The 115343-nt window shown below is 52.4% G+C and carries 99 protein-coding genes, 5 tRNA genes and 1 riboswitch (2 of these 105 running past the window's edge); of the genes, 35 read left to right on the plus strand and 69 right to left on the minus strand.

The window, feature by feature from the left end; genetic code table 11:
- Positions 1–537, minus strand: the 5' portion of a protein-coding gene (locus SIL79_RS02935) for a hypothetical protein (protein WP_071476550.1). The gene continues 3 nt to the left of window position 1, outside the view; the window shows 537 of its 540 coding nt (coding positions 1–537); the start codon lies at positions 535–537; the stop codon falls past the left edge of the window.
- 136 nt (positions 538–673) lie between these two features.
- Between SIL79_RS02935 and SIL79_RS02940 the strand changes: the two genes are divergently transcribed.
- The gene (locus SIL79_RS02940; protein ID WP_071476549.1) at positions 674–1603 is read left to right on the plus strand and encodes a GGDEF domain-containing protein; all 930 of its coding nucleotides are present in this window, start codon (positions 674–676) and stop codon (positions 1601–1603) included.
- Between the two features lie 73 nt (positions 1604–1676).
- Here the strand turns inward: SIL79_RS02940 and lysS are convergent, their stop codons facing one another.
- Together lysS and prfB are read right to left on the minus strand one after the other, a co-directional pair.
- Positions 1677–3179, minus strand: a complete 1503-nt coding sequence (gene lysS / locus SIL79_RS02945; RefSeq protein WP_028779438.1) for a lysine--tRNA ligase — start codon at positions 3177–3179, stop codon at positions 1677–1679.
- A 17-nt stretch (positions 3180–3196) separates the two neighbouring features.
- Positions 3197–4295, minus strand: a protein-coding gene (gene prfB / locus SIL79_RS02950) for a peptide chain release factor 2 (protein WP_162206727.1) whose coding sequence is annotated in 2 segments (ribosomal slippage) — positions 3197–4219 and positions 4221–4295 — 1098 coding nt in all. Because the reading frame shifts where the segments join, the coding sequence is not laid out codon by codon here.
- Positions 4296–4996: 701 nt separating this feature from the next.
- Here prfB and fdhF point away from each other — a divergent pair.
- Complete coding sequence (fdhF, locus tag SIL79_RS02955) at positions 4997–9244, plus strand: formate dehydrogenase subunit alpha (protein ID WP_233962642.1); 4248 nt, start codon at positions 4997–4999, stop codon at positions 9242–9244.
- Between the two features lie 86 nt (positions 9245–9330).
- On the opposite strand, the gene SIL79_RS02960 is transcribed toward fdhF, so the two are convergent.
- Together SIL79_RS02960 and chrA are read right to left on the minus strand one after the other, a co-directional pair.
- On the minus strand, positions 9331–10989 hold the full coding sequence (locus SIL79_RS02960) for a methyl-accepting chemotaxis protein (protein ID WP_233962641.1): 1659 nt from the start codon (positions 10987–10989) through the stop codon (positions 9331–9333).
- A gap of 102 nt (positions 10990–11091) precedes the next feature.
- The gene (gene chrA, locus SIL79_RS02965; protein ID WP_319618959.1) at positions 11092–12240 is read right to left on the minus strand and encodes a chromate efflux transporter; all 1149 of its coding nucleotides are present in this window, start codon (positions 12238–12240) and stop codon (positions 11092–11094) included.
- A 617-nt stretch (positions 12241–12857) separates the two neighbouring features.
- Here chrA and SIL79_RS02970 point away from each other — a divergent pair.
- From SIL79_RS02970 to SIL79_RS02985, 4 genes are read left to right on the plus strand one after another with little or no spacing between them, the layout of a single operon-like run.
- Entirely contained in the window at positions 12858–13709 is an 852-nt protein-coding gene (locus SIL79_RS02970) for a MipA/OmpV family protein (RefSeq protein WP_233962640.1), read from the plus strand.
- A gap of 7 nt (positions 13710–13716) precedes the next feature.
- A complete protein-coding gene (locus tag SIL79_RS02975) occupies positions 13717–14091 on the plus strand; it encodes a DUF3019 domain-containing protein (RefSeq protein WP_082014322.1) in 375 nt (124 codons plus the stop codon).
- On the plus strand, positions 14088–14798 hold the full coding sequence (locus tag SIL79_RS02980; protein ID WP_039035037.1) for a response regulator transcription factor: 711 nt from the start codon (positions 14088–14090) through the stop codon (positions 14796–14798). Before SIL79_RS02975 ends, SIL79_RS02980 begins: the two co-directional genes overlap by 4 nt.
- Positions 14795–15988: an ATP-binding protein gene (locus SIL79_RS02985; protein ID WP_162206730.1), complete on the plus strand. Its 1194-nt coding sequence runs from the start codon at positions 14795–14797 to the stop codon at positions 15986–15988. Before SIL79_RS02980 ends, SIL79_RS02985 begins: the two co-directional genes overlap by 4 nt.
- Positions 15989–15999: 11 nt before the next feature.
- On the opposite strand, the gene rlmC is transcribed toward SIL79_RS02985, so the two are convergent.
- The 3 genes from rlmC to SIL79_RS03000 all read right to left on the minus strand — a co-directional run bounded on the left by rlmC (position 16000) and on the right by SIL79_RS03000 (position 18839).
- Positions 16000–17133, minus strand: a complete 1134-nt coding sequence (gene rlmC / locus SIL79_RS02990) for a 23S rRNA (uracil(747)-C(5))-methyltransferase RlmC (protein ID WP_319618960.1) — start codon at positions 17131–17133, stop codon at positions 16000–16002.
- Positions 17134–17206: 73 nt separating this feature from the next.
- Positions 17207–18394, minus strand: coding sequence for an FAD-dependent oxidoreductase (locus tag SIL79_RS02995; RefSeq protein ID WP_039035039.1), 1188 nt, complete (start codon positions 18392–18394; stop codon positions 17207–17209).
- Positions 18395–18407: 13 nt separating this feature from the next.
- Positions 18408–18839 (minus strand): MarR family winged helix-turn-helix transcriptional regulator, encoded by a 432-nt coding sequence (locus SIL79_RS03000; protein WP_039035040.1) that lies wholly within the window; start codon positions 18837–18839, stop codon positions 18408–18410.
- Positions 18840–18952: 113 nt separating this feature from the next.
- On the opposite strand from SIL79_RS03000, the gene SIL79_RS03005 reads away from it, so the two are divergent.
- Positions 18953–19369: an organic hydroperoxide resistance protein gene (locus SIL79_RS03005; RefSeq protein ID WP_144361016.1), complete on the plus strand. Its 417-nt coding sequence runs from the start codon at positions 18953–18955 to the stop codon at positions 19367–19369.
- Positions 19370–19596: 227 nt separating this feature from the next.
- Entirely contained in the window at positions 19597–20016 is a 420-nt protein-coding gene (locus tag SIL79_RS03010) for an OmpA family protein (protein ID WP_039035042.1), read from the plus strand.
- Between the two features lie 141 nt (positions 20017–20157).
- On the opposite strand, the gene SIL79_RS03015 is transcribed toward SIL79_RS03010, so the two are convergent.
- Complete coding sequence (locus tag SIL79_RS03015) at positions 20158–22050, minus strand: methyl-accepting chemotaxis protein (protein ID WP_144361017.1); 1893 nt, start codon at positions 22048–22050, stop codon at positions 20158–20160.
- A gap of 288 nt (positions 22051–22338) precedes the next feature.
- Here SIL79_RS03015 and SIL79_RS03020 point away from each other — a divergent pair, with 288 nt between their 5' ends.
- Together SIL79_RS03020 and SIL79_RS03025 are read left to right on the plus strand one after the other, a co-directional pair.
- A complete protein-coding gene (locus tag SIL79_RS03020; protein WP_039035044.1) occupies positions 22339–23739 on the plus strand; it encodes a hypothetical protein in 1401 nt (466 codons plus the stop codon).
- 165 nt (positions 23740–23904) lie between these two features.
- Positions 23905–24105 (plus strand): hypothetical protein, encoded by a 201-nt coding sequence (locus tag SIL79_RS03025; RefSeq protein ID WP_039035045.1) that lies wholly within the window; start codon positions 23905–23907, stop codon positions 24103–24105.
- An 80-nt stretch (positions 24106–24185) separates the two neighbouring features.
- Here SIL79_RS03025 and SIL79_RS03030 read toward each other — a convergent pair whose 3' ends face one another.
- The 6 genes from SIL79_RS03030 to SIL79_RS03055 form a co-directional block, all read right to left on the minus strand.
- Complete coding sequence (locus SIL79_RS03030; RefSeq protein WP_039035046.1) at positions 24186–24434, minus strand: hypothetical protein; 249 nt, start codon at positions 24432–24434, stop codon at positions 24186–24188.
- A 306-nt stretch (positions 24435–24740) separates the two neighbouring features.
- The gene (tnpA, locus tag SIL79_RS03035) at positions 24741–25175 is read right to left on the minus strand and encodes an IS200/IS605 family transposase (RefSeq protein ID WP_234500899.1); all 435 of its coding nucleotides are present in this window, start codon (positions 25173–25175) and stop codon (positions 24741–24743) included.
- 181 nt (positions 25176–25356) lie between these two features.
- Positions 25357–26916: an alkyl hydroperoxide reductase subunit F gene (gene ahpF / locus SIL79_RS03040; protein ID WP_071476541.1), complete on the minus strand. Its 1560-nt coding sequence runs from the start codon at positions 26914–26916 to the stop codon at positions 25357–25359.
- A 104-nt stretch (positions 26917–27020) separates the two neighbouring features.
- Entirely contained in the window at positions 27021–27590 is a 570-nt protein-coding gene (gene ahpC / locus SIL79_RS03045) for an alkyl hydroperoxide reductase subunit C (RefSeq protein ID WP_028779456.1), read from the minus strand.
- Positions 27591–27780: 190 nt separating this feature from the next.
- Entirely contained in the window at positions 27781–29319 is a 1539-nt protein-coding gene (locus tag SIL79_RS03050) for a leucyl aminopeptidase (protein WP_405130410.1), read from the minus strand.
- Between the two features lie 88 nt (positions 29320–29407).
- Complete coding sequence (locus SIL79_RS03055) at positions 29408–30151, minus strand: spermidine synthase (RefSeq protein WP_039035049.1); 744 nt, start codon at positions 30149–30151, stop codon at positions 29408–29410.
- 93 nt (positions 30152–30244) lie between these two features.
- On the opposite strand from SIL79_RS03055, the gene SIL79_RS03060 reads away from it, so the two are divergent.
- A complete protein-coding gene (locus SIL79_RS03060) occupies positions 30245–30790 on the plus strand; it encodes a mechanosensitive ion channel family protein (protein ID WP_039035050.1) in 546 nt (181 codons plus the stop codon).
- Here the strand turns inward: SIL79_RS03060 and SIL79_RS03065 are convergent.
- The 3 genes from SIL79_RS03065 to fccA form a co-directional block, all read right to left on the minus strand.
- The gene (locus SIL79_RS03065) at positions 30787–31524 is read right to left on the minus strand and encodes a dienelactone hydrolase family protein (protein WP_221050484.1); all 738 of its coding nucleotides are present in this window, start codon (positions 31522–31524) and stop codon (positions 30787–30789) included. The two genes, SIL79_RS03060 and SIL79_RS03065, sit on opposite strands and share 4 nt — an antisense overlap.
- A gap of 179 nt (positions 31525–31703) precedes the next feature.
- Entirely contained in the window at positions 31704–32693 is a 990-nt protein-coding gene (locus SIL79_RS03070; RefSeq protein ID WP_233962637.1) for a 2-hydroxyacid dehydrogenase, read from the minus strand.
- A 197-nt stretch (positions 32694–32890) separates the two neighbouring features.
- A complete protein-coding gene (fccA, locus tag SIL79_RS03075; protein WP_039035053.1) occupies positions 32891–34675 on the minus strand; it encodes a fumarate reductase flavoprotein subunit FccA in 1785 nt (594 codons plus the stop codon).
- A 397-nt stretch (positions 34676–35072) separates the two neighbouring features.
- Here fccA and SIL79_RS03080 point away from each other — a divergent pair, with 397 nt between their 5' ends.
- From SIL79_RS03080 to SIL79_RS03090, 3 genes are read left to right on the plus strand one after another with little or no spacing between them, the layout of a single operon-like run.
- Entirely contained in the window at positions 35073–35483 is a 411-nt protein-coding gene (locus SIL79_RS03080; protein ID WP_039035054.1) for a hypothetical protein, read from the plus strand.
- On the plus strand, positions 35480–35998 hold the full coding sequence (locus SIL79_RS03085) for a class I SAM-dependent methyltransferase (protein WP_039035055.1): 519 nt from the start codon (positions 35480–35482) through the stop codon (positions 35996–35998). The genes SIL79_RS03080 and SIL79_RS03085 overlap by 4 nt, the downstream gene beginning before the upstream one ends.
- A 33-nt stretch (positions 35999–36031) precedes the next feature.
- Positions 36032–36322: a hypothetical protein gene (locus tag SIL79_RS03090; RefSeq protein WP_028779462.1), complete on the plus strand. Its 291-nt coding sequence runs from the start codon at positions 36032–36034 to the stop codon at positions 36320–36322.
- Between the two features lie 204 nt (positions 36323–36526).
- On the opposite strand, the gene SIL79_RS03095 is transcribed toward SIL79_RS03090, so the two are convergent.
- Positions 36527–36718: a hypothetical protein gene (locus SIL79_RS03095; RefSeq protein ID WP_039035056.1), complete on the minus strand. Its 192-nt coding sequence runs from the start codon at positions 36716–36718 to the stop codon at positions 36527–36529.
- A gap of 184 nt (positions 36719–36902) precedes the next feature.
- Complete coding sequence (locus SIL79_RS03100; RefSeq protein ID WP_319618962.1) at positions 36903–39011, minus strand: winged helix-turn-helix domain-containing protein; 2109 nt, start codon at positions 39009–39011, stop codon at positions 36903–36905.
- A gap of 208 nt (positions 39012–39219) precedes the next feature.
- Between SIL79_RS03100 and rluA the strand changes: the two genes are divergently transcribed.
- Positions 39220–39897 carry a bifunctional tRNA pseudouridine(32) synthase/23S rRNA pseudouridine(746) synthase RluA gene (gene rluA, locus SIL79_RS03105; protein WP_039035058.1) on the plus strand — a complete coding sequence of 226 codons (678 nt, stop codon included), beginning with the start codon at positions 39220–39222 and terminating at the stop codon, positions 39895–39897.
- A gap of 108 nt (positions 39898–40005) precedes the next feature.
- Positions 40006–40467: a transcriptional regulator AsnC gene (gene asnC, locus SIL79_RS03110; RefSeq protein ID WP_039035065.1), complete on the plus strand. Its 462-nt coding sequence runs from the start codon at positions 40006–40008 to the stop codon at positions 40465–40467.
- 161 nt (positions 40468–40628) lie between these two features.
- Here the strand turns inward: asnC and SIL79_RS03115 are convergent, their stop codons facing one another.
- The 4 genes from SIL79_RS03115 to SIL79_RS03130 all read right to left on the minus strand — a co-directional run bounded on the left by SIL79_RS03115 (position 40629) and on the right by SIL79_RS03130 (position 47982).
- Entirely contained in the window at positions 40629–44498 is a 3870-nt protein-coding gene (locus SIL79_RS03115; protein ID WP_039035543.1) for a S8 family serine peptidase, read from the minus strand.
- A 189-nt stretch (positions 44499–44687) separates the two neighbouring features.
- Entirely contained in the window at positions 44688–45794 is a 1107-nt protein-coding gene (locus SIL79_RS03120; protein ID WP_071476534.1) for a succinylglutamate desuccinylase/aspartoacylase family protein, read from the minus strand.
- A complete protein-coding gene (gene lysC, locus SIL79_RS03125; protein WP_039035541.1) occupies positions 45784–47151 on the minus strand; it encodes a lysine-sensitive aspartokinase 3 in 1368 nt (455 codons plus the stop codon). The genes SIL79_RS03120 and lysC overlap by 11 nt, the downstream gene beginning before the upstream one ends.
- A 136-nt stretch (positions 47152–47287) precedes the next feature.
- Positions 47288–47465: riboswitch (Lysine riboswitch) on the minus strand.
- Positions 47466–47547: 82 nt separating this feature from the next.
- Entirely contained in the window at positions 47548–47982 is a 435-nt protein-coding gene (locus SIL79_RS03130; RefSeq protein ID WP_071476533.1) for a DUF3293 domain-containing protein, read from the minus strand.
- A 560-nt stretch (positions 47983–48542) separates the two neighbouring features.
- On the opposite strand from SIL79_RS03130, the gene arcA reads away from it, so the two are divergent.
- Positions 48543–49259, plus strand: a complete 717-nt coding sequence (gene arcA, locus SIL79_RS03135) for a two-component system response regulator ArcA (RefSeq protein WP_039035539.1) — start codon at positions 48543–48545, stop codon at positions 49257–49259.
- A gap of 337 nt (positions 49260–49596) precedes the next feature.
- Here arcA and fusA read toward each other — a convergent pair whose 3' ends face one another.
- The 3 genes from fusA to SIL79_RS03150 form a co-directional block, all read right to left on the minus strand.
- Positions 49597–51687 carry an elongation factor G gene (fusA, locus tag SIL79_RS03140; protein WP_039035538.1) on the minus strand — a complete coding sequence of 697 codons (2091 nt, stop codon included), beginning with the start codon at positions 51685–51687 and terminating at the stop codon, positions 49597–49599.
- A 261-nt stretch (positions 51688–51948) separates the two neighbouring features.
- Entirely contained in the window at positions 51949–53382 is a 1434-nt protein-coding gene (locus SIL79_RS03145) for a diguanylate cyclase (RefSeq protein ID WP_319618963.1), read from the minus strand.
- A 51-nt stretch (positions 53383–53433) separates the two neighbouring features.
- Positions 53434–53619, minus strand: a complete 186-nt coding sequence (locus SIL79_RS03150; RefSeq protein ID WP_039035537.1) for a hypothetical protein — start codon at positions 53617–53619, stop codon at positions 53434–53436.
- A gap of 326 nt (positions 53620–53945) precedes the next feature.
- Between SIL79_RS03150 and SIL79_RS03155 the strand changes: the two genes are divergently transcribed.
- Positions 53946–55853, plus strand: a complete 1908-nt coding sequence (locus tag SIL79_RS03155; protein ID WP_215773457.1) for an ABC transporter ATP-binding protein — start codon at positions 53946–53948, stop codon at positions 55851–55853.
- A gap of 44 nt (positions 55854–55897) precedes the next feature.
- A complete protein-coding gene (locus SIL79_RS03160) occupies positions 55898–56350 on the plus strand; it encodes a DUF2390 domain-containing protein (RefSeq protein WP_319618964.1) in 453 nt (150 codons plus the stop codon).
- Here the strand turns inward: SIL79_RS03160 and SIL79_RS03165 are convergent.
- Both SIL79_RS03165 and SIL79_RS03170 read right to left on the minus strand, forming a co-directional pair.
- Entirely contained in the window at positions 56310–57923 is a 1614-nt protein-coding gene (locus SIL79_RS03165) for a GMC family oxidoreductase (protein ID WP_319618965.1), read from the minus strand. The genes SIL79_RS03160 and SIL79_RS03165 overlap by 41 nt on opposite strands.
- 19 nt (positions 57924–57942) lie before the next feature.
- Positions 57943–58449 (minus strand): TAT leader-containing periplasmic protein, encoded by a 507-nt coding sequence (locus tag SIL79_RS03170; RefSeq protein ID WP_319618966.1) that lies wholly within the window; start codon positions 58447–58449, stop codon positions 57943–57945.
- Between the two features lie 122 nt (positions 58450–58571).
- Between SIL79_RS03170 and SIL79_RS03175 the strand changes: the two genes are divergently transcribed.
- From SIL79_RS03175 to SIL79_RS03185, 3 genes are all read left to right on the plus strand, one after another.
- A complete protein-coding gene (locus SIL79_RS03175) occupies positions 58572–59549 on the plus strand; it encodes a hydrolase (protein ID WP_319618967.1) in 978 nt (325 codons plus the stop codon).
- The gene (locus SIL79_RS03180) at positions 59533–59790 is read left to right on the plus strand and encodes a YheU family protein (RefSeq protein WP_039035532.1); all 258 of its coding nucleotides are present in this window, start codon (positions 59533–59535) and stop codon (positions 59788–59790) included. Before SIL79_RS03175 ends, SIL79_RS03180 begins: the two co-directional genes overlap by 17 nt.
- A 103-nt stretch (positions 59791–59893) precedes the next feature.
- On the plus strand, positions 59894–60781 hold the full coding sequence (locus tag SIL79_RS03185) for a phosphoribulokinase (RefSeq protein ID WP_039035531.1): 888 nt from the start codon (positions 59894–59896) through the stop codon (positions 60779–60781).
- Positions 60782–61114: 333 nt separating this feature from the next.
- Here the strand turns inward: SIL79_RS03185 and SIL79_RS03190 are convergent, their stop codons facing one another.
- The gene (locus SIL79_RS03190) at positions 61115–61897 is read right to left on the minus strand and encodes a tetratricopeptide repeat protein (protein WP_039035549.1); all 783 of its coding nucleotides are present in this window, start codon (positions 61895–61897) and stop codon (positions 61115–61117) included.
- Between the two features lie 356 nt (positions 61898–62253).
- On the opposite strand from SIL79_RS03190, the gene crp reads away from it, so the two are divergent.
- The 4 genes from crp (at position 62254) to SIL79_RS03210 (ending at position 65307) form a co-directional block, all read left to right on the plus strand.
- Positions 62254–62889 carry a cAMP-activated global transcriptional regulator CRP gene (crp, locus tag SIL79_RS03195; RefSeq protein WP_025011303.1) on the plus strand — a complete coding sequence of 212 codons (636 nt, stop codon included), beginning with the start codon at positions 62254–62256 and terminating at the stop codon, positions 62887–62889.
- 84 nt (positions 62890–62973) lie between these two features.
- Positions 62974–63321 (plus strand): PepSY domain-containing protein, encoded by a 348-nt coding sequence (locus SIL79_RS03200; protein ID WP_039035548.1) that lies wholly within the window; start codon positions 62974–62976, stop codon positions 63319–63321.
- Positions 63302–63976 carry a response regulator transcription factor gene (locus SIL79_RS03205; RefSeq protein ID WP_039035530.1) on the plus strand — a complete coding sequence of 225 codons (675 nt, stop codon included), beginning with the start codon at positions 63302–63304 and terminating at the stop codon, positions 63974–63976. The genes SIL79_RS03200 and SIL79_RS03205 overlap by 20 nt, the downstream gene beginning before the upstream one ends.
- On the plus strand, positions 63976–65307 hold the full coding sequence (locus tag SIL79_RS03210) for an ATP-binding protein (RefSeq protein ID WP_039035529.1): 1332 nt from the start codon (positions 63976–63978) through the stop codon (positions 65305–65307). The genes SIL79_RS03205 and SIL79_RS03210 overlap by 1 nt, the downstream gene beginning before the upstream one ends.
- Before the next feature lie 92 nt (positions 65308–65399).
- Here the strand turns inward: SIL79_RS03210 and SIL79_RS03215 are convergent, their stop codons facing one another.
- The 11 genes from SIL79_RS03215 to SIL79_RS03265 all read right to left on the minus strand — a co-directional run bounded on the left by SIL79_RS03215 (position 65400) and on the right by SIL79_RS03265 (position 80971).
- The gene (locus SIL79_RS03215) at positions 65400–68858 is read right to left on the minus strand and encodes a zinc-dependent metalloprotease (RefSeq protein ID WP_144361025.1); all 3459 of its coding nucleotides are present in this window, start codon (positions 68856–68858) and stop codon (positions 65400–65402) included.
- Between the two features lie 23 nt (positions 68859–68881).
- The gene (locus tag SIL79_RS03220) at positions 68882–69745 is read right to left on the minus strand and encodes a hypothetical protein (RefSeq protein WP_052248240.1); all 864 of its coding nucleotides are present in this window, start codon (positions 69743–69745) and stop codon (positions 68882–68884) included.
- Between the two features lie 52 nt (positions 69746–69797).
- A complete protein-coding gene (locus tag SIL79_RS03225; protein WP_101095568.1) occupies positions 69798–70190 on the minus strand; it encodes a hypothetical protein in 393 nt (130 codons plus the stop codon).
- Between the two features lie 328 nt (positions 70191–70518).
- A complete protein-coding gene (locus SIL79_RS03230) occupies positions 70519–71319 on the minus strand; it encodes a DUF1338 domain-containing protein (RefSeq protein ID WP_071476526.1) in 801 nt (266 codons plus the stop codon).
- An 83-nt stretch (positions 71320–71402) separates the two neighbouring features.
- Positions 71403–72863, minus strand: a complete 1461-nt coding sequence (astD, locus tag SIL79_RS03235; RefSeq protein WP_039035525.1) for a succinylglutamate-semialdehyde dehydrogenase — start codon at positions 72861–72863, stop codon at positions 71403–71405.
- A gap of 10 nt (positions 72864–72873) precedes the next feature.
- Positions 72874–73893 (minus strand): arginine N-succinyltransferase, encoded by a 1020-nt coding sequence (gene astA, locus SIL79_RS03240; RefSeq protein WP_039035546.1) that lies wholly within the window; start codon positions 73891–73893, stop codon positions 72874–72876.
- 101 nt (positions 73894–73994) lie between these two features.
- Positions 73995–75212, minus strand: coding sequence for an aspartate aminotransferase family protein (locus SIL79_RS03245; protein WP_319618968.1), 1218 nt, complete (start codon positions 75210–75212; stop codon positions 73995–73997).
- Between the two features lie 305 nt (positions 75213–75517).
- The gene (locus tag SIL79_RS03250) at positions 75518–76423 is read right to left on the minus strand and encodes an alpha/beta hydrolase (RefSeq protein ID WP_039035523.1); all 906 of its coding nucleotides are present in this window, start codon (positions 76421–76423) and stop codon (positions 75518–75520) included.
- Between the two features lie 37 nt (positions 76424–76460).
- Positions 76461–77603, minus strand: coding sequence for an HDOD domain-containing protein (locus tag SIL79_RS03255; protein WP_319619956.1), 1143 nt, complete (start codon positions 77601–77603; stop codon positions 76461–76463).
- A 137-nt stretch (positions 77604–77740) separates the two neighbouring features.
- On the minus strand, positions 77741–80221 hold the full coding sequence (locus tag SIL79_RS03260) for a S9 family peptidase (RefSeq protein WP_319619957.1): 2481 nt from the start codon (positions 80219–80221) through the stop codon (positions 77741–77743).
- A 177-nt stretch (positions 80222–80398) separates the two neighbouring features.
- Entirely contained in the window at positions 80399–80971 is a 573-nt protein-coding gene (locus SIL79_RS03265; RefSeq protein WP_144361029.1) for an aminodeoxychorismate/anthranilate synthase component II, read from the minus strand.
- Positions 80972–81139: 168 nt separating this feature from the next.
- Here SIL79_RS03265 and SIL79_RS03270 point away from each other — a divergent pair, with 168 nt between their 5' ends.
- On the plus strand, positions 81140–82273 hold the full coding sequence (locus SIL79_RS03270) for a GGDEF domain-containing protein (protein ID WP_052248239.1): 1134 nt from the start codon (positions 81140–81142) through the stop codon (positions 82271–82273).
- 41 nt (positions 82274–82314) lie between these two features.
- Here the strand turns inward: SIL79_RS03270 and SIL79_RS03275 are convergent, their stop codons facing one another.
- The 14 genes from SIL79_RS03275 to SIL79_RS03340 form a co-directional block, all read right to left on the minus strand.
- Positions 82315–82767 carry a ClpXP protease specificity-enhancing factor gene (locus SIL79_RS03275; RefSeq protein WP_071476522.1) on the minus strand — a complete coding sequence of 151 codons (453 nt, stop codon included), beginning with the start codon at positions 82765–82767 and terminating at the stop codon, positions 82315–82317.
- Positions 82767–83396 (minus strand): stringent starvation protein SspA, encoded by a 630-nt coding sequence (sspA, locus tag SIL79_RS03280; RefSeq protein ID WP_039035519.1) that lies wholly within the window; start codon positions 83394–83396, stop codon positions 82767–82769. Before sspA ends, SIL79_RS03275 begins: the two co-directional genes overlap by 1 nt.
- Positions 83397–83491: 95 nt before the next feature.
- A complete protein-coding gene (locus SIL79_RS03285; RefSeq protein ID WP_039035518.1) occupies positions 83492–84187 on the minus strand; it encodes a cytochrome c1 in 696 nt (231 codons plus the stop codon).
- Complete coding sequence (locus SIL79_RS03290; RefSeq protein ID WP_025011323.1) at positions 84184–85401, minus strand: cytochrome b; 1218 nt, start codon at positions 85399–85401, stop codon at positions 84184–84186. Before SIL79_RS03290 ends, SIL79_RS03285 begins: the two co-directional genes overlap by 4 nt.
- The gene (gene petA, locus SIL79_RS03295; protein WP_039035517.1) at positions 85401–85991 is read right to left on the minus strand and encodes a ubiquinol-cytochrome c reductase iron-sulfur subunit; all 591 of its coding nucleotides are present in this window, start codon (positions 85989–85991) and stop codon (positions 85401–85403) included. The genes SIL79_RS03290 and petA overlap by 1 nt, the downstream gene beginning before the upstream one ends.
- A gap of 378 nt (positions 85992–86369) precedes the next feature.
- On the minus strand, positions 86370–87293 hold the full coding sequence (gene hflC, locus SIL79_RS03300; RefSeq protein WP_039035516.1) for a protease modulator HflC: 924 nt from the start codon (positions 87291–87293) through the stop codon (positions 86370–86372).
- 3 nt (positions 87294–87296) lie between these two features.
- Positions 87297–88436 carry an FtsH protease activity modulator HflK gene (hflK, locus tag SIL79_RS03305; protein ID WP_039035515.1) on the minus strand — a complete coding sequence of 380 codons (1140 nt, stop codon included), beginning with the start codon at positions 88434–88436 and terminating at the stop codon, positions 87297–87299.
- Between the two features lie 35 nt (positions 88437–88471).
- Positions 88472–89779 carry a ribosome rescue GTPase HflX gene (gene hflX, locus SIL79_RS03310; protein WP_039035514.1) on the minus strand — a complete coding sequence of 436 codons (1308 nt, stop codon included), beginning with the start codon at positions 89777–89779 and terminating at the stop codon, positions 88472–88474.
- Between the two features lie 20 nt (positions 89780–89799).
- A complete protein-coding gene (gene hfq, locus SIL79_RS03315; RefSeq protein ID WP_039035513.1) occupies positions 89800–90075 on the minus strand; it encodes an RNA chaperone Hfq in 276 nt (91 codons plus the stop codon).
- 86 nt (positions 90076–90161) lie between these two features.
- On the minus strand, positions 90162–91088 hold the full coding sequence (gene miaA, locus SIL79_RS03320) for a tRNA (adenosine(37)-N6)-dimethylallyltransferase MiaA (RefSeq protein ID WP_083399818.1): 927 nt from the start codon (positions 91086–91088) through the stop codon (positions 90162–90164).
- Complete coding sequence (gene mutL, locus SIL79_RS03325) at positions 91081–92943, minus strand: DNA mismatch repair endonuclease MutL (protein ID WP_162206745.1); 1863 nt, start codon at positions 92941–92943, stop codon at positions 91081–91083. Before mutL ends, miaA begins: the two co-directional genes overlap by 8 nt.
- Positions 92944–92950: 7 nt before the next feature.
- On the minus strand, positions 92951–94276 hold the full coding sequence (locus tag SIL79_RS03330) for an N-acetylmuramoyl-L-alanine amidase (protein ID WP_319618970.1): 1326 nt from the start codon (positions 94274–94276) through the stop codon (positions 92951–92953).
- Entirely contained in the window at positions 94263–94745 is a 483-nt protein-coding gene (tsaE, locus tag SIL79_RS03335) for a tRNA (adenosine(37)-N6)-threonylcarbamoyltransferase complex ATPase subunit type 1 TsaE (RefSeq protein ID WP_039035509.1), read from the minus strand. Before tsaE ends, SIL79_RS03330 begins: the two co-directional genes overlap by 14 nt.
- 38 nt (positions 94746–94783) lie before the next feature.
- Positions 94784–96268 (minus strand): bifunctional ADP-dependent NAD(P)H-hydrate dehydratase/NAD(P)H-hydrate epimerase, encoded by a 1485-nt coding sequence (locus SIL79_RS03340; protein ID WP_039035508.1) that lies wholly within the window; start codon positions 96266–96268, stop codon positions 94784–94786.
- 112 nt (positions 96269–96380) lie between these two features.
- Between SIL79_RS03340 and SIL79_RS03345 the strand changes: the two genes are divergently transcribed.
- Positions 96381–96557: a hypothetical protein gene (locus SIL79_RS03345; RefSeq protein WP_162206746.1), complete on the plus strand. Its 177-nt coding sequence runs from the start codon at positions 96381–96383 to the stop codon at positions 96555–96557.
- Between the two features lie 133 nt (positions 96558–96690).
- Here the strand turns inward: SIL79_RS03345 and SIL79_RS03350 are convergent, their stop codons facing one another.
- From SIL79_RS03350 to orn, 7 genes are all read right to left on the minus strand, one after another.
- Complete coding sequence (locus tag SIL79_RS03350; protein WP_039035507.1) at positions 96691–97146, minus strand: ferritin family protein; 456 nt, start codon at positions 97144–97146, stop codon at positions 96691–96693.
- Positions 97147–97344: 198 nt separating this feature from the next.
- Positions 97345–97420, minus strand: a tRNA-Gly gene (locus SIL79_RS03355).
- Between the two features lie 286 nt (positions 97421–97706).
- Positions 97707–97782, minus strand: a tRNA-Gly gene (locus SIL79_RS03360).
- Between the two features lie 362 nt (positions 97783–98144).
- Positions 98145–98220 (minus strand) — tRNA-Gly (locus SIL79_RS03365).
- 202 nt (positions 98221–98422) lie between these two features.
- Positions 98423–98498 (minus strand) — tRNA-Gly (locus SIL79_RS03370).
- 122 nt (positions 98499–98620) lie between these two features.
- Positions 98621–98696: transfer RNA gene (locus SIL79_RS03375), tRNA-Gly, on the minus strand.
- 115 nt (positions 98697–98811) lie between these two features.
- On the minus strand, positions 98812–99357 hold the full coding sequence (orn, locus tag SIL79_RS03380; protein WP_100143110.1) for an oligoribonuclease: 546 nt from the start codon (positions 99355–99357) through the stop codon (positions 98812–98814).
- Positions 99358–99469: 112 nt separating this feature from the next.
- Between orn and rsgA the strand changes: the two genes are divergently transcribed.
- The 5 genes from rsgA (at position 99470) to SIL79_RS03405 (ending at position 106330) form a co-directional block, all read left to right on the plus strand.
- Entirely contained in the window at positions 99470–100534 is a 1065-nt protein-coding gene (gene rsgA, locus SIL79_RS03385) for a small ribosomal subunit biogenesis GTPase RsgA (protein ID WP_162206916.1), read from the plus strand.
- A gap of 31 nt (positions 100535–100565) precedes the next feature.
- Positions 100566–101429 carry an archaetidylserine decarboxylase gene (asd, locus tag SIL79_RS03390; protein ID WP_039034498.1) on the plus strand — a complete coding sequence of 288 codons (864 nt, stop codon included), beginning with the start codon at positions 100566–100568 and terminating at the stop codon, positions 101427–101429.
- A gap of 2 nt (positions 101430–101431) precedes the next feature.
- Positions 101432–102322, plus strand: coding sequence for a DMT family transporter (locus tag SIL79_RS03395; RefSeq protein ID WP_405130411.1), 891 nt, complete (start codon positions 101432–101434; stop codon positions 102320–102322).
- Positions 102323–102397: 75 nt separating this feature from the next.
- The gene (locus SIL79_RS03400) at positions 102398–105604 is read left to right on the plus strand and encodes a mechanosensitive ion channel domain-containing protein (RefSeq protein WP_233962632.1); all 3207 of its coding nucleotides are present in this window, start codon (positions 102398–102400) and stop codon (positions 105602–105604) included.
- Positions 105605–105610: 6 nt separating this feature from the next.
- Positions 105611–106330, plus strand: a complete 720-nt coding sequence (locus SIL79_RS03405) for a glycerophosphodiester phosphodiesterase (protein ID WP_319618971.1) — start codon at positions 105611–105613, stop codon at positions 106328–106330.
- Positions 106331–106362: 32 nt separating this feature from the next.
- On the opposite strand, the gene SIL79_RS03410 is transcribed toward SIL79_RS03405, so the two are convergent.
- Entirely contained in the window at positions 106363–106695 is a 333-nt protein-coding gene (locus tag SIL79_RS03410) for a DUF3392 domain-containing protein (RefSeq protein WP_039034494.1), read from the minus strand.
- A gap of 47 nt (positions 106696–106742) precedes the next feature.
- Here SIL79_RS03410 and SIL79_RS03415 point away from each other — a divergent pair, with 47 nt between their 5' ends.
- A complete protein-coding gene (locus tag SIL79_RS03415) occupies positions 106743–107669 on the plus strand; it encodes a D-2-hydroxyacid dehydrogenase (protein ID WP_039034493.1) in 927 nt (308 codons plus the stop codon).
- Between the two features lie 292 nt (positions 107670–107961).
- Positions 107962–108153, plus strand: coding sequence for a bacterioferritin-associated ferredoxin (locus SIL79_RS03420; RefSeq protein WP_025009364.1), 192 nt, complete (start codon positions 107962–107964; stop codon positions 108151–108153).
- A 76-nt stretch (positions 108154–108229) separates the two neighbouring features.
- Here SIL79_RS03420 and parC read toward each other — a convergent pair whose 3' ends face one another.
- The 6 genes in view from parC to SIL79_RS03450 are tightly spaced (at most 53 nt apart) and all read right to left on the minus strand, a layout consistent with a single transcriptional unit that may run on beyond the window.
- Complete coding sequence (parC, locus tag SIL79_RS03425) at positions 108230–110497, minus strand: DNA topoisomerase IV subunit A (protein ID WP_039034492.1); 2268 nt, start codon at positions 110495–110497, stop codon at positions 108230–108232.
- On the minus strand, positions 110497–111675 hold the full coding sequence (locus tag SIL79_RS03430; RefSeq protein WP_083399850.1) for a PQQ-dependent sugar dehydrogenase: 1179 nt from the start codon (positions 111673–111675) through the stop codon (positions 110497–110499). The genes parC and SIL79_RS03430 overlap by 1 nt, the downstream gene beginning before the upstream one ends.
- A gap of 44 nt (positions 111676–111719) precedes the next feature.
- A complete protein-coding gene (gene parE, locus SIL79_RS03435) occupies positions 111720–113606 on the minus strand; it encodes a DNA topoisomerase IV subunit B (protein ID WP_071476826.1) in 1887 nt (628 codons plus the stop codon).
- A 53-nt stretch (positions 113607–113659) separates the two neighbouring features.
- Complete coding sequence (locus tag SIL79_RS03440) at positions 113660–114235, minus strand: YqiA/YcfP family alpha/beta fold hydrolase (RefSeq protein ID WP_319618972.1); 576 nt, start codon at positions 114233–114235, stop codon at positions 113660–113662.
- A gap of 35 nt (positions 114236–114270) precedes the next feature.
- Positions 114271–115110 carry a 3',5'-cyclic-AMP phosphodiesterase gene (gene cpdA / locus SIL79_RS03445; RefSeq protein WP_039034489.1) on the minus strand — a complete coding sequence of 280 codons (840 nt, stop codon included), beginning with the start codon at positions 115108–115110 and terminating at the stop codon, positions 114271–114273.
- A gap of 15 nt (positions 115111–115125) precedes the next feature.
- Positions 115126–115343: the 3' portion of a DUF1249 domain-containing protein gene (locus SIL79_RS03450; protein ID WP_039034488.1), read on the minus strand. It continues 217 nt past the right edge of the window; only the last 218 of its 435 coding nucleotides appear in the window; its start codon lies off the right edge, out of view; its stop codon occupies positions 115126–115128.

Raw genomic sequence — 115343 nt, forward strand, 5'->3', positions numbered from 1 at the left:
TTTTCTGGCTCCGACCGGGATCATTATGTGGGCATAAGGGGTGCCCTTCCACATCACATAGGGACCACCTTGCGCCGGGTCTGTCGGCAAACTGTCAAGCATGGCGGGATCCGGCACCAGAATCATCAGGTGTGGTCCTTCGACAATCCATTGATTATCCGCGGTTTCCATTTCCGCATACGGGTCAATATTGCTGGCCCCTCCATCACCGGCCAACATGTAGGAAATACCTATTGCATTGGCCTGAAAAGGTTTTTTCTCCATCCAGGCATTAGCCCATTCCATCCAAGGGCCGTCCATACACATAGGAGCCGTTCCCTTGAGCTGCGGCGGAGTAGGAAAGCAGGTGTAGCTGCCATCTCCCTGTTGCAACACGTTTTTATCCCAATCGACAACAGTAACACTGGCGCGTATGGTGGGCGGCGCAGCGCTCAGGGCGTCATCCAACATCATCTGTTGCGCTTCCGTAAGTGCAGCATGGGCAACACCGGCGAAGGAAGAAAGAGTCAAGGTTAACATTAAAGCTGAAGTTTTCATCAAACCAGCCTCCAGGTTGAACTCGGATACAACAACACCGAGATCTTCAGTATAGTTTCTGCAGAAAAAATCGATTTTGCCCCGTAAATTCAATATATTGGACTAAGATAAAATAAAAAAACCAGGAGGAGACAAGATGTTTTCTCTGTCCCAGACCTTATCTATCTTCGCCGCTTTACCGGATCCGGTATTTATTCTGACCCGCAGTGGCCGCTATGCCGCAGTACTGGGAGGTGCCGACAGTCGCTACTATCACGACGGCACGGCCTTGATAGGACAATACATCTCCCAAGTCATCCAACCCCCCAAGTGCGAGTGGTTTCTGAGCCAAATAGCGCAAGCCTTGCTGAGCCGCCGCCTCAGGGTGGTGGAATACAGCCTGAGCGGCAACGATGTTATGGGGCTCACAGAGCAAGGCCCCACTGAATCCATCTGGTTTGAAGGTCGGATCCAAGCATTGGACTTTCAAGTCGATGGTGAAGATGCCGTAATTTGGGTCGCCAGCAACATTACCCGCCGTCATTATTTGGAGCTGGAGCTCAGGGAAAGGTGCGAGCGCGATCCGCTCACTCAACTATACAACCGCCGAAAGTTGCTCAAACTGTTAACAGAAAACCTAACCCTATTTCAACGTTACCGAACCCCAACCAGCATATTGATCTTCGATCTCGATAACCTCAAGAAACTCAACGACAGCTCGGGCCATCTGATGGGCGATAAGGCGATAGTTACCCTGGGAGAGGTCTGCCTGGCCGGTCTCAGGGCTCAGGATAGCGCTTCCCGTTACGGCGGCGATGAGTTTGTCATCCTTATGCCCCACACTGCTGCCAAGCAGGCGCAACCGATTGCAGAACGTTTGCGAAGCGAGTGTGCCCGGCGCCTCAGAGCCTTGGGTATTGCCGAAGAATGCGCCAGCATCAGCGGTGGCCTGAGCGAGTTTCAGTGCAGTGATACCGATATAGATGCCGTGGTTTCCAGGGCCGATGCAGCCCTCTACCAAGCCAAAGCACAGGGCCGCAACCGGATTGTGCTGGCCCAGGGGCCAGAGTGCACTGAATCGCCCTAAAAACAGGAAACAAAAAGCCGGCACTTGGCCGGCTTCTTCATGGAATTGACTCGTCTAATTCGAGCGACTGAACTTAAGCCTGTGGGCGCATGGCCGGGAACAGGATCACGTCACGAATGGTGTGAGTGTTGGTAAACAACATCACCAGACGGTCGATACCTATGCCCTGACCGGCTGTTGGTGGCAGGCCGTGCTCAAGCGCCGTAATATAGTCGGCATCATAGAACATGGCTTCATCGTCACCGGCATCCTTGGCTTCAACCTGAGCCTTGAAGCGGTTGTCCTGATCTTCGGCGTCGTTGAGCTCGCTGAAGCCGTTGGCCACTTCACGACCACCGATAAAGAACTCGAAGCGGTCGGTGATGAAGTCGTTGTCATCGTTGCGACGGGCCAGTGGCGAGATGTCCGCTGGGTAGCCGGTGATGAAGGTAGGCTGCATCAGTTTAGGCTCGGCGGTTTCACCGAAGATCTCTTCCAGCAGTTGACCACAGGTCCAGAAAGATTCGATTTCCAGCCCTACGTCTTTAGCCAACTTCCGCATAAACTCAAGATCCTTGACCTCTTCATAGGTCATGGCCTGAATTGTGGCGTTGTCTGGGTTGTAGTGCTGAATCGCTTCCAGCATGCTCATGCGGGCATAAGGGCCGCCGAAGTCTATGCTGTGCTCGCCGTAAGGCAGCTTGGTGTCACCCAGCAGATCCTGAGCGATGGAAGACAGCATCTCTTCGGTGAGATCCATCAGATCGCGGTAATCTGCGTAGGCCATATAGAATTCCATCATGGTGAATTCTGGGTTATGGCGTGGCGACAGACCTTCGTTACGGAAGTTACGGTTGATTTCGAACACTCGCTCAAAACCACCGACAACCAGACGCTTGAGGTACAGCTCAGGCGCAATACGCAGATACATGTCGATATCCAGCGCATTGTGGTGAGTGATAAATGGACGCGCGGAAGCACCACCCGGGATGACATGCATCATAGGGGTTTCCACTTCCATAAACTCTTTTTTCACCATGAAGTTACGTATGGCTGAAACCACTTTGGAGCGCATGACGAAGGCATCACGGGAATCCTGGTTGACGATCAGGTCAACATAACGCTGACGGTAACGGGTTTCCTGATCGGTCAAACCGTGGAACTTCTCAGGCAGCGGGCGCAGCGCCTTGGTCAGCAGCTGATACTCTTCCATATTAACGTACAGGTCGCCCTTACCGGACAGGTGCAGAGTGCCTTTAACGCCAACTATGTCGCCGATATCCAGGCCCTGATAGCGTTCTTTCAGATCAGCCTGTACTTCTTTGCCGGCATAGGCCTGAATGCGGCCGGATACGTCCTGCAGAACCAGGAAGGGGCCGCGCTTGGCCATGATCCGACCGGCAATGGCGGTCTTGAAGCCCAGAGACTCGAGCTCTTCTTTGCTCTTATCGGCGAACTGCGCCTGCAGCTCGGCAGCCTTGTGGCTGCGACGGAAAGTGTTAGGGTGACCATTGGCCGGGCAGCCCTGGCGTACATGTTCCAGCTTGGCGCGACGTTCCGCGATCAGCTTGTTCTCATCCAATACTTGTTCAGTCATTTTCCGCTTCTTCTCTGTTACAGCCCGGACTTCAGGCTGGCTTCAATAAATCTGTCCAGATCACCGTCCAACACGGCCTGGGTATTACGGGTTTCCACCCCGGTGCGCAGATCCTTGATGCGGGAATCATCCAGCACGTAGGAGCGGATCTGACTGCCCCAGCCGATGTCCGACTTGGCATCTTCCGCCGCCTGCTTCTCGGCGTTTTGCTTTTGCATTTCCAACTCAAACAGCTTGGCTTTCAACTGTTTCATTGCTGTGTCTTTGTTCTTGTGCTGTGAACGGTCGTTCTGGCACTGCACCACGGTATTGGTCGGAAGGTGGGTAATACGCACCGCAGATTCGGTTCTGTTAACGTGCTGACCACCGGCACCCGAGGCGCGGTACACGTCGATACGCAGATCGGCCGGATTGATATCGATGTCGATGGAGTCGTCAATCTCAGGGTAAACAAACACAGAACAGAATGAGGTATGGCGGCGACCACCCGAGTCGAAGGGCGACTTACGTACCAGGCGATGCACGCCGGTTTCGGTTCTCAGCCAGCCATAGGCGTATTCACCACTGAACTTGATGGTGGCACTCTTGATACCGGCCACATCGCCGTCTGAGACTTCGATAAGTTCAGGGTTAAAGTCATGTTCTTCACCCCAGCGCAGATACATGCGCAGCACCATATTGGCCCAGTCCTGCGCTTCGGTGCCGCCGGAGCCGGACTGAATATCCAGATAGCAGTCGGAAGCGTCCTGTGGACCCGAGAACATACGGCGGAATTCCAGCTCTTCCAGGCGCTTTTCCAGATCGCCCAGTTCACTGTTGGCATCATTGAAGGTTTCTTCATCTTCCTCTTCAATGGCCAGCTCCAGCAGTCCTTCGACATCTTCGAGGCCCGCATCCATATCGTCTATGGTCTTAACCACAACTTCCAGCGCCGAGCGCTCTTTACCCAGGGCCTGAGCGCGCTCTGGCTCATTCCATACTTCGGAGCTTTCCAGCTCGCGGCTTACTTCTTCCAGACGCTCTTTCTTGGCGTCATAGTCAAAGATACCCCCTAAGGAGCATTGTGCGGTCGGCAAGCTCCTTGATTTTGTTTTTTACCGGATTGACTTCAAACATGCGATTTCAACTTTCTTTGGTGTTAAGGACGTAGCAAACGAGGGATTTTAACCCAAGCAGCCGCTGAAACCTATGCCACTGCAGGCAGAAGCTTGATTTTTTTTCGCAGGTACTGCATTCAGAGCCGGTTCCGGTAAAACATCTGACACACTCTAGCGAATTCCGCGGTGAAAAAACTGTGACAAAAAATCAAATATGCCAACTTAATCAACAAATGAATCAGGTGGTCATGCCGAGCAGCAGCCTTCAATGACAAACGATACCTGCAGCCATCTATTTGAAATTTACATTGTCAGGGAGTCAATGATTTTTCAGCAAAAACTAGGCCTTCGAGCCAATTATGCGTACCCTTTTCAAGAGCAAATCATCTCGAATCTGCTACCGGTATTCTTCATACCTCAACCAAATAGCAACATACTCCAGCGTGCTTTTCCCGACTGACGCATTGAAATCCCAAGCGACAACTTCACCTCAGTTTAGTGCGCAGATATCTGTCAGCAAGATCTCCTGCCGAGCCAGATCACACTGAGTAAAATCCATTTTTCAGACAAGTGCACAGACTCGCCAAGCTTTGTGAATTCCCCGGCAAAAGCCTGTTCCAGCTCAATGAAGCAACTCACTCGATCGATATACTGCATGGTTATCAGCTTAATTAGTCCCTACTTCACCGCCATCGAGGTGAGCAAATAACAAGGCTGCCCATGTTTGAGATCTATATCGACGGCCAGGCCGTCAGCGCCTTTGAGGGCGAGACCCTGTTGCAGGCGGCCCAGCGGGCCGGCATCGACATTCCTTGTCTGTGTCACCATACAGACGCACACGCGGCTACCACAGAAGGCGCCGATCAACACCTGTGCCAACTGACCCGAGTTGACCAGGTAATGGTCGACGGTGACAGACCGCTGCTGGCCTGCTCGACTCCGGCAATCGCCGGAATGCAGCTCAAGAATCATACCCAGACAGTGCACAGTCATCGGCAGCAAGTGCTGAAACGGATCTTGAAAGATCACTTCGCCGATTGCGAAGCCCCCTGCCAGCAAGCCTGCCCGGCAGGCGTTGATGTGCAGTCTTACCTGTATCATATAGGTCAGGGCAACCACACAGAAGCGGTGCGGATCCTCAAGCAGACGCTGCCTCTGCCGCTGTCTATCGGCCGGGTCTGCCCGGCATTTTGTGAAAGCGCCTGTCGCCGCGCCCTAATCGATGAGCCACTGGCAATACGTCAGCTAAAACGCCACGCCGCCGATCTGGATTTGGCCGATGCCGAACCCTATCAGCCGCCCAAGGCCGACCCCAGCGGCAAGAAGGTCGCCATAATCGGCGCCGGTCCCGCCGGGCTCAGCGCCGGGTTTTTCCTCGCCAATCAGGGCCATGAAGTAGACATCTTTGAGGCCGCCCCCAAGGCCGGTGGCTGGCTAAGATACGGCATTCCAGAGTATCGCCTGCCCAAGGCGATACTCGATAAAGAGATAGCTCTGCTGGAGCGCAGCGGCATTCGCATTCACACCAACACAGTCATAGGCGAGCATATCCTGCTGCCGAAACTGGCCGAGGAGTATCATGCCCTCTGTCTGGCGATGGGCGCGCAAAAGGCTGTGCCACTCGACTATCCTGGCAGTGACCTGCCCGGCTGCTATCTCGGGGTCGACTACCTTAAAGATCTGGCAATGGACCACCAGCTGGTCACAGGTAAAAAGGTAGCCGTTGTCGGCGGCGGCAATACCGCCATAGATTGTGCCCGCAGCGCCAGACGCCTCGGCGCCGAAGTGACCCTGATCTACCGGCGTACCAAAGAGGAGATGCCGGCCGAAGCCTTTGAAATTCATGAAGCTGAGCAGGAAGGGATCCACTTCCTACTACTGACCAATCCTGTGGCCAACCATGCCGGCAGTGACGGCCGTCTTGCACGAGTCACGCTTGAAAAAATGTCTTTAGGCGAACCGGATGCCTCCGGCCGCCGCCGACCTCAGCCCAGCGGCGAAACCTTCGACTGCGAGTTTGATACCCTGATCGCCGCCGTGTCCCAATCACCGGATCTGGCCTTTCTGCAACAGGCCGAAAACCGTCTGCTGCAAGGCGCTCCGGCGCTCAGCCGCTGGAATACGATCAACGGCTGCGACATCACACTGAGTACAGGGCTGGAAAAACTGTTTGTTATCGGTGATGTACGCCGCGGACCCGCCACTGCGGTGGAAGCGGTCGCCGATGGTCGCCGCGCCGCCGAGGCCATAGATGCCCTGTTCAATCAGGGGCTCAGTTGCCCACTGACGCCGGTGGCGTTCAATGCCAGCAAGGCTATAGGGCTCAAGTCCCAACAGGATTTACCCAAAGGTCTTTTCCCCTCACAGGTGAAAAGTGCCAGAGTCAAGATGCCGGAACTGCCGGTAGCCGAGCGCCTGAGTAACTTTGCCGAAGTGGAGCTGGGACTGACGCCGCAAATGGCCGAAGCCGAGGCCAAACGCTGCCTCGAATGCGGCTGTCAGGCCAATATGGACTGTCGCCTGCGAGACTACGCCAGTGAATACAAGGTCAGCAGCCAGGGCTTGCTAGAGCAAGATAGCAGTGGCGACTCGGCGCTGCTGGCCAGACACTTTGCCCAGGACTTGAGTGCGCCTTTTATCCGTTTCGACGCCAATCGCTGCATCAGCTGCGGCGCCTGTGTTGACATCTGCCACAGTCGCAGCGGCCACAAGGCGATCAGCTTTGAGGCCGACCAATTCTCGGCGCTACCGGGAGGCAATAGCGAACGCCGGGCCCCCAGAGCCGGTTTCAGCGTCTCCATGGCCGACAGCGATTGTGTTCAGTGCGGCAACTGCCTGCAGGTATGCCCGACCGGTGCTCTGGTCGATGCCCGCCACAAGACCCAAGGACAAGCACCCGATACCAAGGTGACCAGCACCATCTGCACCTATTGCGGCGTGGGTTGTCGCATCCGCTTCAAGGTAGACACTAGCCAGAATCGTATCCTGGCGGCCGAAGGTGATGTGCGCTCACCTGTGAACCAGGGCATGCTCTGCGTCAAGGGCCGCTTCGGCTTCGACTTTATCAACAGTGAAGAGCGCCTGACCCAGCCACTGATACGCCGTAACGGCAAGTTGGAACCCTGTAGCTGGCAAACGGCCATCAGCTATATTGCCGCCCACTGGCAAGATCAATTGGCACAGTTTGGCCCGAGTTCGTTCGGTGCACTGGCATCCGCCAAAGCCACCAATGAAGAAAACTTCCTGCTGCAAAAGCTGTTCAGAGCCGTTATCGGCAGCAACAACATAGATCACTGCGCCCGCCTGTGCCACGCCTCCACTGTCACAGGGCTCTACGATGCCCTCGGCAGCGGCGCCATGACCAATGATATTCCCGGCATAGAGGATTCAGATCTCATCTTTATCCTGGGCTCGGATACCGACTGCGCTCACCCCATCATAGCCTCGAGGATCAAGTCGGTTGTCAATCGCGGCAAGGCCAGACTCCTGGTCGCCGATCCCAAGCGAGTCAGCATAGCCGACAGTGCCGAGCTGTTTGTGCGTCATCGCCCCGGCACAGATGTGATGCTGCTCAACGCCATCATGCAACAGATACTGCTCAACGACTGGCATGACAAGGCCTATATCCGCAGCCGCACCACAGGCTTTGAGGCCTTGCGCGAAGAGTTGTTGCGCCCGGATTACAGCTTGGAGCAAGCCGCCAGGGTGACAGGTGTCAGCAGCAGCGAAATAGCGGCCATGGCCAAAATGCTGGGCACAGCCCAAAAGACCGCTCTCTACTACGCCATGGGGATCACCCAGCACACCACAGGCCATGACAATGTCACCGCCATTGCCAACTTGCAGCTATTGCTGGGCAACCTCGGACTCGACGGCGCCGGGATCAACCCCTTGCGCGGCCAGAGCAATGTCCAGGGTGCCTGTGATATGGGGGCCCTGCCCAACTATTTCAGCGGCTATCAACGTCTGGATAACGATGCTGCGCGGCTGAAACTGGCGCGGGCCTGGGGCACAGATAAGCTGAGTCCTGAGACAGGTATTCCAGCCTCTCATATGATGCAGGCGATTTTGGATGGCAGGCTGCAGAGCCTGTTTGTCATGGGCGAAAACCCGGTACTGAGCGACCCTGACCAAGCCCATGTGCTCAAGGCGCTGAAAAAACTGCCATTTTTGGTAGTACAGGATATCTTTCTCACCGAAACTGCCGAAATGGCCGATGTGGTATTGCCGGCAGCGGCCTTTGCCGAAAAGCGCGGCCACTTCACCAATACCGAGCGCCGGGTTCAACGACTGGAAGTCGCCTTGCAATCGCCAGGTAGTGCCCGTCCGGACTGGCAGATACTACAGCTGCTGGCCAATGCCATGGGCGCCGACTGGCACTATGGCGATGAACAGGCAATTTGGCAGGAAGTCACCGCCCTGACCCCCAGCTACGCCGGGATCAGTTGGCGCAGAACCACGGATAACCCGGCCGGGCTGCAGTGGCCCTGCCCAGATGAGCAACATCCGGGTACCCGGGTATTGCACCGCAACAGCTTTACTCACGGCAAAGGGCGACTGCAGCCGGTCAATTATCGTTTACCGGCTGAGCTGCCGGACGGTGATTACCCCTTGATGCTGTCGACCGGACGCCTGCTGGAGCAGTTCCACACCGGCACCATGACCCGTAAAACCGCCGGACTGGACGAACTCGGCTCCCCCAGAGTGATGATCTCTGTTGAGGATGCCGAGCGTTTGGGCGTCGGCAAGGGCGACTGGCTCAAACTGGAAAGCCGCCGTGGTGAGATATTCATTCAGGCCTTTGTCAGCCGCCGGGCTCAGCCTGGGGTGCTGTTCCTGCCATTCCATTTCGTGGAAGCCGCGGCCAACAAGCTAACCATTAATGCGCTGGATCCCGTGGCTCACATTCCCGAGTTCAAGGTGTGTGCCGTCAAGGCTGAGCGCGCCGAGGCACCTCCGGCAGCTTGAAACTGAGCAGTAAAAACGGCGCCTATATAGAGCGCCGTTTTTGTTTTCTTCTTTTCCCAATTATTGAGATTAGAGGGCTACAGGTATTAAACCCTGAATTGATTCACCAGTTGTCCCAGATTATCGCCACTGTGGGACACTGTCTGGCTGACTCTGGCCGCTTCTTCGCTGGAATGCAACAGCTCGGCGACTATCTCCTGAATCGCATAAACATTACGGTTAATCTCCTCAGTCACCGAACTCTGCTCTGTGGCAGCTGTGGCAATTTGGGTACTCATATCATTGATGGAAGTAACTGAGCTGGTCACCGCCCCCAGACTTTCGGAAATCAGTCTGGAAGACTCGACACTGCGATGGCAGCTTTGCTGGCTCTCTTCCATGGCACTCACCGCCTGGCTTACCAGACGATGCAACTCACTGAGCATCTCGTTGATCTCCAATGTGCTGGCCTGAGTGCGGCTCGCAAGACTGCGTACCTCATCGGCGACCACGGCAAAGCCGCGCCCTTGCTCACCGGCACGAGCTGCTTCAATGGCAGCATTGAGTGCCAATAGATTGGTCTGCTCGGCTATGCCACCTATGACAGACAGCACGCTGTTAATTTTCTGCGACTGTTCGTTGAGCGACTGAATATGATCGGCGGCGCTGTTAATCTCTGCCATCAGGGTAGAGATTTCGGTCAGCGAAGTATCAACACACTCCTGGGCCTTAGCCACTTCATCGCTCGCCACATGGGTCGCCTCCGCCACCTGGGTGGTGTTCATCGCCACTTCCTGGGCAGTGGAAGACATCTCGGTAATAGCGGTCACCACCTGATCTGTTTCATTGTTATGGTTGGCCAACTGCGCCGCTATCGCCTGAGTCTGGGCATGAATGGAACCAGAGGCATCCTGCACCTCGTGGGTAGCGGTAGTCACGTCACGGATGATGTGTTGCAACTTGTCGACAAAGCGGTTGAATGCCTGCCCTAACTGGGCAATCTCATCATCACCGCGCACCTGCAAACGCTTGGTTAAATCCCCTTCCCCCTGAGCGATATCGTTGAGGTTATCCAGCATGTAGCGAATAGGAGTCACTGTTCGCTGCGCAGCAAACAGAATAAGCATAGCGGTGATCAGGGTGATGATTATGACTATCATCAGCGTCAACCATAACTTTTCTTCCATATCTGCCAATGCCGTTTGCCGATACTCGGCTACAGAAGCCTCAATATCATCGACATAAGCGCCGGTACCTATGATCCAGTCGGTGCCTGGAACCATGGCGGCATAACCTATTTTTTCCACCAGCTCGTTGGTGCCGGGTTTTTGATAGTAATAAGTAAGGATACCGTCACCACTGCGGGCTGCATTCAGCAAGCCCACTATGATCTTGGTTCCCTTGGGATCTGTCATCCCTATCTGATCTGTCCCTTCCAGATTAGGCAGTAAGGCATGAAACAGGTTTTTACCTTTACCATCATAGACAAAGAAATAACCTGCGCTGCCAAAGCGAACATCCCGTAAGGCCGCCTTATAGTCTCCACCCTGACTGCGCTGAAAACTGACAATCTCTTTGGCGACTTCGGTCACATGCATCAACTCCTGACGACGCTCGTTAAGCAGCTTTTCTCTGAAGTTGGTAATTTCGCTTTCAAGCGCATCCGATTCTACTGTCCAGGACGCCAGCATCAAAACAATGGAAACCGTCAACAATGGTAACAGAGCAAGTAAGAGTAACTTATTTCGTAAACTTAGACTGGACACTTAGGTTTTCCCCCAGGAAATGAAATCTCTACAAATTATAGTAACTTTGTTTACCTTAAGTTCGGATAAATAAATGCCCTAGATCAAAGTTAAACCATTTGCTTACATAAAGAGAGTCAAAACAGCGCCCATAGCCGCAAAGCCGAATACCAAAAATACCAAAGATAACCGCCACAGTTTAAGCAGCATAAAGCCGGTCAACACCATGGCGATATCAACCGGACGGGTCACGGCACTGGTAAATACCGGCTGATAGAGAGCGCTCACCAGCAAACCTACGACTGTGGCATTAATCCCCATCACCATAGCCGCCATTTTCGGGCGTTCGGCAATTCCCTGCCAGCCGCGGATCACCGCCAGCAACAACAGGAAACCGGGCAGAAAAATGCCCAGCGTTGCCACCAAGGCGCCAATAAGGGCATTTTGCGGCCACAGTTCGGCCCCAAGATAAGCAGCCAAACTGAACATGGGACCGGGAAGGGCTTGCGCCAGGGCATAGCCTGTAAGGAACCTGTCATGATCTATGCTGTTTGCCAACTGACTCTCAAGCAAAGGCAGTACCACATGGCCGCCGCCGAATACCATAGCGCCGGTCTGATAAAACTGCTTAAAGAGTTCAGCCAAAGGGTGAGCAAGTAAGGGACCTGTAAGCAGCAATAAAAACAGAAATATCAATAAAGCACTCCAGTTTAGCTGCATGCTTCCCGGCTTGGCCGGCATTGGTGCATCACGATTGAGCCAGAACAATCCACTAATGGCACCGACAAACAGCAACAGCAACTGAGTCAAATTCCCCGGCCATAAAAGCAGGATCACTGTGCTCAACAAGGCCAATACCTGAGTGGTGCGGTTGCGACAAAATTGCTTGAACATCCCCCAGGCAGCATCGGCGACCACCACCACAGCCAATAACTTGAGCCCGGCAATAACCCCCTGAAATAAATCGCTGAAGAGATATTGATAGCTGCTGACAGCCAACAGAAACATCAATAGAAACGAGGGCAAAGTAAAGCCGATAAAGGCCAGTACCGCCCCGGGAAGGGCTCCGCGGCGGTAACCTATGGCAAAGCCGACCTGGCTGGACCCAGGGCCGGGCAGAAACTGACTCAAAGCCACCAAGGACGCATAATCTTTATCATCAAGCCAGCCCAACTCTTCGACAAAAGTCTTGCGAAAGTAACCTATATGCGCCGCTGGGCCACCAAAACTCACCAGTCCCAAAGAAAAGAAACGAACAAAAATCTGCCACATCTGTGTTAGCTCTATACTTGTTTGATCTGGCTCCATTGTATGACATAAGTGTGACACTTATCTTATATTCATAGGCTTAGTCTTTAGGCGTACGGCAAGACAAACAAATGAACAGGCAACTGAGAGTCAGCCATAGCCTCTCAACTAGCTGTATTTATGACAAAATAGCGGTAAATCCCCCCCTGAATCTCGACCTTCCCACACGTAGGCAAGTATATCCGTTCGGAATCAACCACAGTCTCTTGGCTGTCTTAACGCCATCGCCAGGCGCGGCCCAGCAACATAAGCAAAACATTTAATATTTATTCAATGACGGCTAACACCGAGTATGGCCATAAACCCAAAGCTACTTGGCTAAAAATAAACCGCAACAAAAACAACGACCAATAATAGTCCTACCCACAGTAAACCAACCAGCATTGAGCTGACTACCAACACTTTTGACACCTGTCAATTTTAATTGCATAGATATTCACAAAAACATCAAATACAATCACCACAAAAGAACCCAAAACATAATACTTTTGTAGCATTTTGTAACTTGGTTAAATTTTTACATACTTTTAACAATTGTTTATTTAGATTCAATGAAAGTTAGCAGGAAGTAGAAGTAAGCTATGAAGCTTTGGTGGTACGCGATATTGATGCTTGGCCTTCAGTTGCCCCTGACTGCAGCAGCTGAAGAAAATGCGACGGAAACTGTCCCTGTGGATGAGTTCAGACTCGCCCTCGCCCTGGGATATGGTCGGCTGGACAATCCCAGAGTGCATGCCAAGCCGATAGAAACCTTCCTGCTGCCATCCTGGAGCTACTACTCAAAACGCTTCTATCTGGAAAACTTCACACTGGGCTACAGCCTTCATGAGTCGGACAACTTGCTATTCGACCTGCAAACCAAGCTCAATGAAGATGGATTCTTTTTCGAGTTTGATGGGCTTAACAAGTTGTTTTTAAGCGACATCATAGGCTTCTCTCCCCACAAGGGACAGGTCGTACGCCCCAACAGTAACAGCGAACCTACCCTTAACGAAATCAAGCGCCACATCTCCTACCTGGGTGGAGTTTCCGTCACTTGGATCACCCCCTACACAGATATCAATCTGGGCTTGTTTCAGGACATTTCCGGGGTACATGACGGCAATGAGCTGCAATTCAGATTGAAAAAGAGCCTGCTCTATTCCTGGGGAGCTTTAGGATTTGAGCTAGGCGCGATTCGCAAGAGTGAATCCCTGGTGCGTTACTACTATCAGCTTACGCCGGAAGAAAGCGGCCCGCTGAGACTGAGTTACACTCCCTCGGCCAGTATCAATTATCACGCCCGTCTGCTGGTTAATCTGCCACTATGGCAGGATATCAACCTGGTGGCGATAACCGAATACACCTGGCTTGACTCGGGGATCACCAACAGTCCCATGATAGACAAGGATGGCTATCTCTCAGGTTTCATCGGTTTGAGTTATCGGTTTTGAGGCTTCTATGAGTCGATGGCTACTGTGGTTACTCATGTTGACAAGCCCCTGGGCAAGCGCCTTGGGAGAAGAGCTTTGGCTGGCACCGGATACCTGCGCCATGACCAATCAGGAATCGGAATGCAGGCTGCAACTGCAACTCGAATTTCACAGCCAACAGCCTCGCTCTCTGTGCCTTTGGCTGGCCCACAGCACGGCACCTTTGACCTGTTTTCATCAACGCCGAGACTTCAGTTACAAGCTGCAATTGAGCCTGGTCAGGGATACGCTTATCGAGCTCAGGGATCAGCAAAACCGCACAGTTGCCAGCCGCTTGCTCAGAGTGGCTATCTATGAGCCCGTCAGCCGCAGACGGCGGGGCCTGAGTTGGGATCTGCTATGAAAGAAAAAATACTCCTGATCGAGGATGATCTGCCACTGGCTGAGCTTATTTGCACCTATCTGGCCAACGAAGGTTTCGAGCTGGTTCATCTGGACAATGCCGAAGCCGCACTCGCCCGTCAGGACAGTGACAGTTTCAGCCTGATCCTTTGCGATGTAATGCTGCCCGGTGAAGATGGCTTTTGTATCTACCCTCGTTTGGCGGCCTGTTATCTCTGCCCGCTGATATTCCTCACCGCCCGCGATAGTGAAGGCGATCAGATCCTGGGGTTGGAGCTCGGCGCCTGTGACTACCTACTCAAGCCTGTGGTGCCTCCCTTGCTGCTGGCACGAATACGTACTCAACTTCGTAACCGGCAACAGCTACCCGGACGTAAAGCTTTGTGTCTGCATGATCTACAGCTTGACCCTAACCAGCAGCAGGTGTTTATGGCAGGCTCGGCGCTGAGCTTTACCACCAAGGAGTTTGAACTTCTGTGGGTGTTTGTTATCAATGCCGGACGAATATTGTCACGGGAGTACCTGTTTGAGCAGTTTATTGGCCGTACCTATGATGGCCTGGACAGGGCCATAGATTTGAAGGTAAGCAGGCTGCGTAAACGCCTGGATGAACTACAGATAAGCGGTCTGCAGATCACCACAGTGCATGGCAAGGGCTACCTGTTCAACTACCAGCCCAATCAAGCCATGACCAGGGCTCGGGCATGAAATTTCAGTTCTATCGACTGTTCGGATTTCTGCTGCTGTCCTGCTCTCTGCTGCTGTGGAGTTTTGGCCAGTTAACAGAACAATACCGCAGCGAAGAAGCCAGTTATTTGATCTCGGTGGACGACTTATTGCAGACCCGGGGTCAGGGCGCGCATCTGTCGACTCTTGCCGCCGGCAGTCTGGCACTGCCCACTAGCCTGAGACAGCTACTCAACGAGGGGCAGACCTTAGCGCTGCGTCACTCCAGCGGCGAGCTCTACTACTACAAGCAAGGCTCAGGCACTGAGCTGCTCAGGTTTGGCCCGGTAACAGAGAAGCAAGATAAAGAGGACATCACCAGTTTGATCTTGCTCGGTTTCTACTCCAGTCTGACCCTGGTTGCCATCTTGCTTATCTGGCCTGTGTTTCGCGATCTCCATACCCTGCAGCAAAGCGCCATTCGCTTTGGCCGTCAACCTTCGCTACAACCGCTGACCATACGTAAAAGTTCGGCTATCTTTCCGTTGGCTCAGGCGCTTTATAGCATGAGCCACCAGATAGTGAGTTTTGTCCAGATGCATAAAGAGTTATCCCATACCATCTCCCATGAAGTACGCACTCCGCTCGCGCGGATGCGCTTTGCCCTTGAGCTGAGCAAGCAACAGATGGAGCCTCAATACGCAGCGCGCCTGGCCCAGGACATAGATGAGATAGAACAGCTGGCGGCCAACTACCTCTCTTTTGCCCGCCTGGAACATAAACAGGGAGAGCTATGTCATGCATCACAATCCATCGCTGACTTTATTCAGGCGCTTGAGCAGAAATACAGCCTCTATAGCCGTGACTTCCAGATAGGATTTCACTCGGTGCCGGGCCAGGCACAATTCGATAAGACGGCAATGAATGTGGCCTGCCAAAACCTGATCCAGAACGCCATGCGTTTCGCCGAAAAAGAGATACAGGTGAGTTTCGAGCAAAGCCAAAGCCATAACTGCCTCAGAGTCGAGGATGATGGCCCTGGCTTTGAAGATAAGGGGAAAAAACTACTGGCGGCCTTTGCCAGAGATGCCAAACAAAGTGATGGCAGCGGCTTTGGCCTGGGGCTCTATATAGTGCGCAAAATTGCCATCTGGCACGGCGGCCGACTGGAGCTGAGCCGTTCGCAATCCCTGGGCGGCGCCGCCATCAGCCTTTATTGGCCAAGAGCATAGACGCCACAGTCCTAGTCACGACTCAGCAGCACCAGCACCTCATAGTGATCCGTGTGCGGGAACATATCGAATAGCTGCACCTTGCGCACACTATAGCCGCTGATAGCCGCCAGATCTTTGGCCAAAGATTCAGGGTTACAGCTGGAATAGAGCAGATGCGGCGGCGCAAAGGTCGAAATAGCCTGGCAAAGCTCTGCCCCTATACCGCGTCTCGGCGGATTGACTATCATAAGATCCGGTACTTCTCCTGCCGACTGCGCCGCAGCAAAACTGCCCGAATCCAGCGCTTTGAAGTCCACCCGCTCAAGCCCCAGCTTTTCAGCCGATAATCGGGCGCAGGCGATAGCTTCGGCCTCAATTTCAATCCCCGTAAGCTCTGTGTCTTTGCTGGCGCAGTGCAGCCCAAAACCGCCGACACCACAGAAGAGATCCCAAATAGACTCAGGCTTCAGCTCACTGACCCAGTCTTTGGCGCTCTGATAAAGGGCCGCCGCCACTTGTGGGTTGGTTTGAAAGAAACTCTTGGGGCGGATATAAAGAGGCACGCCATTGAAAGACTCCTCCAGACGCTGCGCCTCGGTAAGAAAAATCTCCTGCTCTCCTTCGAGCCTGGCCATATGAACCGGCTGCAGATTCACAGATACCAGCTTGATGGCAGGAAACTCGGCCAGTAGCTTTGGCAGCTCACGTTCAATCCTCTCGATGGATTGCCTGGAGCGCAACACAAACCTGAGCATAAAGTCGCCGCTGATTTCGGCGCGGGTCAACAACACAAACTTGAGTTCGCCCTTGGCCTTATCTACCCGATAGGGTGGGATCCCGGCCTGACGCACAAACAGCTCAAGCCGATGCAGCAAGGCCTGCATATCGGCAGGATAGAGAGGACAATCGCATAGGCTCACGGCCTCACCACTCGGGGAGACTATCCCCAGAATGGGTTGATGGGCGGCGCCGAGTGCCACCATCTTGGCCTTGTTACGAAAACCCAGGGACGGCCCGCTGACAGGAGCCAAGAGTTCAAAGGGCGTGAAGGGGCTGAGCAGCTGCGCCAACTGCTCGCTCTTGGCGGCCAGTTGTTGCGCCATTGGCGTTTCTATGTGAGTACAGGAGCGGCACTTGCCCTGCGCAAAAAAATCACATTTCACTCTGATATATCCCAAGTTTCCAATTTTGCCCGGCGGCAAAAGCGGCACACTTTAGCCTGTTTCCCCCTAAAAATCATCCCAGCATCAGCTTGTCGACATCCGCTTTGGGGCTGCGTTTGCCAAGTACCTTGCTTATCTCTGCCGTCACCGCCTTGGCAGTGGCACGAAAGGTGGTTAACTTACCGCCGTATAGTGTCAGCAACCTGGGATGAGAATAACGCTGGTACAATTGTACCTCCCGCGGCCGCCCAAAGGCATCGCCATCGCCCTTGGGCAGCACCCGCATGCCACTGAAATGCGCCAATACCTTGGCTTCAAGCGCCTCTGTAGTGACAGAACCCATAAAACTGCCAGAATTTCCAAAATAGTGCCGATAGATCCCCAGCAGATAAGCTATCTCCTCTCGGGTGATCTGCGGAACCGGTCCCTGGCAGAGGGTTTCCGTGGTGCCTATCAGCGTCTTGCCGTACCAAGGCATCACGAATACCACCCGTTCATCGAAACAAGACTCCAGATAGAGCACCCCGGGCGGCGCAGGAATATCCAGAAGCAAATGACTCCCCTGCACCCAGTCTATTGCCGTCTGGGCTATGGGCGGTGTCACCCGCGCCAGCAGTTCGTTGACAAAGGCGCCGGCGGCGTTGACCAGAAAGCGGCAGTGCAGCATTTTGTCGCCATCCGCATCCCGATAACTCAGCTTACATCCCTGAGGCTCATGCTCTATCGTCAAACACTCGGCGCCCTCACGGATATCGGCACCGAGCAGCCTGGCGCTGTCGGCCACCGCCTTGGTCAGCAAGGCATCATCCGTCTGGGCATCCCAGTATTGGAACATATGGGTCATTCCTGCCAGCTTGAGTCCGGGAAAGCTCCCCCAGGCCCTGGCCGGCAGACTACGAAAACGGCCCAAGCGGTCAAACTCGCTCAGCAAGCCGTAGAGGCTGAGACCAGCCCTGAGGGTCAAGGCGCCGCGGCGACTGTCGCGATAAACCGGGATAAAGAAAGGAACAGCCTTGACCAGTGTCGGCGCCAGACGTAATAACTCACGCCGGGCCCGCAGCGATTCACGCACCAGATCCAGTTGCCCGGACTCAAGGTAACGTAAGCCGCCATGGATCAGTTTGCTGGACTGGGAGGAGGTGCCTGCCGCCAGAGTGGACTTTTCCAATAGCACCACGGAATAACCGGCTGCCGCGGCGCACTGCGCCACCGCCACGCCGGAGATGCCGCCACCTATAATTGCCAGATCAACCTGTTCCATCAGCCTCTTTCCGTTAACGTTCCAATTGCTGCCATAGGGTGTCACACAAGCTTTTCAGTTGCTGCAACTCCTCCCGCGGCATGGCGCTGCGACACAGCATCTGCTCGGGCACATCGACGGCGCGCGCTTGCAAAGCCAGTCCGGCATCGGTGAGCGTCAATACCCGCACCCGCTCGTCCTGTTCACTGCGGCCTCTTAACAGCAAGCCTTTTGTTTCCAGGCGTTTGAGCAAGGGCGTCAAGGTGCCTGAGTCCAGATGCAAACGCTCACCCAGCGCCTTGACACTGATGCCCTTGTGTTGCCAAAGCACCAGCATGGCCAGATATTGCGGGTAGGTAAGATCCAGGGCATCCAGCACAGGCCGGTAGGCCCGCACCATAGCATTGGCGGCACTGTATAGCGAAAAGCAAACCTGGTTTTCCAGGCACAGGGGCTCGTTTGACATATGCAAACCCTAAACACAATTTAATTGTGCACAATATACTTGCTTCAAAAACAAATATCGACATATCATTGCCAGCAACTATATTGCGCACAACTTAAATTAAGGAAACTATTATGCTCTATCACACTCAAGCCACAGCCAAAGCCGGCCGCAACGGCGAAGTAGCCACCCATGACGGTGCCCTGTCCTTGACCTTAAGCTATCCCAAGGAGATGGGCGGGACAGGAGCCGGGGCCAATCCGGAACAGCTGTTTGCCGCCGGTTACGCCGCCTGTTTCTCCAACGCCATTTTACATGTGGCGCGCCTGGGCAAAATCAAGCTTACCAGCGCTCCTGTCATGGCCGATGTCGGCCTGGTCAGTCAAGATGGCGGGTTTGGGCTAAAGGTATCTCTGACTGTCACTCTACCGCTTGCACAAGCCGAGGCCGAAGCCTTGGTGATCAAGGCCCACAGTGTTTGCCCCTACTCCAATGCCACCCGCAACAACCTTGATGTGGGGCTCACTGTGAATGACATTAAGATCAACTGAAGCTCTGATATTATTCAGTCAATTTCTTGGCAAGATATAAATAAATGTCGCAGCAATTGAAATTATATTTATTGCGACATTTTTCCGTCATTCGTTCTGTATTATGACGCTGTCATTCAGCAAAGGTTGATATTCATATAAAATTGATTTCCCCTGAACAATCGATTAAATTTGCGCCTCAAAAGTGGACAAGAACAATAATAAAGTCATAGTCAAAGGAGAATGATATGCGCGCCCTGATTCTGGGATTACTGCTGTTTACCGGCGCGACCCAAGCCACCTGTGAGAAAAGCGTTCTGCTTGGCAATGTTGATTATGCCAAGAACAGCTCTTATTTCAGTAGCCGGGATTCTTTGCAACTGGATAAAATTGTTGCCGATAATAGTGATAATTCAAGCGGCTATCTGTTATTGGAATTCAATATGGATAATTCTATCGGTGATGAAGAATTACAAAAATATAATATGTGGCTTGCCAATAGACGAATTGAACGGGTTAAAGAGTATTTAACCGCAGCACACTTCTCTCACCCCATAGTCACCCGTATTCGCACGGCAACCCATAAAGACAATCGCGAAGTGAGTCTGCATTGGTGTAATAACCAACAAATGATGGCGACCATAGAAAAACCGCGCAGCGCCGAGTAACGCCGTTTTTTCTGGTGATATTGATAAGCGGCGACGAGCTTACCGGCCCTATAGTCCCAACCGTTCCCCTTACTATCAGCGCTTATCCGCCATCACTCTCGGTTATGAATAACCCAGAGTGATGGCAGCCAGTGACTGCCACTAAAGTTTAAAACGCCCCACTTCACGGCGCAGCGAGTCTGACAACTCCGCCAACTCTTGCGCTTTGACAGTGGCACTGTTGGCCTCCTGTGACAAGGTATGAGAAACCTCACGAATCGACTCGGTATTACGGTTGATTTCGCTGGTAACAGAGGTCTGCTCTTCGGCCGCTGTAGCTATCTGGCTGGCCATATCGGATATCTGGGTAATCGCTTGGCTTATCTGCGCCAAACTGGCACTGGCCGATTCGGCATCCATCACACTGGTTTCAGCCATCTGATGACTTTGAGCCATGGAGTTCACTGCCTTGGCAGCGGTTTTTTGCAAGGTCTCAATCATGGTCTGGATCTCTTGTGTCGACGCGTGAGTACGCTGCGACAACACCCTGACTTCATCGGCCACCACGGCAAAGCCACGCCCCTGCTCACCGGCTCTGGCGGCTTCGATAGCGGCGTTCAAAGCCAATAGATTAGTCTGCTCGGCTATACCGCTGATGGTCAGCAAAATGCTGTTGATCTTCTGTGAGTGCTCATTGAGCTCGGCGATGATCTGACTGGCGGTATCCACTTCCTGCGCCAAACCGCGAATCGACTCCTGGCTCTGCAGCACCTGCTGTTGCCCACTGCCTGCAAGGCCGACCGCCGACTGCGCCGTCTGTGCCGTCAGTTCGGCATTGCTGGCGATCTCCTCGGTAGCACTGGCCATTTCGGTCACAGCAGTTGCCACCATAGTGACTTCGTCCTGCTGTACTTCGATACTCTGGCTATTACTCTCGGCTGAATAGCGGGTCTCCTGTGCCTGGCCAGCCAACTGCTGGGCTATATCACTCATACGAGAAATCATGCCGTGCAGGCGTTCAACAAAACGATTAAAACCGGCGGCGAGCATGCCTATCTCATCGTGCTGATTACGGGTCTCGATGCGGACCGAGAGGTCCCCTTCCCCTTCAGCAATATCGTTGAGCGCCTTGGCCAGACGTTCCAGATCGCGGAACTGGCTCTTGAACACCAATACCAGCAACAGACCAAAGCCCACCAAAAACAACACGCCCACCGCCGACATCCACCATGCCAGCTCGGTGGCCTCGGCCATGATGCTGGCCTTATCCATCACAAACATCAGTGCCCAATCTGTGTGAGGCACAGCCGCCAGGTAAAACAGCTTGCTGCTGCCGTCGAATGCCATCTCATCCAGGGTATTGGCGCTGATCCTGGCGCTGAGCCACTGAGGATTGAAGGCACTGCCAAGGCGGCTGAACTGCTGGCCGTTCAGCTCCTTGTCCGGATGGCTGATAATCAAGCCTGAGCGCTCAAGCATCACGGCATAGCCGTCACCCGGCACCTTGAGGGTTCGCACCGCATCTGTCAGTTGATCTATGGTGAGGTTAGCCGCTACCACGCCCTGCAGGCGACCGCTGTTCATTACCGGCTCGGCTATGGTGACCACCAGTTTTTGCAATGTGGCACTGACATAAGGCGCCGTCATTATCATGGCTCCTTCCCGCTTGGCATCCTGATACCAAGGGCGAACCCGGGGATCATAACCGGCCGTATTCAGGCTGGGATCCTGACGGTACATGTTGCCCTGCTCATCGCCGTAGTAGGTCAGCGCAAAACCGCTGGCCTCATGGGCCTGCATCAGAAAAGGGGTGATATTGACCTCAGAGTTCCGCTGTAGCGTGCCCTTGAGACTGCTGACCGCCTGTTGTCTGTCATACATCCACTGCCCTATGCCGCCGGCAAAAGTGGTCGCCAATTGATCGACCTCGCGCTGGGTTCGCTGCATGGCATTATCACGAATGGAAGAGGAGGAAAGGCCAACCAGGGCGGCAACCGTAAGCAAAACGGCGCCCAAACTGACCAGCAGTAAGCGGGTTTTAAGCGTGAACTGCATAAGAGGTCCTATAAATTTTTAGGGTGAAGTAAAAGTTTAGCGGCAAAAAAGTAAATTACTGAAGTCGCTTACCACAATGGCACTATTCGAATGCGGTTTTATTACTCAAAGCTTAACAAATGTCCATGTGTCTCACTTTAAGGACTTTTTCGAGTCTGCTAACAGTTTTGATGCTGCTTTATCATGAATACCAAGGCCTTGGAGTAAAGTATTCGTAGGGCACTTGTAGCCTGAACCGGGCTATGGGTCATTCAGATACAATTTAATCCCTCTTACACAGGTAAGCTTATGTTAAGAACCTTCTTTCTCTGCCTGTTACTGAGTTTCAGCGCAGGCCTTGCCGCAACCGAAAATTCGGCATCGCAGATCCAGTGGCAACAGGTGGATCAGCAAGGGCAGATCAAAATTCCTTTATATTTTGTCTGGTCCAAGACCTGCCCCCACTGCGCCGAAGCGCATCCATTCATCGACTCTCTACCGAAGCGCTATCCCTGGATAGAGCTGCACTCTGTGATGGTGGGCGCCGAAGGCACTCAGGAGCTGTGGCAACAGTTGGCCACAGAGACAGGAACAGAAGCCCGCTCAGTGCCCTATATGGCTACCTGTGGCAAGGCGATAGTTGGTTATTCCAGTGAAGAGGTGACGGGCCAGTTCCTACTCAACCGCCTCAAAAACTGCTATCTGCAGGCGGGCGGCCAGTTGAGCCCGGAAGATATGCCGGGGCAAACAAGCACTCAGGCAAGCACAGGTTCACCCCAGGCGCCGCTATTCGGCACCTGCGCCAATGACGGTGGCGACGGCACCTGTGATGCCACGGCTCTGGCGGCAGAGCCCGAAGTTCAGCCGGTAGAGTTGCCTCTGGTTGGGGTGGTGACACCTGAAACCATGTCGCTGCCAATCCTGACGCTGGTTCTGGCCGGTGTTGATGCCTTTAACCCCTGCGCCTTCTTTGTGCTCTTATTCCTGCTGTCCATCATGGTCAATGCCAAGAGCCGCGGCCGTATGCTGCTGGTTGGTGGCATCTTCGTGTTCTTCTCGGGCTTTATTTACTTCCTGTTTATGACCGCCTGGCTCAACATCTTCCAGCTGTTGGGCGCCGGCAGTGATGGCGGGATGATTATTCTGGCGGCGGGGATCCTGGCGCTGATAGCAGGCACTATCAACATCAAAGACTACTTCTTTACCAAGGGGGAAGTGACCCTCTCCATGTCGGCGGAAAACCGCAGCGGGCTTATCAAGCGCATGGGTAAGCTATCCAGCGCCTCCAGTTTGGCGACCATGATAGCCGGCACCACAGTACTGGCGATTCTGGCCAACGCCTATGAACTCTTGTGTACTGCGGGCTTCCCTATGATCTACACCAGTGTGCTCTCCATGCATAATCTGCCAAGCTTTGAGCGCTATATGTACCTGGTGCTGTACAACATCGTCTACGTTATCCCACTGGCCATCATAGTGATCGCCTTCAGCATGACTCTCGGCAAGCGCAAGCTGACCGAGAAAGAAGGCCAGACCCTGAAGCTGATGTCCGGCATCATGATGTTGGGATTGGGCGGCACCCTGGCGGTCAACCCGGCGGCGCTGCAGAGCGTCAGCCTGGCATTGGGGCTGATTATCGGTGCCATAGTCGTCACCATACTGATTGTCAGCATTAGAAAACTGTTGGAGCGCCGCCGTAAGGCCGCTTGATAGGTCACTCCTTGAGGTATAGACCCGCAGCACAAAGCCGAGTCGCCCATTGGTGGCTTGGCTTTTTGCCCAACAAGCGGGAATTAGACTAAAGTTAAGGCTATTGACGCCGATAACAGTATCATGCCCGAGTCCCAACGTGACTCATTAACCCAGAGGAAAGCCATGACAGTTTCTCTCAACTCCCAGCCACTGCCGGTCAATATGGATACCGGCGCTGTCGGTGTTAAAGTCGCGCAACTGGCCAAACAGCAACAGGAAGCCGAAGGCGAAATCGCGCTGCAACTTATTCAGGCCGCCACACCGGCACAGGAACCAGCCGCTCCGGTTGGTAACATAGGCCACAATATCAATACCACAGCCTGATATTCCCAAGGTTCTGGCGATAAAAGCAAAAAACCGGCAAAGCCGGTTTTTTATTGTGGATACATGGGTGAACCTAAGACTCACTTATGCTGCGCCAATGCCTCTTTCAGCGCCTGGCGCGTCGCGGTATCCTGCTGCCTTTGCTGTTCCTGCTGATGACGACGTAAGTTGTCTTCCGCCTGACGCACACACTGATTGTGCTCCTGCCAACCATCGGCAACCGCTTCGTCAGAACGGGCAGAGCAGAGAATATCGGCGCAGCCGCCGAGACTCTCCAAACCCAACAGCAAAGGCAACAAGGCGCTCTTTACCAAATAAGATGCAGACATTGTTATTTACTCCAAACCCGGAATGCCAAGGCAATCGAGTGGCAAGGTCATTTTCCACCAACCGGCATTGACCCTAAACGGTTTAAATTAACCCACAGAGACTGACGCTCAGCTGAACCAAAGGTTTACCTTAGGGAAGTGCTTCTTGCAAAGGAGTAGGGCCATTTGCTGCTAACCACGCCTTGCATCCAGGCCTGTAAGCCGACACAGAGCACACATGGGACTTGTTCGCCCCCTTCCTTAGAGTAAAGAATCCACCTTCTGAAGAAGGTGGCTTTGTATATGCCCCCTCAAAGGGGGCGTTGTTTACTCCAGCGTTAACTGAGTTTGCTCCTGCTTTTCTTCTTTCTCTTGATGCCGGACATAACGCCTTATTATCTCTTCATTTATTCCAACCGTATCGACAAAGTATCCTCGCTGCCAAAAATGGTTACCCCACATTTTGTTCTTCCTCAAGTATGGATATTTACTAAATAGTTTTAGTGCTATTTTGCCTTTGAGCGCTCCCATCAGTCTTGATATCGATAACTTTGGCGGAACTTTTATAACTAAATGAACATGGTCTACCTGAACATTTAACTCTACTACTTTGCACCCAAGTTGCTCACTGTAAACGTGAATACAGCGGTAAACGTCCTTACCTACTTTGTTTTTGAGAATCCTAAAACGGTACTTTGGAGTCCAAACTATATGATATTGACATCGCCAATACACATGCGATGCTTGCTCGTATCTACTCATGCTTTTTGTCCTTTGACTTCGCTAAAAATCAAAAGAGCAATTAGCATGGGTAGCCTTTACAGGCCAAGCCTAAATTGATGATAACCACCTACTGAAGTAGGTGGTTTAGGGGCTGAAAACAAAAAGAAGCCGGCACTTGGCCGGCTTCTGTGTTGCTAAAGGCTGTTGAGTGGTTAACCCATCAAGCCGCTGCCGATTCATCCTCTGAATGGCGGATCAGGTAGTCAAAGGCTCCCAGAGAGGCGGTCGCACCGCTACCCATAGCGATGATGATCTGCTTGTAGGCCGAGTTAGTCACGTCACCGGCGGCAAACACCCCTGGCAATGAAGTCTGACCGCGTTCATCGACAATGATTTCACCGCGCGGGGTCAACTCCACAGTACCACGCAACCATTCAGTATTGGGCACCAGACCTATCTGCACAAAGATACCTGCCAGCGCAATATTATGCTGCTCGCCACTGGCTCTGTCTGTGTAGTTAAGGCCGATAACCCGACTGCCATCACCAAGGACTTCAGTCGTTTGCGCCTGGGTGATAATAGTGATGTTACCCATAGATTTGGCCTTGCGCTGCAGCACATCATCGGCGCGCAATTTACTGTCAAACTCGAGTACAGTCACATGCTCAACTATGTTGGCCAGATCGATAGCCGCCTCGATACCCGAGTTACCGCCGCCAATCACCGCAACCCGTTTACCCTTGAACAGCGGGCCATCACAGTGAGGACAATAAGCCACACCGCGGCCACGATATTCCTGCTCACCGGGGACATTCATTTCCCGCCAGCGAGCTCCTGTGGCCAACAAGACAGTGCGGCTCTTGAGTAGGGCACCATTTTCCAGTTCCACTTCATAGAGGCCATTGCTGCCGAGACGAACCGCCTTCTGGTTATCCATCACATCCACTTCATAGTCGCGAACATGCTCTTCCAGATTTGCCACCAACTTGGGGCCTTCAGTCGCCTTGACCGAAATAAAGTTTTCAATGCCGACGGTTTCGCTGACCTGGCCACCGAACTTGTCGGCCAACAGCCCAGTGCGCAGTCCCTTACGGGCGGCGTAGATGGCGGCTGATGCCCCGGCAGGCCCGGCGCCAACCACCAGCACTTCGTAGGGCTTACGCTGGTTAAGGCTCTCGGCCTGGCGGGCAGAGGCATTGGTATCCAGTTTATTGAGTATCTCTTTCAGGCTGATGCGGCCGGCAGAGAAAGGCTCGCCGTTCAGATAAACCGAAGGCACGGCCATGATATTGCGCTGCTCAACCTCATCCTGGAACAAGGCACCATCTATCATGGTATTGCTGATCCGCGGGTTGATCGCCGCCATCATATTGAGCGCCTGCACCACATCCGGGCAGTTCTGGCAGCTCAGAGAGACAAAAGTTTCAAAATGATATTCCCCTGGCAGGCTGCGGATCTGCTCGATCAGCTCGGCCTCCAGCTTGATGGGATGCCCACCTGTGTGCAACAGAGCCAGCACAAGTGAGGTAAATTCGTGCCCCATGGGCAAACCGGCAAAACGTATGTCAGAGCCCTTGATTGAGGTAACTTGCATCGCCGGGGTACGGGACAATGACTGCTCGGTCACACTGACCAGGGAAGACAGCGAGGCAATATCCTGTGCCAGAGCCAACAGCTCTTTGGACTTTGGGCTTTCATCTGCAGATACGACAAGTTCAACTGGTTGCTTGAGGTTCTGCAGATAGGTTTGCAGTTGATTTTTCAGATTCGCATCCAACATGATGACTCCAGAATCAGACTAAAGGAAAACAGAAATAGTGCGGGGAAAGAGGCTCCGAACCCTTGCAGGGGGAGGTTCGGAGCCTTCTGGGTCAGACTGGCAGTTTAGATTTTGCCAACCAGGTCCAGAGAAGGAGCCAGAGTTTCGTCGCCTGGCTGCCACTTGGCTGGGCAAACTTCGCCGTCGTGAGTAGCAACATATTGAGCAGCTTGGATCTTACGAACCAGTTCGCTGGCACTACGTCCGATACCCAGGTCATGGATTTCAGCGACTTTGATTTCACCTTCAGGGTTGCTGACGAAAGTACCGCGCAGGGCGACACCGTCTTCCTCAACCAGCACACCGAAGTTACGGCTGATTTCACCGGTTGGGTCACCTATCATTGGGAATTGGATCTTGTTGATGGTGTCGGAAGTATCGTGCCATGCCTTGTGAGTAAAGTGCTTGTCGGTAGACACAGAGTAAACTTCAACGCCCATGGCTTGCAGTTTTTCGTAGTGGTCAGCCATATCACCCAGTTCAGTTGGGCAAACGAAGGTAAAGTCGGCTGGATAGAAGAAAACTACAGACCACTTGCCCAGCAGATCCTGTTCGGTCAGCTCAACGAATTCACCTTTGTGGAAGGCGGTAGCTTTAAAGGGTTTGATTACAGAGTTGATGATTGACTGAGTCATTGTATGCTCCCATTTTCAGTTTGAATTGTCCGGGTCAACTTCATTGCTGCCCGTCGATGGAAGTCATATTAACCAAAGGGTTTAAAATAAGATAACGGATAAAATCTGTTGCCTTAATCGGTTTTTCAGAGGAACTTGTATCGGGAGCGAAAAAAGCGAATTACCCTTCGCTCCCGAGCAAGTTATTGATCTATTGGTTATCACTGAACTTATTCTGTTCCAACCAATGGCTCAGCAGGCGTACACCATAACCGGTAGCTCCGGCCGGAGCCAACTGAGTGTCGCTCCTGACCAGGGCATTACCGGCAATGTCCAGATGAGCCCAGGGTTGCTCACCGGCAAAACGCTTGAGAAACATCGCCGCCGAAGAAGCCCCGGCGCTACCTTCACGGCCTGTGTTGGTTAAGTCCGCTATGCTGGAATGCAACTCTTCGCCGTAGGCCGGGTCCAGCGGCAGGCGCCACAGTTTTTCCCCTACCTGCTGCCCCGCATAGGTCAGTTGCTGCACCAAAGGTTCCGAGTCACTGAACAGGCCGGCATATTCCACCCCTAGGGCACGCACCTTGGAGCCTGTGAGGGTCGCCACGTCCACTATCACTTGTGGTTGGTATTGCTCGCGGGCATACCAAAGACCATCGGCCAGCACCAGACGTCCTTCGGCGTCGGTATTGAGGACTTCAACCGTCAGCCCCTGGGCAGTCTTGATCACATCCCCGGGGATCATCGCACGGCCCGAGACCATGTTTTCCGCCAGCGGCATGATACCCACCAGGTTAACCGGCGCCTTGGCGGCGGCCATGGCCTTGACCGTTCCCAACACTGTGGCGGCGCCGGCCATATCTGACTTCATCCGTGCAATCGAGGTGCCGGTCGCCTTGATGTTATAACCGCCCGAGTCAAAGGTAATCCCCTTCCCCACCAGCGCCACCGGAGCATCATCACTGCCTTGCCAGTGTGCGACTACCAACCTTGGGCCACGCTCACTGCCTTTGCCCACGGCCAGCAGCGCCCCCATATTGAGCTTGGCCAGGTCTTTGGGCTCCAACACCTTAACCTTGACGCCAAAACGCTTGAGTTCCTTGGCCGCATCGGCAAAGGACTCGGGATAGAGTTCGGCGGCAGGTTTGTTGGTCAGATCCCGCGCCAGCACCACGCCATCGGCAATCGCTGCTGACTTGAGGTGATTAGTCTCGGCTACCTTGGGCTCGGCGACCGCAAAATAGTACTGTTTTTCGGTGCGCGGCTTGGCCGTAAAGTCACGATAGCGGTAGCTTGCCAGGGAGATCCCCTGGGTCAATTCGGCGATAAACCCTTGGCTATTGGGGATATCAGCGGCCCAGACAGCCACCTTGGGTTGTTTGACGGCTTCCAGATGATTTGACAGCTTGCCCCCCAGCAAAGCTGTCTTCCCCGGCGTCAGTTCAGCATCCCCAAGCCCGAGCAGCAACAGGCGCTCAGCTTGGGTACCAATGGGGGCCAGCAATTCGAGCAGATCGCCCTCCTGGCCTGTGAAGTTAGCGGCAGTAATGGCGCGCTGCAGTTGTTTGCGGGTATCTGCCTGCAAGCCTGCGGCCGAGTAGAGGGTGCCATCCTGATGCTGGAACATCACCAAGGTGTTGGCCGGGGCGACTTGAGTGGCAAACTCATACTGTTCGGCCTGTATCGTCCCAGCGCCCATAAGGCAAGATAGGGTCAGAAGTTTTACAGCTAATCTTTTGTTTTTATTCATTTGTACTGCTTATCGTTAATGAGGGCAGACAAATATAACATCAGGGCTTTTACGGACCAGCGTCCTTAACAATCCCTTACAAATTAGCCTACTGCCAGAGTTCGAAGCGACTGAGGGAGCGGCCGAGATCGCAGTCCAGAACAGCAGACAAGCCGGCGGCGCCCTGCTTTAGCCCGGCACTGGTAAAGTTTTTCGGTGTCCTTGAGGCAAACACTACCCAGTTGCCTCCCCCCGTGAGACAGGCACGCACATCGGGGAAATGCTGCTGCAGGCGCGCCAGCAGGCCTCTGTCCTGACTGTGCTCTTTCCAGCAGTTGAGCACCAGCAAACCCTCACTCTTGAGCAGCGCCAGGCTCTGCTCGATAAAGGTTTGGCTCAGCTGACCGGCGTCAACGCCTTCAGAGCCGTAAAGATCGGCGAAGATAATATCTACCTTCTTGTGCTCGGCACTGGCCAGAAACTGATTGGCATCCTGATTGATAAGGTTCAACTTTTTCGACAGTGGCAATTGAAAATGGCTCTTGGCCAACTCCAGCACCAGGGGGCGCAACTCGACCGCTGTCAGCTTGATAGCGGCATCAAAATGCCTCAGCGCATGCACCAAGGCGCCGCCGCCCAGCCCCAAAATAATGGCGCTCTTGGGTTTGAGGTACAAAAGCGCCAGCAGCATGGCCTGCACATAGGTGTGCTGCGGTACATGGGGAGCCTTTTTCAACAGTTTGCTCTGCTCGTCGTGTTCGCCGAAGGCCAAGATCCGACAGTCGCCATCATCAAGGACAGCGACGCTGCCCCATTCATCCTGTTGCTGCACTAAGGTGCGATAATCTGACATGCTTGAATAATTCTCGGTTGGGGAGTTTATCCCCTGTGACAAAGTCGCTAGTATGCCAGCAAACGCCTTATTTCTCACAGAAGCAAACGCCATATGACTCACAATATTCTGATTGCCTGCCTCTATCTCGGGGTGTTTTTCTTTCTGCAGCGGGCGCTGAAAAATGCGGTGCAAACCCTGGCGGACAAGAAACAGGTCAGCGCCGCCCGCACCAGCCTGGTGACCCGCTTTATCAGCTATCTGTTGTTCTTTGTCACTCTATCGTTGATGGCCGTTTCTCTGGGACTCGGCTATCAGGAAGTTTCACTGTTCGTGTCTTCGGCATTTGCCGTGCTGGGGGTGGCTTTGGTGGCCCAGTGGTCGATACTGAGTAACCTCACCGCCGGGGTGCTGATCTTTTTCGTGTTTCCCTACAAGGTCGGTGAGCGGATCAAAGTTGTCGACAAGGATGAGGATATTACCGGGGTATTGTTGGAAGTGGGGCTGTTTCACGTGCTTATCCGCCGCGACAACGGCGATACTGTTACCTACCCCAACAACCTGATACTGCAAAAAGCCGTACTGAAGCTGGCACCCGGCAATGCCTCGGCGCCGCAGGCACAAGAGACAACACCGGAGCAGTTACCCAAGCAGGATTAACTGAGCCTGCGCTGAAACAACGCTAACGCCTGCTGATACATCTGCAACGCCAACGCCGGGTCATAACGGGGATCGCCATCCCTCATAAAGGCGTGCTGGGCATTGAGTTCCTGCCAGCTGTATAAGGTCTGGCATTGTTCCAACCTTTGCTGGATGAGCCTGCGCCCTTCACTCGGCACATGGGGGTCCTGCTTGCCCCAGATAAGCACCAATTCGGCACGAATATCCCGGCAGCGGCTCAGAGAGTCATTCCCCGGCGCACTCGGGATAGCGCCGCTGTGAATATCTGTGGCGTAGAGACAAAATGCCGCTGCGATATCGGGATTAAGGGCGGCGCGAAATGCCAGGTGGCCGCCAACACAGACGCCCATGGCACCAATCCGTCCGCGGCTCCAGGGCTGAGCCCGAATAAAATCCACCAGCGCCTGAGTATCATCATCGTGGGCTTCCAATGGCTTGCTCAGCTTGTCGCTGTTGCCTTTGTCCTTGCCACTGTCATCATAACCAAGCACAGTGCCCGGCGGATTGAGTTCGTGAAAAATCTCCGGCACCAATACCACAAAACCGTGACCGGCCAGCATGCAAGCCATGCGGCTTATTGGCGCGGTTTCCTGAAAAATTTCCGAGTAAAAAATGATGGCGGGAAAACAACCCTCACTATCGGGACGATAGACCCGGGTTTGCATGCTGCCGCTTGCCGTCGGCAGTTGATGAAGACTCTGTGTAACCAGCATGACACCTCCCTATGAGCATCTCCCCGATGCGGTTATTTCAATCTAGCAATCGGGGAGTCGGGTGTCAGTATTTATCTTTAGAGAATTCTTGCAAAGGACTAGGGCCATTTGCTGCGAACCACGTGCATCCAGGCCTGTAAGCCGACGCAGAGCACACATGGGACTTATTCGTACCTTCCTTAGAAAAGCTCGTTACCCGAACGCTCACCGCTGAGGAGTTTCTGTACATTGGACAGTGTGGTGTGGGCGATGGCGCCCAAGGCCTCTTCGGTCAAAAACGCCTGGTGACCGGTAAAGATCACGTTGTGGCAAGCCGACAAACGCCGGAACACATCGTCCTGGATCACTTCATTGGACTTATCTTCAAAAAACAGCTCTTTCTCGTTCTCATACACGTCCAACCCCAGCGAACCTATCTGTCCGAGCTTGAGCGCTTCCATGGCATCTATGGCGTTGAGCAAGCCACCACGACTGGTGTTAATCACCATCATGCCCGGCTTCATCTTGGCAAAGCTGTCTGCGTTGAGCAGATGGCGGTTTTCCGCCGTCAGCGGGCAATGAAGACTGATGATATCGCTCTGTTGGTACATCTCATCCAGGGTGACATAACGAGCCCCCAGCGTCTCTACTTGCGGGTTGGGATAAGGGTCAAACGCCAGTACTTTACAGCCAAAGCCCAGCAAGACCTTGATGGTAGCAATACCGATTTTCCCTGTGCCGACCACGCCCACTGTCTTACCGAACATGTTGAAGCCCACTAACCCTTCGAGAGAGAAGTTGGCATCCCGGGTGCGTTGATACGCCTTATGGATCTTGCGGTTCAGGGTCAATATCAGGGCGACCGTATGTTCGGCTACAGATTCTGGAGAGTAAGCCGGGACATTGACAACATTCATACCCAGACGTTTGGCCGCATCCAGGTCGACATTATTAAAGCCGGCACAGCGCATGGCGATGATCCTGGTGCCGTTGACAGCCAGTTCTGTCAACACCTCTTCATTGAGTTCATCGTTGACGAAGGCGCAGATCACTTCGAATCCGTAAGCCAGTTTCACTGTTTGCATACATAGGCGCACATCAAAGTACTCAATTTGCGCCCCGAAGGCTTCATTGGTACGGTTGAAATGCTGCATGTCGTAACGCTTGGCGCTAAAAAAACCTATCTTCATGCTATTTATGACCCGGTAATTGGAATGGTAGCTAAAAGTGTAAGTGAATTACTTAAACTTGTCTTTGCCTGGCAATAGCTATCTCACCGGAAACATGATGCAGCGCAATAAAAAGAAAAAAGCGGACTCCTGACAGTCCGCTTTTTTAATAGGGGCTCAAACGCCCCGACTCCGTGCTATCGGAGAATTAGCTTGGCCTAGTGCTCTTTAGCGTACTTGGCAGCTTCAGCACCGGCGATACGACCGAAGGTCACGATATCAGAGATGGCGTTACCACCCAGACGGTTGGCACCGTGAACACCACCGGTAGCTTCACCGGCAGCATACATACCCTGGATCAGATGACCGTCTTTGGCTTTAACCTCAGTCTTGGTATCGATCTTCACGCCACCCATGCTGTGGTGTACAGCTGGCTTAACTTCGATGGCGTAGTAAGGAGCAGTACCCAGTTCACGAGGCAGGTTAGGACGCTCGAATTGAGTGTCTTTGCCAGACTTCACGAAACCGTTGTAGCTGGCGATAGTCTTGGCCAGTTCCGCACCTGGAACACCAATCTTCTTGGCCAGTTCTTCAGGGGTCTTACCTTCATCAACAATGCCCAGATGGACATAGTTTTCAATCTTCTTCAAGCTCTTGCGAACTGAGTCATCGAACACCAGGAAGGCACTGGCACCTTTCTGTTGCAGGATGGCTGCAGAAGCCTTGTCACGAGTAGTGATTTCGTTGACGAAACGGTCACCTTCGCGGTTAACCAGGATAGCACCGTTACCACGTACGGCCTCAGTTACCATCACACCACCACGTGGAGACAGAGTTGGGTGAGCCTGTACCCATTCCAGATCGCGGGTATCGGCACCGGCTTGCATGGCAACGTCCAGACCGTCACCGGTTGCACCAGGATGGTTGGTAGCAGCAAAACCTTTCAGTTTAGGGTCGTACTTGGCAACGCGGTCGTTGTTTCTGGCAAAACCACCGGTAGCCATAACCACGGCATCAGCCTTGATCACGTAGTAACCAGTGTACTTACCTTCAACCAGAACGCCGGTCACTTTACCTGAATCATCTTTCAGTACGCGAACAACGCGGCTGTTCAGACGGATATCGGTACCGCGCTTAACAGCGTTGTCCCAAAGAACCTGAGCTACGTGAGCACCCACACCGGCACCACCAGTTGGACGGTGACTACGGTTTACACTTGCACCACCCATACGACCTACGTCATTCATGTCGGCGCCCATAGCGGTCAACCAGTCGATAGAGTCGGAAGAGTTGTTGGCCAGTACTTTAACCAGCTCAGGATCGTTGATGTTACGGCCACCTTTCATGGTGTCCTCAATCATGATCTCTTTCTTGTCTTTAATACCCAGAGCCGCTTGAGGCTTGGTTTCAGCAGCGTTCATACCGCCGGCAGCCAGCTTGGTGTTACCACCAGCAACAGGTTCTTTTTCCAGCAGAATAACTTTGGCACCGTTGTCGCGGGCAGATACTGCGGCGGCCAGACCGGCACCACCAGAACCTATGATAACCACGTCAGTAGTTTCACGAGGACCAGCTGCGATGGCTTTGTCTTGAGCATCTTTCTGCACGTCGATAGGAACGAACTTACGCTCCCACTTACCGCCGAATGGCATATCGAAGCCGAAGCTATGGCAAGCGTCACAGTATGCCACTGATTTTTCATGGCCGATGTGGCAAGAAGTACAAGCGATTTCACCGATAAGGTGAGACTTGTGTGGAGAAATTTTCAGATCTTTTTCACCGGCAGCGATCTCATTCAGATCACCGTGGCAGCTAACGCACTGAGCGTTCTCATGGGTCAGGTTGTCATCGGTTGGGCCTTTCTCGGAAACGTGGCAAGTATCGCAACCGCCCATCTCACCATGAAAATCCGCCAATACATCTGCGCCGGCATAAGCTGTACCGGCCATCATGCCGGAAATCAGAGCAGCCAGTGCTGTTTTTTTAAGTGCTCCCGTGAACATAAAGTGTTCCTCCACCATATTATTTCACATACTCATATATAGCTATTTCGTACTACAGTACTTTTTAGTTTTTTATACCAATTACCAAGGCTGTAGCACGTCATATCTCCCACGGCAGAAGATATCACTACCCCTTTAGTCATATATTTAACTGAGTCACAAAAAATTTCCTGCTGCAGACAGCTATCCGCATTTCTGTGCACTTTTGCAGATTAGCTGGTCACATATTGATACAAATCACGGTCAGCGTACCGTATAACTGACGAAGTTAACGTTTTGATGTTCTGTATTTCCATGTGAGAAGACTCGACAAATACAAGATCAAGCATAGTCGCCAATCAGTGAATACTGCTAAGCTAACGAAAAATTTGTACTCTGGATCACAAATATCATCGCCATGGCAAAAACACAGATGTCAGAAAAGCAGTTTTGGCTACAACGCCTTTGTAAGACCAGCCTCAGAGCCCTGCACATTTTGGGAATAGTCGGTGCCGGTGGCGGTATTTTGCTGTCGGTCCCCAGAGAAAGCTGGCAGCTCTATTGGATCATGACCATGGCCAGCGGCAGTTGCCTGATGCTGTGGGAGATAGTCCGGGATTGGCGCTGGCTTATTCAACTAAAAGGGGTGTTGACCCTGATGAAGCTGCTGCTAATCCTGTTGTTTATTCCCCTGGCAGCCTACAAGAGTGAATTACTTGTGACTGTGGTTTTACTTTCGGTCATAGTGTCACACGGGCCTGCGGGCTTGCGGCATTACTCTATAGTTCATAGACGCAGAATCGACAGTCGCAAGGAGATCAAAGGATGAATACCGCAGAACTGATTACCGCCTTTGACCGGCACACTGAGATAACACCTGAGCTCAGAGTGCTGGACCTGGCATGCGGCTCAGGGCGCAACGGTCATTGGTTTGCCAAACAGGGCGCCGAGGTCACCTTCATCGACCGCAACCCCGAGAGCTTCGATGAGCTCTGGCGCCAGTTTCCTCACTGCCAATACCTGGAATGGAACCTCGAGCAGGGTGACAAGCCCGATCTGCGCCCTTTCGACGTGGTATTGGTGTTCAACTATTTACATCGTCCTTCGCTGCCCTGGATTGCCAAACAACTCAAGCCTGGAGGCCTGCTGTTTTACGAAACCTTTACTCGAGAACAGGCCAAGTTCGGCCGTCCCAGCAACCCGGACTTTTTACTGAATGAGGGTGAGCTACAACACAGATTTGCCAAATTCGAGACTTTACATTACTTTGAAGGCCATATGCCCGGCGGAGAAACGGGAATGCTGCAAGCCAAGGCGCAATTGATTGCCAGAGCCGTCCGCTGATCCGCCTTTATTCAGCTGTATCAAGGACCTGTAATGTTTCCCTATCCCGAGCAGTATCGGCTTGCCCTGCCCCCGCTGATCACCGCCTTTATGGTGCTCTGGTCACTGTTGACCCGGCCTCTGCTGGGAGATGCCAGCCCATTCGCCCTTTATCCCTTGTTGCTACTGTTTCCCCTGGTGCTGGGGCTGCACCTGCACCTTATCTGGCAAGCCGCCGGCTTACGTCGCCTGGATCAGGCTTTTTACGCTTTGGTACACGGCATTCTGGCTTTCGTGGTCTGGACCTTTTGCATTATGCATGTGGGCGGTCACAGCTTCTCCTAAGCTTGCAGATGAATAAAAAGGGGCGCGGTTAATACCGTGCCCCTTTAGCTTGGAAAGGGGGGGTTATTTGTCCTTCGGGTCGAGCAACCTTGATTCTTCGGACGCAAGAACCAAGTTTAAAAACAGGTAGTACACCAATACAAAAGCGCTCAGTGAACCGACCAAATAGAGAGTTACCTGCAACATGATGGCCTCCATTGATGGTTATAGATTGATGGACTCATCGGGGATCTTGTAAATCACACACTCTGGATACGGCTCACACAGAGATGGCGTATTGACTTCATCCTTGCCCTTGGTGGGTGTCGACGCCAGCAGTAGCGGTAAAGCAAACAGAGTAGAAAGCAAGGCAAACCCAATCGCATTTTTCACAAACTGATTCAAACTTTTCATCATCTTTTCTCCTGCTGGGAAGGGGTGGGCGCAAGCTGCGCCCGAGATTGCTTTAACCGTTTAGCTCGGTACTCAGGGTAAAAACCAAGCGCTTTGGTGGTCAGGCAATCAAACTTGTCCCTAAAGCTATCTCAGGCAGAGAAAAGCACCATAATGAAAAGGTGACGGAAAGGTGATGTCTTATAAATCAGTTAATTACTTCAACTATATCGGTATTGGCAGGCCCCAGTAACGCCAGCGATATCTGGCCGTCATCTGTCACTGACAGCAATCTTGGGGAAACTTTCTCCATCGGAATGTCGCGCTCCTCTCTCTTACCTGTATGGAGATCTATCTTGAGGATGCCCATAGCATTGTCGTTGGGCCGCAGCAACCAGAGTGCCTCGGAAGCCAGTTGCCAACTGCTGCCGAAGTGAGGAGTATAATGGTCATAAAAGAGTTCTTCGACGCCCTGCTTCAGGCGCCAAATCCCTTTCTTGTACAGGCGGGTAAAATAAAGAGTACCGTCGGCGGCGTATTTGGCAGAAAAGCCATCTGTCAGTAAGGATTGCTGCTCACCACTGTCCAACAGCAGGCTGTTTATCTGCCAGCGACCATCAACACTAACCGCTGCCAGCAATTCATTACTGCTGCGCCCCCAGCTGACATTCCGGACATTGCCCAGTTGAGGGAAAAACTTGAGTTCACCGTTTTCAGGGTTAAGGACAAACACCTGTTGGTTGAGACTACCGGCAACCAGCTTGTCGTCGGCTGAATAACTGAGTTCATCTATATGGGAAAAAGTGCTCAGGCGACTCAGCTGTTTCTCGGTGCCCTGTTCATCCCGACGCCATAGTTGTGGCAAGCCGCTGCGATTGGAAACAAAGATCAACTCCTTGCCATCGTGGCGCAAGGTACCGGCGGTATCACGGCGACTGGACGCCACAAAGCGCTGCGGTTTGGAAGCCTCATCGAAGGGCGAGGACCAGAACCAGATCTCCTCTTCAAACAGTTCGCCGACAACCGCCGCCATGCGTCCACCACTATTGGCCGAGGGAGAATTGATTTCCTGCAATACACTCGTCAGCCGGGTTAACTTGCGGGGTTTGAGTTGCAAACGGTGAAGTTGCCCCTCCTCACCTCTGTATACCAAGGCGTTGCCGCCTTTATCCCAGGCGATACTACGCAGTGGATACCCCACCCGCTGCAGGTTTTGCCAATCACCGGATTCAATATCAAAGAGTAAGATCTGAGTATCAAACCAGTTGATACTGCGCAGCACCGCCAGACTGTGACCGTCGGGAGACAAAGCCAGCGCATAGTCGCCGCGCCCCACCACATGAGGTTGACTCAACTGCTGACGCCGGCCATCGCTGAGGCTGAGCAGAAAAATGCGTTTGAAGCCTTCGACCCCATCGGCATCGACATAAAACAGCGAGCGGTTCGATGGGCTCCAGGCGATGCTGGTAGACTGTGTCGTCTGATGACACTGGCTGACTATGCGGCTGCGCATCCCTTCGTCAGTCAGCTCTGTCAACATGATACGGCAGCCCTGAGTTTCACTGAACGCCAAATAAGCCAAGGCCTTGCCATCGTGGCGCCAGGCCGGGTAGCGCAGACTGTAATCACCCACAACAGGAATGGTTTTGATGACCCTGTCGCCGAGTGACATCAGCTCAATATGCCATTTATCGGCGTTCAGTTCCCGATAGGAAAACGCCAGCATACTGCCATCGGGGGACAGACTGGGGTCCACCTCCTGACCATTGAGTGAAGTCAGTGGAGTCAGACGCCGGATGGCCACATCGGTCAACTCAAGCTGGGGGTTTTCCTGGGCCGGTGCCAGATAGAGCCAACTGGCGATACCCGCTGCCAGCACTCCGAAGGCGCCGCCCCAATAGCCCCACTTGCTGCCGCCTGCTGCTATCTTTTGCTCAGTCTCGGCTCCTATCGGTTTTATTGGCAAAAGTTCGTCCGGCGAATCGTCATCGAGTGTCGTTTCACGCACTTTCGCTATTAGTACATAGCCCTGTTTGGGCACAGTCTTGATAAAACGTGGCGCTCTGGGATTATCCTGCAGATGCTGGCGCAGCAAACCGATAATGCGGTTGATGGCGTTATCCGTGATAATACCGCCGTGCCAAACCTCCTGGATCAACATCTCTCGGGTCACCAAGGTGTTGGCATGATGGATAAGACACAGCAATACCTGCATCACCCTGAGTTCGAGCCGTACTTGAGCCTCTTCGCGGCTCAACGTACTCATCTGAGGGTCAACCAACCAATCTTCCAACAGGTAACCTGAACGCCTTCCCATACCAATCCATTTCCAATTCAAACACTAAGATACTAATTGCCGCGGTTGTAAAAGAGAAGTAAAGCACTCAAATTAACCCAGGTAAGATATGGACAAGCCCCATGATGCTCTGCGTTGGCTTACTCGCCTGGATGCAACAACGCCCAAGAGCTTGCATCTGCCGACAGCCGCGGTTATCTTTGCCGTCCATTTTCATTGAGGCCATGACATGTCAGATTTTGTCTACAATCCACCAACCGAGCCTTGGCTGGATATTCTCTACCAGGACAAGGACATCATAGTCATCAATAAACCTTCGGGACTGCTCTCGGTTCCCGGACGGGATCCGGCCCATCACGACAGCGCCTATGCCAGAGTGTTGGCCGAACATCCGCAAGCACAAGTGGTTCACCGCCTGGACATGGCCACCTCGGGCGTACTCTTATTGGCACTGAGGCGCAGTGCCGAGCGTGAGCTGAAACGCCAGTTTCGAGACAGGGAAACCCAAAAGAGTTACTACGCCAGAGTCGCCGGTCATATCAAGGCCAACCAAGGCAGTATAGAACTGCCACTCATTTGCGATTGGCCCAACAGGCCCAGACAGAAAGTCGACCATCAAGTGGGTAAGCCGTCACTGACTCACTATGAGGTGATCAGCAAGGGACGCTATTCAACTCTGGTCAAGCTGATCCCCATCACAGGGCGTTCACATCAACTCAGGGTGCATATGATGGCGCTGGGCCATCCCATTCTGGGCGATGGTTTCTACGCCGACTCCTGGGCAAAAAGATTGGCTCCCAGATTGCTGCTGCACGCCGCCAGCCTCAGCATCCAGCATCCCTACTCGGGTGACCCCATGAGCTTCAGTGCACCTGTGCCTTTTCTCACGCCCGAAGGCGAACAATAACCGCTAACATCACCCTAGATGTTGAGCCAAAAGTCGCCTTAAGACTGGCAATTTTACAATAAAACACGTAAATTCATGCCTGATTATAAGCAATTTAGGCGTGATGCTGTGGATACATCATTTCAAAGAGATCAACTGGACAATCAGATCCTGGAAGCCCTGATGCAGGATGCACGAACTCCTTTTGCCGAGCTGGCCAAACGCTTCAGCGTCAGCGCAGGCACAATTCATGTCAGGGTAGAAAAGATGAAACAGGCAGGTATTATCACCGGAGCCCAAATATCGGTAAACCCCAAAGCTCTGGGCTATGACGTCTGCTGTTTTATCGGCATCAATCTCAAGAGTGCCGGTGACTACCCCGCCGCCATCTCAAAGCTCAATGAGCTGGAAGAAGTGGTCGAAGCCTACTACACCACAGGCAATTACAGTGTGTTTGTCAAAGTAATGTGCCAGTCCATCGATGCCCTGCAACACGTGCTGATTAATCGTATCCAGTCGATAGATGAAATTCAGTCCACCGAAACCCTGATAAGCCTGCAAAACCCAATTGTCAGGGCAGTAAAACCTTAACAACAGATAAAGAAAAGGCTGCCAAATTGGCAGCCTTTTTCAGTTTAAGACTCGGGGAAGTGCTTATTGCAAAGGACTAAAGCCATTTGCTGCGAGCCACACCTTGCATCCAGGCCTGTAAGCCGACGCAGAGCACACATAGGACTTTGTTCGCACCTCCCTTAGCTCGATTTCCTGCGCAGCCAGCCTAAAGGCAGCAACAACAGTGACAACCATCCCAGTGAACCACCACTGTCACGCTCCCAGTCAAACACCACTATGCTGACCGTTTCCGTGGTGCTATTACCCTTGGAGTCACTCACCTTCAGATTGAAAGTCAGCAAATCGCCAGGACCACCCACTTCAGGCGCTGTCAGCTCCAACTTGGCCGCCGAGCTGTCAAACTTCAGCGGCGCGCCGGCGATCTGAGTCCAGTGATAGCTGACCGAATCACCATTGGGATCGGCCGAGGCTGATGCATCGATAACAAAGCTATTACGCTCTGCCACTCGGTCGGGTGCATTGACTTTGATAACAGGAGCACCTTCTTTGACATCAAACAGATACTCCTGAGTCAATACCTCGGCGGTATCATTGACAACGGTATTGCTCAGTATCAGCTTATTACCCAGCCCCTGTTTACGCGGGATAAACTTGAAACTCAGTGTTTTGGCCGGATCGCCAGTTTGCATCACATGAGTCCAACTCAATACTCCTTGAGCCAGCTCCCCTTGGTCGCTGATAGCCGTGACTTCATGCCCTTCCGGCACCATGGCCTTGATCTGATACTCCCGAGCCTCAAGGGAAGTATTGGCAGCGATAGTTACTGTCATGGTTACTGGCTGCCCAGGGGTCATCTCACCACTGAGTACACTGGCCGCAGGCATCTGCACATCATCAACGACCCGGTTGAAAGCAACCGGCAAGTTCTTGGCGGCGACATTGGCATCACTGGACGTCAGAGTTACCACAGCATAACCCAGGTCGCTAGCGACAAAATTATCCTTCCAGGCGAACTTCAGTGAGAAGTCCTCGTTGTCACCTGTCTTGGTCAGAGTAAAATTGTCCTGAGCCGGACCTGCCTCTACCACAGAAGTTTTCAGGGTGAAGGGATCTTCGGCATTGGCGGCTGAAGCCTCATAGTTTTGCACAAAGATATAATAGTCACCGGTTTCTGGATTACTGATACTGACAGATTCATCAGAACCAGCTCTGGCCGATTGGCCGACAAGGGCATCCAACGACCCGTCACTGTCTCTGTCTATCGCCACATAGAGATCCAAATCCGGGGAATTGGTGGCAGTAATAGTCGTATTAAACAGCTTTGCCCCCTCTTCAACCCTGTAGGCAACGAAGGCGACACCATCAGTAATGTCGTCCAGGAAGCTACCAACATTTGAATCTTGCTTCAATACCGCCTCAAAACTGTCGGCCAGTGCCAAGGCAGAGACTTCTGCATCCAGTCCAGTCATATCAAGCGATTTAAGCTCGTTGAAAGTCAGCTCGTCAGCATCTCGTCCCGCCCTGATGGTAAAGCTGTCCGGCAAGTTATCACGGGCAGCTTTAACCGCCACAGGCATAGCCGCATCAGGGTGGTTGCTCGAGGTCAACAGCAGGTTACCAAACGCCCAATCACTTGAGCTCACCCCAGTGATATCGGCGGTGACAGTCACCACCTGCGACTGCCCTTTGGTCAGAGTGAAGTTTTCTGGTGAAACCGTTATTTTCAACCCTTCAGTCGTCGCTACTCCGGCAGCGCTCCATACGCCATCTTTGGTAGCCGTGACTTTTCGCTTCCAGCTGCAACTATTAACACATTGGCTACTGGACATACTGGGAAGATTCAAACGTCTTGGATCACCACCGAGCTCTGGGTTGGCAAACTCATAATTGTCCGCCAACTCATCCATGACAAGCCCAGTCTTGGCGGCCAAATCCACCCGTATCCGACCGGCTCCCACATCAAACGGATCCGCGGTAGTTTTACCATCTGCCTTGGTCATGGCACTGGCTGTTGTTGCTGTCAGCATCAAGGCTGAACGGATATTATCCGGCGTCCACTCTGGATGAGCCGACTTCAGCAGCGCCCCAGCGCCCGCCACATGAGGACTCGACATAGAAGTACCGGACATCAGGGTATAATCAGCAGGATCAGTACCTGTCACTTCATGGCCATACTGTTCATCGGCGTAAGCGGCATAGATGTCCACACCCGGAGCTGAAATCGACGGCGCAATCACGTCGAAGTAACGGTTTGGTCCAAGTAGAGAGAAACTTCCCAACACATCGGCCTGACGCTCAACGGCCGATGGAGTGGCATTGATTTTGGCCACCAAGCCTGGCGTGGCCGCCAGCGCATCCACGACGGCCAAACCGTCAATATTGCCGATGAAAACAGAAGGGATACTGGTGTTACCAAGTCCGGACATCTTGTTTCTGACGTTGCCTTCACCGTCTTTGTTAAAGACAATAACCCCTACTGCACCCGCCTCTTTGGCATTATTGACCTTGTCGGCGAAGTTACAGCCGCCGCGCTTAATCAGCGCCAACTGCTCCTTGAACGCATCGGCGGCAAAGGCGTTGCAACCTTCGAAATTATCAGCAGCCAAGTCACCGGCGTACACCAAAGGTGCGCTGATGTCTGTAGTAATCACCGGCCCGGTTCCCTGAGTGTAATCCAGCAGGTCACCGTTGAATTCGAGAGTGGAGCGCACTTCGCGGTTATGGGTTGATGCCGCGACTGAGGTATACCAAGGCGCATTCTTGGGTGAAGAAAAGGGAACTTGATTAACCGATGCAGAGGTATTTCCGGCCGACACGGCAGAGAAAATGCCGGCATTACGGGCTGCCAGGAAGCTCATTTCAGTGGAACTGGCCCAAGGGAAACCACCGCCGCTGATGGAATAGTTGATCACATCCACTCCATCGGCAATGGCATCATCCAACGCCTTGAGAATCGCCGATGTGGGGCAACCTGAGTATCTATCGCCATTGTTGCCCGGACGGCAGATCTGATAGGCAACAATATTGGCATGGGGAGCGACCCCGGAGATTTGTGTAAACTCGAGTCCGGTCTCAATGCCATCCCCTTGAGCCTCACCGACCTCACCGACAACATAAGGGACATTCTTAAGGATATTTCCCGCTGCCGTACCGGCAGTGTGAGAACCATGACCACCATAATCCTCACCATTCTTGGCAGGAGGTGTTGGACCAAAGACCTCCCCATCATCATAACTATCGGTAATCTCAGGATAACTTCTGACTCCGATCAGCTTATCGTTACACATGTCAGAGAACTCTACCGCACAGTCTCCGACGTAGACACCTTGTCCCCAGGGATTGGTATGGTCATAACCATCACCCCCAATATCCGCAAAGGATGGATGATCACTGTTGATCCCCGAATCGATCACCCCGACTATGACCCCTTCCCCCATAGCCTGAGTCCCTGTAGCACTGCCGTCCCACACTTTGGGAGAACCTATCATGTTCTGGCTGCTGTCGGTATCCATTGAATAAAGGCTTTCCCGCTCAATGAAAGCTACTTCGGGTAACTTGGACAGGGCTTCTGCCTGCTGCTGATCCATGGTGACCGCCAGCCCATTAAAGGCATAGTGATACCTGACCTTAGCCTGTAACTGAACCCCTTGGGCCGCAGCACTCATTAAAAAGTTCTGTTGCTTGGCATTCAAATACTTCACGTAGGACTTCACCGCCACACTGGCGGTATTCAGCTTGGGGGCCTTTTGGGACGCCAACCCTTGACTTCGCTGTGGACTGGTGGCTTCAAGCCCGGCAATACCACCGGCATAATTCGCCACAGAGGGATCTTTAAGGCGCACTATATAAGTGTATTTCCCCTCAGCAAGTCCTGGTTCCCTGACAAACTTATGTTGCCCCATCTCTTGCTGTTGTCCTTTGCGACCGCTGGATGCACTAAGCAGATCTGAAGAAATAAATGGATCTGAAACGCTCAACGGCGCGGCCTGGGTATGGCATGACATGGATAACAGCGCTGCTGAAACAGCTATTGCAACTTGACTCTTCAATTGTCTACTCCCATTAAGACTGTTTATTGTTGTTTTATGTTTCCGTTTTAAAAACACCCTAAATACAAGGGCGCCAAACATTTGTAACACCTATGGATACAATTGAAAAACAAATACACAAAAAATTACAATTTATCAGCCATTTACAGAATGATAGACGTTAAACTCCGGCTCACACCGGGACCTAACTTAATCAGAAAGAGTAAAGTAGTTGGTCATCACCTTGTAGAGCTCAGTCCCTTGGTGCACAGACGCCGAGGCAAAATGCAGCACGGGGATCACATCTTCCTCAAGTGAGAGCTTGGTAACCTCTGTGCCAACATCGACTCGATCGAGCCTGAGAATATTGACCAGAGGCGCGCCGGCGGGCAAAGGCACTCCCGGCTCGGCCAGATACTCCACCATACCCGCCATAGGTGCGTGAAACTTTCGATAGTCTTTCAGCAAACAAGCAAAACGCGGCATCACCTGCGGCAGTACGCTTTGGGCTATCACCTCTCTATAGCTCAGATAACTTAATATCCCTTCCGCATCCCGACTGGCATCGGCAAGATCGATACGCTCCTGACTGCCAAGCTCCAAAGTAAAGGCCGATACTGCGACTTTTAGATCTCGCCCCCTACTCTTGGCATAATCGCTGAGTTGCCACCAGGGATTAAAGGCCGCTTCATCCATGGCACCGCCAAAGCCTTTAGGCATCACCAAGGTGTAGGGAATATGAAAGTAGTCGGCAGCTGACAGCTCATACTCGGGACAATAAAGGTGTTTACAGGACTTGGGGCCGGTGTGCAGATCCAGCACTATGTCAGCGCCATGTGCCAGTTTCTGCAGATTGAGCGCCAATCTCTGGCCGGTCGTCACTCCCCAGGGATTGGCCAATGCCTGTTCACAGTTGGCAATGAGAAGCTGACGAAAAGCATCAAACAGTGCTTGCTCCGGCAGCTCACTATACTGCGGATACCAGTCATCCAGATGGACGACCTGCTCAAGATAGGCTCGGTTCCAGTTGATACCTGTGATGGGATCGAAGCGGCCTAAGGTAAACTCACCGCTTTTCTGGTTGATCCCCAAGGGGTTGGCCAAAGGCACCAGAGTGACATCTCCCAGAGGCGGATGCGCCTTGAAGTACTGCAACAATTGCAAAATCACCGCATTGCCCTGTACCTCGGCGCCATGCACATTGGCCTGAATATAGACGCTGGGCGCCGAGTGACCGGTGCCTTTGAAGCGATATATGGGGATGGTGATAGGCTGACCTGCGGCCAGCTCCCCAACCTGCAGGTGTTCAAGCTGCATCCTGAGCACCTTCAAATAAGTTACGATGCAAAGCGGCCACCACATCACCGGCTTCGGCTTCAGACACCAAGACACAGAGATTGTGTGGACTGGCGCCCTGACAGATCATTCGGACGTTATGGGGTTCGAGCACTTCAAATACCCGGCGACAGATCCCGGCGGTAGTGGCTATCTTGTTGCCAATGATCGCCACCAGAGCCAGCTTGTCTTCCACCCGCACCCGGCAGTTTTGCGATAACTCTTGCAGCAGAGCTTCGGTCAGAAGCCCCTTACCGGCTGAATCTGAGCCTGTTTTGTCCAGGGTCAGCGACACATTCACCTCTGAGGTGGTAATGAGATCGACACTGATCTTGTGCCGCGCCAACACAGCAAAGGTCTCAGCCAAAAAGCCCTGGGCATGCAACATCTGCAAACTATGCAAGTTAAGCAGGGTCTGATCTCGTCTCACGGCAACGGCCCTGAATACCGGCTCATCTTCCACTTGATGGCGGATCCAGGTGCCGCCTTTTTCCGGCGCCCGACTGGAACCGACAAACACTTGGATCTGTTGGCGCACCGCCGGCAAGATGGTGGCAGGGTGTAACACCTTGGCGCCAAAAGTAGCCATCTCCGCCGCCTCATTAAAACTGATTTCTGCGATAGGCCTGGCGTTGGGAGCCAGTCTGGGATCTGTGGTGTAAATCCCTTCTACATCGGTCCAGATCTCAACCGCATCGGCTTGCAAAGCTTCTGCCAACAGAGCCGCGGAATAATCACTGCCGCCACGCCCAAGGGTAGTGGTTCGCCCCTCGGCATCGGCACCGATAAACCCCTGGGTCACCAACAGTTGCTGCTCAAGCAAGGGTTGTAATTTCTCTGTCGCCAGTCGCTTCAGTTCGGCGATTTGTGGTTCGGCCTTGCCGAAATGGCTATCGGTACGCATCACCTGACGCACATCAAAGGCGCTGGCCTTGGCACCGCGTTCTCTCAATACCGCGGCAAACAGCGCTGAAGAGCATTGCTCACCAAGGGACAGGATCTCATCAACCATAGCATTACTCGGCCCCTGCAACAGCTTGGCACTGAGCGTTGCCATACGGCTGAGCAAGGCATCCAGCGCCGCGGCAACAGCAGCAGGTCTACCAAGTTTGTCCAGAATCGCATATTGAATGCTGGCAATATCTTTCAATAATTTGAGACGGCGCTCATCCCCCATGTCTGCCTGAGACAACTCCACCAACAGATTGGTTACGCCACTGGATGCACTCACCACAACCAGACGAGTAGCCGAATTTCCAAGCACTATATCGGCACAGCGATTCATCGCCTGATAATCGGCAACTGAGGTACCGCCAAACTTGGCAACAACAAGAGACATCAGCGCATTCCCCCACAGGCAGGTGACAGGGAAAGGTCGACAACGAGAATAGACTTCATGAGTTAAGCTCCGAACAGATAACGTTCGAAGAGCCTGGTGCTGAGATAACGCACCCCAAAGTAGGGACAAAGCGATCGTCACCAGAAGCTCTCCACCAAAAACCAGGTGACAGCCGCCAGGATTCAGCCTGACCAACCGACCGGAGAGCGTTACCAATACGCATCCCGACCTCGGCGTTAATCTCCCTCATGAGCCGTCATAGGAAATTGGTTTCCTCTGACTCACTACCTAGTTAACGCTCCTCTTCTGTTCCTTTCTTGCGAAAGGGATGAAAAAATTAGCAATAAAGCCCTTATGAAGTCAATGCTAATTTGCATCCGATGAAATATCCTCAACTTATTTATCACTAAGTTCAGGTAATTCATTGACCAAACGAGCTCGGCTTGCAAATAATCCAAGCTCTATTTCATGCTTGCCTTTATGGCAGGGCACTAATGTCAGTAAGCCTTTATCCACATAATAAAGTGCATTCTGACGGTACTTGAATGCCAGTTCGATTGCCGCAGCCTTATCCAAAAACAGGGCCCAACTTTTTTCCATATGACTGAGATCCTCAGCCGCACCTATAATGGCCCGATAGGGTATGCCGAGCTTATCAATATCACCTTGTAATTGCCGATCGAGAAGACGGTTCTGGCAGGAAGTCAATTTTTGCCCCAGAGGGTTATGGGCGGTGACAATGGCAAAAGGAACAGCGGAAGAAAACGACTGAGTCAAAAAAAAGCATGCGCTCTGGTAGTACTGCCAGAGACTTTCAAATGCAGCATCCATTGTAGTATCTGTCTCTAATGAACCGGAGTTATTCTAGCAAAGGCTTACGAAATCCCCTAGCCCCGTGAGCAAGCTCACAGTAAGACAAAACACAAAACGCTTAAGTTTCAATATCTAACATAAAAACTTGTGACTTAGATCATAGTTAAACATTAATTTGTTAACATTTCATTTGTTAACAAATGCCTAATCCTAGTACAATGGATTGTATCGACAGAGACCTAGAGTTAAGCGTGTGACCAGGCTAGCGCCATTACGCGACAGCATAAGTCTCTAATGATAACGACTCTGTACCAAATGTAATCTGGTTTTAAGATCGCATTTTCTGGATTTTCCATGTCTTTCAGGAACTAAATCCCGCCACTGGGAATCCTAGAGAGTACAGTTCGCGCCTCTCCAGGTGGAGAGCATACTTTTTGCTAATCATGAAGTGTGTTGCCGTTTCATTTCAGTTTTGAACAGCACTTACGTGAACCCTGTGAATGTTGGCGTTTTAGAGAGTATAGCGGAGCGTCACCCGCGCTCATGGTTAGATAAACTGATTTAATTAGGTAAATAACATGCAAAACCCGCACATTCTGATCGTTGAAGATGAAGCCGTTACCCGTAACACGCTGAGAAGTATTTTCGAGGCAGAAGGTTATGTGGTAACCGAAGCCAATGATGGCGCAGAGATGCACAAAGCCTTGCAGGAAAACAAGGTGAACCTGGTGGTTATGGATATCAATCTGCCAGGTAAGAATGGTTTGCTGTTGGCGCGGGAGTTGCGCGAAATCAACAATATCGGCCTCATCTTCCTTACCGGTCGTGATAACGAAGTAGACAAGATCTTGGGCCTGGAAATCGGTGCCGATGATTACATCACCAAACCGTTCAACCCTCGTGAGTTGACTATTCGTGCCCGCAACCTGCTGACTCGTGTCAACAGCTCAGGAGCTGAAATTGAAGAAAAGGCCGCCGTGGAACATTATCGTTTCAATGGTTGGAGCCTGGAGATCAACAGCCGTTCACTGGTCAGCCCTCAGGGTGAGTCTTACAAGCTGCCGCGTAGCGAATTCCGCGCCATGCTGCACTTTGTGGAAAACCCAGGCAAGATCCTCAGCCGCGCCGAGTTGCTGATGAAGATGACCGGCCGTGAGCTTAAGCCACATGACCGTACTGTTGATGTGACTATCCGCCGTATCCGTAAGCACTTCGAAAGTGTGCCTGATACACCGGAAATCATCGCCACCATCCACGGCGAAGGCTACCGTTTCTGCGGTAATCTGGAAGACTGATAAACACGCGTTATCGGCCCTGAACAAAGCCAGCTTATCGAGCTGGCTTTTGTTTATCTGCTATCACCACTCCCCCTTCTACTGATATTTGCTGTGATTTCCTCACGGTAATGCTCTGCCAATCCCAGCGCCTTTATCTTAGATAGCTCCTTTATCTTAGGTAGCTCCTTTGCCACATATGCCAGTTTCGGAAACAGTTGCCATACGATTGCCCATTGATATTCAGCGGCATCCGCCGAACTGAGTACAAACTTGATTCTGCTGGCTTAGTGGCACTGGATATTCGCCCACAAAAAAACCCGCCATCAAGGCGGGTTTTTATCAGGATAATTAATCCTTATTTCTTGGCTGCGTTACGAGCCTTGGTTTCTGCGATAACAGTCTCAGCCACGTTGGCAGGACATGGAGCATAGTGAGAGAACTCCATGGAGAACTGACCACGACCAGAAGTCATGGTACGCAGGTGACCGATGTAACCGAACATTTCTGCCAGTGGTACATCAGCCTTAACACGTACGCCAGTCAAACCAGCTTCCTGATCCTTGATCATGCCACGACGACGGTTCAGGTCACCGATAACGTCACCAACGTGATCGTCTGGAGTAAACACGTCAACCTTCATCACAGGTTCCAGCAACTGAGGCTTGGCCTTAGGCATAGACTGACGGAATGCACCCTTGGCAGCGATTTCAAACGCGATCGCTGAGGAGTCAACTGCGTGGTAACCACCGTCGAACAGTTCAACTTCAACGTCCAATACTGGGAAGCCAGCCAGAGGACCTTCGTTCATCATGTCTTCGAAGCCGCTTTCAACTGCTGGCCAGAATTCACGAGGTACGTTACCACCAACAACGCTGGAGGTGAACTTGAAGCCACTACCAGCTTCGCCTGGACGGATGCGGTAGTCGATCTTACCGAACTGACCAGAACCACCAGACTGCTTCTTGTGAGTGTAGCTGTCTTCAACGGCTTGAGTGATGGTTTCACGGTAAGCTACCTGTGGAGCACCAACAGTCAGTTCAACACCGTGAGTACGCTTCAGGATGTCTACTTTGATGTCCAGGTGCAATTCACCCATACCCTTAAGGATGGTTTCACCGGTTTCCTGGTCGGTTTCAACCTGGAATGATGGATCTTCTGCAACCATCTTACCCAGAGCAACACCCAGCTTCTCAGAAGCGCCTTTGTCCTTAGGAGTTACAGCGATAGAGATTACTGGATCAGGGAAGATCATAGGCTCAAGAGTACATTCGTGCTTAGGATCACACAGAGTGTGACCAGTCTGAACGTTCTTCATACCTACAACGGCGATGATGTCACCGGCTTGAGCTGAGTCGATCTCTTTACGATCGTTAGCGTGCATCTCAACCATACGGCCGATACGCTCGGTCTTACCGGTAGCAGAGTTCAGGATAGTGTCACCTTTCTTCAGCTTACCAGAGTAGACACGGATAAAGGTCAGGGCGCCGAAACGGTCATCCATGATCTTGAACGCCAGAGCGCGCAGTGGCTCATCGGCAGATACAGTAGCGACTTCACCGGTTTCTTCACCAGTTTCTGGGTCAGTCAGAGGCTGAGGCTCAACTTCTGTTGGAGATGGCAGGTAGTCAACAACCGCATCCAGAACCAGCTGCATACCCTTATTACGGTAAGCAGAACCACAGTAAGTGGGGAAGAATGACAGATTGATGGTACCCTTACGGATACAACGCTTCAGATCTTCGATAGAAGGCTCTTCACCTTCCATGTAAGCTTCCATCAGGTCGTCGTCCTGCTCAACGGCAGTCTCAACCAGGTGCTCACGGTATTCTTCAACCAGATCAACCATGTCTTCTGGAACTTCTTCTACAGAGTAGTTTTCTGGCAGACCAGAATCATCCCATACATAAGCTTTACGGTTCAGAACGTCAACAACGCCCTTAAACTCATCTTCAACGCCGATAGGCAGAGTCATAACCAATGGAGTCGCAGCCAGAACGCGCTTGATCTGACCTACAACACGCAGGAAGTCGGCACCCATACGGTCCAACTTGTTTACGAAGATGATACGAGCAACTTCAGATTCGTTAGCATAACGCCAGTTGGTTTCGGACTGAGGCTCAACACCACCGGAACCACAGAATACACCGATACCGCCGTCCAGAACTTTCAGAGAACGATATACTTCAACTGTGAAGTCAACGTGTCCGGGTGTGTCGATGACGTTGAAACGGTGATCTTTCCAGAAGCAACTTACCGCAGCAGACTGAATGGTAATACCGCGCTCGGCTTCCTGCTCCATGAAGTCAGTAGTAGTGGTACCGTCGTGGCTGTCACCCATCTTGTGGATTTTGCCGGTCAGTTTCAGGATACGTTCTGTGGTAGTGGTTTTACCCGCGTCAACGTGAGCAAAAATACCAATGTTTCTGTATTTTGATAAGTCAGTCATGATTCAACTTCAAATGATTAGTTAATAGGAGACGGAGTATGCCACTTCAAAGCTGCGACAGACGGAACCCCATAAATAAGGCGCGTATTATAACACCGAAACCCCCATAGGCTGCAATCAGCAGTTTCAATTTTCACCAGTTTGTCACCGCTAACGAATAAAAAAAATAAAACACCATAAATTCAACATCTTGAGCACACATACTTTCACTATTCGGGTCATAAACACGGAAATTGACTTCATAAAAGTGCGGCTCTAACCTCAAACCGATGAATTTGGCCCGATTTTATTGGCTCGATCATATTCAGGATCGCAGCAAATTCTGTTACGGCCTTCTGACTTGGCCCGATACAAAGCCAGGTCAGCCCGATCAAATGCGCTCCAAATAGACTCTCCGGGTTTCAGCTCTGTCAGGCCAAAACTACAGCTAAGGCTAACACCGGCAGAAAAGGGATAAACAGTCATCGCCGATGCCAAGCGCTCACACAGATGCCTTGCCTGAATACAATCAGTATCCGGGCAAATAATCATAAACTCCTCACCGCCCCAACGGGCCACCAGGTCGATTTCGCGGGCTCCCTCCATGAGCAGAGAAGCCAGATCACTGAGTATGGAATCACCCACGCTGTGACCATGGCGATCATTGATATCTTTAAAGAAATCTATGTCTATCACTATCAGTGATGTATGCCCTTGCGCTGCGTCACTGCGATGTTCTGGCGCAAAATGTCGATGAAAGTAGTGACGGTTATACAACTTGGTTAAAGGATCGTGGGTCGAAATAAACTCAAGTTCCTTATTGGTTTCCAATAGCTGATTACGCAGTTTCTCCAACTGTTGATTCTTGGCTGTCAGCTCCCGGTTATACTTACTAATCCAGCGGTAGCGCGCCAACAAAGCGCCGAAGACCAGTGTTATCACAACCATAAGCTGCCAAGTCAGCCCTCTATCCGTCTGCTCCAACACCGCCATATTGCTCCACTGACGATACAGCCTGGCCCTGTGGTCGTCAGAAATCTGCGCCAACAAACGATTTAGATCGGGCAGCATCCACTTGCTATTCTCAGTCACCGCCATCCGGAACTGATCCTCAGGCCCGGCCCAACCGGCGATTTTGAGGTTAAACAAGCCGCTCTGCTGAATGCGGGCATTGATGGAATACATAGAACCAATAAACAGATCAGCCTCACCGCTGGATACCATCTCCAGCCCCTGCTGCTCCGTCTCGGCCAGCATAATGTGGATCTTGGGATAGTTCTGACGCACATAATCCAGCAAGCGGTAACCTCTGGGGATCACCAGACTTCTATTCCCGACCTGTTCCATACTTTGTAGAAAGGGTTGCTCGCGACGGGAAACCAACACATTGGGAGAGCGACTATAGATATTAGTGAAGGATAAATATTCGGCGCGCCTGGAGGTATAGTTGAGCATGGGAGTAAATACGCACTGTTGTTGCTTCAAATATGTCAATGTCTGCTGCCAGCTGGCGGTGGGTACTAACTGAAACTGCCAATCAGTCTGCTCTTCAATGAATTCAAGAAAGCCGGATGAAATGCCCACATGTTTGCCTTGGTCTATGCCTTCATAGGGCATCCAGTCGGGGTCGACACAATAGGGAATCGTGACTGCATTGACTGCGGCCGTTGCCAGTAAAAGGTTGCCAAACAATATGGGCCGCAAAAATGTCAGCAAAGTGTTTACTCTCAGGCGAGTCAGAATACATAGAATTTTAGTCCATAAACTTTACTCTCTCATTCTGAGGAGCACTCTACTGCTATCGGCCAGTTCCCGCTTGAGCTGCTCAAGCGAGCACCCGGACGGCGCCAAAGATACCAGCTGTTCATTGCTCAAGCTTTGCCAGTTGGCCTCAATCTGCCCGGCATCGCTGAGATGCAACTCAGCCATGCTGACTACGCGGATCACGCCCATCTACGACTCTCCCTGTCTGCCCCAAGGTAATTAGGCTCCCTTGGTAAAACTCCTTGTTGCCTGTGGCGCTTTTTTTGCGCGCTTGGATGGTACTGCACGTTTTTACAAACAGCAGTTCAGAAATATCTGAAACTTTGGCTTTTTCCGATGTTTTTCGCGTCGTTAGCCGTAAAGCCATACTTTTGAGGGGGGCTTTCATTCGAAATGATGACCGTCATTTACCCCCAGGTGCCAGCTCACAGCAAAGTGTTGCTGCTATAGCCTGAGACCGGGGTTCTGGGCTATCATCTGGCCCCATAATTTCAGCGTATTCCAAAGCAGTATTCATGATCACCATTTCCGATGCCCAGTTGATCCGTGGCACCAAGACCTTGCTTGACGAGGCCTCATTGACTATTTATCCCGGCCACAAGGTGGGATTAGTCGGCGCCAACGGTACGGGCAAGTCCTCATTGCTGGCCCTGATTTTAGGGCAACTACACCTGGACAAAGGCGAGATCAGCGTGCCATCCCAGTGGCGCATTGCAACCGTTGCCCAGGAGACCCCGGCGCTGGAGGTATCGGCACTGGAATATGTGCTCGATGGCGATAGTGAGTTTCGCGAGCTCGAAACCCAGCTGGCCAAGGCTGAAGCCGAGGATAATGGCCACAGGATAGCCGAACTGCACGGCAAGCTTGATGCCGTAGGCGGCTACAGCATACGTGCCCGTGCCGGTACCCTGCTGGCAGGTCTTGGCTTTACCGAGGCCCAGCAGAGCCATCCGGTGAAGAGTTTCTCCGGTGGCTGGCGGATGCGCCTCAATCTGGCGCAGGCACTGCTGTGTCGCTCAGAATTATTGCTGCTCGATGAGCCCACCAACCACCTGGATCTGGATACCATGTACTGGCTGGAAGGTTGGATTAAATCCTATCAAGGCACGCTGGTGCTGATCAGCCACGACCGTGACTTTATCGATGCCATAGTGGACGAAATCGTCCATGTGGAACACCAAAAACTTAACTTCTACAAGGGTAACTACAGCGCCTTTGAACACACTCGTGCCGAACGTATGGCCCAGCAACAGGTGGCCTATGAACGCCAGCAGCGAGAGAGAGCGCATATGCAGTCTTTTGTAGACCGCTTCCGTTACAAGGCCAGTAAGGCCAAACAGGCCCAAAGTCGCCTGAAGGCACTGGAAAAGATGACTGAGCTGATGCCTTCCAAGGCCGACAGCCCTTTCTATATGGAGTTTCGCGAGCCGGATGCGCTGCCCAACCCCTTGGTGAAGATGGAAGATGTGTCGGTCGGCTACGGCGACAAGGCTATTCTCAACAAGGTGCACCTCAATCTGGTGCCCGGCGCCCGCATCGGTTTATTGGGTCGTAATGGTGCCGGTAAGTCCACCCTGATTAAGTTGCTGTCTGAGCAACTCTCGCCCATGCGCGGCCTGTACGAGCCCAATCCCGGGCTCAATATCGGCTACTTTGCCCAGCATCAGATAGAGTTTCTGCAGCTGGATGATACCCCGCTGCAGCATCTGCAGCGCCTGGCCCCCAATGCCCGCGAACAGGAGTTGAGAGACTTCCTCGGTGGCTTTGGATTCCAGGGAGATATGGCGCTGGCCCAAGTGCGTCCCTTCTCCGGTGGTGAAAAGGCCCGTCTGGTACTGGCGCTGCTGGTTTGGCAACGCCCCAATCTATTGCTGCTCGATGAGCCCACCAACCACCTGGATCTGGAGATGCGCCACGCCCTGACCGTTGCGCTGCAGGGCTTTGAAGGCGCCATGGTGATAGTGTCACACGACCGTCACCTGCTGAGACTCACCTGCAACGACTATTACCTGGTCGATGGCGGCGAAGTGCGGATGTTCGATGGCGATCTGGATGACTATCACCAGTGGTTGCTGGATGCCGCCAAAGCCGCAACGGCAAGTGTGTCTCAGGTTGACGAAGCCTCACCGGCCCAGGACAAGAAGCTGCAAAAACGCCTGGAAGCTGAATTGAGGCAAAAACTATCACCACTGAAGAAACGCCAGGCCAAACTGGAAGCCGAGCAGAGCCAGGCTACCGACAGATTGGCGGAGCTGGAAAATCTGCTGGCGGATACTTCTCTCTACGAAGCCGAACAAAAGCCCAGACTGACGGAGATCCTCGCCGAGCGCACCCAACTTTCGCAGGCGCTGGAAGAGAGTGAAATGAACTGGTTGGAACTTCAGGAAGAGATAGACACCATCGAAGCCGAGTCAGGCCTTTGAGCCGGGGAAACCCGGGTGTTGAGATTGCAAGCAAGGAGAAAAGCGTGCCACATACGAGTCTGTTTACCTCTAGTCTTTGGCAGGAATGTGAAACACTTTACCCGGCGCTGGAAAGCCTGCTGATAAAGCTGCAGGACGAACACGGCCTGATAGTCAACCTCTTGCTGCTGGCGCTGACCCTGGACAACAAAGGCGTTAGCTTCAACCAGGGCTCGTGGGCCCAGCTCCACAGCGAAGTTGAGCAGTGGGAAAGCGGCATTCTGCGCCCCTATCGGCGGCTGAGACGCCTGGCCAAACCCAACCTGGGACAAACCGAGTACCAACAGATGTTGGATGTCGAGCTGATGATGGAACGCAGAGGGCAGCAGCTGATATTGCACAAACTCAACGGCCTGCCTCGCAGCGTCACTGAAGACAGGCAACACAATCTCAGTACCTATCTGGCGCAGTTCAACCTCAGTCCTCAGCAATATCCTGCACTGCTGGCTCAGGCTTGAGCCTCCGGGCCAGCAAGCTGGCGTTGCGCGCCGTCAAACCATAGATACTCAGCTGCGGATTGGCCCCCAAACTGCTGGGAAATACAGAGCCATCCATCACCGACAGATTGCTGTAGTAATGCGCCTGGCCTTCGCTGTTCACCCAGGATAACTGCCTGTCTTCCCCCATGGCGCAGCCGCCCATCACATGTGCTGAAGCCACTATGGTCTTCAGTGGCGCCAGCGGCATATTGGCAATAACCTGTTTGGCCTCTTGCCAGGAGGACAAAATTCCGGCGCCCTCATTGATGGGCATAACCTGCTCGGCGCCTGCGGCAAACTGCAGCTCGGCCATGCTGGCAAAAGCCCTTCTGGCGGCGGCAAACAGGGCCGGCGTCAGAGGGTAATCCAGCGCTGTACCTTTATCTGTCAGCAATACCTGGCCACCGGGCAATTCCGGCGAAAAGCCATCCCGGATCAGGGCTATGGTGACCTGCAGATGATTGAACCAGGACATCAACTCGGCATGCTGTGGCCCATAGCCCAAGGTCTTGGAGGCGATAAGCACAGGATGCACCGGCGGTACTTCCAGCTTATATCCAGGTTGACCAGTGGCACCATCTTGCCAAACAAACTGATCCGAATATATCGACTGCGGTGCCCCGGAGTGGGCATTGATTGCTTCCCGAAAGCGGGCGCCGCTGAGTACGGTTGGGTGTAAACAGGTCTGCTTGCCGAGGCGCTGATAGGGATCTGTCATTTGTGAGCGCAGCAGCAATGCCGGAGTGTGGATTGCCCCGGCCGCCACCACATAATGACGGGCGCGGATCATCAATTTGACACCTGTAGGCTTGTTATAGCCATCGAGCGCCTCGGCTCTAAGGGCAAAAACCCGCTCACCATGATGCTCGAAGCGTTCGGCGCGAACATGGCTGTATAGCTCTGCCCCGGCATTCAGGGCAGCAGGTATTGTGGTGACCAGCATGGATTGCTTGGCATTCACCGGGCAGCCCATGCCGCAGTACCCAGTGTTCCAGCAGCCCAGCACATTGCGTTTGATAACTGTGTAGTCCCAGCCAAGCGCGACACAGCCATCCCTGAGGGCCTGGTTGTTGCGGTTGGGATCTATCGGCCAGCGACTGATATTGAGCCTTTGCTCCATCTTGTCGAACCAGGGATCCAGCTCGCTGCGGGACAAACCTTTAACCCCAAGGCTTTGCCAATAATCCAAGGTGGCTTTGGGGGTTCGAATCGAAGTAGTCCAGTTGACTGTGGTGGAGCCGCCGACCGACTTGCCCTGAAAAATACCTATCCCCTTATCCAGGGTCTTCATGGCCGCCGCTTGCTGGTAGAGTTCTGGATAGGCGCGGCGCTCCTCCATCACAAAGTCAGACGATGACTTGAGCGGCCCGGCCTCCAACAGCAAGACCCTGAGCCCAGCCTGAGTCAATATTTCAGCCGCCGTACCGCCACCGGCACCTGTGCCTATGATGACGACATCAGTCTCCAGTTCAAGATCCTCGGCCAAAGAGGCACCATCTGTATGTTTCCAACCTGTGGCCAGCCCGGCCAAAATGGGATCAACTATCGGCAAATGTGTCTCCTGTGGGGTATTAGAGGGCCAGTTTCGGCTTGCTGTAGTTAAGCCCGCCCCAATGCTCAGGGCAGGCGTAATAGCTCGCCATCAACAGTTCTCTGAGACCAAGATAGGCTTGTTGCAGCAGCGCCATCCAAGCGCTGCGCCAGGACTCCAGCATGTCGACCAATTCATTGGGGCTGCGCAGCATCAGAGGCGTCATGCTGCCGCTCAGCAAAAGTAAGCCAAAGCGGTTTTCCAGCAAGTCGAGCAGCTGTTCCAGCTCCTGACGCTGGGCCTTAGGTAGCCATTTCAGGGTTTGATTGACCGCATCCAGAGTGCGATTGATGGCATCGACTCTATGCTTGCTAATCTCAGGCAATGCGCCTTCAAGCAACACAGGGATCAAGGCACCAAGCAGAAGATCATGGGGCTTTTCCCGCTCACTCAAGCTGGCAATCTCCTCATCCACATAGAGGCTGACACCTAACGCCAGCGCCGTTGTTCCTCCCAAAGCCCACAATAGAAACTGCCGTCTTTGCATGCCTGTCCTCCTGTCATTTCCCTGCACTCGGCTGTGCTGACATCTGTGTTACAATCCGGCCGATAACCAATTAACCACAGCAAAGCGCCCACGGCAATAGGCCATTTTGCATGCGAGATCCCATGAGCAGCAGTTTTCGTCCGCCCTGGTGGGCCAGAAGCCCCCATTTTCAAACTATCATTCCCGTGCTGACCAAAGTGGCGGGGTTGCCGCTGCGGCGTGAGCGTCTGGAACTGGAAGATGGTGACTTTATCGATCTCGACTGGCTCAAGACGCCAACCCCGGGTAAGCCCTTATTGGTAATACTGCACGGGCTGGAAGGCAGCGCCGACTCCCACTATATCCGCCGCCTGCTGCGTGAGTGTCAGAAGCAGAGACTGGCCGCCGTAGTGCACCATCACAGAGGCTGCTCGGGTGAAGACAATCGCCTGGCGCGCAGTTACCACAGCGGTGATACGGCCGATATCAGCCATAGCCTGCAAACCCTGAAGCAGCGCTATCCCCACTCGCCTCTACTGGCGGTAGGTTACAGCCTCGGCGGCAATGTACTGGCCAAGTACCAGGGAGAATTTGCAGATAAAAGCCTGCTCAGCCGCGCCGCCGTGGTATCGGCACCGCTGGCGCTTGCATCCTGCGCCAAGCGGCTGGAGAAAGGCTTCTCCAAAGTTTATCAAAGTTATCTTATCCGCCAATTGCAGCAAAAAATGTTGCTGAAACTCGAGCGGGGCAACAGCCAGTTGCCGCTGAATGGTGAAGCCATCAAACGGCTGAACACCTTTTATGATTTTGACCATCAGGTGACTGCACCGCTGCACGGTTTCAACGGTGTCGATGACTATTATCAAAAGGCCAGCGCCTTGCCTTTATTGGGTAAGATAGCCAAACCGACCCTGATAATTCATGCAGCAGACGACCCTTTTATGACTGACGCCGTTATCCCATCATTGGCACATCTGCCCGCCTGCGTCGAATATGAACTTCATGCCAATGGCGGCCATGTAGGCTTTATTGAGGGTGGCACACCGTGGCGACCACGCTATTATCTGGAGCAGCGATTGCTGCGTTATCTGACGGAGTCAACTCATGCTGATACCCTATGAATCCCTGCTGCAACTGCCCAAGGAAACCCTGGATAACCTGATTAAGGAATACCTGCTTTCCCAGGTGGAAGACGGCAGTTTCGATTCCCTAGGTGACAAGGCGTTGGAGCAGGCCATCGGCAAGTGCCATCTGGCGCTCAAGAGCGGCCATTTACTGGTAGAATTCAGCGAAGATGACGAGTCCGTTGCCATCCGCTCCCGCGAGGAAATCATGCGCCGAACTCCACTTGCCCATGATTGACCCGTCCCCCTGCATTCCTTTATAAGTAGTTAACTAAAGGTTAACGGGCCAGATAACCACAGTGTTGGCCTGCGGCCCAAGTTCTTTGAAACAGGTAGGAAAAATGTCTGCAAAACATCCAATTATCGCAGTGACAGGTTCATCGGGGGCCGGAACCACGACTACCACAACCGCCTTCAGTCACATCTTCAGACAACTGGGGATCAATGCGGCCATGGTGGAAGGGGACAGCTTTCACCACTATACCCGCGCCGAAATGGAAGTGATGATCCGCAAAGCCAAGGCCGAAAACCGCAACATCAGCTATTTTGGTCCGGAAGCCAATGACTTTGCCCGTCTGGAGAAGTGTTTTGCCGACTATGCCGGCACGGGACAAGGGGAAACCCGCTCCTACCTGCATACCTTCGATGAAGCCGTGCCTTACAACCAGATGCCGGGTACCTTTACCCAATGGCGGCCGCTACCGGAAGACACGGATATGCTCTACTACGAGGGGCTGCATGGCGGTGTAGTGACCGGCGAAAGCAATGTTGCCCAGCACGTGGATCTCTTGATTGGCATGGTACCCATAGTCAACCTGGAGTGGATCCAAAAGATCATCCGCGATACCTCTGAGCGCGGCCATACCCGTGAAAAAGTGATGGGCTCAATCGTGCGTTCGATGGACGACTATATCAATCACATGACGCCGCAATTCTCCCGCACTCATATCAATTTTCAGCGGGTCCCTACGGTAGATACCTCCAACCCCTTCAGTGCCAAGGATATTCCCAGTCTGGATGAAAGCTTTGTGGTGATCCGTTTTCGCGGCATCAACAATGTCGACTTTCCTTACTATTTGAAGATGATCCAAGGGGCTTTTATGTCCAGGGTTAACACCCTGGTCGTGCCGGGAGGCAAGATGTCATTGGCGATGGAGCTTATTCTGACGCCGCTTATCAAAGACCTGATGGATAAGCGCCAAGCCCTGCTGGAGCAGGATATTGAATAAGCTGGTTGCAGATAAATTTTGGCTTCAGACTCGATTAAGTTTGATTTAAGTCTAAAAGGGTAAATTACAGTCATCGGGATTTCAGGCGAAATACTGATGGTTGACATACTCTTGGGGATAGATTCCCCCATCTTGATCTGTTTGTTCCCTCGAGTATGTCAACAACCTACCCTATTTTATATGCCCATAATGGGCATTTTTTATTGCCCGAATTCTTGCTCCCCATGCAAGCGCCCTTATCTTCCTCTGACGCAAACACAATCAACCACAGCTAAAACCCCAGCGTTCAGCAAAGGAATTATCCGTATCGGCTTGAAGCATTCACAATGGGCGTTATTCCATCAAGGGCACCACTTCACGGTAAGGCTTGTGACTGCGATAACTCTCCAGCCGCTGCCTAAATTCAAGCGCTTTACTGAAATCCTGTGACTGCTCAAGCGCTGCAATGGCCTGCTGCTGAGTCGCCACCGCAGCGGTAAAATCTCCCAATTCGGCGTAAGCTGCCGCCAGGTTATCGAGATTTGTGGGGTCCTGATTGTTAACTTCCAGTAGTTGCTTAGCAAGCGCCAACGCCCGACCACCATCTCGGTACTTGGCTTCCGGGCAAGTGGCCAGGATCCAGGCGGCATTGCCAAGAGAGATGTCATCACCGGCCGAGCTGAAAAACGCCACAGCCTTGCCGCAATGGCGGTTAACCCCTTCGCCGCCGGAAGCATAGAGGAAACCCAGTCTGAACTTGGCCCAATGGTTGCCCTGTTCAGCCAACGGCAGATACCAACGCTCGGCCAGCGCCAGATCCCGCTGCATTAACTTGCCTTCAAATGCCAGGTCTGCCAGGGTTTGCTGCGCCTTGGTCTCGCCCCCTTCGGCAGCTTTGGTCAACCAGGCGAGACCGGCAATTTTGTCCTCGACGACGAAACGGCCGGAGAGGTACATCAAGCCAAGCAGGTACTGAGCTTCCACTTCACCATTGGCGGCATTGAGCTGAATATAAGCCAGTTTGCTGGCGGCAATTTCCTTGCTTGGCTGGGGAATGGCAAAGGCCTGTAACTGTCCACTGAACAGACTCAAGGCCAACATGGCAGCCGCTGCAATTAAGGGGGTCTTCACTCTGATACCCTTTGGTAATCTATGCATACAGACTCATAAATTAGCCCGAACCCGGCGTGAAAGTCGAGGTGAATTCAACAATAAAATGCTAATAATAGCCCTCAATGTGCTTGGCGAATTGTGAGCAAGGCTGAGAAGATGTGATTTAACCTACAGACTCGAGCGAATCCAGAGGCTTTTAATCTGAATTGGTTGACATGTATCACTAAAGTATCAGAATGATAACCAAGATTAGCGATTTAATTGCGTTGATTCACTTAGTCTAAACTAAGACCAGGTTCAAAGTTTACTCTTTGATATTGACGTAAAATCCTTATTTAGAATATCCTTACTTTCGTTTTAATCAATCGAGGAACATAGGCATGGCTCTGATTGGTAAGCCAAAACCAGATCCGACTTTGGAGTGGTTTTTATCACACTGTCACATTCATAAGTATCCAGCCAAAAGCACCCTGATCCATGCTGGTGAAGATTCAGACACTCTGTATTACATAGTTAAAGGGTCTGTTGCCGTATTGATTAAAGATGAAGAAGGTAAGGAAATGATCCTCTCTTATCTGAATCAGGGCGACTTTATCGGTGAATTAGGTCTGTTCGAAGAGCAAGCCGAGCGTACCGCTTGGGTTCGCGCCAAGCAAGCCTGTGAAATTGCTGAAATCTCTTACAAGAAGTTCAAGCAGCTGATCCAGGTTAACCCTGAAATCCTGATGAAACTTGCCGCTCAGATGGCACATCGTCTACAGAGCACCAGCCAAAAAGTGGGCAACCTGGCCTTCCTCGACGTAGCAGGTCGTATCGCTCAAACTCTGTTGCACCTGGCCAAACAGCCTGATGCCATGACCCACCCAGACGGCATGCAGATCAAAATCACCCGTCAGGAAATCGGTCAGATTGTTGGTTGTTCCCGCGAAACTGTGGGCCGCATCCTCAAAATGCTGGAAGAGCAGAACCTGATCCAGGCGCACGGTAAAACCATAGTGGTTTACGGTACCCGCTAAGCCAGCTTCAGCTTGATTTAAGCCTGATTCTATAGAGTGGCCAAGGTAATATCCTTGGCCACTTTTGTTTTTCGGGAGCATCAATTGAGAGGGCTATTTTTCATTAGCTTTATTAGCCTGACTTTGAGTACTGCAAAGGCTGAAGTGGCCAGTCCCCACCTGGAACCCGATCACGATATCGCCAAGGAATTAGTGAAATCCGGGACGATTCTCTCCTTGGATGCCACTCTCTCTCAGCTACAATGGGTGTGCCATGGCAAATTGATCGACGCTCATCTCTATCAGAAAGATGGTGAATGGCGTTATGATTTGCAGATAAAAGTCGAACATGGCCATATCGTCAACCTGAGCCTAAATGCAGGCACAGGTTTACCCGATAACCTAACCCCATTACCGAGCGAATGTCGTCCCAATGAAACTGCTACTCGTTGAAGATAACGCCCTGCTGGTTGAAGAACTGGCAAAACAATTAAAGCAAGCAGGCTATGTCACGGATGTCACCGACAAAGCCATAGAAGCTGACTATCTGGTCAAAGAAACCCAGTATGACTGCATCATTCTCGATATCGGCCTGCCCGATGGCAACGGCTTGCAGTTGCTGGAAAAATGGCGTCAGCAGGGACTGACCACTCCTGTGATCATGCTGACCGCTCGCAGTCAGTGGCATGAAAAGGTCGAAGGCTTCAATGCCGGCGCCGATGACTACCTGGGCAAGCCCTTTCATACCCAAGAGCTGCTGGCCAGACTGCAGGCAATTATCCACCGAACCCATGGCCGTGCCACTGTGCCCGGCAAACAATTGAACTTCGGCGGCGTCAGTCTGGATGAAGCCGAACAGACAGTAACAGTCAATGGACAAAGTTTCGACCTGACTGCCATGGAGTTTCGCTTGCTGCGAATTTTCTTGATGTCACCCAAGAAACTGCTTTCCAAAGCACAGCTTACCGATAAGCTGTATCAATTTGACGATGAGAAAGAGAGCAATGTGGTCGAGGTCTATGTCACCCACCTGCGTAAAAAACTGGGTAAGACGGCGATAGAAACCCGTCGTGGCCAAGGTTATATCTTTCACGGCAGCCAATCCTGATGATGTCCATCCGCACCAAGCTGAGCCTGTGGCTAACAGCACTGGTGTTACTGAGTACCCTGATAGGCCTGGCGTTTATGGAGTCCATGCTGCGTCAGGCATTTCACGACTCTATCATCAACCGCTTGCAGGAAGATCTGGAACAGGTGGCACTGGCGACTCACCTCAATGACGGTGAGATCCTGATAGATCAGAGCCTGCTTTCCGGCTTCTACAAACCCGCCTATTCCGGGCGCTATTACCAGCTCAACCTGCCGGATAGGGAGATCCGCTCCCGCTCCTTGTGGGATCAACGCCTGGAGATAGTGCAATTGGAGCCAGGGCAAACCCGCGCCTGGCAAACCAAGGGGCCACAAAATCACGATATTCAGTTGTTGTCACTGGGGCTGACCTCCAGCAGCAAGAAGATCAATGCCACTTTGACAGTGGCACAGGATCTCAGCATAGGCCGTAAGGTATTTACCGAGGTTTATGGCACTAAACTGAGTGTCAACCTGGCTATGCTGCTGGCGATGATCCTGGGGATATTTCTGGTATTGAGGCAATCCTTCAAGCCGGTTAAGCAGATAAAACAGGCGCTGGCCAAACTCAGGGAGGGGGAAATCAACTCGCTGTCACTGGAGACTATTCCTCCCGAAGTCAAACCTCTGGCCGAAACCTACAACGAGTTACTTGAATACACCAGTAATCAAATTCAGCGCAGCCGTAATAATCTGGGCAATCTCAGCCACGGTCTGAAGACACCACTGGCGGTGATGCGTCAGCAGGTCGAGGCGCTGGGGTTGAAAGATCCCGACACCGCCAGGGCACTGGAACAGCAGTTGGAGCAGATCCACAAGATGATAGAGCGTAAACTGGCGGCAGCGCGAATAACCGGCGATATGCTACCTGCGGCGCAGCTGGTACTGCCAAGGGATCTGGAAAGCCTGTGCCAAACCCTGGATAAGGTGCATAGATACAAACAAATCAGTTGGCGCTTCGATATCAGCGATGGCATTCCCAGGCTGCCAATCCACAGGGAAGACGGTATGGAGCTGCTCGGTAACCTGTTGGATAACGCCTATAAATGGGCCTCTAGCCTGGTATTGGTGAGGGTATGGCAACATCAGGGGCAGGTATATGTCAGTGTCGAAGACGATGGTCCCGGGGTGGCAGAAAAAAACATGCAAACCCTCACCCGCCGCGGCAATCGTCTGGATGAAGAGATCAATGGTCATGGATTAGGATTATCGATAGTCAAGGATATTGCCGAGCAGTATCAGTTGGATATCGACTTCAGCAGAAGCCCGGCACTGGGCGGACTCAAGGTTTCACTGACCTTTAAGGCCTGAAGGTTAGCCTGGCTCCTCAAAGAGCCACTGAAACAAGAATAAAGAACCCAGACTAGGCTGGGTTCTTTGCTATCAAGCTGTCAGACCTTGGCTCAATCAAGCACAGGCAGGTAGCTCAGAGCCAAACGATCACGGCTCAGTTGACCATTGAGTATCTCACCCACAGTGCCGCCCTTGAGCTGCTGCGCCAACAGTTCAGGAGAAGCCGAGGCGATAAACTGCTGCACTTCCTTGATGCGGGCAATCAGCGCCAGCGCCAACTTGTTCTCGGCGGTGGCGGCATAGATTTTACCGTTCAGGGACACTTGGGCCTGCATATCCAGCCCAGGGGCAGCCTGATGAATACCGACATATTCACGCCATACCCTGGCCTTTTGCTCACCCTGATAGTCGCTGTCGACCGAGGCCAACACCACTTGTCTCAGCATCATCTGCAGCAGGTTGCTCTTGCCTTTGGGTTGACCATTGACTGTATCAAAACCAAAGAAGCGTGATACTGTGCGGTCATAATTGGGCAGAGGCTCTATGCTCTGGCTGGCAAAATCGCTGTAGTAAGGCAGATACGTTTCCAGCTCAGGGCTGCTGTTACAGGCATCGGCAAACAAAGGCTTGCCATTGCTGACCAGATCCGGGCCATTACCCAGCGCCATGCGGCAAAGCATCTCTTCGAACAGCTTGCCGGTTTGTGGCAGATCCACCAGCGCCTTGTGACCGCGGCTGGAAGTCGATCTCGGAGTCGTGCGGCTCACCAAGGCACGCACTGCCAACAGTTTGTCCGGCCATACCCCAAGCACATCTCGCTCGTTGACATAAGGATGGTTGGGCGAGCCTTCAGGCGCCTTGACCCCGTTCAGCAAACGACCGGCGAAGGTAACATCGGCGCTCAGCATATCCCGGAACTCTTCCTTGATACCATAGTTGATGATCAGTTCCTTCAGCGCTTCTGGAGAGTCGGCAAACCGGCTGATCACTTCACCCGGAGCAAACCTCATGGTCATGTCGGCGCTCTTGAAACGATATTGCTCCAGCAACTTGGCAAAGTTGTACTGCTGTCTCAGCGCTGCCTGGCCATCTGCAGTGCGGAAGGTGACATCTACCACAGCATCATTTTCACCGGCAAGGCGCAGAAACAGGTCGGCCGCCTTGTTCATCGCCCTTTGGTTGGCACAATACCAGGTATCCTGGCCAGCTGCTTCTTTCACCTGGCAGTCGTTGGCGAAGAAGTTTTCCGGCAAGTCAAAGATCCCCTCGAGGAAGCTGACATCTTCGATAAACTGGCGGATCTCATCAAACTGGCGCTTGCGGGCAATGGTGTAACCCAGGCTGTGATCTTCATAAAGGGACTGACGGTTATGTCTCAGGTTACTGGTTTCATAGCTGTCCTGATATCTGTCGATATAGAACTGGGCAATGTCATCCAGGTTCTGACCGGCATCACTGCGGTTACAGTTACTGTTGAGCGACACATGCTCGTCGGTACAGAAGGCATAGCTGCGCAGCTTGTGGTCGCGGGCAATGTTATAGAGCGCACCGAAACGAGTCTCGCCCTGGAGCACGCCCTTTTGCAGCTCCTCACGACGCTTGGCATCTTCCTCTTTGAGGGAAACAAAATCACCATTTTCGGCTTCAACTTCACGGGCATAACCGAAACGCAGCGCCGCCAGGTCATAGGGCTCAAAAGTGGTCGCAAAGCGGTTAACGTTATAGTCCATCTGGCTGGAAAATTCGGCGTTCACTTTCAGATCCGAATAACCGGCACCGGCAAAAGCCTGGTTCAGTGTTTCCATTTCCTGTTGGCTAAAGGTGTTGTCACCATCGCGGCTACCGGCGAAGTTGTGTCTCAGGCCGAAGTTATGGCCCAGTTCATGGGTCAGAGTACCGGCAAAGGCTTGGGCGGCCAGCGCAGTGCTCAGGCTATCTTGCAGATCCAGGCTCAGCTTCTCGAATGCCTGCAGCTTACCGCCAACTTCACCATTGGCCCACAATTCGGCATTCTGCCAATCAATCTTGTGGTCCTTAACACCGGTCGGCAACATTCTTTGCTGACCGCCTGCGGCAAACACAGTGTCGATATGCATCAAAGTATGCTCGGACCAATAGTCACGGCTGGCTTCATCGAAGTCGGCCAAGGCGTTGAACTGTTGCTCAGCGGGTTTGAGTGGCAGAGCAGCCGGAGTGGCGGCTACCATCACATCGGCAGGCTTGTCCAGCGCGGCAGGCGCAGTTTCCAATGTTGCTAAAGCTGCAGGCTTAACCACGGCTTGCTGATAAGGCACGCCGGTGAGCGCTTCGACCGAAGCCGCATCCAGCTTGCCACGGTTATAATCCAGCATCAGTTGCCGATAGTAACGCACCGCGCCTTGCTTGAGGTTGGAGCTGTATTGGTTAACCCTGGCGCTGACAATCTCCCCTGTCAGTGGGTTGGCTGCTGATGGACCGTAACCGGCCAGACCGTTATCCAGAGGTTCATCAAACAGAGTGATATGGTTATAACGCAGATCGCCATGGCGTTTATCGCCCGCCTGCTCCAGCTTAATCTGTGGCAAGCCGGTATGATACCGACTGTTGGCGATATTCATCGCGGTCACAGACTCGATAGCCGCATCCAGGAAAGGCTTGTTCTTGGCTTCATAGAAGTTGTTGGACAAGTAGTACACCAACTCTCCCTTGGCCGGGTTGAAGCGGTTCAGGTAGGTTCGAACATAGCCATCCACCCCCTCTGAGTCGGTTCTGTCCCGATAGCTGTGACTGGAGTTGAAGAAACCAAAAGTGCCCTTCTCATGCTCGCTGTAAGGAATGGCTTGATAATCTTCACTGGCCAGCTGATCCAGCGCCACTATGGAGATAAATTCCGTAGTGGTGAACGACAGGTTATCCAGATTGCCACCGTAGAACTGATTGAAACACTGGCCCGATGCCTGGTAGGTGTGTTCAATCTCGAAGTTGATCACCCCCTTGTCCAGATCCATTTCATAGCCTTTGTAGGTTCCGGCATTGACCAGTTTTGGAGATTCAGTTTCGGTGACACACTCACCAAACATAAAGATATCGTTGATCCCCAGCTCAGCTATCTTGGTGTCGGCAAAGTCAGGCACAAAAAAGCGCTTGTCCTGCCAGGTCAGGTTGGCATCGGTATTGACCTGCTCGACGTTGATACATTCTCGCCACTTGTCTTCGGTACATCTGAAGTCTATGTATTCACCGGGGATGGTCAGCACTGGCGCCTGGTTGATGCCCTCCTGGTAGCGGCTGTCATGACCAAGACCTATGGCGTCCCGATCCAACTGACGAACCTGAATGCCATTCTCTGTCTTGTGCAGGGTCACTAACTTGGGATCACCTTGGCTAAAGCCGCGGATGGCAGCGGCATACCGCGGCGCCTTGCCGACACTGCGGATATAGAGATATTGGCGCTCACCGGCCTTCTCTATCGAGTCGCTGCTAATCTGTTTCTCATCTTTGGGCAACTCCTTGTATGGTTCTTCTCCTGCCCCACATCCTGCGAGTGCCAGGCTGGCTGCAATCGCCAGACTCAGACTTGACTTCTTCATTTAATCCTCTGAATAAATTGAGTTTATAAGTATTTTGTTACTGAGAAATAGAAGGTAGAGCTGCGCTTGTTATACAGCTCAAATCCTTCGGAAGGCCCCAGTTCCGGGTGGTAGAAACGGCCGCTGTTGTTATGGCCAATGGCCAGTGTCCAACTATCGGCAGGCATCCATCCCAGTTCCTGGGCAAAGGTGAATTGGTCATCCATACGACGACCACGGTAGTTCTTCGACATCCGATAGCGGCCGCTGATATCCAGGTACCAATGACTGGCAAATTGCCAATAGGCATCGGCCACCAGATCGACCTGATGTTCAATCAGCACCCGCTCACCGGCGGTCTTGTACTTGTAGGCGTTGTACCTGTATCTGGGAGACAGGTAGAAGCTGAAGTTGCCCTCAGGACGATAGAAGAGATAAGCCGCCACTCTGGGGGCATACTCCAGTCTATCCAGCTTGGTGTAATGCGCCGCCGGCAGATAAACACCGACACTGCCCTTAAGCGACAGAGTGTCGGTCAGGGAATAGAGTGGCGTTCGATACTCGAACAAGGGGTCAAAAAAGCTCGACTCCTTACCGTGCAGCGTCTCTTTTTCACCGCCAAAGGTCAGCAGTACACTGCCCCAATCACTGTTGTAATCGACCCTGGCATCCAGGCTATAAGCCCGGTAAGCATCGAAAGCCGATTCACTGTAGGCATTGCGGGTATAAGACGCATTGAAATAGGCAGTCCATTCGCCGAATTCTTCCTGTTTGAGTTCAAACTCATTAACCGCCTGAGCTTGTCCCGCAAGCAATAGTAAGCCCAGCAAAGGGAAGATCGTCTTTGCTTTTTTACTTTTTATTATGCGTGACAAGGCCAGATCGCGGTGATAGATACCGGATCTCATATTTAAAAGCCTTAATTTATTTAAAACGAATTAATCTGGAGCTAATTCCAGTCTAAGAGGTACTGCCACGAATAGGTTTTACCCATTCGAGAAGTAATTGCGCCCAATAGGGCATCCAACCAAAGGAAAGTTGCGGGACACCCAGGTTGGGAATACGGGGCCCGCAGAAGAACAAAATAAACCAACTGACTGCTATGGCTTTAAACACTTCGGCCAAGACGGCGTTATCTGCCAGTTTAACAGCCATAATACAAGGCAAGGAAAGAGAATAGATTGCCAGCTGATTTACCTGTGATGTGTTCTGTTTGGCAATAGATATCAGTGTATTAACTTCTTCAAACTCATTAGATATCGCTGCATTAGAAAAAGCCAAAAACAATAGCAAAGGCATGGCCAACTTGACCAAGCTCAGTAATTTATTATTCGACTTTGTTCTCTCGTTCATGGTTTTTTCGCTGTTCCAAGTGGAATAGCGTCTCGATATTGATACTAATGCACTTAATACGCATTGTTACGTATGTAAACAAGCATAGGCATGAAAAACCTTACAATCAACACCAATACTTAATGACTAGTCTAAATAGATTAAAAACTGGGTGTACGTCATAAAAAACATCATAAAAACAAATTAATAAAGCATGCAAAACACCAATGAAAAAACATATTTAAAACACAATAAAAACATTGAGACATCAAAATATTAAGCATGTCGTTTTGTTTATAAAAAAAAGCCTCCCTAATTAAGGAGGCCATTTATAAGAATTTAAGCAATGCTATGCTTTGACGTTAGTGCTCTCAAAAATCTTATCTGCCGAGGCCGCAACAAAGCCGGTATAGAGTTCACCATCGGCTTTAGGGTAACGCAGGGCAAATTCATAGAAACAACTGGGGATCTCTACCGTCTTGTCATCAAAGGCGACGGGGATTCTGTCGGCCATGGTGGACGACTGTTCCAACAAGACTTCAGCTGAGCCTTTGATCTCACCGCCCACACTGTTGAGGATAAAACCAGCTTCCTTGAGCGCGGTATTGACAGCGGCCAGGGTGCTGAACTCGGCCAGATGGTTCACAGACACGGTAAAGTGATTGGCACGATAACCAAAGGCGGCAACCCAGGCAGCATACTCACTCTCGGCAAGCAGGGCTTGGTAGGTGCCATAATCAAGCTGCCAATGCCTGCCTGAATAAGTAAAGTTATCTGCGGTCAAAGCCTGGGTTGGGATCTGCTCAACCAAGTCGGTAACCCGTTGTTGCAGCTCTGGGCTAAACTCTTCCACCAGCAGCTCGGAAATGAAGACCTTGGGCTGAGTCGGATCCGGATGCTCAAAGTGCTTCGCCACCAGCTTTTTCTGCTCAAAGCGATAATCTCCGCAAGCCACATAGCCCAGCGCTTCGAAATGGGCCGCCAGCACATCCAAGCCCACCTTGGGCAGATTAAATGTACGCAAGGCGATATGGTCGTTAATAATCGCCTTGCCTTGACCCAACAGCTGATGCACTTTGGCCGCCGAAGGCGTCATCTTGATATAGTCCTGCCACATGGCATTGAACAGCGCATTGATATCTGTATGCATGGTTATTCCCTGTGTAATGCAGTTTGCCCAAAGGCAAATGGTATGTTCAAAAAAGGGAAGCGCCACTGCGCTTCCCTTCACTGTCAGAGGCTAAGTCCCGGACTCAATGCCTGTGGCAAACTCAAACCATCGGCCTCCATGGAAGCCACGGGGTAAGCACAATAGTCGGCCGCATAGAAGGCGCTGGCTCTGTGGTTACCCGATGCCCCGACGCCGCCGAATGGCGCCGCACCAGAGGCTCCGGTGATCTGCTTATTCCAGTTCACTATGCCGGCACGAATCCGTGCCAGGAAATAGTCATAGTCTTCACGGCTATCAGCCAGCAGCCCGGCAGAAAGGCCATAACGGGTATCATTGGCCAGCGAAATCGCCTGATCAAAGCTGCTATAGCGCACCAGTTGCAGCAAGGGCCCAAAATACTCTTCATCGGGCAGTTCAATCACCTCGGTAACATCAATCAGCCCAGGTGACACCAGGCCGGTACCGCTCTCAATATGGGTCAGTTCCACCAGCGAAACCCCGCCGAGATTCTGCAGATTACGCTGCGCCGCGACCATGCCCTTGGCGGCTGCTTCAGAGATCATCGAGCCCATAAAGGGCTGTGGTTCGGCATTCCAGGGGCCGACAGCTATCGCTTTGACCGCTGCAACCAGGGCAGTAACCAAAGCATCGCCCTGCTCACCTTTCTCTATGTAGAGACGGCGGGCACAGGTACAACGCTGGCCACTGGAGATATAGGCAGATTGAATAATTTCGTGCACGGCCGCCTTGATATCACTGATCCCTTTAACGATGAGCGGATTGTTACCACCCATTTCCAGGGCAAGGATCTTGCCCGGATGACCGGCGTACTGCTGATGCAGCAAGTGGCCGGTGCGGGAGCTGCCGGTAAAGAACAGACCATCAAGCTGAGGATGTGAAGCCAGCGCCTTGCCGGTTTCCACTTCGCCCTGCACCAGGTTGATAACCCCGGCTGGCAGACCGGCTTTCTCCCACAGCTTGAGCATCAGCTCTGCCACTTTTGGCGTCAGTTCCGATGGCTTGAATACCACGGTGTTGCCCGCCAGCAAAGCCGGTACTATATGGCCGTTAGGCAGATGGCCTGGGAAGTTATAAGGCCCAAAGACCGCCACCACGCCGTGGGGCTTATGTCTCAGCACGGCCCGCCCGGCAGGCAGTTCATTTTCAGTTTCGCCGGTACGCTTGTGATAAGCCGCAACCGACAGACCGATTTTGCCTATCATGGCACCCGCCTCGGTGGCCGTTTCCCACAATGGCTTACCGGTTTCCTGCGCTATGGTGTCGGCGATTTCCGCCTTATGGGCTTCCAGCTGATCGCGATAAGCCTCTATCACCTGCAGGCGGCCGTCAAAACCGAGCATAAACCAGTCAAACTGTGCCTCTCTGGCGGCTGCAACGGCAGCTTCTACTTGAGCCGGAGTAGCGGCATTACCCTGCCACAGGGTTTCACCGTTGGCCGGGTTGCTTGAACTCATTGCCTGGCCTTCGCCAGCGAGCCATTGGCCCTTGATAAATTGTGTCATTATGCTGTTCCTATATTGCCAATACCCTGACCGATTGCCCGTCTGCCACCAAGAGTGCGGCGGCCAACTCGCTCGACAGGATCACTTCTTCACTGTCGTCTGTCAGCGCCAGCTTGGCCGAACCGGCACGGTAGTCTGCCAAATGGGTGTTGGAGAGAATAAAGCTGTCCTTTGATTGAGGCATATCACCGATACGCACCGTCAGTAAGCGACTCTCGCGCACGGAGCGAATATCCGCCAGGTTGCATTCAACCGTGGGGCCACCATCAAAAATATCCACATAGTTGCGCCAGCGGAAACCTTCCGCCTGTAACAGGCTCAAGGCCGGGCGTGTATTGGTGTGCACTTCACCGATAACCTTCTGCGCCGCTTCGGGCAACAGGCAAACATAGACAGGGCTGCGGGGCATCATCTCGGCCATAAAAGCCTTCTGTCCCAGACCTGAGAGGTAATCGGCCTGAATAAAATCTATGCCGAGGAAGTTTTGCTGCAGCCAGCCGTAGAAAGGGGAATTACCGTTCTCATCGCTGACCCCACGCATCTCGGCGATAACAGTTTCACCGAATCGATTGGCATGCTGGGCCAAAAACAGAAAGCGGCTGCGTGACAGCATGCGGCCATTGTTGCCCTTGCGGTAGGAATCTCTCAGAAACAGGGTGCAGAGCTCGGCGGCACCTGTGTAATCATGACACAGGCTGAGGGTTTCAACCTCGTTACGTACTTCTATCTGCGACGAATGATAAACCTCTGTACCCAGACGGTAATGGTAGAAGGCATCTTCCATTCCCACCGCGGCTTCCAGACCACAGGTGCCCACAACCTCTTGGGTCTCTGTGTCTTCCAGCACCATGAGGTAACCTTCATCAAAAGGCGTTTCCACCGCCTTGGCGAAAGAGGTTTCCGAACGGGCGATTTTGCGGGTCAGCAGTTCATCATTGACCGGCAGCGAGGTGAATCCATGGCCCGATTCCTCGGCGATACAGCGCAGCGCCGGGAAATCTGAGGCTCGGATAGGCCGTATGATTAACATGGTTAAATCTCCACTCATCCACAGTTGCTGCTCCGTCGGGCCTGCCCGTCAGAACAGCAGCTGTGAGTTTATTGCGCTAAGTGGGCCAAGGCCCACGGGGATCAGGCGGCAACCACCTTGGCGACCGCTTTTTCAAAGCGTGCCAGACCCTCGGCAATATCACTTTCAGGGATGATCAAAGAAGGAGTAAAACGAACCACATTGGCACCGGCCATCAGTGTCATCAGGCCATTGTCGACCGAGGCCAACAGAAACTCACGGCTGCGTCCCTGATACTGCTCATTCAACACGGCGCCGAGCAACAGTCCTTTGCCGCGCACCTCGGAAAACACCTGGTACTTGGCATTGATTTTTTCCAGGCCATCACGCAGCAGTTGCTCACGGCGTTTAACGCCCTGCAACACTTCGGGGGTATTGACCAGATCAAATACCGCGTTGCTGACGGCACAGGCCAGAGGGTTACCACCATAGGTGGAACCATGAGTGCCCACTTTAAGATGAGCGGCAATCTTGTCCGTGGTCAACATGGCCGCGATGGGGAAACCGCCGCCCAGGGCCTTGGCCGTGGTGAGAATGTCCGGCACTATATCTGTACCCATGTAGGCATACAGCTCGCCGGTACGGCCAACGCCGGTTTGCACTTCATCGAACACCACCAACGCATTGTACTTGTCGGCCAGTTCACGCACCTTGGCCAGGAACTCTGGAGTGGCGTTTATGATACCGCCCTCACCCTGCAGCGGTTCCAGCATGATGGCACAGGTCTTGTCCGACACCTCGGCTTCCAATGCGGCAACATCGTTGAATGGCAGGTGTGTGATCCCCTGCGGCTTGGGGCCAAAACCATCTGAGTAGGCGGCCTGACCACCGACACTGACGGTAAAGAAAGTTCTGCCGTGGAATGCCTTGTCGAAGGCGATAATCTGATCTTTTTCGGCGCCGAAATTGTCCAGAGCATAGCGGCGGGCCAGTTTCAGGGCCGCTTCATTGGCTTCGGCACCTGAGTTGGCGAAATAGACCTTGTCGGCAAAAGTGGCGTTAACCAGTTTGGTCGCCAATGCCAGTGCCGGCTCATTGGTCATCACATTGGACAAGTGCCAGAGTTTTTCGCCCTGCGCCTTAAGCGCCTCAACGGCGGCTGGATGACAGTGGCCCAAACAGTTAACTGCAATACCACCGGCAAAGTCGACATACTCTTTGCCTTCCTGATCCCAAACACGACTGCCATCGCCACGAACCGGGATAACGGGTGACGGTGCATAATTAGGCACCATGACTTCATCAAACTGGGCACGTGTCAAATTCATGTTTACACTCATTCCTTCTCATCCTTTGTGTTGTCGGCGGCTCTGTCGGCCACCGTTTTAAGCAGTTAATCTTTATTATTTGTGAGTAAAACTGCACTTACTTGTGTTGCTTAGGTGTCATTATTAGCGAAATTGTGATCAAAATACCAGTTTGATCAATATGCAGGAGCAATGCCTTGGCCTATAAGTGCATAAAGATCTGAGTTTGAGAATTAAGCAGGCAAATATCTGCCGTTTAACGGCATAAATAGTCACAAAAAATCTCAACTGACACCGAATTCGTTAACTATTCATACATTTTGAATAGTTAACGATAATCATAACAGTAGATTATTGCGTATAAAAGCAGCGATTTGGCCCCTGGCTTCCATGGCCTCAGGCAAGAGTTCAAATAATGGAAAGACATGGGGCATATTGAGGTAGAAACCGGCTTCTATGCGACCGCCGTCGCGTAATACCGCCTGTTGCAGGCGCTCGGCATCCTGTAGCAGCAGCTCACGAGTACCGGCCAGCAGCAAGATGGGCGGCAGATCGTTAAAACAACCATAAAGCGGCGAGACCCGCTCAGACATGGGGTTACTACCGGCGAGATATGCGCCTCTGAGTCTAAGTAGCGATTCAATGGTGAACAGAGGGTCGTCGGCTGCCAGAATGCGCTCGGTGTCGCCTGTGATGCCGAGATCCAGCGCCGGAGACAGCAACACGCAGGCTCTCGGCAACGGTAACTCAAGTTGTTTCAGCTGCAACAACAGACTCAAGGCCAGATTGCCTCCAGCCGAGTCGCCCATCAGCACCAATTGAGTCGGGTCACAATGCTCAAGCGTCATCCGATAAGCTTCCAGCACATCATCACAAGCTGCCGGAAATGGATGCTCAGGTGCCAGACGATAATCAGGTACATAGCAATCTGCCAAACTGCGCTGCATGATATCGGCCAGGAAACGGGCATGGGCATGGGGAGTCTTGAAACAGAAACCACCGCCGCGAATATAGAAGAGGCTGACATCTCTTGGCTGCGGCAGCTGGTAATGGATGAGCGGCGAGTGGCTCAGTGGCCAGTGCTCGACCTTAAGCTCCTGCGGCCAGCCCAACCAGCGACGATCCATCTCCAATAAGCGCTGGCGAATAGCACTGAGTGGTACTTTGGCACTGCCGCGACTGACCGACGGCCGCGCCACATAAGTTAACAACCGGTTCAATACCGAGGCTTGCCAACTGGGCATAGCTCCTCCATGGAAGGCCTACAGGCTCCGCAACAGCTTAAAGCAGCTCGGGTTTGCGGTAATTCTGGCCTTTGAGACGAATGAGTTCCTGTTCAGTGAGCTCATGATACGCCATCATGATCTGTCTGTCCCTGAATTCCAGTTGCCGCATCTCTTCCAGTAAAAAACACTTGGCAAAACAATCGGCTTTAGCCAGCACTGCCGCATTGGGTGACAACTGACTGAACCCCAGAGCAGTGTCTCGCTCCTTGAGCAGAGTCACCATGGCCGCATCCGCAAACCCAAGCTGGGTCGGCAGTTGCCAATTGAGTGACAGCGCATGCTGCTTGACCAGGGAATAGACCAAAGCGGCGGGAAAATCACACAGGGCGATGGCATCGTAGAGCGCCTTATCCCTGTCTCGACTCGCCTCCCTGAGCCAGGAGCCGCGCAACTGCTCAAACAGCTTGGCGCTCATGGAGAGCAGCACTGAGATCCCCAGTTGTTGCATCAGGGAAACCGCGTACAGCATTGGAGCATCCAAGTCATGCAACCTGGCCAGGGTTCTGGCGGCAATGCCCTGCACCTGCGAGAAACGCCATAGCTTGCGCACAGTCCAAAGCAAACTGGCATGACCTGTGGGCAGCCAATGACGACAGGTGTAGTAAGGGATCAATACCCGCAGGTGCTCAACGCCTATATAGCTGAGCACCAGCTTGAGGTCTGTCAATTGCACATCCAGATTCTGCGGCCTGCGAGCCCTGAATGAGGGGCTGTTGACCAGAGAGCTCAAGTCCCTCACCAACCAGCTCTGCTCGGCAACGACCGGGCGAAGGCGTGCCAGATCAAGCCTTGGATGCTGCAATAACTCCAGCAGTAAGATCTGTTTATCTGTTATGCCAGATAAGCGTGTCACCTCTTCGATGGAGGCAAGACGGTTGCCGAGTTCAGCCGCCAGGGTATAGTTCAACTGAACCGACACTCTTTGATAAAGCGCCTTGGCCTGTTGCTGCCTCGCGAGCCGCTCCAGAGTCGCCTCGCGTTCAACCTCAAGCTTGAAGGCCACCGCCGCCAGCTCAGGTTCAAGCTCATCGCCACCGCTATCAATGCGTTGCTTGCCCAGTATCAACTGCTGATACAGGCGCTGCTCTATCTCTATTACACTTCCGGGTTTTACGCCCCCCGCTACCGACAAGGCCAAATTATTACCTTCCTGCCACACCCGTACCCGGGCTCCATTTTTTATGTTAGTCCCTTTATTGTTATATATGTAGCGGCTTTATCAGCAATATCTTGATAGCAAAAAGAAACAGGCCTCGAATGAGGCCTGTAAAGTGACTATTTCAACTCTTGTTCAAACAACTTATAGATGCGGCGATACTCGTCCAGCCAGCTCGATGGCTGTCTGAAGCCATGGGGTTCAACCGGGTAGATAGCCGTCTCAAACATCGGCTTTTCCAGCTCTATCAGTCGCTGCACCAGGCGGACACTGTCCTGGAAGAAGACGTTGTCGTCCATTACCCCGCTCATGATCAGCAGCGGCTTTTGCAAGCCCTCGGCATGATAGATGGGCGAACTGCGTTCATAGGCGATGTGGTCCACATCCGGGGTGTTGAGTATGTTCGAGGTATAAGGCGCATTATAGTGAGCCCAGTCGGTCACTGGCCGCAGCGCGGCGCCGGCCTGGAACAACTCGGGTTGGGTAAACAGTGCCATAAAGGTCAAAAAGCCGCCGTAAGAACCGCCATAGGTGCCCACCCGCTTGGCATCAACGTTGGCATGCTGGCTCATCCACTTGACGCCATCGGCCAAGTCTTCCACTTCCGGATGCCCCATATTGCGGTAGATGGCGGTGCGCCAGTCGCGGCCATAGCCTTTGGAGCCGCGATAATCCATGTCCATCACCACATATCCCTGCTGTGCCAGCAGGTTATGGAACATGAATTCACGGAAATAACCGGAAAAACCATAATGGGCATTCTGCAGATAACCGGCGCCATGATTGAAGATCACCGCCGGATATGACTCGGCGCGATCCTTGTCGAAACCTGCCGGCAGATACACCCTGGCATAGACTTCACCGGCGCCATGGCTGGAAGGCACGGCAACCACCTCAGGCGCCTGCCAAGGATAACTCTTGAAGCTGTCGCTGGTGTAATGGGTCAGTTGAGTCAGCTCACCGCCTATGACTTGAATATAGAGCTCATCCGGCCGGGTCAGGTTGGAGGCGGTCAATAGCAGCGAACGGCCATCCGGGCTCAGGCTGTAGTCGAGCACCCCGTTCCACTGGGTCAGTTGTTCATCCTTGCCGCTACTTATCTCAACCCGATAAACATTGTACTTGCCGGGGTGTTCTTTGTTGGCCTTGTAGTAGATATAACGATTATCCGGGCTCAGGGTGATGTCACTGACCACGAACTTACCCGAGGTCAAAGCCCGCGCCTTGCCACCGAGCGGCTTGAGATACAGCTGCGAATAACCGCTCTCTTCCGACAGGTAGTAAAGGGTCTCGCTGCCGGGTAACCAACCATACTGATTGTAGTCATAGTTGACCCAGGCATCGTCATGCAGCCTGTGCTCAGTGACTAGCTTGCCCTTGGCCAGATCGACACTGGCCAGCCAACGGTCTTTGTTGTCCACGGCTTCCAGCATTACGGCCAAGCGCTTGCCTGATTCTTGCCATTGAATGGCGCTCTGACTCCAGCCCCAATCCTGCATCAGTTGGATCTTGCGCGGGGCTTTTTCACTTTCGTAGCGCTCGCCTTTCGCCTTGGCGTTTTCAGCCTTGACGCCGGCCAACACATCCTGGTTGTAACCGAGCAAGCCTTCGATAGTTATCTCTTTCTGACTCTGCTGCTGCAAGTCCAGCAGTACCAAGCGCTGCCCTGGCGCCTTGTCTTCAGCCACTCTGGCTCGCACCGGCACAGGATCGACATAGCCATCTTTGCCTAGATAGTTGGGCATGATGTCATGCTCGCCACGCCAGTTATAACTCTTGTCCTGCAAAGCCAGCAGCAGATAGCGGCCATCCGGCGACAGGCTCAGTTCCACCAGTTGCTCACTCTCACCCAGATACCAAGGCTTGGCCGTCAGGGTCGGGTCTTCATTCTGTAACTGCTGCTGATATGTCTCCCGAGACTTGGCGTTTTCCTGCTGCTTGGCCACATAGCGGATCAGTTTATGTTGCTCTTTGGCGAGATAAGTTTCCGGCTCTTGGGTCTGTGCCGGCTCTTTGGCCATCTTGATATCCGCGAGCTGTTCCACAAGGCCAGAGCCTGCATGCAATCTGAATACCTGCCCCGCCTGCCAATAGGCAAGATCGCCATTCGCTAAAAAGCGCAATCCTTCAACCTTGGTATTTTGCCGGGTCAACTGAGTGATTTCACCACTGCCCAACTCCTTTACAAACAGATTGCCCTGATAGATATAAGCCTTACGGCGCTTATCCGGGCTCAGAACGCCGTCTCGTTGCGAGACGGTATGCAGCTCAGACAGCGCCAGCTCCTGCGCCTGTTTGTCTGCCACTCCCTGACGATAGTAACTACGCAGCACAGATGCACTCTGCTGGCGGGCGAACAGCACAGCGCGGCTGTCATCGCTCCAGTAGGCACCTTTGGGGGCAAGTCCCATCCAATCGGGATCCGCCATAATTTGATTCAGAGTTAACGGCTTGTCGGCCACAGGAGGCGCTGCCAAGGGTACTGTTTGGCTGGCTTTGGTGATCTCTTGGGTGGTGAGTTGCGGCTCGGTGGCGGCGCAGCCGCTGAGAACGGCCAGAGTCAAAACACTCAGACCGGCATGACGCATCAGGCTTTTCATCATCCTTCCTTTTTATAGTTATCTTGGCCGCCGGGAAGCGACATATGACAGAAAACAAGCGATTGCGGCCTGTTATACCATATTTGCCAAAAGATGTTGTTCTGCAAAAGCTGAAAACTTGTAAAGGCTTGTTAAGGATGGAACCTTGGTACGAATCCGGGACTGGCTCACTGCTCCTTAAGCCAGACGCAGAAAATTATTGAGCAGTTCAAGCCCCTGCTGGGTCAGAATGGATTCGGGATGAAACTGCACGCCGTAGAGGCGTTTCTCGGCATGGCTGATGGCCATGATTTCCCGCCCGTGTACCGGGTCATCATACCAGGCATCCAGACTGAAGCCTTCAGGCACAGATTCAATCAGCAGCGAGTGGTAGCGGGTCACGGTCAAAGGATTGGCCAGGCCTTGAAACAGCCCACGGTCATTGTGACTGATGGCCGATGTCTTGCCATGCATCACCCGCTTGGCCCGAACCACCTTGGCACCAAACACCTGAGCCAGCGATTGATGCCCAAGACAGACGCCCAGGATAGGCAACTTACCGGCAAAATGTTCGATGGCGGCCAGCGAGATCCCCGCCTGATCCGGGCTACAAGGCCCGGGAGATATCACCAGATAATCCGGCGCCAACTCGCGGATCTCATCAAGCGCAATCTCATCGTTACGCTTGATAACAGGCTGCTGCCCCAACTGCTGAAAATACTGCACCAGATTAAAGGTAAAGGAATCATAGTTGTCGATCATCAGCAGCATTGTGGTCTCACCTTATCTTTGCCCGCAATTGCACGGTAAAGGTTGTGCAGGCGAGAGATGCTACCATACTGACGCACAGGGATCATGCCGAAAGTCAGCCAAGACTGGTTCAACAACGAGGTTTGAATTAAGCTGATATTTCGAGTGGCTTCTCAAAGTGCTTTGCCTATGCTCAATATGACCAGGTTACTGAATTTTTTACTGATGCTAGGGTGTGATAGATGTGCTGTCAAAACCCGGGAGCGCAAAGTCATTCAAGTCAACTTGGGCGTACTGGTTTCCATAGCGACTATATTATTATTTACTTTCGGCTTTTATATCAGCGGCAATCAGGGTTTTCTCCTTTCCGGCTTGAATCAGCTGCCCTTTGTTGCCCTGCTGCCTCTGGTGTTACTGCTCAACTACAAAGGCAAGTTCTTTGCCGCCAGATGGTGTTTAATGTTGCTGTTGATGGCCGATGCCGCCACAGCTTTAATGACAGCCCAAGGTACCAGTATCAAGATCCACAGCTATTACCTGCTGTTTGCCATCATGTTGGTTGTACTGTTTGAGATCCGTGAATGGCGTTCTATCCTGATCCTGATGTTAGCCAATCTGGGGTTGTTCAGCTTCTTTGAGCTGCATGGCTGGCCATCCCACCCGGATATCGCCCTGCTTTCTACACATACCCTAGCTGTTTTACAAGCCTTGGTGATCTGCTCCTGTATTATCAGCTCCTGCGCCATACTGCTGATCAGCGAAATGTATGCCGAGCGCGCCGAGCTGGTACTGCAACATCAGGCCGACACAGACACCTTAACCGGATTGCTCAACCGCCGCGCATTCATGCGCCAAGTCGCACTGCAAAGAGAGCAGCCGGGACACTGGGCGCTTTCCCTGTTGGATCTGGATTTCTTCAAAAAGATAAACGATAACTTTGGCCATGATGCCGGCGATGTCGCCCTTATCCATGTCAGCAAGCTACTCAAGCAAGCGCTCAAGCCTCAGGAGCGACTGGCCAGAATAGGCGGGGAAGAGTTTGCCTTGCTGCTGAGGCTGGATGAAGCCGGGACTCAGGCCCTACAGCAAAGAGGCGAGCAACTCCTTGAGTCTCTCAGACAACAAGGCCTGGAATATCAAAGCCATTACCTACAACTGACAGCTTCTGCAGGCCTGGCGACTCTTACTCCGGGAGTTAGCGCCAGCGAGGCGCTCAAACAGGCAGACAAGGCTCTGTATCAGGCCAAGATAAATGGTCGTAACCGAGTGGAGCTGGTAGATGCAGTATTGCAGCCGTTGAAAAGAAAAAGCCAGTCATTGTGACTGGCTTTTTGCAATGCTTAAGCTGAAGCGTTGACCCGGTTTTATTTAACCAAAGTCAGGTGGCCACGCCGCTTGGGCTTGTCTGCTGTAGGTTCAGTTTCGGCTTCAGTCCGTGGCTGTTCAACCTCTTCAACCACATTCAGCAGTGATTCCTCACCCTCTTCAAGCAGATAGGCATCTTCCATATCGAATACTGTACCGGCACCGTTTTCACGAGCATAGATGGCAACAATAGCAGCCATAGGCAGCAGCACCTGCTGTGGTACACCACCGAAACGGGCATTGAACTCAACAAACTCGTTACCGAGCTTCAGGCCACCGACAGCACTGCCGGCGACATTCAGTACAATTTGACCATCCTTAACATACTGCAGCGGTACCTGAGTATCCGGCATAGTGGCATCCACTACCAGATGTGGAGTCAGCTGATTATCCATCAGCCACTCATAGTAAGCTCTAAGCAAATATGGACGACTTGGGGTCAAATCTTTCATCAGATACCCATGCGCATTTCGCGCTCGGCTTCGGTCAGAGAGGCCTTAAATGACTCACGCTCGAAAATACGGTTCATATAGGCTTTGATGTCTTTACCTGTGCGGTTATCCAGTTCGATACCCAGCACTGGCAGGCGCCACAACAAGGGGCCAAGATAACAATCGGCCAAACCGAACTCTTCACTCATGAAGTAAGGCATTTCGGCAAACACAGGCGCGATAGACAGCAGACTTTCCTGCAACTCTTTACGGGCCGCATCGGCGCGGTCACCCTTACGAATACGATCAACCAGGCAATACCAGTCTGTATCGATGCGATGCATCATCAGACGGCTTTGACCACGGGAAACCGGGTAAACGGGCATCAGCGGCGGGTGCGGGAAGCGCTCGTCCAGATACTCCATGATAATACGGCTTTCGTATAACACCAGTTCACGGTCGACCAGAGTTGGCACTGAGTTGTAAGGGTTGAGTTCCAGCAGATCCTCTGGCATATCATTGGGATCTACCTGCAACACATCAACAGTTACCCCTTTTTCAGCCAATACGATGCGAACCTGATGGCTATAGAGATCATCGGCACCTGAGAACAGGGTCATGATAGAGCGTTTATTGGCAGCAACAGCCATTGATACCCTCCGGAATTGAAAAAAACAAATGTAAACGAGGGGCAATGCCCCCCGTTTACATTATGCGGATAATATATTCTACCCCTTTCTAAGGGTTAGTGTACATCCTTCCAATATTCTTTCTTGAGCAGGTATGCGATCACGAAGAATATAAACAGAAAGCCGAGTACCCACTTACCCAGGTTTTCGCGTTCCAGTTTAACCGGCTCAGCCGAGTAAACCAGAAAACCGGTAAGGTCGCGAACAACCTGATCGTACTCTTCCGCAGACAGGCTGCCACCGCTGACGGTGATGCTGCCATCTTCCTGCTTAACCGGCATACCTTGCAGGCCTTCCAGCACATGCGGCATACCGACTGACGGGAACACTGTGTTGTTCACGCCGAAAGGACGACTTGGGTCTTTGTAGAACCCTTTAAGATAGGAATATACCCAATCTTCACCACGGACACGGGCTACCAGAGTCAGATCCGGTGGTGCGGCACCGAACCACTTGGCCGCATCTTTGGTTTCAATCGAGTTTTCCATCAGTTCGCCGATCTTGGCATCTGTGTGGATCAGCTTGCGCATCTCGTCGACAGGGATATCCAGATCTTCAGCAACACGCTGATAGCGCTGATATTGAGTGCTGTGACAACCGGCACAGTTGTCTTGAAACAGCTCTACACCACGGCGCAGCGACTCTTTATCTGTCAGATCAATATTGGCATCTTCCAGGTGCACATTGTGACCACTGGCGGCAGACACCATACCAGGCACAAAGGCAACCAAAGCAATCAATAACTTTTTCATTTGAATGTCACCCTTTCTGGTACTGGCTTGGTCTTTTCACTCTTGCTGTAGATGAACAACAGCAGGAAGAAACCGAAGTAAGTGAAAGTAAAGATTCGGGCAACAATGGTCAGCGTTGGTGTCGCAGGTACCGCTCCCAGGTAACCCAGGACGATAAAGGACACAGCAAACTGAGCAATGTTCAGCTTGTGAATCATGCTACGGTAGCGAACCGACTTAACCTTACAGCGATCCAGCCATGGCAGCACAAAGAGTACGGCAATCGCCAGACCCATCATAACCACACCACCCAGCTTATCCGGTACGGCTCGCAAAATGGCGTAGAACGGAGTGAAGTACCATACAGGCGCAATATGCTCAGGCGTCTTCATTGGGTTAGCGGCTTCAAAGTTAGGCTTCTCGAGGAAGTAACCACCACCTTCAGGCATAAAGAACAGTACGTAACAGAAGACAATCAGGAAGCCGGCAACGCCCATGATATCTTTTACAGTGAAGTAAGGATGGAATGGGATGCCATCGACAGGCCAACCATTTTCATCTTTATTCTTTTTGATTTCGATACCGTCAGGGTTGTTGGAACCCACTTCATGCAGAGCAATCAGGTGCAGGAATACCAGTACGACAAGTACCAGAGGCAACGCAATAACGTGCAGAGCGAAGAAGCGGTTCAGGGTTGCACCTGAGATCACATAGTCACCACGGATCCACAGGGTCAAGTCATCACCGATAACCGGAATAGCACCGAACAGTGAGATAATTACCTGAGCGCCCCAGTAGGACATCTGGCCCCATGGCAGCAGATAACCCATAAAGGCTTCGGCCATCAGTACCAGGAAGATCAACATACCGAACAGCCACAGCAGTTCACGAGGCTTTTGGTAAGAGCCGTAGAGCAGGCCACGGAACATGTGCAGGTAAACCACCACAAAGAAGGCCGAAGCCCCGGTGGAGTGCATGTAACGCAGCAACCAGCCGTACTCGACATCACGCATGATGTATTCGATAGAAGCAAATGCGCCTTCAGCGGTAGGCACATAGTTCATGGTCAGCCAGATACCGGTCAACAGCTGGTTTACCAGAACCAACAGCGCCAGAGAGCCGAAGAAATACCAGAAGTTAAAATTCTTGGGGGTAGCGTACTGACCAACATGGCGGTTATAAGTTGCCGTCATAGGGATACGCGCATCGATCCAGTCAATTATATTCTTAACCATTATGCAGCTCCCTGGTCTACGCCGATGAGCACGTTACCATCATCAATATATTGATGTGGAGGAATCACCAGGTTCAGCGGAGCAGGTACGCCCTGGAAGACGCGACCGGCCATATCGAACTTGGAACCGTGACATGGACAGAAGAAACCTGAAGTCACACCTTCAACCTGCTCTGCAAAAGAGTCTGGCAGGTAAGTAGGTGAACAACCCAGGTGAGTACAAATACCTACGGCAATAAAGTACTCAGGCTTAATCGAACGTACGCCATTTTGGGCGTAATCAGGCTGCTGTAGTTCGTCAGAAGCAGGATCCCGCAATCTGTCATCGTGGGTTGGGAGCTCGTTAAGAACTTCCTCGGTACGGCGGACAATCCATACGGGTTTGCCACGCCACTCCACACGGATCAGCTGACCTGGCTCTAGCTTACTGATATTTACTTCTACCGGTGCACCTGCAGCTTTCGCTTTGGCACTCGGATTCCATGACTTTATAAAGGGAACCGCTACAGCGACGGCACCAGCACCGCCCACTACGGCGGTTGCAGCTGTCAGGAATCTGCGACGTCCGGTATCGACTGGCGCATTGCTCATCCACTTATCTCCCAGAGGGTGTTGGAATTTTTGTTTTTCAAGACTTTAGGCCTCTTAGTTCTCACTAAAGGGAAAAGCCGAATTTTGAGGCGGGGCTCATTATAGCGAAAAATTAGAAGCAGATCATAGTCAAAAGACATAAGTTGGTTAAGGAGATTACAGTTTTTTAGCTGTCCGGGTTAAAAAAACAGCGGATTTAGGCGGCTAAACACCAGCATCTCGAGAGTAATTCAATTAAAGCTGAATTATAACTAGTTGATTATTAACAATATATATTTGCTTTACACATTAATACCAATAATTCTGTGACTTTCACATCAAGCTAAGAAAAAGATAAAAAAAGACCCGGAACCAGTCCGGGTCTTTCGAGCAACACTGTTACTTGCCTTTTTGCTTCATGTATTTGAAGAATTCGCTGTCCGGCTCCAGCACCATAATGTCTGATTTACCGGCAAAACTGGCCTTATAGGCTTCCAGGCTACGCAGGAAACTGAAGAACTCAGGATCCTTGGTATAGGCATCGGCGTATATCTTGGCGGCAATGGCATCACCTTCACCGCGAATGTTCTCCGCTTCACGACGAGCATTAGCCAGAGTCACCACCACGTTGGCGTCGGTCATGGCGCGAATTCTCTCGGCCGCTTCCTTACCTTCAGCTCTGTGTTTCTTGGCTACCGCCTGACGTTCGGCACGCATCCGTTGGAAAATACTGTGGCTGACGTTGGATGGCAGGTTGATCTGTTTAACCCTGACATCGACCACTTCAATACCCAGACCTTCAGCGCTCTTGGCGGCATTTTCCAGGGTGATGCGCATCAAGTCATCACGGCTGCTGCTCTCGGCCAAGTTTGTGCTGCCTTCGCTGGTACCGGAAACAATCTGTTTGATGGTCAGTTTACCGAACTCGGTACGCAGGTCACTGTTGATCTTGCGCTGCAGCAACGACTCTGCCTTGGACTTGTTGCCACCTTCTGTTGCCAGATAGTATTTTTCAAAGTCCTTGATACGCCATTTGACATAAGAGTCGACCATTAGGTCTTTCTTCTCAGAGGTCACAAAGCGGTCGGCTGCACCATCCAGGGTCTGGATACGGGCATCCATATAACGGACTTTGTCAATCAACGGAATCTTGACATTCAGACCCGGGCCATAGACTCGGGGCACCATCTTACCGTCAACATTGTCTTTCAATACTTCACCAAAGCGGGAAACTATGGCGCGCTCCCCTTCGTTGACTACCATCAGTGAAGACACACCAACAATCGCCAGCAGGGCAATAATAATGAGTACAAATCTGCTCATGGTTTACTCCCTCCCCTGACGGATACGCTCTTCGCGGGTCATACGTCCGTTGAAGCTGCTGTTATTGGTGTTTCTTTGGCTGCTGACGGAATCCACATGCTGCTCGGGTTCCTGCTCCGCTTTAGGTTTAGGCTTGTTGTCCTGAGACATCAGCTTATCCAGCGGCAGATACATCAGGTTGCCGTTATTTTTGGCATCTATCAGCACCTTGTTGGTATCGCTGAATACCTGCTGCATTGCATCGATATAGAGACGATCTCGAGTCACCTCAGGGGCCAGCTTATACTCAGGCAGCAGCTTGTTGAACTTGGCTACAGCACCTTCTGCATCCTGAACAACACGCTCTTTATAAGCGCGGGCATCCTGACTGATACGTTCTACCTGACCACGGGCCTTGGGTTCGATTTCCAGCTGATAAGCTTCGGCCTGACGGATATAGGTGTGCTCATCTTCCTGTGCTGAAATCGCATCATCAAAGGCATCTTTTACTTCTTCCGGCGGTCTGGCCGGCAGGAAGTTAACGTCTTCAATCTGCAATCCCAGATTGTAAGGTGCAATGATACGTTCAATCTCTGCGCGGGTGTCGTCACGTACCTTGGCACGCCCGGTTGTCAAAATATCATTCATCTTTGAATGACCTATGACATAACGCAGCGCACTGTCAGTGGCTTCACGCAGGCTCGAGTTAGCATCAACGGCACTGAACAGATACTGGTAGGCATCTTTCACCTTGTACTGCACATCAAGCTCGACCACGACCATATTTTCATCGGCTGTCAGCATGCTGCCGGACGCCGGAATAGAGCGCACCGATGCGACATCTACCGGTAAAACCGTATCGATAAAGGTGGCTTTCCAGTGTAGGCCAGGACCAACTTCGCCGACATGTTCACCGAAACGCAGCACAACGCCCTGCTCCGCTTCTTTGATAGTGTAGAAACCGGAAAAACCCCATACCGCCAGGGCAATACCTGCAACTATGGCCAGAGTCCCCATGCTGAAGCCTGAACCACCGTTACCCTTGCCGCCAAAGCGTTTGGCCAAATTGCGAAATACATCGTCCAGATCTGGTGGCCCTTTGTCATTGCCACCTTTGTTTCCCCAAGGATCATTACCCTTGTTACCGGGCTCGTTCCAAGCCATTTAACTCTCCATAAGTGGATGAATAAACGAGATTATTAACAAACTACTTTATCAATCTCGGGTTCGAGGATAAAGGTTTCCAACTCACCTTGACTCTGCTTAACCAGCCGGTGCCAGTCCGGCTGTGGTAAACGAACAGACAAGATACAGTTCCCCAGGTCGTCATACTCTTTCTGCTGTATCGCATCCAGTCGATAAAACTGGCCAAGATAATGCCCGGCTGTTGCCGGTATTCTCAAGCTAAGCTCAACTATGGTAGCAGCAGTCAGCTGATCCACCGCCTGCTTGAGAAGATCCAGTCCCAACCCTTGCTGCGCCGAGATCCATACTCTGTATGGTCGGCCTTCAGGATCGAAATCTATTTTGGGGCCTATCTCTTCCAACAGATCTATCTTATTGCAGACCAGAAGCTGCGGAATGTCATCGGCCTCAATCTCTTTGAGTACTTCTTGCACCTGCTCAAAGTTGTCATTCATATTGTCGTCAGCGCAATCCACCACATGCAGCAGGAGATCGGCCTGGCGGGTTTCCTGTAATGTCGCCTTAAACGCCGCTACCAGTTCATGGGGCAAATGACGAATAAACCCCACAGTATCGGCTAAAAAGACGGCGCCGTTGTCCAACTCCAGCTTACGCAGCGTCGGATCCAGGGTCGCAAACAACTGATCGGCGGCATACACCTCAGATGTTGTCAACGCATTGAATAATGTGGACTTACCTGCGTTGGTATAACCAACCAGTGACACAGTAGCCAGGTCGCTTCGCTTCCTGGCACGACGGCTTTGTTCCCGCTGTTTGTCCACTTTCTCCAAACGGCGATTGATGGACTTAATCCGCCCCCGCAGCAATCGCCGGTCAGTTTCCAGCTGGGTTTCCCCGGGGCCGCGCAAACCTATCCCGCCCTTTTGGCGTTCAAGGTGAGTCCAGCCCCGCACCAGGCGAGTCGACATGTGGCGCAACTGCGCTAGCTCCACCTGCAACTTGCCCTCATGGGTACGGGCCCGCTGAGCAAAGATATCGAGGATAAGCGTGGTTCTATCCAACACCCGGCATTGGCACAGAATTTCAAGATTTCTTTCCTGTGCAGGACTCAATGCGTGGTTGAAAATCACCACATTTGCCTCGGTCGCAGCTACCAAAGCTGCCAGTTCTTCCGCCTTTCCTGTCCCCAAGAAAAACTTGCGGTCAGGCGCCCGGCGGCTTCCTGTTATCACCCCTACCGAACGCGCCCCGGCCGACTCGACCAAGAGTTGCAATTCAACAAGGTCTTCCCGACTGTCTTCATCGGAAAAGTCGATATGAACAAGTACTGCAGTTTCTCCCGCCTCATAGCGATCAAACAAGAAGTGAACTCCTTAACTTATTACTGTTCGCTGCTATCATCATGCTGCGAGTTGTAGTTCTGCTGACCACCGCCCTGATGATTGCTCACATTAAATGGACGAGAAGGCACAACAGTTGAAATGGCATGCTTATATACCATCTGGCTAACCGTGTTTTTCAGCAAGATAACGAACTGGTCAAAAGATTCCACCTGTCCCTGCAACTTGATACCGTTGACCAGGTAGATAGAAACAGGAACGCGCTCACGGCGTAGTGCGTTCAGGAATGGGTCTTGTAAAGATTGCCCCTTAGCCATGTTTTTATTTCCTTTTTTTAATTTATATAGTACTAACAAAAAGCTTTCTTGTTCGGTTTGAGTATTATACAGCAAGGGCTATTAAGCTAGCGGCAGTAACGCATAAGCTGAACTAAATTCCCTTGCGCCCCACTCTCCAGCCAATTCAACTCCGGCCATCCTCGCAACCATGTTAATTGACGCTTTGCCAATTGCCTAGTAGCAGCGACGGCTTTTTCGACCATAGTATCATGGTCAAATTCACCCTCCAGATATTGCCAACACTGGCGATATCCAACACAGCGCATCGAGGGCATATCCAGGTGTAGATCGCCCCTTTGCTTCAGCTTGGCCACTTCATCGGTGAATCCAGCCTGCAGCATCTGCATAAATCTTGTCTCTATCAACCCATGCAGCGTTTTACGCTCCTGTGGCGCAATGGCAAACTGCACCACATCATAGGGAAGCTCAGGCGATTTAGCCTGAGTCAATTCGGTCAAACTCTTACCGCTGATACGATACACCTCTAGTGCGCGTCCAAGACGTTGTGGGTCATTGGGGTGAATGCGTGCGGCCGAAACCGGGTCAATCCGCGCCAATTCCTGATGCAGCACTTGCCAGCCCAGTTGCTCGGCTTCTTGCTGTATCTGGACCCTTATCGCCTCATCGGCACTGGGAAGTGGCGATAAGCCTTGCAATAATGCTTTAAAATACAACATGGTACCACCCACCAAAAGCGGGGTTTTTCCCATATTGACGATCTGCTCAATTTCCTGCAGACAATCGCTGCGAAAATCAGCAGCTGAATAGCTTTCGCTGGGATCACGGATATCTATCAGCCTATGCGGCCCGCGAGCCAACTCTTCCACGCTGGGTTTGGCGGTACCTATATCCATTCCCCGATAGATAAGTGCCGAATCTACCGAGATGATCTCGCAGTTATGATGTTCGGCGAGTTCCAGCGCCAACGCTGTTTTTCCTGAGGCGGTCGGCCCCATCAATGTCAGCACTCTTGGCTGTTTCGCCTTACTCACTGCCTTCTTCTTCCAACCATTGCTGCCAAGGCAATACCTTAGCCAGCTGTAAAATTTCTTGCCGAGCTTGCTCGTCCAATGCAGAGATCCCCTGCCATATCAATGGTGCCGAAACAAAGCTACTCAAGCTGCTCTGTGCCAGCCAATTGGCCAAGGCCGCTTCCTGGGGCTGCTCGAACCTGAGCCATTGCAGCAGTTCAGGGATCAAGCTAGCCAGCTGCGTGTCCCTCAGATATGGGGGCACTTTTTTGATTATCAACTGTGAATGACGAATACTGAGATCCAGCCCCAATTGTCTCAGCAGAGTCTCCCTTTCCTCCAGCAATGCCGGCCATTCCGGATCGGCATCAACAGCGACCGGCATCAACAATGGCTGACCGGTCAATCCGGTAGGAAAGCGGGCGACAATCTCATTATATCTCAATCGCTTGGCAGCAGCTTTCACCTTTAGCAGTTTAAGCTGCTCATTCTCGACCAACACCCAGTGCTCGCCATCCAGCAGGGGCGGCATCACGGCCACATTTGCTTCAGGACTGGTTTCATTAACCACGCCAGGCGTCGCCAACAAGGCGCCATAACTACTGATGGCCGACCTGGAGGGGGCTGCGGCTCCCTGACGGGGACCGGCACCAGAATATGAACCCGATGCCTTACCGCTTAAAGGAGCTCTATCGCCATATTGGCTTTGATATCCAGCGCTGCCGCCGCTTGAATCAGGCTCACGAAAACGCGGCTCGGCACGGCTGCCATCTATCATCCCACCTTGGTTGAAGCTTGTAGCAGCGGCGTCTGAACCTACATCAATGGGCGCAGCATAATCTGTTTGGCTTAAATGCGGATTAACGTCATCGACCGGCAGTTGCTGTGCTTGCTGCAGAGCAGAGCTCAAAGCCTGCAGGATATAATCGTGCACATATCTGGCCTGATGGAAACGCACCTCATGCTTAGCAGGGTGCACATTGACATCTACCTGATGGGGATCCAGCTCCAGCATCAACACATAACCGGGCTGTTCCAACTCGGCCAAACCGGCAAAGGCCTGCCTGACTGCATGGTTCACCAAACGGTCTCTAACCAAACGGCCATTGACATAAAAATAGTGAGTATCACAAGGCTCAACTTGCCAGGGTGACTGCAGGTAGCCACTGAGGCGCATGTCGTCATGCTGACATTCCACCCTCAACGCTTGCTCGGCAAACGGACGACCACAGACCTGAGCCAGCCTTTGCAGATATTGGGCTTCATTCTCTGCCGGACGATAGTTGCGCACCTGTTTGCCATTGTGTTTCAGCGTCAGGTGAATTTCCGGCCGAGCCAACGCAATCCTTTTCAGCCACTCATCAATATGGGTGAACTCTGTCTTGTCACTCTTGAGGAAACGTCTGCGCGCCGGAGTATTGAAGAAGAGATCCACCACTTCAATACTGGTGCCCACGGGATGGGCCGCAGGCAGTATCTTGACCCCCATATCAGCACCTTCGGCATAGGCGAGCCAGGCCTCGGATTGTTCGGCCGTGCGGGATGTCAGGGTCAGGCGGGAAACCGAACTGATACTGGCCAGCGCCTCACCTCTAAAACCAAAGCTGAGAATGGCTTCAAGATCGTCCAGTGTATGCACCTTGGAAGTGGCATGACGGGACAGCGCCAGTGCCAGTTCATCCTTGGTGATACCAGCACCGTTGTCCTGAATTCGAATAAGCTTGGCACCGCCCTTATCGATTTCAATATCGACCCGGGTTGCACCGGCATCCAGGCTGTTTTCCACCAGCTCCTTAACGACGGAGGCCGGCCTCTCTACCACTTCGCCCGCCGCAATCTGGTTAGCCAGTTGTGGGGGTAATATCTGAATTGCCATCTCTTCCTCAGGCTCTGGGGATAACCAGTTGCTGACCTATACGCACTACATCCGATTTCAAGTTATTGGCTTTCTTGATATCGGCCACCGACACCTCATAACGATTGGCGATTACCGACAGAGATTCGCCTCTAACAACCTTGTGTTTAATAGCGCCCTGCTTGGCCAGCATGGTTCCGGCCGGCGGATTGGCTTCAAAATACTTGAGTACACCTTTATGAATCGCCTTGGCCAGTTTGTCCTGATGGTTGGCATTACTGAGCAACCTCTCTTCTTGAGGGTTGGAGATAAAACCTGTTTCCACCAGAATGGACGGGATATCCGGCGATTTGAGCACCGCCAGACTCGCCGACTCGGGCTTGTGCTTGTGCAGTTTGGTCACCTTGCCCAAACCAGAAAGAATATCGCTGGCCACAGTGTGACTCATCGCCATGGATCTATCCATCGACATATCCAGCAAGGTCATCGCCAGATACTGTTCATTATCGGTATTTTGAATAATCTCACCGGCACCGCCGAGCAGCTCTGAATGTTTCTCTTTCTGCTCCAGCCAACGGCCGATCTCGGTATTGGCCCGCCGCATGGAGAGCACCCACACTGAGGCGCCTCTGGGCTGAGGTGAAGTAAAGGCATCGGCGTGGATAGAGATCAGCAAATCGGCCTTACTCTGACGCGCCAGTTCCGAGCGACGGTTCAGGTTAACAAAATAGTCGCCGGTACGGATCATCACGGCTTTAAGTCCGGGAGTCGCATTAATTCTCTTTTCCACTCGTTTGGCAATCGCCAATGACACCTTCTTCTCGTACAGACCGGAAGGCCCGATGGAACCTGGATCATCACCACCATGGCCGGCATCGATAGCGATAATCACATCCCGCACCGCTTCAGTGGCTGTCGGGGTCACCCTGGCTTTGGCCGAAGTGCTCTTGTCATCAAGGTCCACCACCAAACGATTGCCGTATGGTGCGGTTGGAGGCAGAGAGAACAGATTAGCCTTGGCAGCCCGTTTGAGATCTATGACTAGCCGCAGCGTGCCTTTCTCCGGCGGCTGGCTCAAACGCACCTTTTTGACCAAGGGGCTGTTGTTTTCAACTTTTTCCAGCTTGACGCCATTGGTGCTCTTTTTCAGATCCACCACAAGTCTGTCAGGGTTGCTCAGCGTGAAATAGCTATAGTCAGGCGCCTGACTTAAGTCAAAAACTACCCGAGTCGACTCGGGCGCCGCCCAAATACGCACTCCGTCGAGTTTATTGGCCGCCCAAGTCGGCGCCGCCATTACCCAACAGATAATAAAAAAAGTCAGTTTAAATAAGATGTTATTAGTCTTTACCATTGCTTGTTATTTTTCTTAATAGCACCTTACCCTTGTCGGAATCGGCTTGCAGAGAAATTTCGCGACCAGTATTAGCATATTTGATATGCAGATGTATATCGGCAGCGGGCAAGCATCCCATCCCCTGTTCCGGCCATTCAATAATGCAAAGGCTGCGCTCGTTGAAGTAATCCCGGATCCCCATAAACTCCAGTTCTTCGGGGTCGCTGAGTCGATAAAGGTCAAAATGATATACTTCGATTCCTTCAAGCTCATAAGGTTCCACGAGTGTATAGGTCGGACTCTTAACTGCACCTTGATGACCCAAGGCCTGAATTAAGCCACGACTGAAAGTCGTTTTGCCGGCACCAAGTTCTCCGGTCAGATAAATGGTCAACGGCGCACTAATCAAGGCCGCCAATTGCCGCCCTAAGGCGACAGTTTGAGTCTCATCTGCCAATTGCAGAGTCAAGCTGTGTTCGATAGTCATTTAAGTGTGGATCCACGCCTTACATTGGCCCGTTAAGCTTACAAGTCAGTGTTTACCAGATGGCGGATCCAGGGCATAAGATCGCTGGCAAGCATGCCTCTCTCCCCGTCACGGGCAGCAAGGTCGGCTGCGCCGCCGTGAACTATCACCCCTGCCACAGTCGCGCGGGTGTTGTCCAGTCCCTGAGCCATCAGCGCGCCGATTATACCAGATAACACGTCGCCGCACCCACCGCTGGCGAGCCCGGGATTTCCCACTGGGGCAACAAACAGCTGTTTACCATCATAAATGAGAGTACCCGCGCCCTTGAGCAGTACCACACCGCCATATTGAGCCTGCAGCTTTCTAACCGCTGCAAACCTGTCGGCTTCGATATCAGCAATATCCGTTGCCAGCAACCTGGCGGCTTCCCCCGGATGAGGTGTCAAAACCCGATTGTCCTGGGAGCGTTTCTCCTGGCTCAAGAGATTGAGTGCATCGGCATCCAGCACGCAGGGCTTATCGCTAAGACTGACCGCCTTGAACAGATTATATCCCCAGTCGGCGCGGCCAAGCCCAGGCCCCAACACCAGTACCTGTGCCCAGCCAAGGCGCAGATAAACCTCCATATCCACCAGTTCACAGCCCCAGAACATCAGTTCCGGCCTGTTGGCATTAACCGTAAGTTGATGCTCCGGCCGGCTCACCACAGTCACCAAACCGGCACCGGCCCTGAGACAGGCTTCACCCGCCAGCCTGACGGCCCCTCCCATACCATAATCGCCGCCTATGACAGTAACCTTGCCCGACTTGCCCTTGTGACTGTCCCTTGGGCGGGCATCGAAAAGCCCCTTGAGGTACTCAGTGCCGACTCTGACCACGTCCGAAGGCGGCAGATAATCACTTAGTCCCAAGTCAACAAAATGCAGCTCGCCGCAGCAGTGCCTGGCTCTGCCGGTCAGCAGCCCTTGCTTAAGGGCCGCAAAGCAAAGTGTCTGCTCGGCTTCGACTGCCGCCCCAAGAGCTGCGCCGGTATCTGCATCTATACCGGAAGGCAAATCCAGACTCAGCACCTTGGCCCTTGCCGTATTTATCTGGGCTATCATGCCGGCGGCTTCCGGCCGGACATCCCCCTTGAGACCGGTTCCCAACAAGCCGTCCACTATCCAATCATATTCGGCAGCGGTTACCTCTGATACCTGAGCCACCTCCGGCACGGATTGCTGCAACTTATTCCAGGCTTGCTCCCACTCAGTGCTGGGCTGACTGGCGGGAAAGATAAACAGACTGGCATTGAAACCCGAGTTCAATAACCAGCGCAAACAAACCAAGGCATCGGCGCCATTGTTTCCCTGCCCGGCAATGACCAGCACCCGGCTGCCTGGGGTCAATTTGACAGCCAATGCCTCAAAGGCGGCTTTCCCGGCCCGCTCAACCAACTCATAGAGACTGCCCTGCCCGGCCGCCACCCAGTCCAACTCGGCCTGGCGCACGGCCTTGGCGCTATACAGCTGACGGGGCATATCTGACAAATCCTGGGCCATATCGATTCTCCTATCTCCTGACAGACAGATACTGATGACTTGTTAACTCGAAAAAAAACACTCGTTCACTAAACTTATGCTGTGGCAAAGGATGCCGGAAGGAAGCACAGGAATGATGCTACTGACACTGCTTATTTTAATACTCTGCGTATTACTGCTGGGATTACCCTTTAACTGGGTATTTCCCTGGTTCTGGCTCCTGGCTCTCTGTGCCTTATTGGTCGCCGTCGGCATCTTTCGGGCGCTGACGCTACCGATAAAAAATCAGCATAAAGACTGTGATGATTGATAATCACACTAGCAGTAAAGTCAGTGAGTATTTATGACTTGAATCAGAACAAGTTGATAAAAATGAAAAAGCCCGGTCTGGGCCGGGCAGAACTAACGGCAGACCCAAGCAGATCCGCCAAGTCTGGGAGAAGTTAAATATCGTCCATACGTATAGTACTGTGCACCAGTCGTTGCTGCTGGATCTTCTCGACCCGCACCAAGTCTTCCAATGCCCCTTTCACCTCGGCCGAAGCCGACGAACCGGCAGTTTTTTCCAGTAAGGCAATCAAGCGGTTTTCCAGATCCAGATGCAGATTCAGCACATCATCTTCTGTCATATTGGCCGCCAGCATGGTATCGCGGCAACGCTTGCCGAAGTCCTCAAACACAATGTCTTTGTACCAGGTGTCGAGGATCTTGTTTGGCGCATCATCGATATAGTTTTCAAGAGTTTCAGCAATATGTTTCTGATGCTGTTCAAAATATTCTAGCATTAGTTTGACTCTGGATGAGTCGGCCTGAGTGTGTAATCTATGATAGAGCTGAGCCATATCAAGACGACATTTCGCTATAAATTCAAGGAGTTCACGTAACTGTTGAATACGCATCTGCCTATCTCCATTCTTCTGCCGTCAACGGCACAATTCAATTCGGTATGGAGACATTATGGAAGTAAAAAAGGTGGGAATATTTGAACAAGGTCATAAATCAGTGCTTACAAATGTCGCTACATTAGACAAAACGCAAGAAACCTGCGACAGATCACGAAAAGCACTTTTTAAGGATTTTGAGGGGGAAATAAAGATTGGAGCGACATATCGGGTTCGAACCGATGACCTGTACCTTGGCAAGGTACCGCTCTACCAACTGAGCTAATGTCGCATCGCTTGTTTGCTTCATCATACGAGTTGACAATCAACAAAGGTACCGACCTTCTGTTTTATCAACTGAGCTAATGTCGCATCACTTATCTGCTTCATCATCTAAATTGACAATCAACAAAGGTACCGACCTTCTGTTCTATCAACTGAGCTAATGTCGCATCACTTATCTGCTTCATCATCTAAATTGACAATCAACAAAGGTACCGACCTTCTGTTTTATCAACTGAGCTAATGTCGCATTGCAATAATGCATCCACATTTAAAGACAGTGGGCGTCTGGAATTTGGAGCGACATATCGGGTTCGAACCGATGACCTGTACCTTGGCAAGGTACCGCTCTACCAACTGAGCTAATGTCGCATCACTTGTCTGCTTCATCATCCGAGTTGACAATCAACAAAGGTACCGACCTTCTGTTTTATCAACTGAGCTAATGTCGCATCACTTGTCTGCTTCATCATCCGAGTTGACAATCAACAAAGGTACCGACCTTCTGTTTTATCAACTGAGCTAATGTCGCATCACTTGTCTGCTTCATCATCCGAGTTGACAATCAACAAAGGTACCGACCTTCTGTTTTATCAACTGAGCTAATGTCGCATTACTTATCTGCTTCATCATCCGAGCTGACAATCAACAAAGGTACCGACCTTCTGTTTTATCAACTGAGCTAATGTCGCATCACTTAAGTCCACATTTAAAGACTGTGAGCGTCTGGAATTTGGAGCGACATATCGGGTTCGAACCGATGACCTGTACCTTGGCAAGGTACCGCTCTACCAACTGAGCTAATGTCGCATCACTTATCTGCTTCATCATCTAAATTGACAATCAACAAAGGTACCGACCTTCTGTTTTATCAACTGAGCTAATGTCGCATCGCTTATCTGCTTCATCATCTAAATTGACAATCAACAAAGGTACCTACCTTCTGTTTTATCAACTGAGCTAATGTCGCATCACTTAAGTCCACATTTAAAGACTGTGAGCGTCTGGAATTTGGAGCGACATATCGGGTTCGAACCGATGACCTGTACCTTGGCAAGGTACCGCTCTACCAACTGAGCTAATGTCGCATCACTTATCTGCTTCATCATCCGAGTTGACAATCAACAAAGGTACCGACCTTCTGTTTTATCAACTGAGCTAATGTCGCATCACTTAAGTCCACATTTAAAGACAGTGGGTGTCTGGAATTTGGAGCGACATATCGGGTTCGAACCGATGACCTGTACCTTGGCAAGGTACCGCTCTACCAACTGAGCTAATGTCGCATTTCCACTTACTTTAACCGTTCACACTGGTTACCACCAGCGGAAAGGTGAGGCCGCATTATATGGAAATTTCCATCTGCTGCAACCCCCTGAAACAGATTTATCGTCCGATCGCTCAAATTTTAAATACTCGCTCACGGTAGAACTTCAGTTCGGCGATCGACTCTTGAATATCCATCAACGCCTGATGAGTATTTTGCTTTTTGAAATCCTTCATAATTTCCGGCTGCCAGCGCTTGGTGAGTTCCTTCACCGTACTGACATCGATATTGCGGTAATGGAAGTACTCTTCCAGTTCACGCATATACTTGTTCAGAAAGCGTCTGTCCTGACCAACACTGTTGCCGCACATGGGAGACACACCTTTAGGCACGTACTGGCTCAAAAAAGCTATGGTCTCGGCTATGGCGTCAGCCTCTGTGTGTTTGGAGGCCTTCACCCGCTCAATTAGCCCGGAAGCGCCGTGATGCTGTTGATTCCAATCATCCATGGCAGCCAATACTTCATCGCTCTGATGAATGGCTATCACTGGCCCTTCACCGATAATGTTCAGCTCCTTGTCTGTAACCAAGGTTGCTATTTCCAATACTCTATCGGTTTCAGGCTCCAGCCCGGACATCTCGAGATCGATCCAAATCAGGTTATTTTCATCCGCAACCATAGCTCAGCCCACCGTTCCAGTTCGCCTAAATTCAGGCTTTTTTATTTAAGACCGTGTATCATACTGCTTTTTGCCAAGACACAAAATCACCTTATACTGCGAAGAGCTGCCTGTGAGTAAAAAGAAACCATTGAGCCATGGCCAACTGCGCCGTATGAAAGCCAATCACCAGAAGCGTCTGCAACGTGGGAAAAACGCTGCTGAGGCTGCTCCTGAAATACAAGATAGCTCACTCGGCCCCGAACTGGAGGCCACGGTTATTTCCCGTTTCGGCCAGCATGCCGATATTGAAACCCATGATGGCCAACTGGTTCGTTGTAATCTTCGCCGCACCATAGGCAGCCTGGTTACAGGCGATAAAGTGGTGGTACGTCTGGCGACCGACCCACAAACTACCGTCGCAGGAGTGGTTGAAGCCGTCCACCCACGCAGCTCGTCACTGACCCGGCCTGATCTCTATGATGGCGTTAAAGTTATTGCCGCCAATATAGATCAAATTTTCATAGTGTCATCTATACTGCCCAGCTTTACCACCCAGATTATTGACCGCTACCTGGTGGCGGCAGAAGACACAGAGATCCCGCCGGTGATCATTCTCAACAAGGTCGACTTGCTGGATGAGACTCAGGCTGTTGAAGTGGAAACCGCCCTGGCCCGCTACCGTGCTATCGGCTACCCGGTCTATAAAGTCAGCAGTAAAACCGCTGAAGGGATAGAACAACTGAAAACCCTGTTGCAAGGCAAAACCAGTGTATTCGCCGGGCAATCCGGGGTAGGTAAATCATCTCTTATCAATGCCCTGCTACCGCAGGCGCAGTTGCAAACCGGGGAAATATCGGAAAATTCAGGCCTGGGTCAACACACCACCACCACGGCGAAACTACTTCACCTGCCCAGCGGTGGCGATCTGATTGACTCACCCGGGGTTCGCGAATTTGCCCTCTGGCACTTACCTGCCGACCGTGTCGGCTGGTGCTTCGTGGAGTTCCGGGATTTTCTCGGCGGCTGTAAATTCCGCGACTGCAAACATCTGGACGATCCCGGCTGTGCATTGCGTAAAGCGGTAGAGGAAGGCAAAATTGCCGAAGACAGATTCAACAATTATCACAGAATTATCTCCAGTCTGGATGAACAGCGTCACGCCCGCCACTTCCGCGCCGGCATGGACGACATTTAAGCTGGCAAAGCCCATTTGAAGGAAGCAAAAATTGGATAAAGTGAAGATTGCACTGCAGTACATGCTGCCCAAACACCTGTTGTCCCGCCTGGTAGGGAAACTGGCAGCGGCCGAAGCCGGCAAGCTGACCACCTGGGCTATTCGCTGGTTTATCAAACAGTACAAGATAGATATGTCAGAAGCGGCCCAAAGCGAGCCTGAAGCTTACAAGAGCTTCAACGCTTTTTTCACCCGCGCCCTGAAAGACGGCGCACGCCCTCTGTATCAGGACTCAGAATATATAGTGCACCCGGTCGATGGCGCCGTGAGTCAGTGTGGTCCCATTGAAGACGGCCGTATTTTTCAGGCCAAAGGCCACCACTATTCGGCTCTGACCCTGCTGGGCAATCAGGCCAAAGACGCCGAACGCTTCGAAGACGGTGACTTTGCCACCATCTACCTGGCTCCCAAGGACTATCACAGAATCCATATGCCCATCAAAGGCACGCTGTCAAAAATGACCTATGTGCCCGGCGAACTCTTCTCAGTCAACCCGTTGACCGCCCGCAATGTACCCGGGCTGTTTGCCCGTAACGAGCGAGTGGTCGCCATATTCGAAACCGAGATTGGCCCCCTGGCAATGGTATTGGTCGGCGCCACCATAGTGGCCAGCATAGAAACCGTTTGGGCTGGTACTGTCACGCCGCCGACAGGCAAGCGCGTGTTTACCTGGGAATACCCCACCACAGGGCCGGATGCCATCACATTGGAGAAAGGTGCCGAGATGGGCCGCTTCAAATTGGGCAGTACCGTGGTCATGCTGTTTGCCAAGGACGCCCTGGATGAATTTGCCGATGGTGTTGAGCCAGGTGCCGTAACCCGTATGGGTACACCTTTTGCCAAAATAGAGGACTGAACTTGTCTGCCAAGGGGCAAGCACGTACAGGCCTGACAGAACTTCATCTGGCGGTACTCCTGTTCGGAGGAACCGCCCTGTTCTCCCGGCTTATCCCCTTAAGCGCCCTCGATATCACTCTGCTGCGCTGCATTATCGCCGCCATAGTTCTGGCGCTGCTGGTTAAACTTAGTCGTCAACGCCTGCGCTTGCTGCGCGGCAAAGATTACCTCATCGCCCTGTTGCTTGGGGTGATTGTCAGCCTCCATTGGGTGACCTACTTTGCGGCGATGCAACTCTCCTCTGTCGCCATCGGCATGATAGCCTTTTTCACCTATCCTGTGATGACAGTGCTGGTCGAACCCTGGTTTACCGGCAGTCGCTTACACCTTAGAGATCTTGTCAGCGGTTTGGCAGTATTGCTGGGGGTGATTCTGCTGATCCCCGAGCCGTCATTGGGCAACGACGTTACCCTTGGGATCCTGGTTGGGATTGTTTCCGCCATCTTGTTCACCGCCCGCAACCTATTGCACAAACGCTACTTCACCGCCTACAGCGGCCAGCAAGCAATGTTTTATCAAACCGCGGTGGCAGTGCTGGTGTTGGCCCCTTGGCACAGTCTTAATGCCGGTGACATCAACAACCAAACCTGGGGATTGCTGCTGCTTTTGGGAGTCGTCTTTACTGCGGCGCCCCATGCCTTGTTTACTTCCGCACTCAGATACTTGAGCGCCAAAACAGTCGGTTTAGTCTCCTGCTTGCAACCCTTCTATGGCGCTATGCTCGCCTGGTTGCTGCTGGATGAGTCGCTGACGCTGACAACCGCTATCGGCGGTACTCTGGTGGTAGCAACCGCCTTGTTTGAAACATCACAGAGTCACAAATCACAAGCCCCGAAAAAGAACCTTGGCTGACATATCAAAACCCGCTTAACTTAGCTAATATGAGCTGTCGATTCACTCTTTGTATTTAACTCTTTGAATTTAACTATGGTTCGAGCCTGCATCCTGCTGTTTTGTCTCTTTTTTGTCGCCACCGCCCAGGCCAACTCGCCACTGGGGTTGGATAAACGCCTGGGAATTAATCAACAAAACACTGAAACCCTGTCGCAGGAGCAACAACTGGCGCAGTTGGAAAAAAGCATTCAACAACTTGCCGACACCAACCGCAGCTATCAAGAACTGCAACTTAATTTCGAAAGCCGACGCCAGCATCTTTATGATCTGCTGCAGGAAGCCGCCACACCACTTAAGCCCGAACGCCATCAGGATCTGGATCAGCAGGCCTCCATGGCCTATCTGCGCCTTTCCGAACTGAAAGAGAGTGAAACCAGCCTCAGTCAGGCCAACAGCGCCATGCTCAAGCGCCATAGCGAATTACCTGCCGAAATAGTAAAAATCAGACAGGCCCTGCTGCAACAGCAAAAGAGTCAGGCAGTGGCCGGTGACAATGCCGCCAAAGAGCTGCAACAAGCACAGTTGTTATTGCTGGAGCAACAGCTCACCACTCTGGAAAGCGAACTGGCGGTCAGCCAACAAAAGCGCGAACTGCATCAGTTACAACTGCAACTGGTACGCAAGCAGTTGCAGCAACAAGAGCTGCTTATCGAACAGCTTAACCGCGCCATTACCGATGCCAGGCAGCAGCAGGTCAACGCCACACTGGCCGAAACCCTCAATTCTGAGGCCGGTACTCACGATAGTCTGACAACAGAGCTGAGTCTGGCCAACCAAAAGTATGGTCAGCAGTTACAGCAATTGACTGAGCAGACGGCGCAGACCATAGCCCTGCAGGAGCAGGCGGAGAAGCAGGATCAGTCCCACAGCAAGCAACTGGACAACATCAAAGAGCAGATCAGCTGGGTCAAGATGAACCCGGTTTTCGGTGAGCGCTTTTTGCAGATCCTGCAGTCACTGCCAAAGCCCCCCAACCAAGAACACCTGCAAACCCAGATAGCCGATGCCAGACTCAATCGCTATCAGATTGAGCAGCAATTTGCCGCCAATGAGCAACTGCTAACGACCCAGGCCTATAGCAATGAATCTCAGTTGCGATTGCTTGAATCGCAACAGGCCTTGCTGAATCAGTTATTGAAAGGCTATGACACCTACCTCAGTGAACTGGCCAAGCTCAAAAGCAAGTATGAGCTGCTCACCGACAGTTATCAGAGACTCAAGTCCACCCTCAATGAACACCTGTTCTGGGTGCCCAACGCCTACAGCATCAGCAAGCTGTGGCTGACGGATCTGCAGCGCTCCAGTCTCTGGCTCTGGCAACAAACCGACCTGCCGGAAATAAAGCAGGGGCTGACCGAACTGAGTCCATACTGGTCCTGGTGGATCATCCTGGCGGTGTTGTGTCTGGTAGCACAGGATATTCTCACCCCCAGATTCAAGACCATGATGCGCGAATGTGAGGCGCCGGTCGGCAAGGTGACCCAGGATAAGTTCATCTACACCATCCAAGCGCTGCTAATCAGCGCCGGTTACAGCTTGTTCAAACCCTTTCCCATAGTGGCGGCTGGCTTGATTATGCTGCAGTCCGACAGTAACCCCATTCAAGCCATAGGTATGGGCGTGCTGGCTATAGGCAGCCTGTACCAGCTCTATCGCTTCATCTATCTGCTGGCACTGGACAAGGGCCTGCTCATAGGCCATTTCAAACGGCCACAAGAGGTGATCCGCCAGGGCCAGCAGCGTTTTCGCCGCTTTATTATCATGACCATGCCCTTGGTGGGCGTCATGGGCTTTACCGAAATTCTCGACTCTTCTCTGGTGCGCAACAGCATAGGCCGCGGCGCCTTTATTCTGTTCTGTATCATGCTGTTTATGCTCTATCGGGACGTACTGACTCTGTCCCGTCGCTATCGTGAAAGCCATCTGGACGACAAGAATAAGCGTCTGCTGCAAAAGCTATTGTGGCTACTGTTGTTGCTGGTGCCGCCACTGAGCGCCGTGTTGGCATTCAGAGGCTACTACTTCACCGCCTTCCAGATGCTGCTGCAGCTGCAGCTTTCTTTACTGCTGGGACTCGGCTTTCTGTTGCTGTACCAGTTGCTGAAACGCTGGATGTTGATTGAAAGGCGCCGCATCGCCTTCGATCGCGCCAAGGCCCGCCGGGCCGAGCGTCTGGCGCAGCGGGAAAAAGGTGATACCTCATCAAGCAACAACGATCATCAGGACACCTATGAAGAGCCGGTTGTCGATTTGGAAACCATGTCCAGCCAATCACTGGGGTTGGTGAGATCCCTGCTGCTGCTGGCGTTTCTCGCCTGCCTGGTCGGCCTGTGGACCCAAACTCATACCGCCCTATTCAGCTTCCTTGATGGCATTACTCTTTGGACTACAACGACTACCGGAATAGGCGGAGTCGAGCAACCGCTACCCATCACCATGAAATCACTGGTATTTGGCGCTATCGTGGTCGGCTTTTCCATGATGATAGCCACCAACCTGCCCGGCCTGTTGGAGCTGACTATACTGCAAAAACTGGATCTCTCCCCGGGAACCGGCTTTGCCATCACCACTGTGACCCGTTACCTGGTGGTCTTTATCGGTATTGTCATCGGCTTTGCCACCCTGGGGATGGAGTGGTCCAAGCTGCAATGGTTAATTGCAGCGCTGACTCTGGGTCTTGGTTTTGGTCTGCAGGAGATCTTCGCCAACTTTATCTCGGGCCTTATCATACTGTTTGAAAAGCCGGTGCGGATCGGCGATACCGTCACTATTCGCGACCTTACAGGTACGGTATCCAAGATCAAAATCCGCGCGACCACCATCATAGATTGGGACAGAAAAGAAATTATCATCCCCAACAAGGCCTTTATCACAGAGCAGCTAATTAACTGGTCGCTGTCGGATCCCATTACCCGGGTGATCATCTATGTTTCGGTCGCCAGGGATTCAGATCCCGCTAGAGTGGAGGCCGCGCTCTACCAGGCGGTGAAAGAGTGTGAGAACGCACTGGAGACCCCAGAACCGGAAGTCTGGTTCGCCGGTTTCGGCAAGCACACTCAAGACTATGAAGTCAGGGCTTATGCCAAAGATATGTCTTCCCGCTGGCCGCTGCGCCACGATCTGCATAAGCGGATCAGCAAGAAGCTCAAGGAGAATCAGTTGGAGCTGGCCTACCCTCAGCTCGAAGTGCATATCAGCAACACGCACAACAAAGACACCAGCGGTATTATCAGAGGTTAATCGCAGATGTTGATTTTCGCACACCGTGGCGCCAGTGGTTATGCGCCGGAAAACACCCTTAAGGCGATGGCGCTGGCACTAGAGCTTGGTTGTGATGCAGTTGAACTGGACGTGCACCACGCCGATGGTGAGCTCTGGGTGTTTCATGACCGCCGTTTGAGTCCCAAGAGCGACGGCAAAGGGCTGCTCGCGCAGCAAAGCAGCAGCTATCTAAGACAGCTGAGGGTCGAGGGAGAGCCTATCCCTACCCTGCGCCAGGTACTTGAGCTTATCGAGGGGCGCATGACGGTCAACATAGAGCTCAAGGGAATAGGTTGCGTCGAGCCTTTTATCCAGCAATACCCGCAGCTACTGCAACTCGGATATCAGCCAGAGCAACTACTGGTGTCTTCATTCAATCATCTCTGGCTCAAACAGGTAAAACAGCAGTTGCCCGACGTACAGGTAGCGCCACTGCTCGAGGGGATAGCGCTCAACCAAGCCGCCGTGGTCAGTGAGCTCAAAGCCTGGTCACTGCATCTGGATATCAGCTTTATCAGCCGTGAACTGGTTGCCGATGCTCATCAGCGCGGCGCCAAAGTGTATGTCTATACCGTAGATGATGCCGATGATATCAGGGCGCTGGCGGCGCTGGGGGTAGATGGAATTTTTGCCAACTATCCAGACAAAGCCGCCGCCGCATTGACTCAGGAGTCACAAACCGACTACCGCCACTGGTTTGAGTGAGCAGTCGTTTGAATGATCTCTGGTTAGATTGTTCAACTCTGGTTGTTGCGCTGGGCCCAGCCGCCGACAAAAATAAAAGTGCCACTGACCAAGAGTAAAGTCCACAGCGCCGGTAGGTGCGCCAGCTGCCTGGCGAGCCAGGGGCTAAGAGCCACTATCAGCATGCCGTAACCAAAGGCGTTGACCAGAATAAAGATCAGCGTGCGCAGTACAAAATTGCGTGCCCCGAGCTTACGGCGCAGAAAACGGTTGAAGTCGGCACCGAACACCAAAATGACGCAGGCAACCATGGCGGTAGCTATCTCATTAAGCCAGGGATAGAGCTGACTGCCCAGCTGGGTCAGTAGTTGCGTAACTGAATCCATTAAAATATAAATCCATAAAAATAACGAAAACAACAAGGACAGATACTATGGCATACAAGCTGCTGTTACTCACCCGGGAAAATGCTGAATATCGACAGTTGTTGTCCGAAAAATCACTTCCTGGCCTCACTATCCTTGGCGATGACCCGGCCAATATCGCCAGTGCCGATATCTGGCTGGCCGAGCCGGCTCTGGCCCAACCGCTGCTGAGTCACGGCAAGAATCTCAGCTGGTTGCAATCAACCTTCGCCGGTGTCGATAAACTGCTTGGCGCTAAAACCAGAAAAGACTACCTGCTGACCAATGTGAAGGGGATCTTCGGCCCCTTGATGAGTGAATATGTGTTCGGTTATCTGCTCGCCGAAGTTCGCCAACATGCGCTGTATCATCACCAGCAGCAGGAGAAATACTGGCACCCAGGTCCTCTGGCCACCTTGCAGGGGATGAAGATGCTGATCCTGGGCACGGGTTCCATCGGCGAGCACCTGGCCGCCAGCGCCAAACACTTCAAAATGCAGGTCTGGGGCATGAACCGCAGCCAAAGGGCCGTCGCGGGCTTTGATTGCATCATCAGCCCGGCCCAGCTCGATGAGCTTTTGCCCCAGGCCGATGTGGTTGTCAACACTCTGCCGAGCACTCAGGAGAGCCGAGGCTTGCTGAGCAAAGAAAGACTGGCACTACTCAAAGACAGCGCGATACTGTTCAACATAGGCCGCGGCGACGCCCTAGATCTCGATGCCCTGGTGGTCGAACTCGGCCGCAGAAACCGGCTTAAAGCCGTGCTGGATGTGTTTGCCCAGGAGCCGCTGTCACCGCTGCACCCCATCTGGGATCGCCCCAATGCGGTAATCACTCCCCATATTTCAGCGCCCAGCTTCCCGTCTCAGGTGGTCGATATCTTCGCCCGCAACTATCACCACTATCTCAATGCCGAATCACTGGAGAACCTGGTGTACTTCGACAGAGGTTACTAATCCTTCCTCTATCGCGCCCATTCCTCCGGGCGCGGTGCTATTTTCTGACTAAAGACCTAAGGAAGTTCTTGCAAAGGACTAGAGCCATTTGCTGCGAACCACGCCTTGCATCCAAGCCCGTAAGCCGACGCAGATCACACATGAGACTTGTTCGCACCTTCCCTAATAACCAACTAAAGGGTGATCTACCCTAAAATATATCCAAGCGTTATTAGTATTGATAACGGTTTTCATTTAGAATTGCGTATTGAAAAATAACGTCCACTTACCAGCAGTAACCGGAGCCCGATAAATGTACGTTTGTCTGTGTCATGCAATTACGGATACCCAGATAAAGCAGGCAGTCAGCCAGGGAGATGTTAGCCTCAGCGAGGTGAAAAAACGCCTCGGGGTGGGTGATCAATGCGGTAAGTGTGTACGGATGGCGACGCAAATCATCCAAAATCAGCTGGATCTTGAGCCCAATTATTACGAAGTCGCCTGATATATCAGGTAAAAAACAAAAGCCGCATCATGATGCGGCTTTTGTGGTTTTTGGGCCGGGCTACTTTTGGGTCGGGCTACAGCGCCGGTTCCTCCACACTGACTTCAACACTGTCGACTCTTTGCAACCCTCTAGGCAGCTTGGCACCGCGGCGGCCACGCTCACCACGATAATGCTCCAGATCGCTGCTCTTTAGTGTCAGCTTACGCTTGCCGGCCCAAAGGGTGACATTGGCGCCTTCCGGCACCAAGTAAAGGTGAGTCACCAACTCTTCACGGTTTTTCGCCCGCTCCGATGGAATGCCGATGATCTTATTGCCCTTGCCCTTGGCCAACTGCGGTAGTGCCTCCATGGAGAACATCAGCATCCGCCCTTCATTGGTGATGGCCAGAATCGAACTGGGTCTGGACTTGTCCAGTTTACGTGGCGTCAAAGCCTTGGCATTGGTCGGCAGCGTCAGCAAAGCCTTACCCGCCTTGTTGCGCGACACCATGTCCTTAAAGGCGCAGATAAAGCCGTAACCGGCATCACTCGCCAGCAGGAAGCAGTTATCATCATCCCCGAGCAATACGTGCTCCATGCTCTCCCCCGGGGCCAGATTGAATCTGGTGGTAATAGGTTCCCCTTGGCTGCGGGCCGAAGGCAGAGTATGGGTATCCGTGGCGAAGGCACGCCCGGCGCTGTCAATAAACACAGATTGCTGGTTGCTGCGTCCGGCCGCGGCGCAGAGGAAGCTGTCACCTGCCTTGTAGGACAACCCGGCAGCGTCGATATCATGGCCCTTGGCACAGCGTACCCAACCCTTTTCAGATAGCACCACAGTCACGGGCTCGGTTGGCACCAACTCCTGCTCCGACAACGCTCTGGATTCGCTTCTCACCACCAGTGGCGAGCGGCGGTCATCACCATAGGTTTCCGCATCTGCCTGCAACTCTTTCTTGATCAAGGTCTTCAAGCGGCGTTCCGAACTGAGCAGCAGTTGCAGCTTTTCCCGCTCGGCTTCGAGCTCATCCTGCTCACCACGGATCTTCATCTCTTCCAGCTTGGCCAAATGGCGCAGCTTGAGCTCCAGAATCGCTTCGGCTTGCTTATCTGTCAGCCCAAAGCGGCGCATCAATTCGGCCTTGGGTTCATCGTGAAAGCGGATGATCTCTATCACTTCATCGATATTGAGGAAGGCAATCATCAAGGCTTCAAGAATATGCAACCTGGCCAGTACTTTATCCAGACGGAATTCCAGACGGCGGCGCACTGTATGAATTCGAAACTCCAGCCACTCACTCAAGAGTTGCTTGAGGCCCTTGACCTGGGGCCGACCATCGAGACCGAGCACATTGAGGTTGACCCTATAGCTCTTTTCCAGATCTGTGGTGGCAAACAGGTGCGCCATCATCTGTTCGATATCGACCCGGTTGGATCTCGGCACTATTACCAAGCGCACCGGACTTTCATGGTCCGATTCATCGCGCAAGTCTGTCACCATGGGCAACTTCTTGGCCTGCATCTGCGCCGCCAACTGCTCGAGGATCTTGCTGGAGCTGGCCTGGTGCGGCAAAGCCGTTATTACCACTTCACCGTTTTCCACTGTGTAAACCGCACGGGCCTTGATTGATCCGCGGCCCGACTCATAGACCTTGGCAATTTCAGCGCTCGGGGTAATGATTTCGGCCGCAGTCGGATAATCGGGCCCGGGCACCAATTCCATCAGCCGCGGCAGATCAGCTTTGGGATTATCCAGCAGCTCGATACAGGCGCTGGCCAGCTCGCGGGCGTTATGGGGCGGGATATCCGTCGCCATACCCACAGCGATACCGGTAATACCGTTGAGCAAAATATGCGGCAGTCTGGCCGGCAGTACCAAGGGCTCTTTCAGGGTGCCGTCAAAGTTGACGCCCCAGTCCACTGTACCTTGACCGAGTTCGCTAAGCAGCACCTCGGAAAACTTGGATAACCTGGCTTCGGTATAACGCATGGCCGCAAACGACTTGGGATCGTCCGGTGCCCCCCAGTTACCCTGACCATCCACCAAGGGATAGCGATAGGTAAAGGGCTGCGCCATCAGTACCATAGCTTCATAACAGGCGCTGTCGCCGTGCGGGTGATACTTACCCAGCACGTCACCCACGGTACGGGCCGACTTCTTGTATTTGGCCGCCGCCGATAATCCCAGCTCGCTCATGGCGTAGACAATTCGCCGTTGCACCGGCTTAAGGCCATCGCCGATATGGGGCAAGGCCCGATCCATGATCACATACATGGAATAGTTGAGATACGCCTCTTCGGTGAAGCGCCTGAGCGGCATCTGCTCCACGCCATCCAGGCTCAAGGCTATCGCATCACTCATTATTTATTTTCCTGTTCAGGTGCCGGCGCATAGTCCGACTCAGATTCAGCATCTTCTGCACCAGTGTCTTTGTAATACAGGCGGTAAATGTTTCCCTTCAGATCATCCGAAATATAGACGGCGCCATCCGGGGCTATCGCCAGTGAATGGGGTCTGGCCACCGGAAACTCACCATCGAGAAAACTCACCAGGGTGCGGCGATTGCTCACCTGGCGGCCATCGGTTTCCAACACCACTATCTGATAACCCACCTTGCTGGAACGGTTCCAGGAGCCGTTCTCTGCCAATAAAATCCGGTTATGGTATTCAGCGGGAAACTGGTTTCCGCGATAAAACAGCATCCCCATAGGGGATACATGGGCCGGCAGTTCATAGACTGGCTTGGTGATATTCAGGCTCTTGGGTTCTTCATAGGCAGGTTCCTGTACATCTTTGCCATGTACATAAGGGAAACCATAATGCGCCCCGGCAACGTCAACCCGGTTGATTTCATCAGGAGGCAGATTATCCCCCATCCAATCACGGCTCATATCGGCAAACCAAAGGCGGTTATCCAGTGGCGACCAGTCAAAACCTATGACATTACGTATTCCGAGTGCTATCTGCTGACTCCCGCCCGAGTCTACATTCACGGCAATGATGCTGCCAAAAGGGGCGCTGGGCTCACACACATTACAAGGGGCGCTGATAGCAATATAGAGCCTGCCATCCGGACCAAAGCGCATGGCTCTGGCACTCTTTCTGCCGTTGCCCGGCAGTTGATCATAGACTTCCCGAGCGCGCGGAGGACGTCTGAGCCTAGGTTCAATATCCTGGTACACCACCACTCTATCTTCCAGGGCAACATAAAGGTCACCCTTGTGAAAAGCCAAGGCTTCCGGGTAATCCAAGCCCTTGGCTATCAGATAACGTTTATCGACCCGGCCATCATGGTTACTGTCGACCAAAGCGTGAATCGTACCGCTCTTGTGAGAACCGACAAACAGAGTGCCTTCATCTCCTACTGCCATCTGTTTGGCATCGCCAACATCTGTAGCATAAAGAGAAACACCAAAGCCTTTAGTCACGGTAATGATCATCGACTGAGATGCATGGGCCGCTGCGCTCAGCAACACAGCTCCCAACAGGAGCAAGCCTCCACCGGCCGCGATACCGATTCTGTTATTCAGGTTCATCATATCCTTGCCTTTAAATTTTATAGTTATTGGCACATCAAGGGCGATTACAGCTGAGCAAGGTCTCCCTTGGTTTCCAGCCACGACTTGCGATCACCCGAACGCTTTTTGGCCAGCAACATGTCCATCAATGCCACCGTCTCGTCGACATCGTCTATCGTCAGCTGCACCAATCTACGGGTGTTGGGATCCATGGTCGTTTCCCTCAGTTGCAGTGGGTTCATCTCACCCAGACCTTTAAAGCGGGTGACCTGCACTTTACCTTTCTTGTTGTCTGCGGCAATCCGGTCAAGAATGCCTTGCTTTTCAGGCTCATCCAAAGCGTAAAACACTTCTTTGCCGATATCGATACGAAACAGTGGCGGCATGGCGATATACACATGCCCCTTTTCAACCAAGGTGCGATAGTGCTTCAGAAACAGCGCGCACAGCAAGGTCGCTATGTGCAAACCGTCTGAGTCGGCATCGGCGAGAATACAGATCTTGCCGTATCTGAGTTCGGAAATATCGTCGCTGTCGGGATCGCAGCCTATGGCCACTGAGATATCGTGCACTTCCTGAGAGGCCAGCACCTGGCTCGCTTCCACTTCCCAGGTGTTGAGGATCTTACCCCGCAGCGGCATGATCGCCTGAAATTCTCTGTCTCTGGCCTGTTTGGCACTGCCACCGGCCGAGTCCCCTTCCACCAAAAACAACTCGGAACGCGCCGGGTCCTGGCCGGTACAGTCGGTCAGTTTACCGGGCAGAGCAGGGCCGGAAGTGACCTTCTTGCGGGCAACTTTCTTCGCCGCCCTGAGACGCTTCTGGGCGTTATTGATGCACATTTCGGCCAGCAGTTCGGCCTGATCTGTGTTGCTGTTGAGCCAGAGGCTGAAGGCATCACGCACCACACCCGACACAAATGCAGAGCACTGGCGGCTGGAGAGTTTCTCCTTGGTCTGACCGGCAAATTGCGGATCTTGCATCTTCACCGACAGAATAAAACTGGCCTTGTCCCAGATATCTTCCGGGCTAAGCTTAATTCCTCTTGGGATCAGGTTGCGAAACTCACAGAATTCACGCATCGACTCGAGCAGTCCCTGACGGAAACCGTTCACATGGGTACCACCAAGCGGCGTTGGGATCAGGTTAACATAGCTTTCGCTGATACTGTCTCCGCCCTCGGGCAGCCAGGTAATGGCCCAATCGGCGGCTTCCAAATTGGTTTTGATACTACCAACAAAAGGCTCCTGTGGCAGAGCCGGAGCCTCTTTAAGGGAATCTTTCAGATAGTCGGTCAGGCCCTCTTCATAAAACCACTCATGGACCTCAGCGTTTTGTTTGTTGGTGAAACGAATTCTGAGCCCGGGGCAGAGCACTGCCTTGGCCCGCAACAGGTAAGTCAGCTTGGTGACCGAAAAGTTGGGCGAATCAAAATAGCTGGGCTCAGGCCAGAATTGCACCCGGGTGCCGGTATTGCGGCGCCCGCAGGTACCGGTTTCCCTGAGACTCTCGACCTTATCGCCATGCTCGAAGGCCATTTCATAGACTTTGGCATCGCGGCGCACAGTGATCTCGACTCTTCGAGAAAGAGCGTTGACCACAGAGATCCCCACCCCGTGCAAACCACCGGAAAATTGATAGTTTTTGTTGGAAAACTTACCACCGGCGTGCAATTTGGTCAGGATCAGCTCGACCCCGGGGATCCCCTCCTCAGGGTGAATATCCACCGGCATACCACGGCCATCGTCTGTAACTTCAAGGGAGTTGTCTGTGTGCAACACCACATCGATTCGAGTTGCAAACCCGGCCAAGGCCTCATCGACACTGTTATCTATGACTTCCTGACCCATATGGTTGGGTCGAGTGGTATCGGTATACATGCCGGGACGGCGTTTTACCGGATCCAGTCCGTTCAGTACTTCAATGGCATCGGAGGTGTATTGATTGGTCATAGCGCACACTGTCTTTTATGTTCAGGCCATGGTGGGCCGCGAGGATCTGATTGTCAAGATAAGTGTAAAAAACGGCAGACTGAGCCCAGCTTGTCACCGTAACCCACAAAACTATGGTTTCCACCGCTTTCCAATAGCATCTCACAGCAGTGATATTTGCCCAGGGCCTGGCGATAATCCAGTACCTCATCGGCAGTCTGTAATAATACAAAAAAACGATCCGGATTGAGAATGACCGGCGTATCAAATTCAATCAGCTGTAGCTGATGCTCCGGCAATAATTGGTAGTGCTCATCGATATAGGGATTGTACTGTGCCCCCAAATAATCACCAAAGAGCTCAAAGGGGCGCACCGCCGGGTTAATCAGTACCGCCTTGCCGCCATAACGCTCTGCCAACCAAGAGGCAAAATAACCGCCGAGGGATGATCCGATAAACGCCAGTGGCTCGCCGCTGGCCTTGGCGGCTTCGGTCAACTGAATCAGTAGTTCCATCGCCACCTTGGGCGAAGTGGGTAGTTGTGGCTGTTCCAGTCGCACACCGGGAAAGTGTTGTTCAATATAGGTACGGGTAAGCACAGCCTTGTCAGACAAGGGAGAACTGTTGAAACCGTGAATATAGAGCAGCATAGTTCCTCACAAGGGGCCACTGCTCCAAAACAAACTCAGTAGCCGCTGGCCTCAGCATCCGGTGCGAAGCGTTCGCCCGGGATCCGATAAACATTGGTGAGCATGCTACCATCTGGCTTGAGCTCCAGTAAACGGTAGCCTGGCTGTAGTGCATCCAGCGCAAAATAGGACGACAAGGGTTTGAATTGAATACAGGTCGATGGTGTCGCCATCAAGGAAAGCTTGTGACCTTCCCCCTGATATTCAGTATCCAGTTGCTGATGAACATGACCCCAGAGCATGCCCTTTATCTGAGGGTAACGCCCCATTTCTTTGAGGAACTGGGCACCGTTGTCCATGCAATGTTGATCCAACCAGGTGCAGTCCACCAACACAGGGTTATGGTGCATCACCAACAGCACATGCCTGTCAGGTTCGGCGGCGATGGCACTACGGATGATCTCAATTTCGCTTTCGGCCATATGACCACCGGGTTTTCCCCGCACTGTAGAGTCCAGCAGGATAATCTGCCAATTCCCGGCCAACACCCGCCTGTGACCATAGACACGCTCGCCCTGCATATGCAAATACATGATCCTGGGGTCGTCGTGATTACCTGGAATATAGTGGCAGGGAAGGTTTAACGGCTTGATCGCTTCAACAAAGTTACGGTATGACTCACCGGAATAATCCTGACTGATGTCACCACTGGCCAGCAGCATGTCGGCGGGATACTTGACGGCCTGGATAGTATTGATAACGGCGTTGAGACTGTTGGCGGTATTGACGCCAAGAAGCTGTCCTTCAGGTTCGGCAAACAGGTGAGGATCTGTGATCTGCACCAAACGAACGCTCTTGTCCTCAGGAATACCGTATGTGATTGCCTCTTTCAGCACTTTGATTACCCAATCTCAGGACTGACAAACGAGGCGCGCCTGACAGTCTATTTTCAATAACTCCTCCAGGAAGGCGTTTACCTGGTACTTTTCATCGCGGTGATACATGCGTAAGTTCGGATAATCATACACTGGCCGCAATTGGTAAATCTGTCGGCTGCTTAACACTTCTGCTAATTTAGCATCATGATAAATCCGCACGGTAACTTTGGGGACAGGCACTAATCCGCCCT

The organism is Shewanella indica (assembly GCF_033842865.1).
Lineage (GTDB): Bacteria > Pseudomonadota > Gammaproteobacteria > Enterobacterales > Shewanellaceae > Shewanella > Shewanella indica.

Coding starts and splice junctions, on each gene's coding strand:
- SIL79_RS02940 (WP_071476549.1), top strand. CDS start 674: ATGTTTTCTCTGTCCCAGACCTTATCTATCTTCGCCGCTTTACCGGAT.
- lysS (WP_028779438.1), bottom strand. CDS start 3,179: ATGACTGAACAAGTATTGGATGAGAACAAGCTGATCGCGGAACGTCGC.
- fdhF (WP_233962642.1), top strand. CDS start 4,997: ATGTTTGAGATCTATATCGACGGCCAGGCCGTCAGCGCCTTTGAGGGC.
- chrA (WP_319618959.1), bottom strand. CDS start 12,240: ATGTGGCAGATTTTTGTTCGTTTCTTTTCTTTGGGACTGGTGAGTTTT.
- SIL79_RS02970 (WP_233962640.1), top strand. CDS start 12,858: ATGAAGCTTTGGTGGTACGCGATATTGATGCTTGGCCTTCAGTTGCCC.
- SIL79_RS02975 (WP_082014322.1), top strand. CDS start 13,717: ATGAGTCGATGGCTACTGTGGTTACTCATGTTGACAAGCCCCTGGGCA.
- SIL79_RS02980 (WP_039035037.1), top strand. CDS start 14,088: ATGAAAGAAAAAATACTCCTGATCGAGGATGATCTGCCACTGGCTGAG.
- SIL79_RS02985 (WP_162206730.1), top strand. CDS start 14,795: ATGAAATTTCAGTTCTATCGACTGTTCGGATTTCTGCTGCTGTCCTGC.
- SIL79_RS02995 (WP_039035039.1), bottom strand. CDS start 18,394: ATGGAACAGGTTGATCTGGCAATTATAGGTGGCGGCATCTCCGGCGTG.
- SIL79_RS03000 (WP_039035040.1), bottom strand. CDS start 18,839: ATGTCAAACGAGCCCCTGTGCCTGGAAAACCAGGTTTGCTTTTCGCTA.
- SIL79_RS03005 (WP_144361016.1), top strand. CDS start 18,953: ATGCTCTATCACACTCAAGCCACAGCCAAAGCCGGCCGCAACGGCGAA.
- SIL79_RS03010 (WP_039035042.1), top strand. CDS start 19,597: ATGCGCGCCCTGATTCTGGGATTACTGCTGTTTACCGGCGCGACCCAA.
- SIL79_RS03015 (WP_144361017.1), bottom strand. CDS start 22,050: ATGCAGTTCACGCTTAAAACCCGCTTACTGCTGGTCAGTTTGGGCGCC.
- SIL79_RS03020 (WP_039035044.1), top strand. CDS start 22,339: ATGTTAAGAACCTTCTTTCTCTGCCTGTTACTGAGTTTCAGCGCAGGC.
- SIL79_RS03025 (WP_039035045.1), top strand. CDS start 23,905: ATGACAGTTTCTCTCAACTCCCAGCCACTGCCGGTCAATATGGATACC.
- SIL79_RS03030 (WP_039035046.1), bottom strand. CDS start 24,434: ATGTCTGCATCTTATTTGGTAAAGAGCGCCTTGTTGCCTTTGCTGTTG.
- tnpA (WP_234500899.1), bottom strand. CDS start 25,175: ATGAGTAGATACGAGCAAGCATCGCATGTGTATTGGCGATGTCAATAT.
- ahpF (WP_071476541.1), bottom strand. CDS start 26,916: ATGTTGGATGCGAATCTGAAAAATCAACTGCAAACCTATCTGCAGAAC.
- ahpC (WP_028779456.1), bottom strand. CDS start 27,590: ATGACTCAGTCAATCATCAACTCTGTAATCAAACCCTTTAAAGCTACC.
- SIL79_RS03050 (WP_405130410.1), bottom strand. CDS start 29,319: ATGAATAAAAACAAAAGATTAGCTGTAAAACTTCTGACCCTATCTTGC.
- SIL79_RS03055 (WP_039035049.1), bottom strand. CDS start 30,151: ATGTCAGATTATCGCACCTTAGTGCAGCAACAGGATGAATGGGGCAGC.
- SIL79_RS03060 (WP_039035050.1), top strand. CDS start 30,245: ATGACTCACAATATTCTGATTGCCTGCCTCTATCTCGGGGTGTTTTTC.
- SIL79_RS03065 (WP_221050484.1), bottom strand. CDS start 31,524: ATGCTGGTTACACAGAGTCTTCATCAACTGCCGACGGCAAGCGGCAGC.
- SIL79_RS03070 (WP_233962637.1), bottom strand. CDS start 32,693: ATGAAGATAGGTTTTTTTAGCGCCAAGCGTTACGACATGCAGCATTTC.
- fccA (WP_039035053.1), bottom strand. CDS start 34,675: ATGTTCACGGGAGCACTTAAAAAAACAGCACTGGCTGCTCTGATTTCC.
- SIL79_RS03080 (WP_039035054.1), top strand. CDS start 35,073: ATGGCAAAAACACAGATGTCAGAAAAGCAGTTTTGGCTACAACGCCTT.
- SIL79_RS03085 (WP_039035055.1), top strand. CDS start 35,480: ATGAATACCGCAGAACTGATTACCGCCTTTGACCGGCACACTGAGATA.
- SIL79_RS03090 (WP_028779462.1), top strand. CDS start 36,032: ATGTTTCCCTATCCCGAGCAGTATCGGCTTGCCCTGCCCCCGCTGATC.
- SIL79_RS03095 (WP_039035056.1), bottom strand. CDS start 36,718: ATGATGAAAAGTTTGAATCAGTTTGTGAAAAATGCGATTGGGTTTGCC.
- SIL79_RS03100 (WP_319618962.1), bottom strand. CDS start 39,011: ATGGGAAGGCGTTCAGGTTACCTGTTGGAAGATTGGTTGGTTGACCCT.
- rluA (WP_039035058.1), top strand. CDS start 39,220: ATGTCAGATTTTGTCTACAATCCACCAACCGAGCCTTGGCTGGATATT.
- SIL79_RS03120 (WP_071476534.1), bottom strand. CDS start 45,794: ATGCAGCTTGAACACCTGCAGGTTGGGGAGCTGGCCGCAGGTCAGCCT.
- lysC (WP_039035541.1), bottom strand. CDS start 47,151: ATGTCTCTTGTTGTTGCCAAGTTTGGCGGTACCTCAGTTGCCGATTAT.
- SIL79_RS03130 (WP_071476533.1), bottom strand. CDS start 47,982: ATGGATGCTGCATTTGAAAGTCTCTGGCAGTACTACCAGAGCGCATGC.
- arcA (WP_039035539.1), top strand. CDS start 48,543: ATGCAAAACCCGCACATTCTGATCGTTGAAGATGAAGCCGTTACCCGT.
- fusA (WP_039035538.1), bottom strand. CDS start 51,687: ATGACTGACTTATCAAAATACAGAAACATTGGTATTTTTGCTCACGTT.
- SIL79_RS03150 (WP_039035537.1), bottom strand. CDS start 53,619: ATGGGCGTGATCCGCGTAGTCAGCATGGCTGAGTTGCATCTCAGCGAT.
- SIL79_RS03155 (WP_215773457.1), top strand. CDS start 53,946: ATGATCACCATTTCCGATGCCCAGTTGATCCGTGGCACCAAGACCTTG.
- SIL79_RS03170 (WP_319618966.1), bottom strand. CDS start 58,449: ATGCAAAGACGGCAGTTTCTATTGTGGGCTTTGGGAGGAACAACGGCG.
- SIL79_RS03175 (WP_319618967.1), top strand. CDS start 58,572: ATGAGCAGCAGTTTTCGTCCGCCCTGGTGGGCCAGAAGCCCCCATTTT.
- SIL79_RS03180 (WP_039035532.1), top strand. CDS start 59,533: ATGCTGATACCCTATGAATCCCTGCTGCAACTGCCCAAGGAAACCCTG.
- SIL79_RS03185 (WP_039035531.1), top strand. CDS start 59,894: ATGTCTGCAAAACATCCAATTATCGCAGTGACAGGTTCATCGGGGGCC.
- crp (WP_025011303.1), top strand. CDS start 62,254: ATGGCTCTGATTGGTAAGCCAAAACCAGATCCGACTTTGGAGTGGTTT.
- SIL79_RS03205 (WP_039035530.1), top strand. CDS start 63,302: ATGAAACTGCTACTCGTTGAAGATAACGCCCTGCTGGTTGAAGAACTG.
- SIL79_RS03210 (WP_039035529.1), top strand. CDS start 63,976: ATGATGTCCATCCGCACCAAGCTGAGCCTGTGGCTAACAGCACTGGTG.
- SIL79_RS03215 (WP_144361025.1), bottom strand. CDS start 68,858: ATGAAGAAGTCAAGTCTGAGTCTGGCGATTGCAGCCAGCCTGGCACTC.
- SIL79_RS03220 (WP_052248240.1), bottom strand. CDS start 69,745: ATGAGATCCGGTATCTATCACCGCGATCTGGCCTTGTCACGCATAATA.
- SIL79_RS03225 (WP_101095568.1), bottom strand. CDS start 70,190: ATGAACGAGAGAACAAAGTCGAATAATAAATTACTGAGCTTGGTCAAG.
- SIL79_RS03230 (WP_071476526.1), bottom strand. CDS start 71,319: ATGCATACAGATATCAATGCGCTGTTCAATGCCATGTGGCAGGACTAT.
- astD (WP_039035525.1), bottom strand. CDS start 72,863: ATGACACAATTTATCAAGGGCCAATGGCTCGCTGGCGAAGGCCAGGCA.
- astA (WP_039035546.1), bottom strand. CDS start 73,893: ATGTTAATCATACGGCCTATCCGAGCCTCAGATTTCCCGGCGCTGCGC.
- SIL79_RS03245 (WP_319618968.1), bottom strand. CDS start 75,212: ATGAGTGTAAACATGAATTTGACACGTGCCCAGTTTGATGAAGTCATG.
- SIL79_RS03250 (WP_039035523.1), bottom strand. CDS start 76,423: ATGCCCAGTTGGCAAGCCTCGGTATTGAACCGGTTGTTAACTTATGTG.
- SIL79_RS03260 (WP_319619957.1), bottom strand. CDS start 80,221: ATGAAAAGCCTGATGCGTCATGCCGGTCTGAGTGTTTTGACTCTGGCC.
- SIL79_RS03265 (WP_144361029.1), bottom strand. CDS start 80,971: ATGCTGCTGATGATCGACAACTATGATTCCTTTACCTTTAATCTGGTG.
- SIL79_RS03270 (WP_052248239.1), top strand. CDS start 81,140: ATGCTCAATATGACCAGGTTACTGAATTTTTTACTGATGCTAGGGTGT.
- SIL79_RS03275 (WP_071476522.1), bottom strand. CDS start 82,767: ATGAAAGATTTGACCCCAAGTCGTCCATATTTGCTTAGAGCTTACTAT.
- sspA (WP_039035519.1), bottom strand. CDS start 83,396: ATGGCTGTTGCTGCCAATAAACGCTCTATCATGACCCTGTTCTCAGGT.
- SIL79_RS03285 (WP_039035518.1), bottom strand. CDS start 84,187: ATGAAAAAGTTATTGATTGCTTTGGTTGCCTTTGTGCCTGGTATGGTG.
- SIL79_RS03290 (WP_025011323.1), bottom strand. CDS start 85,401: ATGGTTAAGAATATAATTGACTGGATCGATGCGCGTATCCCTATGACG.
- petA (WP_039035517.1), bottom strand. CDS start 85,991: ATGAGCAATGCGCCAGTCGATACCGGACGTCGCAGATTCCTGACAGCT.
- hflC (WP_039035516.1), bottom strand. CDS start 87,293: ATGAGCAGATTTGTACTCATTATTATTGCCCTGCTGGCGATTGTTGGT.
- hflK (WP_039035515.1), bottom strand. CDS start 88,436: ATGGCTTGGAACGAGCCCGGTAACAAGGGTAATGATCCTTGGGGAAAC.
- hfq (WP_039035513.1), bottom strand. CDS start 90,075: ATGGCTAAGGGGCAATCTTTACAAGACCCATTCCTGAACGCACTACGC.
- mutL (WP_162206745.1), bottom strand. CDS start 92,943: ATGGCAATTCAGATATTACCCCCACAACTGGCTAACCAGATTGCGGCG.
- SIL79_RS03330 (WP_319618970.1), bottom strand. CDS start 94,276: ATGGTAAAGACTAATAACATCTTATTTAAACTGACTTTTTTTATTATC.
- tsaE (WP_039035509.1), bottom strand. CDS start 94,745: ATGACTATCGAACACAGCTTGACTCTGCAATTGGCAGATGAGACTCAA.
- SIL79_RS03340 (WP_039035508.1), bottom strand. CDS start 96,268: ATGGCCCAGGATTTGTCAGATATGCCCCGTCAGCTGTATAGCGCCAAG.
- SIL79_RS03345 (WP_162206746.1), top strand. CDS start 96,381: ATGATGCTACTGACACTGCTTATTTTAATACTCTGCGTATTACTGCTG.
- SIL79_RS03350 (WP_039035507.1), bottom strand. CDS start 97,146: ATGCGTATTCAACAGTTACGTGAACTCCTTGAATTTATAGCGAAATGT.
- orn (WP_100143110.1), bottom strand. CDS start 99,357: ATGGTTGCGGATGAAAATAACCTGATTTGGATCGATCTCGAGATGTCC.
- SIL79_RS03400 (WP_233962632.1), top strand. CDS start 102,398: ATGGTTCGAGCCTGCATCCTGCTGTTTTGTCTCTTTTTTGTCGCCACC.
- SIL79_RS03405 (WP_319618971.1), top strand. CDS start 105,611: ATGTTGATTTTCGCACACCGTGGCGCCAGTGGTTATGCGCCGGAAAAC.
- SIL79_RS03410 (WP_039034494.1), bottom strand. CDS start 106,695: ATGGATTCAGTTACGCAACTACTGACCCAGCTGGGCAGTCAGCTCTAT.
- SIL79_RS03415 (WP_039034493.1), top strand. CDS start 106,743: ATGGCATACAAGCTGCTGTTACTCACCCGGGAAAATGCTGAATATCGA.
- SIL79_RS03420 (WP_025009364.1), top strand. CDS start 107,962: ATGTACGTTTGTCTGTGTCATGCAATTACGGATACCCAGATAAAGCAG.
- parC (WP_039034492.1), bottom strand. CDS start 110,497: ATGAGTGATGCGATAGCCTTGAGCCTGGATGGCGTGGAGCAGATGCCG.
- SIL79_RS03430 (WP_083399850.1), bottom strand. CDS start 111,675: ATGATGAACCTGAATAACAGAATCGGTATCGCGGCCGGTGGAGGCTTG.
- parE (WP_071476826.1), bottom strand. CDS start 113,606: ATGACCAATCAATACACCTCCGATGCCATTGAAGTACTGAACGGACTG.
- SIL79_RS03440 (WP_319618972.1), bottom strand. CDS start 114,235: ATGCTGCTCTATATTCACGGTTTCAACAGTTCTCCCTTGTCTGACAAG.